The sequence below is a fragment of the Dactylosporangium sp. NPDC000521 genome (assembly GCF_042898305.1).
GTDB lineage: Bacteria > Actinomycetota > Actinomycetes > Mycobacteriales > Micromonosporaceae > Dactylosporangium.
The window spans coordinates 57,136-167,790 of sequence record NZ_JBIAYW010000012.1 but is presented as its reverse complement, the minus strand read 5'-3'; the positions used below and the strand labels follow the sequence as shown (position 1 = coordinate 167,790).

General features: G+C 73.0%; 107 protein-coding genes and 1 pseudogene (1 of these 108 only partly in view). 54 read left to right on the top strand and 54 right to left on the bottom strand.

The window, feature by feature from the left end; translation table 11 throughout:
- Positions 1 to 179: 179 nt before the first annotated feature.
- Positions 180 to 1,055, bottom strand: coding sequence for an NADP-dependent oxidoreductase (locus ACFY3L_RS34840; RefSeq protein WP_389333993.1), 876 nt, complete (start codon positions 1,053 to 1,055; stop codon positions 180 to 182).
- 104 nt (positions 1,056 to 1,159) lie between these two features.
- Here ACFY3L_RS34840 and ACFY3L_RS34835 point away from each other — a divergent pair, with 104 nt between their 5' ends.
- The 5 genes from ACFY3L_RS34835 to ACFY3L_RS34815 all read left to right on the top strand — a co-directional run bounded on the left by ACFY3L_RS34835 (position 1,160) and on the right by ACFY3L_RS34815 (position 4,390).
- The gene (locus ACFY3L_RS34835) at positions 1,160 to 1,552 is read left to right on the top strand and encodes a winged helix-turn-helix transcriptional regulator (RefSeq protein WP_389333990.1); all 393 of its coding nucleotides are present in this window, start codon (positions 1,160 to 1,162) and stop codon (positions 1,550 to 1,552) included.
- A gap of 55 nt (positions 1,553 to 1,607) precedes the next feature.
- Entirely contained in the window at positions 1,608 to 3,233 is a 1,626-nt protein-coding gene (locus ACFY3L_RS34830; RefSeq protein WP_389333987.1) for a diguanylate cyclase domain-containing protein, read from the top strand.
- A gap of 64 nt (positions 3,234 to 3,297) precedes the next feature.
- Positions 3,298 to 3,711, top strand: a complete 414-nt coding sequence (locus tag ACFY3L_RS34825; protein WP_389333984.1) for a hypothetical protein — start codon at positions 3,298 to 3,300, stop codon at positions 3,709 to 3,711.
- 139 nt (positions 3,712 to 3,850) lie between these two features.
- A complete protein-coding gene (locus ACFY3L_RS34820; RefSeq protein ID WP_389333981.1) occupies positions 3,851 to 4,177 on the top strand; it encodes a hypothetical protein in 327 nt (108 codons plus the stop codon).
- 54 nt (positions 4,178 to 4,231) lie between these two features.
- Entirely contained in the window at positions 4,232 to 4,390 is a 159-nt protein-coding gene (locus ACFY3L_RS34815) for a hypothetical protein (protein WP_389333978.1), read from the top strand.
- Positions 4,391 to 4,423: 33 nt separating this feature from the next.
- Here ACFY3L_RS34815 and ACFY3L_RS34810 read toward each other — a convergent pair whose 3' ends face one another.
- The 4 genes from ACFY3L_RS34810 to ACFY3L_RS34795 form a co-directional block, all read right to left on the bottom strand.
- The gene (locus ACFY3L_RS34810; RefSeq protein ID WP_389333975.1) at positions 4,424 to 4,690 is read right to left on the bottom strand and encodes an acylphosphatase; all 267 of its coding nucleotides are present in this window, start codon (positions 4,688 to 4,690) and stop codon (positions 4,424 to 4,426) included.
- A gap of 44 nt (positions 4,691 to 4,734) precedes the next feature.
- Entirely contained in the window at positions 4,735 to 6,396 is a 1,662-nt protein-coding gene (locus ACFY3L_RS34805) for a cation:proton antiporter (protein WP_389333972.1), read from the bottom strand.
- A gap of 17 nt (positions 6,397 to 6,413) precedes the next feature.
- A complete protein-coding gene (locus ACFY3L_RS34800) occupies positions 6,414 to 7,607 on the bottom strand; it encodes an LCP family protein (protein WP_389333969.1) in 1,194 nt (397 codons plus the stop codon).
- 159 nt (positions 7,608 to 7,766) lie between these two features.
- Positions 7,767 to 8,783 carry an Acg family FMN-binding oxidoreductase gene (locus ACFY3L_RS34795; RefSeq protein ID WP_389333966.1) on the bottom strand — a complete coding sequence of 339 codons (1,017 nt, stop codon included), beginning with the start codon at positions 8,781 to 8,783 and terminating at the stop codon, positions 7,767 to 7,769.
- A gap of 169 nt (positions 8,784 to 8,952) precedes the next feature.
- Here ACFY3L_RS34795 and ACFY3L_RS34790 point away from each other — a divergent pair, with 169 nt between their 5' ends.
- Positions 8,953 to 9,186: a hypothetical protein gene (locus ACFY3L_RS34790; protein WP_389333963.1), complete on the top strand. Its 234-nt coding sequence runs from the start codon at positions 8,953 to 8,955 to the stop codon at positions 9,184 to 9,186.
- A gap of 46 nt (positions 9,187 to 9,232) precedes the next feature.
- Here the strand turns inward: ACFY3L_RS34790 and ACFY3L_RS34785 are convergent, their stop codons facing one another.
- Positions 9,233 to 10,207 (bottom strand): hypothetical protein, encoded by a 975-nt coding sequence (locus ACFY3L_RS34785; protein ID WP_389333960.1) that lies wholly within the window; start codon positions 10,205 to 10,207, stop codon positions 9,233 to 9,235.
- A 164-nt stretch (positions 10,208 to 10,371) separates the two neighbouring features.
- Entirely contained in the window at positions 10,372 to 11,052 is a 681-nt protein-coding gene (locus ACFY3L_RS34780) for a hypothetical protein (RefSeq protein ID WP_389333957.1), read from the bottom strand.
- 26 nt (positions 11,053 to 11,078) lie between these two features.
- Between ACFY3L_RS34780 and ACFY3L_RS34775 the strand changes: the two genes are divergently transcribed.
- A complete protein-coding gene (locus ACFY3L_RS34775) occupies positions 11,079 to 11,993 on the top strand; it encodes an SDR family NAD(P)-dependent oxidoreductase (RefSeq protein ID WP_389333954.1) in 915 nt (304 codons plus the stop codon).
- Positions 11,994 to 12,038: 45 nt separating this feature from the next.
- Here ACFY3L_RS34775 and ACFY3L_RS34770 read toward each other — a convergent pair whose 3' ends face one another.
- From ACFY3L_RS34770 to ACFY3L_RS34760, 3 genes are all read right to left on the bottom strand, one after another.
- Positions 12,039 to 12,536 carry a SigE family RNA polymerase sigma factor gene (locus ACFY3L_RS34770; protein WP_389333951.1) on the bottom strand — a complete coding sequence of 166 codons (498 nt, stop codon included), beginning with the start codon at positions 12,534 to 12,536 and terminating at the stop codon, positions 12,039 to 12,041.
- A gap of 175 nt (positions 12,537 to 12,711) precedes the next feature.
- The gene (locus tag ACFY3L_RS34765) at positions 12,712 to 13,473 is read right to left on the bottom strand and encodes a hypothetical protein (protein ID WP_389333948.1); all 762 of its coding nucleotides are present in this window, start codon (positions 13,471 to 13,473) and stop codon (positions 12,712 to 12,714) included.
- A gap of 179 nt (positions 13,474 to 13,652) precedes the next feature.
- A complete protein-coding gene (locus ACFY3L_RS34760; protein WP_389333945.1) occupies positions 13,653 to 14,675 on the bottom strand; it encodes a PucR family transcriptional regulator in 1,023 nt (340 codons plus the stop codon).
- A 184-nt stretch (positions 14,676 to 14,859) separates the two neighbouring features.
- Between ACFY3L_RS34760 and ACFY3L_RS34755 the strand changes: the two genes are divergently transcribed.
- Positions 14,860 to 16,500: an FAD-binding dehydrogenase gene (locus tag ACFY3L_RS34755; protein WP_389333942.1), complete on the top strand. Its 1,641-nt coding sequence runs from the start codon at positions 14,860 to 14,862 to the stop codon at positions 16,498 to 16,500.
- A 451-nt stretch (positions 16,501 to 16,951) separates the two neighbouring features.
- Here ACFY3L_RS34755 and ACFY3L_RS34750 read toward each other — a convergent pair whose 3' ends face one another.
- Positions 16,952 to 18,292: a DNA polymerase ligase N-terminal domain-containing protein gene (locus tag ACFY3L_RS34750; protein ID WP_389333939.1), complete on the bottom strand. Its 1,341-nt coding sequence runs from the start codon at positions 18,290 to 18,292 to the stop codon at positions 16,952 to 16,954.
- Positions 18,293 to 18,518: 226 nt separating this feature from the next.
- Between ACFY3L_RS34750 and ACFY3L_RS34745 the strand changes: the two genes are divergently transcribed.
- Positions 18,519 to 19,625, top strand: a complete 1,107-nt coding sequence (locus ACFY3L_RS34745; protein ID WP_389333936.1) for a DUF4872 domain-containing protein — start codon at positions 18,519 to 18,521, stop codon at positions 19,623 to 19,625.
- 1,306 nt (positions 19,626 to 20,931) lie between these two features.
- On the opposite strand, the gene ACFY3L_RS34740 is transcribed toward ACFY3L_RS34745, so the two are convergent.
- The gene (locus ACFY3L_RS34740) at positions 20,932 to 23,145 is read right to left on the bottom strand and encodes a hypothetical protein (RefSeq protein ID WP_389333933.1); all 2,214 of its coding nucleotides are present in this window, start codon (positions 23,143 to 23,145) and stop codon (positions 20,932 to 20,934) included.
- Positions 23,142 to 23,471, bottom strand: a complete 330-nt coding sequence (locus ACFY3L_RS34735; RefSeq protein WP_389333930.1) for a PadR family transcriptional regulator — start codon at positions 23,469 to 23,471, stop codon at positions 23,142 to 23,144. Before ACFY3L_RS34735 ends, ACFY3L_RS34740 begins: the two co-directional genes overlap by 4 nt.
- Positions 23,472 to 23,567: 96 nt before the next feature.
- On the opposite strand from ACFY3L_RS34735, the gene ACFY3L_RS34730 reads away from it, so the two are divergent.
- Positions 23,568 to 24,314 (top strand): hypothetical protein, encoded by a 747-nt coding sequence (locus ACFY3L_RS34730; protein ID WP_389333927.1) that lies wholly within the window; start codon positions 23,568 to 23,570, stop codon positions 24,312 to 24,314.
- 1 nt (position 24,315) lies between these two features.
- Here ACFY3L_RS34730 and ACFY3L_RS34725 read toward each other — a convergent pair whose 3' ends face one another.
- The 3 genes from ACFY3L_RS34725 to ACFY3L_RS34715 all read right to left on the bottom strand — a co-directional run bounded on the left by ACFY3L_RS34725 (position 24,316) and on the right by ACFY3L_RS34715 (position 26,339).
- On the bottom strand, positions 24,316 to 25,224 hold the full coding sequence (locus tag ACFY3L_RS34725; protein ID WP_389333924.1) for a sugar phosphate isomerase/epimerase family protein: 909 nt from the start codon (positions 25,222 to 25,224) through the stop codon (positions 24,316 to 24,318).
- 78 nt (positions 25,225 to 25,302) lie between these two features.
- Positions 25,303 to 25,986 (bottom strand): STAS domain-containing protein, encoded by a 684-nt coding sequence (locus ACFY3L_RS34720; RefSeq protein WP_389333921.1) that lies wholly within the window; start codon positions 25,984 to 25,986, stop codon positions 25,303 to 25,305.
- Between the two features lie 14 nt (positions 25,987 to 26,000).
- The gene (locus tag ACFY3L_RS34715; RefSeq protein WP_389333918.1) at positions 26,001 to 26,339 is read right to left on the bottom strand and encodes an STAS domain-containing protein; all 339 of its coding nucleotides are present in this window, start codon (positions 26,337 to 26,339) and stop codon (positions 26,001 to 26,003) included.
- Positions 26,340 to 26,427: 88 nt separating this feature from the next.
- Here ACFY3L_RS34715 and ACFY3L_RS34710 point away from each other — a divergent pair, with 88 nt between their 5' ends.
- Genes ACFY3L_RS34710 through ACFY3L_RS34700 form a run of 3 tightly spaced genes read left to right on the top strand, consistent with a single transcriptional unit; the run spans position 26,428 to position 29,014 of the window.
- Positions 26,428 to 27,102, top strand: coding sequence for a response regulator transcription factor (locus ACFY3L_RS34710; RefSeq protein WP_389333915.1), 675 nt, complete (start codon positions 26,428 to 26,430; stop codon positions 27,100 to 27,102).
- Positions 27,099 to 28,457, top strand: coding sequence for an ATP-binding protein (locus ACFY3L_RS34705; RefSeq protein WP_389333912.1), 1,359 nt, complete (start codon positions 27,099 to 27,101; stop codon positions 28,455 to 28,457). Before ACFY3L_RS34710 ends, ACFY3L_RS34705 begins: the two co-directional genes overlap by 4 nt.
- Positions 28,454 to 29,014, top strand: a complete 561-nt coding sequence (locus tag ACFY3L_RS34700) for a GerMN domain-containing protein (RefSeq protein WP_389333909.1) — start codon at positions 28,454 to 28,456, stop codon at positions 29,012 to 29,014. The genes ACFY3L_RS34705 and ACFY3L_RS34700 overlap by 4 nt, the downstream gene beginning before the upstream one ends.
- Here the strand turns inward: ACFY3L_RS34700 and ACFY3L_RS34695 are convergent.
- A complete protein-coding gene (locus tag ACFY3L_RS34695) occupies positions 29,001 to 29,447 on the bottom strand; it encodes a response regulator (RefSeq protein WP_389333906.1) in 447 nt (148 codons plus the stop codon). The genes ACFY3L_RS34700 and ACFY3L_RS34695 overlap by 14 nt on opposite strands.
- A 151-nt stretch (positions 29,448 to 29,598) precedes the next feature.
- Between ACFY3L_RS34695 and ACFY3L_RS34690 the strand changes: the two genes are divergently transcribed.
- Together ACFY3L_RS34690 and ACFY3L_RS34685 are read left to right on the top strand one after the other, a co-directional pair.
- The gene (locus ACFY3L_RS34690; RefSeq protein WP_389333903.1) at positions 29,599 to 30,045 is read left to right on the top strand and encodes a MarR family winged helix-turn-helix transcriptional regulator; all 447 of its coding nucleotides are present in this window, start codon (positions 29,599 to 29,601) and stop codon (positions 30,043 to 30,045) included.
- Complete coding sequence (locus ACFY3L_RS34685) at positions 30,042 to 30,620, top strand: GNAT family N-acetyltransferase (protein ID WP_389333900.1); 579 nt, start codon at positions 30,042 to 30,044, stop codon at positions 30,618 to 30,620. Before ACFY3L_RS34690 ends, ACFY3L_RS34685 begins: the two co-directional genes overlap by 4 nt.
- 110 nt (positions 30,621 to 30,730) lie before the next feature.
- On the opposite strand, the gene ACFY3L_RS34680 is transcribed toward ACFY3L_RS34685, so the two are convergent.
- Entirely contained in the window at positions 30,731 to 31,585 is an 855-nt protein-coding gene (locus ACFY3L_RS34680; protein ID WP_389333897.1) for an aminoglycoside phosphotransferase family protein, read from the bottom strand.
- A 15-nt stretch (positions 31,586 to 31,600) separates the two neighbouring features.
- Complete coding sequence (locus ACFY3L_RS34675) at positions 31,601 to 32,140, bottom strand: AAA family ATPase (RefSeq protein ID WP_389334200.1); 540 nt, start codon at positions 32,138 to 32,140, stop codon at positions 31,601 to 31,603.
- A gap of 46 nt (positions 32,141 to 32,186) precedes the next feature.
- Between ACFY3L_RS34675 and ACFY3L_RS34670 the strand changes: the two genes are divergently transcribed.
- Positions 32,187 to 32,948 carry a D-Ala-D-Ala carboxypeptidase family metallohydrolase gene (locus tag ACFY3L_RS34670; RefSeq protein ID WP_389333894.1) on the top strand — a complete coding sequence of 254 codons (762 nt, stop codon included), beginning with the start codon at positions 32,187 to 32,189 and terminating at the stop codon, positions 32,946 to 32,948.
- A 143-nt stretch (positions 32,949 to 33,091) separates the two neighbouring features.
- Entirely contained in the window at positions 33,092 to 33,487 is a 396-nt protein-coding gene (locus ACFY3L_RS34665; protein ID WP_389333891.1) for a CBS domain-containing protein, read from the top strand.
- A gap of 1,867 nt (positions 33,488 to 35,354) precedes the next feature.
- On the opposite strand, the gene ACFY3L_RS34660 is transcribed toward ACFY3L_RS34665, so the two are convergent.
- On the bottom strand, positions 35,355 to 36,545 hold the full coding sequence (locus tag ACFY3L_RS34660; RefSeq protein ID WP_389333888.1) for a hypothetical protein: 1,191 nt from the start codon (positions 36,543 to 36,545) through the stop codon (positions 35,355 to 35,357).
- A gap of 105 nt (positions 36,546 to 36,650) precedes the next feature.
- Here ACFY3L_RS34660 and ACFY3L_RS34655 point away from each other — a divergent pair, with 105 nt between their 5' ends.
- From ACFY3L_RS34655 to ACFY3L_RS34615, 9 genes are all read left to right on the top strand, one after another.
- Positions 36,651 to 37,217 carry a chemotaxis protein CheW gene (locus ACFY3L_RS34655; RefSeq protein WP_389333885.1) on the top strand — a complete coding sequence of 189 codons (567 nt, stop codon included), beginning with the start codon at positions 36,651 to 36,653 and terminating at the stop codon, positions 37,215 to 37,217.
- Positions 37,207 to 38,553: a CheR family methyltransferase gene (locus tag ACFY3L_RS34650; RefSeq protein ID WP_389333882.1), complete on the top strand. Its 1,347-nt coding sequence runs from the start codon at positions 37,207 to 37,209 to the stop codon at positions 38,551 to 38,553. The genes ACFY3L_RS34655 and ACFY3L_RS34650 overlap by 11 nt, the downstream gene beginning before the upstream one ends.
- A complete protein-coding gene (locus ACFY3L_RS34645; protein ID WP_389333879.1) occupies positions 38,550 to 38,723 on the top strand; it encodes a hypothetical protein in 174 nt (57 codons plus the stop codon). Before ACFY3L_RS34650 ends, ACFY3L_RS34645 begins: the two co-directional genes overlap by 4 nt.
- Positions 38,720 to 39,277: a chemotaxis protein CheW gene (locus tag ACFY3L_RS34640; protein WP_389333877.1), complete on the top strand. Its 558-nt coding sequence runs from the start codon at positions 38,720 to 38,722 to the stop codon at positions 39,275 to 39,277. The genes ACFY3L_RS34645 and ACFY3L_RS34640 overlap by 4 nt, the downstream gene beginning before the upstream one ends.
- Positions 39,274 to 40,749, top strand: a complete 1,476-nt coding sequence (locus ACFY3L_RS34635) for a methyl-accepting chemotaxis protein (protein WP_389333874.1) — start codon at positions 39,274 to 39,276, stop codon at positions 40,747 to 40,749. The genes ACFY3L_RS34640 and ACFY3L_RS34635 overlap by 4 nt, the downstream gene beginning before the upstream one ends.
- A 32-nt stretch (positions 40,750 to 40,781) precedes the next feature.
- Positions 40,782 to 42,857, top strand: a complete 2,076-nt coding sequence (locus ACFY3L_RS34630) for a response regulator (protein WP_389333871.1) — start codon at positions 40,782 to 40,784, stop codon at positions 42,855 to 42,857.
- Positions 42,854 to 43,897, top strand: coding sequence for a chemotaxis-specific protein-glutamate methyltransferase CheB (cheB, locus tag ACFY3L_RS34625; protein WP_389333868.1), 1,044 nt, complete (start codon positions 42,854 to 42,856; stop codon positions 43,895 to 43,897). Before ACFY3L_RS34630 ends, cheB begins: the two co-directional genes overlap by 4 nt.
- Positions 43,879 to 45,810: a response regulator gene (locus tag ACFY3L_RS34620; RefSeq protein ID WP_389333865.1), complete on the top strand. Its 1,932-nt coding sequence runs from the start codon at positions 43,879 to 43,881 to the stop codon at positions 45,808 to 45,810. The genes cheB and ACFY3L_RS34620 overlap by 19 nt, the downstream gene beginning before the upstream one ends.
- A gap of 68 nt (positions 45,811 to 45,878) precedes the next feature.
- Positions 45,879 to 46,091 carry a hypothetical protein gene (locus ACFY3L_RS34615; RefSeq protein ID WP_389333862.1) on the top strand — a complete coding sequence of 71 codons (213 nt, stop codon included), beginning with the start codon at positions 45,879 to 45,881 and terminating at the stop codon, positions 46,089 to 46,091.
- A 3-nt stretch (positions 46,092 to 46,094) separates the two neighbouring features.
- Here ACFY3L_RS34615 and ACFY3L_RS34610 read toward each other — a convergent pair whose 3' ends face one another.
- Positions 46,095 to 46,586 (bottom strand): FBP domain-containing protein, encoded by a 492-nt coding sequence (locus tag ACFY3L_RS34610; RefSeq protein WP_389333859.1) that lies wholly within the window; start codon positions 46,584 to 46,586, stop codon positions 46,095 to 46,097.
- A gap of 55 nt (positions 46,587 to 46,641) precedes the next feature.
- On the opposite strand from ACFY3L_RS34610, the gene ACFY3L_RS34605 reads away from it, so the two are divergent.
- Together ACFY3L_RS34605 and ACFY3L_RS34600 are read left to right on the top strand one after the other, a co-directional pair.
- Entirely contained in the window at positions 46,642 to 47,214 is a 573-nt protein-coding gene (locus ACFY3L_RS34605) for a TetR/AcrR family transcriptional regulator (RefSeq protein ID WP_389333856.1), read from the top strand.
- 125 nt (positions 47,215 to 47,339) lie between these two features.
- On the top strand, positions 47,340 to 50,270 hold the full coding sequence (locus ACFY3L_RS34600) for a glycosyl hydrolase (protein ID WP_389333853.1): 2,931 nt from the start codon (positions 47,340 to 47,342) through the stop codon (positions 50,268 to 50,270).
- Positions 50,271 to 50,449: 179 nt separating this feature from the next.
- Here the strand turns inward: ACFY3L_RS34600 and ACFY3L_RS34595 are convergent, their stop codons facing one another.
- Together ACFY3L_RS34595 and ACFY3L_RS34590 are read right to left on the bottom strand one after the other, a co-directional pair.
- Complete coding sequence (locus ACFY3L_RS34595; RefSeq protein ID WP_389333850.1) at positions 50,450 to 50,830, bottom strand: hypothetical protein; 381 nt, start codon at positions 50,828 to 50,830, stop codon at positions 50,450 to 50,452.
- Positions 50,831 to 50,887: 57 nt separating this feature from the next.
- The gene (locus ACFY3L_RS34590; RefSeq protein WP_389333847.1) at positions 50,888 to 53,695 is read right to left on the bottom strand and encodes a hypothetical protein; all 2,808 of its coding nucleotides are present in this window, start codon (positions 53,693 to 53,695) and stop codon (positions 50,888 to 50,890) included.
- Between the two features lie 190 nt (positions 53,696 to 53,885).
- Between ACFY3L_RS34590 and ACFY3L_RS34585 the strand changes: the two genes are divergently transcribed.
- The 3 genes from ACFY3L_RS34585 to ACFY3L_RS34575 all read left to right on the top strand — a co-directional run bounded on the left by ACFY3L_RS34585 (position 53,886) and on the right by ACFY3L_RS34575 (position 56,865).
- Positions 53,886 to 55,760 (top strand): lytic polysaccharide monooxygenase, encoded by a 1,875-nt coding sequence (locus ACFY3L_RS34585; protein WP_389333844.1) that lies wholly within the window; start codon positions 53,886 to 53,888, stop codon positions 55,758 to 55,760.
- A 281-nt stretch (positions 55,761 to 56,041) separates the two neighbouring features.
- Entirely contained in the window at positions 56,042 to 56,458 is a 417-nt protein-coding gene (locus tag ACFY3L_RS34580; protein ID WP_389333841.1) for a hypothetical protein, read from the top strand.
- Positions 56,459 to 56,463: 5 nt separating this feature from the next.
- On the top strand, positions 56,464 to 56,865 hold the full coding sequence (locus ACFY3L_RS34575) for a hypothetical protein (protein ID WP_389333838.1): 402 nt from the start codon (positions 56,464 to 56,466) through the stop codon (positions 56,863 to 56,865).
- A gap of 639 nt (positions 56,866 to 57,504) precedes the next feature.
- On the opposite strand, the pseudogene ACFY3L_RS34570 reads toward ACFY3L_RS34575, so the two are convergent.
- Positions 57,505 to 58,885 (bottom strand): annotated as a pseudogene (locus ACFY3L_RS34570) (DEAD/DEAH box helicase); the annotation flags it as partial.
- 97 nt (positions 58,886 to 58,982) lie between these two features.
- Between ACFY3L_RS34570 and ACFY3L_RS34565 the strand changes: the two are divergent.
- Entirely contained in the window at positions 58,983 to 59,489 is a 507-nt protein-coding gene (locus ACFY3L_RS34565) for a DUF1360 domain-containing protein (protein ID WP_389333835.1), read from the top strand.
- Positions 59,490 to 59,496: 7 nt separating this feature from the next.
- On the opposite strand, the gene ACFY3L_RS34560 is transcribed toward ACFY3L_RS34565, so the two are convergent.
- Together ACFY3L_RS34560 and ACFY3L_RS34555 are read right to left on the bottom strand one after the other, a co-directional pair.
- Positions 59,497 to 59,682: an antitoxin gene (locus ACFY3L_RS34560; RefSeq protein WP_389333832.1), complete on the bottom strand. Its 186-nt coding sequence runs from the start codon at positions 59,680 to 59,682 to the stop codon at positions 59,497 to 59,499.
- Positions 59,683 to 60,159: 477 nt separating this feature from the next.
- Positions 60,160 to 60,768, bottom strand: a complete 609-nt coding sequence (locus tag ACFY3L_RS34555; RefSeq protein ID WP_389333829.1) for a TetR/AcrR family transcriptional regulator — start codon at positions 60,766 to 60,768, stop codon at positions 60,160 to 60,162.
- Between the two features lie 74 nt (positions 60,769 to 60,842).
- Between ACFY3L_RS34555 and ACFY3L_RS34550 the strand changes: the two genes are divergently transcribed.
- The gene (locus tag ACFY3L_RS34550; protein ID WP_389333826.1) at positions 60,843 to 61,964 is read left to right on the top strand and encodes an FAD-dependent monooxygenase; all 1,122 of its coding nucleotides are present in this window, start codon (positions 60,843 to 60,845) and stop codon (positions 61,962 to 61,964) included.
- A 71-nt stretch (positions 61,965 to 62,035) separates the two neighbouring features.
- Here ACFY3L_RS34550 and ACFY3L_RS34545 read toward each other — a convergent pair whose 3' ends face one another.
- The 4 genes from ACFY3L_RS34545 to ACFY3L_RS34530 form a co-directional block, all read right to left on the bottom strand.
- Positions 62,036 to 62,971, bottom strand: coding sequence for an aminoglycoside phosphotransferase family protein (locus ACFY3L_RS34545; RefSeq protein WP_389333823.1), 936 nt, complete (start codon positions 62,969 to 62,971; stop codon positions 62,036 to 62,038).
- Between the two features lie 265 nt (positions 62,972 to 63,236).
- Positions 63,237 to 64,445 (bottom strand): sensor histidine kinase, encoded by a 1,209-nt coding sequence (locus ACFY3L_RS34540; RefSeq protein WP_389333820.1) that lies wholly within the window; start codon positions 64,443 to 64,445, stop codon positions 63,237 to 63,239.
- Positions 64,446 to 64,466: 21 nt separating this feature from the next.
- Entirely contained in the window at positions 64,467 to 65,189 is a 723-nt protein-coding gene (locus tag ACFY3L_RS34535; RefSeq protein WP_389333817.1) for an ABC transporter permease, read from the bottom strand.
- Positions 65,186 to 66,079, bottom strand: coding sequence for an ABC transporter ATP-binding protein (locus tag ACFY3L_RS34530; RefSeq protein ID WP_389333814.1), 894 nt, complete (start codon positions 66,077 to 66,079; stop codon positions 65,186 to 65,188). The genes ACFY3L_RS34535 and ACFY3L_RS34530 overlap by 4 nt, the downstream gene beginning before the upstream one ends.
- A gap of 384 nt (positions 66,080 to 66,463) precedes the next feature.
- Between ACFY3L_RS34530 and ACFY3L_RS34525 the strand changes: the two genes are divergently transcribed.
- The 3 genes from ACFY3L_RS34525 (at position 66,464) to ACFY3L_RS34515 (ending at position 67,803) form a co-directional block, all read left to right on the top strand.
- Positions 66,464 to 66,787, top strand: a complete 324-nt coding sequence (locus ACFY3L_RS34525; protein ID WP_389333811.1) for a DUF2752 domain-containing protein — start codon at positions 66,464 to 66,466, stop codon at positions 66,785 to 66,787.
- 45 nt (positions 66,788 to 66,832) lie between these two features.
- Entirely contained in the window at positions 66,833 to 67,228 is a 396-nt protein-coding gene (locus ACFY3L_RS34520) for an RDD family protein (protein ID WP_389333808.1), read from the top strand.
- 65 nt (positions 67,229 to 67,293) lie between these two features.
- Positions 67,294 to 67,803 carry a metallophosphoesterase family protein gene (locus ACFY3L_RS34515; RefSeq protein ID WP_389333805.1) on the top strand — a complete coding sequence of 170 codons (510 nt, stop codon included), beginning with the start codon at positions 67,294 to 67,296 and terminating at the stop codon, positions 67,801 to 67,803.
- Here ACFY3L_RS34515 and ACFY3L_RS34510 read toward each other — a convergent pair.
- From ACFY3L_RS34510 to ACFY3L_RS34485, 6 genes are all read right to left on the bottom strand, one after another.
- The gene (locus ACFY3L_RS34510) at positions 67,784 to 68,668 is read right to left on the bottom strand and encodes a polysaccharide deacetylase family protein (RefSeq protein ID WP_389333802.1); all 885 of its coding nucleotides are present in this window, start codon (positions 68,666 to 68,668) and stop codon (positions 67,784 to 67,786) included. The genes ACFY3L_RS34515 and ACFY3L_RS34510 overlap by 20 nt on opposite strands.
- A 317-nt stretch (positions 68,669 to 68,985) precedes the next feature.
- Positions 68,986 to 69,555, bottom strand: coding sequence for a GrpB family protein (locus ACFY3L_RS34505; RefSeq protein ID WP_389333799.1), 570 nt, complete (start codon positions 69,553 to 69,555; stop codon positions 68,986 to 68,988).
- Positions 69,555 to 70,523 (bottom strand): DNA polymerase domain-containing protein, encoded by a 969-nt coding sequence (locus tag ACFY3L_RS34500; protein WP_389333796.1) that lies wholly within the window; start codon positions 70,521 to 70,523, stop codon positions 69,555 to 69,557. The genes ACFY3L_RS34505 and ACFY3L_RS34500 overlap by 1 nt, the downstream gene beginning before the upstream one ends.
- A 137-nt stretch (positions 70,524 to 70,660) precedes the next feature.
- Complete coding sequence (locus ACFY3L_RS34495) at positions 70,661 to 71,572, bottom strand: NAD(P)/FAD-dependent oxidoreductase (protein WP_389333793.1); 912 nt, start codon at positions 71,570 to 71,572, stop codon at positions 70,661 to 70,663.
- Positions 71,573 to 71,772: 200 nt separating this feature from the next.
- The gene (locus ACFY3L_RS34490; RefSeq protein ID WP_389333790.1) at positions 71,773 to 72,432 is read right to left on the bottom strand and encodes a response regulator; all 660 of its coding nucleotides are present in this window, start codon (positions 72,430 to 72,432) and stop codon (positions 71,773 to 71,775) included.
- Positions 72,429 to 73,697, bottom strand: a complete 1,269-nt coding sequence (locus ACFY3L_RS34485) for a sensor histidine kinase (protein ID WP_389333787.1) — start codon at positions 73,695 to 73,697, stop codon at positions 72,429 to 72,431. Before ACFY3L_RS34485 ends, ACFY3L_RS34490 begins: the two co-directional genes overlap by 4 nt.
- 144 nt (positions 73,698 to 73,841) lie before the next feature.
- Here ACFY3L_RS34485 and ACFY3L_RS34480 point away from each other — a divergent pair, with 144 nt between their 5' ends.
- The 6 genes from ACFY3L_RS34480 (at position 73,842) to erm (ending at position 79,720) form a co-directional block, all read left to right on the top strand.
- Positions 73,842 to 74,534 (top strand): hypothetical protein, encoded by a 693-nt coding sequence (locus ACFY3L_RS34480; protein WP_389333784.1) that lies wholly within the window; start codon positions 73,842 to 73,844, stop codon positions 74,532 to 74,534.
- Between the two features lie 72 nt (positions 74,535 to 74,606).
- The gene (locus ACFY3L_RS34475) at positions 74,607 to 76,121 is read left to right on the top strand and encodes an MDR family MFS transporter (RefSeq protein WP_389333781.1); all 1,515 of its coding nucleotides are present in this window, start codon (positions 74,607 to 74,609) and stop codon (positions 76,119 to 76,121) included.
- A gap of 53 nt (positions 76,122 to 76,174) precedes the next feature.
- Positions 76,175 to 77,053, top strand: coding sequence for an ABC transporter substrate-binding protein (locus ACFY3L_RS34470; RefSeq protein ID WP_389333778.1), 879 nt, complete (start codon positions 76,175 to 76,177; stop codon positions 77,051 to 77,053).
- A complete protein-coding gene (locus ACFY3L_RS34465; RefSeq protein WP_389333775.1) occupies positions 77,053 to 77,898 on the top strand; it encodes an amino acid ABC transporter permease in 846 nt (281 codons plus the stop codon). The genes ACFY3L_RS34470 and ACFY3L_RS34465 overlap by 1 nt, the downstream gene beginning before the upstream one ends.
- Positions 77,895 to 78,638, top strand: coding sequence for an amino acid ABC transporter ATP-binding protein (locus ACFY3L_RS34460; RefSeq protein ID WP_389333772.1), 744 nt, complete (start codon positions 77,895 to 77,897; stop codon positions 78,636 to 78,638). The genes ACFY3L_RS34465 and ACFY3L_RS34460 overlap by 4 nt, the downstream gene beginning before the upstream one ends.
- 305 nt (positions 78,639 to 78,943) lie before the next feature.
- Positions 78,944 to 79,720: an ErmE/ErmH/ErmO/ErmR family 23S rRNA (adenine(2058)-N(6))-methyltransferase gene (gene erm / locus ACFY3L_RS34455; protein ID WP_389333769.1), complete on the top strand. Its 777-nt coding sequence runs from the start codon at positions 78,944 to 78,946 to the stop codon at positions 79,718 to 79,720.
- Here the strand turns inward: erm and crcB are convergent.
- The 10 genes from crcB to ACFY3L_RS34405 all read right to left on the bottom strand — a co-directional run bounded on the left by crcB (position 79,700) and on the right by ACFY3L_RS34405 (position 89,121).
- On the bottom strand, positions 79,700 to 80,053 hold the full coding sequence (gene crcB, locus ACFY3L_RS34450) for a fluoride efflux transporter CrcB (RefSeq protein ID WP_389333766.1): 354 nt from the start codon (positions 80,051 to 80,053) through the stop codon (positions 79,700 to 79,702). The genes erm and crcB overlap by 21 nt on opposite strands.
- On the bottom strand, positions 80,050 to 80,469 hold the full coding sequence (locus ACFY3L_RS34445; RefSeq protein ID WP_389333763.1) for a fluoride efflux transporter FluC: 420 nt from the start codon (positions 80,467 to 80,469) through the stop codon (positions 80,050 to 80,052). The genes crcB and ACFY3L_RS34445 overlap by 4 nt, the downstream gene beginning before the upstream one ends.
- Before the next feature lie 82 nt (positions 80,470 to 80,551).
- Positions 80,552 to 82,258 carry a hypothetical protein gene (locus ACFY3L_RS34440; protein WP_389333760.1) on the bottom strand — a complete coding sequence of 569 codons (1,707 nt, stop codon included), beginning with the start codon at positions 82,256 to 82,258 and terminating at the stop codon, positions 80,552 to 80,554.
- Positions 82,259 to 82,294: 36 nt separating this feature from the next.
- The gene (locus tag ACFY3L_RS34435; protein ID WP_389333757.1) at positions 82,295 to 82,621 is read right to left on the bottom strand and encodes a putative quinol monooxygenase; all 327 of its coding nucleotides are present in this window, start codon (positions 82,619 to 82,621) and stop codon (positions 82,295 to 82,297) included.
- A gap of 19 nt (positions 82,622 to 82,640) precedes the next feature.
- On the bottom strand, positions 82,641 to 83,252 hold the full coding sequence (locus tag ACFY3L_RS34430; RefSeq protein ID WP_389333754.1) for a hypothetical protein: 612 nt from the start codon (positions 83,250 to 83,252) through the stop codon (positions 82,641 to 82,643).
- Between the two features lie 51 nt (positions 83,253 to 83,303).
- Positions 83,304 to 84,050: a class I SAM-dependent DNA methyltransferase gene (locus tag ACFY3L_RS34425; protein WP_389333751.1), complete on the bottom strand. Its 747-nt coding sequence runs from the start codon at positions 84,048 to 84,050 to the stop codon at positions 83,304 to 83,306.
- A 105-nt stretch (positions 84,051 to 84,155) separates the two neighbouring features.
- Positions 84,156 to 84,575: a YciI family protein gene (locus ACFY3L_RS34420; protein WP_389333748.1), complete on the bottom strand. Its 420-nt coding sequence runs from the start codon at positions 84,573 to 84,575 to the stop codon at positions 84,156 to 84,158.
- Positions 84,576 to 84,767: 192 nt separating this feature from the next.
- Positions 84,768 to 86,753, bottom strand: a complete 1,986-nt coding sequence (locus ACFY3L_RS34415) for an ABC transporter ATP-binding protein (RefSeq protein ID WP_389333745.1) — start codon at positions 86,751 to 86,753, stop codon at positions 84,768 to 84,770.
- Positions 86,750 to 88,486, bottom strand: coding sequence for an ABC transporter ATP-binding protein (locus ACFY3L_RS34410; protein ID WP_389333742.1), 1,737 nt, complete (start codon positions 88,484 to 88,486; stop codon positions 86,750 to 86,752). Before ACFY3L_RS34410 ends, ACFY3L_RS34415 begins: the two co-directional genes overlap by 4 nt.
- Before the next feature lie 2 nt (positions 88,487 to 88,488).
- Complete coding sequence (locus ACFY3L_RS34405) at positions 88,489 to 89,121, bottom strand: TetR/AcrR family transcriptional regulator (protein WP_389333739.1); 633 nt, start codon at positions 89,119 to 89,121, stop codon at positions 88,489 to 88,491.
- Positions 89,122 to 89,432: 311 nt separating this feature from the next.
- On the opposite strand from ACFY3L_RS34405, the gene ACFY3L_RS34400 reads away from it, so the two are divergent.
- The 6 genes from ACFY3L_RS34400 (at position 89,433) to ACFY3L_RS34375 (ending at position 95,422) form a co-directional block, all read left to right on the top strand.
- Positions 89,433 to 90,626, top strand: coding sequence for an ATP-binding protein (locus tag ACFY3L_RS34400; RefSeq protein ID WP_389333737.1), 1,194 nt, complete (start codon positions 89,433 to 89,435; stop codon positions 90,624 to 90,626).
- A gap of 127 nt (positions 90,627 to 90,753) precedes the next feature.
- Complete coding sequence (locus ACFY3L_RS34395; RefSeq protein WP_389333734.1) at positions 90,754 to 91,884, top strand: lytic polysaccharide monooxygenase; 1,131 nt, start codon at positions 90,754 to 90,756, stop codon at positions 91,882 to 91,884.
- Positions 91,881 to 92,615, top strand: a complete 735-nt coding sequence (locus tag ACFY3L_RS34390) for a hypothetical protein (RefSeq protein WP_389333731.1) — start codon at positions 91,881 to 91,883, stop codon at positions 92,613 to 92,615. Before ACFY3L_RS34395 ends, ACFY3L_RS34390 begins: the two co-directional genes overlap by 4 nt.
- 133 nt (positions 92,616 to 92,748) lie before the next feature.
- Positions 92,749 to 93,168 (top strand): YciI family protein, encoded by a 420-nt coding sequence (locus ACFY3L_RS34385; RefSeq protein WP_389333728.1) that lies wholly within the window; start codon positions 92,749 to 92,751, stop codon positions 93,166 to 93,168.
- Positions 93,141 to 94,463 carry an RNA polymerase sigma factor gene (locus ACFY3L_RS34380; protein WP_389333725.1) on the top strand — a complete coding sequence of 441 codons (1,323 nt, stop codon included), beginning with the start codon at positions 93,141 to 93,143 and terminating at the stop codon, positions 94,461 to 94,463. Before ACFY3L_RS34385 ends, ACFY3L_RS34380 begins: the two co-directional genes overlap by 28 nt.
- A 125-nt stretch (positions 94,464 to 94,588) precedes the next feature.
- Positions 94,589 to 95,422 (top strand): NAD-dependent epimerase/dehydratase family protein, encoded by an 834-nt coding sequence (locus ACFY3L_RS34375; RefSeq protein ID WP_389333722.1) that lies wholly within the window; start codon positions 94,589 to 94,591, stop codon positions 95,420 to 95,422.
- Here ACFY3L_RS34375 and ACFY3L_RS34370 read toward each other — a convergent pair.
- Genes ACFY3L_RS34370 through ACFY3L_RS34355 form a run of 4 tightly spaced genes read right to left on the bottom strand, consistent with a single transcriptional unit; the run spans position 95,419 to position 98,995 of the window.
- A complete protein-coding gene (locus ACFY3L_RS34370; RefSeq protein ID WP_389333719.1) occupies positions 95,419 to 95,772 on the bottom strand; it encodes a VOC family protein in 354 nt (117 codons plus the stop codon). The genes ACFY3L_RS34375 and ACFY3L_RS34370 overlap by 4 nt on opposite strands.
- Before the next feature lie 27 nt (positions 95,773 to 95,799).
- The gene (locus tag ACFY3L_RS34365; protein WP_389333716.1) at positions 95,800 to 96,333 is read right to left on the bottom strand and encodes a hypothetical protein; all 534 of its coding nucleotides are present in this window, start codon (positions 96,331 to 96,333) and stop codon (positions 95,800 to 95,802) included.
- 30 nt (positions 96,334 to 96,363) lie between these two features.
- Positions 96,364 to 98,004, bottom strand: a complete 1,641-nt coding sequence (gene pgi, locus ACFY3L_RS34360) for a glucose-6-phosphate isomerase (protein ID WP_389333713.1) — start codon at positions 98,002 to 98,004, stop codon at positions 96,364 to 96,366.
- A 28-nt stretch (positions 98,005 to 98,032) separates the two neighbouring features.
- Positions 98,033 to 98,995 carry a sulfite exporter TauE/SafE family protein gene (locus ACFY3L_RS34355; RefSeq protein WP_389333710.1) on the bottom strand — a complete coding sequence of 321 codons (963 nt, stop codon included), beginning with the start codon at positions 98,993 to 98,995 and terminating at the stop codon, positions 98,033 to 98,035.
- An 83-nt stretch (positions 98,996 to 99,078) separates the two neighbouring features.
- Between ACFY3L_RS34355 and ACFY3L_RS34350 the strand changes: the two genes are divergently transcribed.
- The 4 genes from ACFY3L_RS34350 (at position 99,079) to ACFY3L_RS34335 (ending at position 104,937) form a co-directional block, all read left to right on the top strand.
- A complete protein-coding gene (locus ACFY3L_RS34350) occupies positions 99,079 to 99,627 on the top strand; it encodes a hypothetical protein (RefSeq protein WP_389333707.1) in 549 nt (182 codons plus the stop codon).
- Positions 99,624 to 100,112, top strand: a complete 489-nt coding sequence (locus ACFY3L_RS34345; RefSeq protein ID WP_389333704.1) for a hypothetical protein — start codon at positions 99,624 to 99,626, stop codon at positions 100,110 to 100,112. Before ACFY3L_RS34350 ends, ACFY3L_RS34345 begins: the two co-directional genes overlap by 4 nt.
- Before the next feature lie 194 nt (positions 100,113 to 100,306).
- Positions 100,307 to 102,427 (top strand): type IIA DNA topoisomerase subunit B, encoded by a 2,121-nt coding sequence (locus tag ACFY3L_RS34340; protein WP_389333701.1) that lies wholly within the window; start codon positions 100,307 to 100,309, stop codon positions 102,425 to 102,427.
- A gap of 23 nt (positions 102,428 to 102,450) precedes the next feature.
- Complete coding sequence (locus ACFY3L_RS34335; RefSeq protein ID WP_389333698.1) at positions 102,451 to 104,937, top strand: DNA topoisomerase (ATP-hydrolyzing) subunit A; 2,487 nt, start codon at positions 102,451 to 102,453, stop codon at positions 104,935 to 104,937.
- Positions 104,938 to 106,227: 1,290 nt separating this feature from the next.
- On the opposite strand, the gene ACFY3L_RS34330 is transcribed toward ACFY3L_RS34335, so the two are convergent.
- The 4 genes from ACFY3L_RS34330 to ACFY3L_RS34315 all read right to left on the bottom strand — a co-directional run bounded on the left by ACFY3L_RS34330 (position 106,228) and on the right by ACFY3L_RS34315 (position 108,967).
- Entirely contained in the window at positions 106,228 to 106,740 is a 513-nt protein-coding gene (locus tag ACFY3L_RS34330) for a hypothetical protein (RefSeq protein ID WP_389333695.1), read from the bottom strand.
- A 76-nt stretch (positions 106,741 to 106,816) separates the two neighbouring features.
- Entirely contained in the window at positions 106,817 to 107,368 is a 552-nt protein-coding gene (locus ACFY3L_RS34325; protein WP_389333692.1) for a hypothetical protein, read from the bottom strand.
- Between the two features lie 35 nt (positions 107,369 to 107,403).
- On the bottom strand, positions 107,404 to 108,471 hold the full coding sequence (locus tag ACFY3L_RS34320; protein WP_389334197.1) for a magnesium and cobalt transport protein CorA: 1,068 nt from the start codon (positions 108,469 to 108,471) through the stop codon (positions 107,404 to 107,406).
- 88 nt (positions 108,472 to 108,559) lie between these two features.
- Complete coding sequence (locus tag ACFY3L_RS34315; protein WP_389333690.1) at positions 108,560 to 108,967, bottom strand: hypothetical protein; 408 nt, start codon at positions 108,965 to 108,967, stop codon at positions 108,560 to 108,562.
- Between the two features lie 68 nt (positions 108,968 to 109,035).
- On the opposite strand from ACFY3L_RS34315, the gene ACFY3L_RS34310 reads away from it, so the two are divergent.
- Positions 109,036 to 109,743, top strand: a complete 708-nt coding sequence (locus ACFY3L_RS34310) for an HAD family hydrolase (protein WP_389333687.1) — start codon at positions 109,036 to 109,038, stop codon at positions 109,741 to 109,743.
- A gap of 140 nt (positions 109,744 to 109,883) precedes the next feature.
- Positions 109,884 to 110,655, top strand: partial view of a M4 family metallopeptidase gene (locus ACFY3L_RS34305; protein ID WP_389333684.1) — the beginning only. 1,451 nt of this gene lie beyond the right edge of the window; only the first 772 of its 2,223 coding nucleotides appear in the window; the start codon lies at positions 109,884 to 109,886; its stop codon lies off the right edge, out of view.

Sequence of the window (110,655 nt, the reverse complement as noted above, 5' to 3'; positions counted from 1 at the left end):
CCGCAGCCGGCGACGGCCCGAGCCACGGACGGCGCTGCCGGAGCGGGAGCCGGCGATGGCCTGAGCCACGGCCGGGCACCGGCCTGAGCGGAAGGCGGTGAAGGCCCGAGTCACGGCCGGGCACCGGCCCGAGTGGAAACCGGCCAAGGCATGAGCGGAAGCCGGCCCGGACCGACCGGTCAGGTGGTCAGCACCAGCTTGCCGCGCAGGCCGCCGGCCTCCAGCCGCCGGTGCGCCTCCGCCGCCTCGTCGAGGGGCAGGGTGCCGGCGACCCGGGTGATCAGACCGGCGCCGAGCAGCTCGGCGAGCAGCGCCCGGTCCGCGGCCACGTGCACCGTGCCGACCCGCACGCCGCGCTCAGGAGCCGGGGCGGACGGGTCGGTGACGGCCACGTGCACGCCCCCGTCGCGGACCGCGGCGATCGCCCCCGGCACCGACGCCGCGTCCAGCACCGCGTCGAACGCCTTCGGCGGCGGGGTGTCCGTGCGCGACAGGACTGTCTTCGCGCCGAGCCCCGCGACGAACGCCTCGTCGCCGGTGGACGCGACCGCGGTCACCTCGATGCCCGCGGCCGCCGCCAGCTGCACCGCGAACCCTCCGACGCCGCCGCTCGCCCCCGTGACGAGCAGTGACCGGCCGGCGGTGAGCCCGGCGATGCGCAGCGCCTGCGCCGCCGTGACCGCGTTCAGCGGCAGCGTCGACGCCGCGACGAGATCCGTGGAAGCGGGCACCGGCGCGAACCAGGCCGGGTCCGCGAACAGCACCGAGGCCTGGGCGCCGACCGTGCCGCCCTGCTCGAACCACGGCACGAACCCGGCGACCCGCTGCCCGTCGTCGGTGACCCCGGCGAAGTCCCAGCCCAGGACGAAGGGTGCGGTCAGATCCGGCAGCAGCGCGGCCAGCCAACCGGCCCGGGTCGCCACGTCGACCGGGTTGACCGCGGCCGCCTCGACCCGCACCCGGACCCGCCCGGCGACGTCAGGGACCGGCAACGGCCGTTCCACGACCCGCACCGCGTCCGCCCCGCCGTACCCCTGCACCTCAACCACTCGCATGACATGCCCCCTAGATCCGAAGTGACTGGGACCAGCCTGACCGGGGGTGGGTACTATTCGAAACCAGGCACCTGAAAGTGCCCTAGTGACGCGAGGGGACCGTCATGACGAAGTCCGCGGAGCAGCAGCGCCTCGAGGCGAAGGTCCTCTACGACGCCTACATGGCCGCGTGCCCGACCCGTGAGGTGTTCGCGACGATCGCCGACAAGTGGGCCGGCCTGCTGGTCAACGCGCTCGCCGACGGCCCGCGCCGGCACAGCGAGCTGCGGCGCCGCATCGCCGGCGCCAGCCAGAAGATGCTGACCCAGACGCTGCGCACCCTGGAGCGCGACGGCCTCGTCAAGCGCACCGTCACCGCCGCCGTGCCGGTCCGCGTCGACTACGAGCTGACCCCGCTCGGCCAGTCCCTGGCCCCGGTCCTCGGCGCGCTGAAGGTCTGGGCCGAGACCAACATCGAGCACATCATGGCCGCCCGGGACGCTTACGAGCGCGTTTAGCATCGCCGGCGTCACAAGCCCTTCAGCGGGCGCCGGCCCGGCCGATGACGCGGGCATGCCGGGATCGACGATGGACGCCGCCACTCGTGACGCGGTGCTCGCCGCTGTACTCGCGGAGCACCCCGACGCGTTCGTCAGCGCCGTCACGGTGCAGGGACTGTTCGCGCCGCTGCCGGACGAGCTGCGGCGCAGCGGCCTGCGCCCGCTCGAGGGCCCGTCGTCCGCGCTGGGCCTCGTCGTCGGCGACGACCACGCCGCGGTCGTCGACGCGTGGCACCGGGCCCTGACCGAGGGCACCGCCGAGTGTCTGTTCCATCCGAAGGCCGCGCCCGGCGTCGTCGCCCGCATGCACCTGATCGACACGACGCACCGCTTCGGCCTGTACACCTGCTGCATCACGGGACTGGAAGGGCAGGCCGACGCGCTCGGCGCCGACCCGGTGCGGCCCCGGCTGGTCACCGTGCGCAAGGACCAGACGGCCGTCATCACCGACGCCGACCCGGGCATCGTGCGGCTGCTCGGCTGGACCGCGGAGGAGCTCGTCGGCCGCCGCGCCATCGACCTCGTCCACCCCGACGACCACCAGCGGGCCATCGCCAGCTGGATGGACCTGCTCACCGTCCCGGACGGCGACGCCCGCCGGGTCCGGCTGCGGCACCTGCACCGCGACGGCAGCGCCATCTGGTTCGAGATCACCAACCACAGCTTCCTCGGCACGCCCGGGCACCCGCACGTCCTCGGCGAGATGCTCGACATCACCGACGAGATGGCCGCCGAGGAGGCGCTGCGCGCCAGCGAGCAGCTGCTGCGCCGGCTCACCGAGGCGCTGCCGATGAGCATCCTGCAGATCGACGCCGACCGGGTCATCGTGTATCAGAACGCGCGGGTCGCCCGCACCATCGGCACCACGGAAGGCGACGTGCTCGACGGTGCGATCCTCGCCGGCGGTGTCGTCCCCGGTGACCTGCCCATGGTCTCCGCCGCCCTCGACGCGGTCCTGCGCGACGGCGCCGACGTCGACCTCGAGTACGGCTTCCGCCACCCGGACACCGGCCTGCGGCGCGTCGACGCGAAGGTCCGCGCGCTCGCCGCCGGCGACGGCCAGGTGACCGGTGCCATCATCTGCCTCACCGACGTCACCGACGCGGTCCGGATGCGCGAGGAGCTGCACCGGCAGGCGACGTACGACGCCCTCACCGGCTGCCGCAGCCGCGCCGCGACCCTCACCGCCCTGGAGGCGGCCCTGACCCTGCCGGCCGGCGGCCGTGGTGTCGCCGTCGTCTTCGTCGACCTCAACGAGTTCAAGCAGGTGAACGACCGGCACGGGCACGCCGCCGGCGACCGCCTCCTCACCCACGTCGGTGACCTGCTGCGCGGCGCGGTCCGCGACGGCGACGTGGTCGGCCGCTTCGGCGGTGACGAGTTCGTGGTCGTCTGCCGCGACGTCGCCGGCCGCCCGCAGGCCCGCCGGATCGCCGAGACCCTCGCCGCCGCCGTCGCGGCCGACAGCGCCGCCCTGCGGCTCGACGGGGTGCGGATCCTGCCGCGGGCCAGCATCGGCGTCAGCTGGGCCCGCCCCGGCACGGTCGACGCCGACACCCTCGTCGCCCGCGCCGACGCCGCCATGTACTGCGCGAAGAAGACCCGAGCCGGCCGCGTCGCCCTGCAGGAAGCCGCGTAGCGCGGGTCGGTCCTCCGCCGCCGGGTCCGCCAGGATCGGCGGTCGGCTCGGGGGAGGTCGCCGCATGGAACGACTCGCACCGTCGGGGACAGAGGTCACCGTCGTCACCGTGCTGACGGGGGCGGGGGTGCTGCTGGCGCTCGCCCTGCTGGTCACCCTGGCGGTGCTGCGCCGCCGGCGCGGCCCGGTCGCCCCGCCACCGGACCGTCCGGTGTCCGGCCTGGCGTTCCTCACGGTGGCCGCGACCGTGCCGCTGTTCTTCGGCGGCCGGCCCGTTCGTCGACGCCCACCCCGCGACTCCGCGAGCCTCTTCGAGCTGCACGGCCGGCAGACGCCGGTGTGCTGGATGGCGTACCTGATCGGCGGCGGCCTCCCCCTCGTCACCGCGCTGCTGAGGTCGCCGTCACCGCGCTGCCGCGGTCGCCGGCCACGCTGCGCCGGGTCGTGGGCCCGCCGGCGGCGCTGGTCGCGGCCCTGATGATGCTGCTGATGGCGGTGCTCCGCCTGAAGATCAGCCACCTGGACGGGCGTCTCGCCGGCGCCCACCTGTCCGAGATCACGCCGACCCCCAAGACCAGTGACGGTGCCGTCGGCGCGTACGCGATGGGCGGCAGATCATGGGCGTCTCCGGCGTGGTGCTGCTGGCGCCGGTCCTCGTGCTGCTGCTCGCCCGGCCGCACGACCTGGTGGTCCTCGTCGCGGTGACCGCCGGCGTCACGATGCTCAGCGCCCCGGACCTCGGCGCCGACTACCGGGGCCTCCGCGACGGCAGGGCCGAGCGCGTCAGCTACTCCGCGTTCGAGCTCGGCGGCCGCGCCCTCGCCTGGCCCGCCGTCGTCACCGCCTTCGGCAGGAACGGGATCGCGATCGTCCTCGCGATCCCGTTCCTGCCGAAGTGGCACCGCGGTGCGGCCACCTTCGCCGCCGCGGTCGCGCCCGTCTGAATCGGCCTCGCCGTCTTCGTCGCCGACGGCGTCCTCAACGGCGTCGGCCGGCGCGTGGACGCCGAGGGCTACACCGTCGCCGCCACCCGCGGCGGCAGCGCGGGCGCGTTCCTGTACATCGTCACGCCGGCGCTCGTCGTCCCGATCGTGGCGCTGCGCGCCTGGTCCGTCTCCCGCCGCACGGCAGGCCGGCGACGGGAGACGGACCAGTAGACGTGCCCCGCGCCGGGGCGGACCGGCGGCGGGTCAGCGGATGGCGAACACCGCCAAGCCTTCGGGGGTCTCCTCGTGGACCTCGACGAGGGTGACGGACGCCTCCGCGGGGCCGTGGCGGGTCCACGCCACCAGCCGCTCGACCGCCTCCAGGGGGCCCTCGAAGACCGCTTCGACGCGGCCGTCGTCGAGGTTGCGGACCCAGCCGCCGACGCCGGCGCCGACGGCGACCCGCCGGCACGTGTCGCGGTAGAAGACGCCCTGGACCCGTCCCGACACCAGCACCCGCCTGCGCTCCATGGTGCGACGCTACGTCATCCTGACGACCTGCGGCTGGCGCAGGGTCACGCGGGCGGCCGTTCGGGCAGCAGCCGCTCCTCGTGGTCGAGCTCCCGCTCCAGGACCCGGAGCCCCTCGTCGGGCAGGGTGCCGGCGTCCCGCCAGCGCAGCAGCTCCTCCCGCTGGGCGTCCATCGCGGCGCGCCGGATGCGCAGCGCCGCCTCGTACCGTGGCGACACCGGCATCTCGGGTGACTCGGCGCTCTGCAGGAGGTCGATGCGGCCCTGGTACCGGGCGAGGCGCTGGCCGAGCAGGCCGCGCATGACCTGGATCGCCTCCGCCTCGGCGGCGGCGTCCTCCGCCGCGGTGGGCGCCTCCGCCGGGGAGCGCCGGTCGGGCCGTTCGCCGAGGTCGAGGGAGAGGTCGTCGAGGCGTTCGAGGGCGGCGCGGACCGACGCGGCGCGGGCCTCGTTGCGCAGGCGGGCCTCGTCGACGGCGTCGGCGCGCAGGCCGAGGCGGCGCACGAGCGGGCCGAACGTGAGGCCCTGCACGACGAGCGTCACGAGGACGACGGCGAGGGTGCAGAAGAGCAGCAGGTCCCGGTCGGGGGTGATGCGGGGCAGGGTGAACACGGCGGCGAGGCTGATGACGCCCCGGGTGCCGGCCCAGCTCAGCGCCGTGACCTCCCGGCCGGTGAGCTTGCCGGCGTGCTGCCCGGTGCCGAGCCGGGAGTGCAGCGACCTGGGCAGCGACTGGGTGAGCAGGAGCCACACCGGCCGGATGAGCAGCACCGACCCGACCGACACGAGGACCGCCGTGACCATGGTGGAGGTCTCGTACTGGCGCAGGCCCCGGATCACCTCCGGCAGCTGCTGGCCGATGTACAGGAAGACGAAGCCTTCGAGCAGGAAGTCGACGAGCCGCCAGACGGCGCTGGTCTGCAGGCGGCTGGCGCCCGACGCGGCGCGGGGCGCGTGGTGGCCGACGACGAGCCCGGCGACGACGACGGCGAGGACCCCGGAGACGTGCAGGTGTTCGCCGAGCAGGTACGCGGCGAACGGCGTGGCGAGGGAGATCGCGTTGGCCGTGAGCGGGTCCCGGTTGAGGGGCCGCAGCATCCCGACGCCGATGGCGACGGCCGCGCCGACGGCGGCACCGCCCGTGGCCGCGACGACGAACCGGATGACGGCCGCGGGTGCGGAGAACTTGTCGCCGACGATCGCCGCGGACGCGAAGCTCAGGATCGTCAGGGCGGTGGCGTCGTTGAGCAGCCCCTCACCCTGGATGATCGTGACGAGCCGCTGCGGCAGGCCGACCCTGCGCCCGACGGCGAGGGCGGCGACCGGGTCGGGCGGGGCGACGGCGGCGCCGACCGCGATCCCGGCGGCGAGGGACGCGCCCACGACGAGGTGGTGGAAACCGAGGCCGATGACGAGCGCGGTGATGAGCACCAGGATGACCGACAGGCTGACGACGATCCGCACGTTGCGCCGGATCGCCATCAGCGACGCGTCGAGCGCCGTGCTGTACAGCAGCGGCGGCAGCACGAACGTCAGCAGGATCTCCGGCTCGACGCTGATGCCCGGGCCGGGCAGCAGCCCGTACGCGATGCCGAGGACCGGCAGGATCGCGGCGGCGGGCAGCCCGGTGCGCCCGGCGAACCAGCGCACCGCGACGACGACGGCTACCGCGGCGAGGGCGAACAGCAGCAGCGTCTCGGCACCCACCACCCCATTGTCGGCGCCTAACGGGTGGAAGGCCGCCCGGACGGCGACTTCGCCGGCGTCGCACCGGGCGCCACGGCCGGCTGCTCGGCGTTGTTGTTGATCATTTCGGGGTGGTCGGCGAGGAACGGGCCGACCTCGTCCCGGACGATCGCGGTGAGGAGCGCCTTCGCGTTGTCGTCGAGGATCTCGTACGACTGCCCGCCGATCGTCTCGGAGTGGAAGTCGCCGTTGTTGACCTTCAACGTCACCATCTGGTCGGGTTTGATGCCCTTGAGGGTGAAGATCCAGTCGGTGAGCACGATCTTGTTGTTGTAGAACGAGACCGCGTCGCCCATCCGGTTCAGCATCTCGGTGATCTTGATCGGGTTGAAGATGACGCCGGAGCTCGTGGCCTTCTTCAGCATCGCCTTGATGAACTGCTGCTGGTGGCGCTGCCGGCCGTAGTCGCCGTCGTTGTTGGCGAGCTTGTCGCGCTGCCGCACGTAGTCCAGGGCCTCCCAGGCCGCCATGTCGTAGCAGCCGACCTCGTAGATCTGGGGGCGCATGTTGGGCTTGAGCGTGGTGGGGAGGTCGTTGACGAAGTTGTACGGCACGCCCTCCTTGCCGGTCTTGGTGTTCCAGCCGGTGTGGATGGAGGTGACGCGCTCGTCGACGCACATGTGCACGCCGCCCATCGCGTCGACCAGGCCCTTGAACCCGTCGAAGTTGACGATCGCGGCGCCGTTGAACCTCAGGCTGCCGCCGGCCAGCTCCTTGACGGTCTCGGCGAGCAGCTCCAGGCCGCCGTCGCGGCCGCCGCCGTTGTCCGAGCCGGCCTGGAACGCGGCGTTGATCTTGCCGGTGCCGCCGGTGTACTTCGTCTTCGGAAACGCCGGGATCTTGACCCGGGTGTCCCGGGGGATCGAGGTCAGGTAGACGGCGTCGTGGCTGGCCGGGATGTGCGCGATGATGATCGAGTCGGCGCGGACGCCCATCTCGGCGTTGCCGGCGCGCTCGTCGACGCCGACGAGCAGCAGGTTGATCGGGCCGTCGATGGTGTTGCCCTGGGCGGCGGCCTGGCCGAGGCCGCCCTCATGGGTGATCTGGTCGCTGTAGTGGTCCAGCAGCAGCTTGCCGCCGATCAGCCCGCCGCCGCTGGCGACGAGCAGCAACGCGCCCAGCACGAGGAGCAGCTTCGCCCACAGCGGGTCCTTGCGCTTCTTCTTCGCCACCGCACGCCCCTCCGACCGTCGAACTCATGCTGAAGACGGAACCGGGGCGTGCAACGTTGCGTCCCGCTACTCGGATCGGCCGTCTTTGACGATAGCGCCGAGAGTTTCCACTGGTCGTCCCGTGTTCACCTGGCGTACCAGCGGCGAATGTGGCGATGCTCACCCGGCCAGGTCGACCACCGAGCCCGACGGGCGGCGCGGGGTCGCGGGGGCGGGCTGGATCCGGCCGGGCACGCCGATGCGCACCACCATCGCCGGGTGGCCGACGCCGCCGAGCATCCGGCGCAGCATCGCGCGGGCCGGCAGGACCTCGACGAGGTCGCTCATCGGCGAGGCGGCCAGGCCGTCACCGGCGGCGGTGAGCAGCACCGCCGACAGCGCCTCGCCCGCCGCGATCCAGTCGCGGGCCAGGTCGCCGCCGGTGACCAGCACCGCGTAGCGGGCGTGCCGGTCGGCGACGTCGCCGCCGTCGTACACGCTGGGACGGGCACCCGGTGTCCCGGTGAAGTCACGGACCGGCACCGGCCGCGGCCCGCCCGCCGCGGCGGTCGCCGGTGGCACCCCGTCCTCGGCGCCGTCGCGGACCCAGGTCGCGAGCTCCACGCGGTACGCCGGGTCGGCATGCTCCACGTCGGCCGCGTGGCCGGCGGCCACCACAACGTCGACCAGGTCCCGCGGGCGGACCACGTGCAGGTCGGCGCCGGCGGTCGCGGCCGCCCGGCGGAGCCCGTCGAGGGCGGCCTCGGGCACGTCCCGGTCGGCGAACGGCCGCCGGTCGGTGCGCCGGATGCCGATCGCCCGGCGCAGCCGCTGCGCCGCCGCGGTGCGCTCCACGGCGCCGGCGACCCGCACGGTGGCGAGCAGGTCCGGGTCGCCGGCGTCCGGCAGGCACGTCACCTCCGCGGCGAACCCGTCCGCGGCGAGCGCGACCCGGGCGTGGTGCAGGGCGGCGCCGCAGCTGAGCGTCAGCAGCCGGCCGTCGGGGTCGATCACCGGCAGCTGCCGCGACCGGTCGGCGCGCAGCTGCGCGGTGTCGCCGTCGATGCGCCAGTGCCACGGCTGGGTGTTGAGGATCGACGGGGCGCCGAGGGCGGCGAGGACGGCGTCGGTCAGCGCCCGGCCGCCCGGGCTGACCCGCGCGGCGGCGCCGCGGTCGGTGTACAGGATGGCGGCCATGACGGGGCTCCTTCAGATGCTCGGAGAGTGACGCCTCCAGCCTCGCCGCCGCGGCGGGTGGCGGGCAGGGCGCAGCTGCCCACACCCGCGGGACCTTCGACCCGTGCTCACCGGGACCGCGGCGTAATCCGGTGTACGACCGGCCGCCGCGGGGTGTCACGCTGCTCGCATGCACCTGGACCTGGCCGACGGCCGGATGGTCGCGCCGCGGATGCTGACCATCACCGAGTACATGATCGACAACTCCTGCTGGTGGGTGCGGCTGCCACGGCCGTTGTTCGTGCGGGCCGGCGAGCGGCTGTGGCTGGACGGCACGCAGGTCGTCGTGGAGCGGCTGGACGGCAGCGAGGACCGGCCGGAGATCCAGCCGGCCACCGTGCGGTGGGCCTACAAGCTGCTGTGAGAGGAGCCCGCCTGCCGTCGCAGGCGGGCTCCTCCGTGCGGGCCGCTCAGGCGGTGACGGGCTGCGGCGCGGGGGTGCGGCGGAGGCGGGGCAGCCAGCGGACGTCGCCCGCGGTGGCCGGGTCCGAGCCGTAGGCGAGCAGGGTCAGGAAGACGCCGTAGACGGGCAGGTGGCCCAGCAGCTCCGGGGCGCCGAAGATGAGCAGCGTCGCGTTGAACGGGACCGCCGCGACCAGCATCGCCAGCTGCGGCATCGCGCCCGAGAGGACCAGCAGGCCGAAGAGCAGCTCGGTGGCGCCGGCGACGAGGATGAACGTGTCGGCGGGGACATGCAGGCCGAGGTACGAGAAGACGTCCAGCTGCGGGTAGTGCTCCAGGGTGGCGCGGGCCATCGCCGGGTTGGCGAGCTTCTCCGAGAACGCGAGCGTGACCAGAGCGGTCGCGACACCGACCCGCAACGCGAGCAGCGCCCGGCGCAGGGCCTTCGGGTCGGCGGCGACGGCGCCGTGCCGGTCACCGGACGGCGGCAGGAACGCGAGGAACCCGGCGATGCCGAGCAGGTCCGCGGCCTCCAGGAGGCTGACCGGCCCGGTCGCGGCGAGCGCCACCGGCCCGACGACGACCAGCAGCAGGGCGGCGGGGCGCAGCCGGTACCCGGTGATGAACCAGACGCCGAGCGCGCCCTCCACGACGCCCAGCAGCGCCGGGGCGGGCAGCTCGTGCAGCTCCAGGTCGGCGGCGAGGAAGTAGCCGCGGGCGGCGAGGGTGAGCAGGCTGACCCCGAGGTGGATCGCCAGCAGGCGCGGCAGGTAGGGGGTGATCCGGCCGAGCGGGCGCAGGATGGTGAGCTCCGGGGTGCCGACCCGCCGCCCGACGGCCCGCCAGGCCACGGTCACCGCGACGACGAGCGCGAGCACCGCGAGCGTCGCCGGCCGGGTGGCGAACGACCAGTCCGGCGTGTACGCCGACGGGTCCTTCAGGAACCACTTCTCGTGGGCCAGCACAATGTCGTCGCGTTGCATCGGGTCGCCTCCAGCGTCCGCCGTCATCCTTGCCATCTCAGGATCGGCGGGCACGGCGCACGTCCTCAGGGCCGAAGGTCCTGAGTCGCCGGGACACGTGGCAGCACGGCAGCCTCACCGAGGCGTCACGGGCGGCGCTGCGGCGGCGCTGCGGCGGGACGGGCTCAGCGGTCGACGGCGATCCAGGTCGCGTGGGCGACGGCGAGGACGTCGCCGGCGGGGCCGTACAGCGTGGACAGCACCGACGCCTTGCGCCCCTCGGAGGCGACGTGCCGGCCGGTGATCACGCACTCCGTCCCCGGCGCCGGGACGGCGTCGACGTGGGCGGTCAGGCGGCCCAGGAGGTACGGGCGGCCCTCCGTCAGCACGGACCAGCCGCCGGGGCAGTCCAGCGCCGCCCAGACCAGGACCGGCGACACGTCCGGCGGGACGCGCCACGGGGTGGCGGTGCGGCCGTCGGGCAGCGGGCCGGGGAACAGCCGCAGGCCGTCGGTGCGCTCCGGCCCGCACACGAAACAGGTCGGGAACGGGTGCGCGGCGAACCCCGGGTAGCCCGCCGACGCCTCGACGGCCGCCGCGAACGGGACCGACGGGACCGCCTCGGGCCGGGCTCCGGTGCCGGCGCGTGCGGACGCGATCAGGGTGTCGCCGTCGTGCACCCGGAGCGTTTCGGCGTCTGTACTGACAGCGAGCGGCGTGTCCAGCGGCGGCGGCCTCCGCAACGTCACCTCGACCGCGCCCTCGGGCAGGTGCAGCGCGACGTCGGGGTGGGTGGCGACCAGCCCGGCCGTGTAGCCGCCGTTGCCGGAGCCGGGTGGGCCGTTGTACCGCGCCTCGATGATCATCGTGCTCCTTCACGTACGCTGCCGGCATGGACGGCTCCGCGCGCTCCGACGTGCCCCGCTCGGACGTACCCCGCCCGGACGCGGCCGGCTTCGGCGCGCCCGGTTCATCTCGTCCCGGCGCGTCCGGTTCTGAGGCGCACCGTTCCGAGGCGCCTCGTTCCGGCGCGCCTGGGTTCGAGGCGCCCCGGTTCGACGTGCCCGGGCGGGTGGCCCTGGTGACCGGGGCCGCGCGGGGGCTCGGCCGCGCGATCGCTCTCACCCTCGCACACGCGGGCGCCGACGTCGCGCTCGGGCTGCGCGACGTGGACGCCGACGCGGGTCTCACCGCCGAGATCGCCGCGCTCGGCCGGCGGGTGCTGCCGCTGCAGATGGACGTCACCGACGTCGGCCAGGTCCGCGCCGCCGTCGACGCGGCCGTCGCGCACTTCGGCCGCCTCGACATCCTCGTCAACAACGCCGGCATCGCCCCGGAGAACCTCGCCGAGGACGTCGTCGAGGAGGACTTCGACCGCACCCTCGCCGTCAACCTCAAGGGCACCTTCTTCGCCAGCCAGGCCGCCGGCCGCGTCATGATCGAGCAGGGCCACGGCCGCATCGTCAACGTCGGCTCCCAGGCCGGCGCCGTCGCCCTGCCCGGCGAGTCCGTCTACTGCATGACGAAGGCCGCGATCGCGCACCTGACCCGGTGCCTCGCCGTCGAGTGGGGCGGCCACGGCATCACGGTCAACGCGGTCGCCCCGACGTTCGTCCACACCCCCGGCACCGAGGAGTACCTAGCCGACCCCGCGCACCGCCGCGACGTCGTCGAGCGGATCGCCGCCCTGCACCGCATCGGCGAACCCGTCGAGGTGGCCGGCGCCGTGCTGTTCCTCGTCTCGCCCGCCGCGTCCCTCATCACCGGCGAGACCCTCCTCATCGACGGGGGCTGGACCGCCCGCTGATTCCCCGGCGCCCGCGCGCGGTCGCATAGGGGCAGTCGCGCAGGGTCAGTCGCGCAGGGCCAGCTCCGTGGTGCCCAGCAGGCGGCGGAGGCGGGTCAGGGCGCGGGCGCTCTGGGCCTTCACCGTGCCGGTGGGGATGCCGAGGAGGTCGGCGACCGTGTCGACGCTCTGGTCCTCCCAGTACCGCAGCACCAGGATCGCGCGGTCCCGGGCGGAGATGTGGGCCAGCGCCTCCAGCAGCGTCAGCCGGAGGTCGGGCTGGTCCGGGCGGGCCTCCGGCTCGGCGATGTGCGGCACGACCACCTCGCGGCTGCTGCTGCGACGCTGGTGGTCCAGGAAGACGCGGAGGAGGATCTTCCGCGCGTACGCGTCGGGGGCGTCCCGCCGCTGGATGCGCCGCCAGTGCACGAACAGCTTCGCCAGCGTCGTCTGCGTGAAGTCCTGCGCCAGATGCCAGTCGTGGCAGAGCAGGTACGCGGTCCGCCGCAACCTCGGCGCCGCGGCCCGCGCGTACTCGACGAAGTCCGCCTCAGCATCGGTCATGCCGCCGCCTCCGCTGCGCTCCGGCGTCGGCCTGACCCACACCTGCGATCCCGATTCGCGGGTCCTCCGCTGCGCTGCGGCCCGCTCATGCCGCCGCCTCCGCTGCGCTGCGGCGTCGGCCTGAGTCCAGCGCTGCGATGCCGATTCGCGGGTCCTCCGCTCTGCTCCGGCCCGCTCATGCGAGCTCCGGCAGCGTCGGGTGGCGGGCGGCGCCGGCGTCCACGAGGGAGCGGGGGATCATGACGCCCCAGCGGGGGTCGGCGGCGACCGCCTCGGCCTGCACGGCGGTGAGCACCTGCGGTGCGTCCGCGTTGGTGGTGCCGTCCCAGGCGAGGCACGCGGCGATGTTGACCTGCACGACGATCCGGTCCGGGCGGTGCAGCACGACGACGGTGCGCTGCACGCAGTTGTCTGGCAGGTACGCGACGGTCACCTCGGCGCCGTCCGGCCGGCGGACCGGGCCCGTGACGGCGCCCTGGCTCAGCTTCGCGCGCTCCTCCGCGTCGAGCGGGCCGCTCGTGTCCCGGCCCACGGCGACGCGCAGCATGCCCGGCCCCCGGCCGGTGTCGAGGTACACCTGGACCATCAGCCGGCCGTCGCCGGAGCCGGCGTATCCGCTGGTCACGCCCTCCGGCAGGAGTGACTCGAGCAGCACCAGCAGGCCCGCCGGGGTGGCCGGCACGAGGGGGTCCGCGAGCGCGGGGGCGCCGACCTGCGCGGGCCCGGGTCGCAGGACGGCCCGGCCACCCACCAGGCCGACCGCCACCAGCACGGCCAGCAGCGCGGCCGCGCCGTGCCGCAGCCGCCGGGTCACCCGCAGCCGCCGCCCCTGCCGGATCGACGCCGCGACCAGGTCGCCGATCGGCGGCTCCCGGTCCGCCGACAGCTCGTCGGCCAGCCGCGACCGCAGCTCCAGCTCCACCGGCTCCTCCCTCACCTGCCCGCCCACCCTTCCGACGGGGCGAGCCGCCCTCCGGGTTCAGTGGCGTGCGTCACAGCCGGTGTCGCACCGTCCGGTGCTCATCGACCGTGTGGACCTGCTCGCGCCCGGGCTGCCTTCTCAGGATCAGCTTCTCGGGACCAGCTTCTCGGGACCGGCTTCTCGGGACCGGCTTCTCAGGACAGGCCGAGCTGCAGGGCCAGCCGCTCGTCGGGGTCGTCGAGCCTGTCGCCGTACGCCGCGCGGAGCTTCCGCAGCCGGTACCGGACGGTCTGCGGATGGGTGTGCAACGCCTCGGCGGTCGCGATGACCTGCCCCTGGCACCGCAGCCACTGCAGGAGCGTCTCGGCGAGGACCTCCCGTGACGCCGGGGTCGCGTCCGCGAGCGGGGCGAGGGCGCGGGCGGCGAGCCGGTCGGAGACGCCCGGCTCCCACGCGCGCAGCAGCGTCACCAGGTGGTCGTCGCAGGCGACGACGCCGTCGGGGAGCGTGCCCGCCTGCTGCAGCTGCAGCGCCCGCCGGGACAACCGGTGCGAGGTCCGAGCCCGCCGCAGCTCCACCTCCGGGCCGACCGACGCCCGCCGTCCGGTGAGCCCGCGGACGGTCCTCCCGGGCAGCACGACGCTGGTCGCGCCGTCGATGACGGTGGCGATCGCGTTGCCGCCGACGGCGCGGGCGACATGCTCGGCGTCGGTGCCCTCGACGCTGACGACGGTCACCGTCGCCGGCAGCGGCCAGCGGGCCGCCTCCGCGGCGGCGTGCAGTGCGGCGTCGCCGGGTGGGTCCGGCTGCACCAGCAGCGTGATCAGGCGGCGCCGGACGAGCGCCCAGTCGAGCGCGGCGTCCTGCTGCTCGTCGAGGTACCCCTCGGCGGCGGCACCGGCGAGCACGTCGACGTAGCCGAACAGCGCGTGCGCCACGGCGGACAGGTCGGCGCGGTCGAGCGCCTCGCCGTCGTCGCCGGGATCGCTGACGGCGGACCAGATCGCCCGGCCGCCGACGGTCAGCACCGAGCGCAGCGCGTCGATGCGGTGGCCTTCCCGGTACTCCGTGCGGCCCAGCTCGTGGAACACCGCCCGGGTGCGGGTCAGGTCGCCGCCGGCGACGAACGTGTCGACGAACGCGTCCACGGCCGTCTCGACGCCCATGGTGAGCCCGCGGCCCTGCCCGCCGGACAGCGACCGGCCCTGAGCGAGCATCGCCGCGCTGACCGTCGCCAGGGTCCGCTCGTGCAGCCGCTCGCGCAGGCCGCGGAGCCGCTCGCGGACGCCGGCGCTGAGGTCGACCGTACACCTCCCGGAATTGTCACCGGAGTGACAAAACGATGCCGAGATTCTGCTCCCGGCGCCACGATTCTCGCACGCCGATGCCTAGTCTGAGGGCGTGGATGCAGATGTGATCGTGGTCGGTGCTGGGCTCGCGGGGCTGGTCGCCGCGGCCGAGGTCGCCGACGCCGGCAAGCGGGTGATCCTGCTGGAGCAGGAGCCGCCGCAGAGCCTCGGCGGGCAGGCGTGGTGGTCGTTCGGCGGGCTGTTCCTGGTCGACACGCCGGAGCAGCGCCGCATGGGGATCAAGGACTCCGCCGACCTCGCGTGGCAGGACTGGCTCGGCAGCGCCGCGTTCGACCGGGACGAGGACCTGTGGCCGCGCCGCTGGGCGGAGGCCTACGTACAGTTCGCCGCCGGCGAGAAGCGCTCGTGGCTGCGGGCGATGGGGCACCGGGTGTTCCCCGTCGTCGGCTGGGCCGAGCGCGGCGGCGGCCCCGCCGACGGCCACGGCAACTCCGTGCCCCGCTTCCACATCACCTGGGGCACCGGCCCCGGGGTCGTCGAGCCCTTCGCCCGCCGGGTCCAGGCCAGCCCCCTGGTCGAGATCCGTTTCCGGCACCGCGTCGACGCCCTGGTGAAGACCGGCGGCGCCGTCACCGGCGTCAGCGGCGCCGTCCTGGTCCCCAGCTCCGTGGGGCGCGGGCAGACGAGCTCCCGCGAGGTCGCCGGCGAGTTCTCGCTGTCCGCGCAGGCCGTCATCGTCACGTCCGGCGGCATCGGCGGCGACCACGACCTCGTGCGCAAGGCGTGGCCGGCCCGGCTCGGCGCGCCGCCGAAGCGCATGGTCGCCGGCGTCCCCGCGCACGTCGACGGCCGGATGCTCGGCATCACCGAGGCCGCCGGTGGGCAGATCATCAACCCCGACCGGATGTGGCACTACACCGAGGGCCTGCAGAACTGGGACCCCGTCTGGCCCAACCACGGCATCCGCATCCTGCCGGGCCCGTCGTCGCTGTGGCTCGACGCCACCGGCAACCGCCTGCCCGCGCCGTGCTTCCCCGGCTTCGACACCCTCGGCACGCTCAAGCACCTGATGGCCACGGGCTACGACTACAGCTGGTTCGTCCTCACCCAGAAGATCATCGAGAAGGAGTTCGCGCTGTCCGGGTCCGAACAGAACCCGGACCTCACCAACCGCAGCGTCCGGCAGGTGCTGCAGCGGGTCCGCCCCGGCGCCCCCGCCCCGGTGGAGGCCTTCAAGCAGAAGGGCGCCGACTTCGTGGTGGCATCTTCGGTGGAGGAGCTCGTCGCCGGCATGAACACCCTCGCCGGCTCCTCCCTGCTCTCCGCCCCCGCCGTGAAGGCCGTCATCGAGGCCCGTGACCGCCAGCTGACGAACCCGTTCGCCAAGGACGCGCAGATCACCGCGATCCGGGGCGCCAGGTCGTACCGCGGCGACAAGCTCATCCGCGTCGCCACCCCGCACCGCCTCCTCGATCCGAAGGCCGGCCCGCTCATCGCCGTCCGCCTCAACATCCTGACCCGCAAGACCCTCGGCGGCCTGCACACCGACCTCTCCGCCCGGGTCCTGCAGCCCGACGGCTCGCCGCTGCAGGGTGTGTACGCGGCAGGCGAGGCCGCCGGCTTCGGCGGCGGCGGCATGCACGGCTACAACTCGCTCGAGGGCACGTTCCTCGGCGGCTGCCTGTTCTCCGGCCGCGTGGCCGGCCGTGCCGCGGCCGCCGCGATCGCCTGACCCTCGGCGATCCGCCCATCCGGACGGCCACCCCACCTCAGCGGTGGCCGTCCGGTGGTGGCCGTTCGGTGGTGGCCGTCCGGTGGTGGCCCTTTAGCGGCTGCTGCCTGTTCGCTGGTCGTGCGGCCGGTCGGGCCGCGGCCGCTGCGATCGCCTGACCTCGGTGACCCGTTCATCCCGACGGCCACCTCACTTCGGCGGTGGTCGTTCGGTGGTGGTCGTTCGGCCGTGGTCGTTTGGCGGTGGTCGTTCAGTGGTGGTCGTTCGGCCGTGGTCGTTTCGTGGTGGTCGTTTGGTGGTGGCGGCCGGTGGTGTTGTGGCGCCGTCGAGCTGTCGGCGGTGCTCGCGCAGGGCGCCGGCGGGCGGTCTCGGCGGTCCCATGGGCCGGGGACCAGCGCATCGCCGGGCGCCGGAGCGTCGCTGTCCAGCCGCCCGGCGGCGCGCGGGAACGCTAGACCAGCGGTGGCAGCGCGCGTGGTGGTGCGAGAGCGGCCGCGAACAGGTCGCCGCGCTCGGCGACGCGGTCCGCGACCGTGCGGATCGTGAACGCCGCCGGGGTCAGTGCCGGGTCGTCGAGCTCGTCCCAGCCGATCGGCGCCGACACCGGCGCGCCCGGTGCGGCGAGAGGGCTGTACGGCGCGACCGCCACCGGCCCGCCCGCCACACCGTGGTGCACGAGGCCGGGCGCCACCGCCGCGATGGAGCGCGCCAGGGACTCGACCCAGGGGGTGGCTTCGCCGGCCGCGGGCACCCAGAGCTCGATGCCGGGCCCGACCTTCACGCCGGCGGAGATCTTCAGGTGTTCGAACGCCGTCCGGTACAGGCGGGCGAGCGCCACCTGATCCGCCCACACGTTGCCGGCGCCCAGGTCGATCACGGCCATGCCTGTCGTGTCGACGTGCCATTCGAGGGCGCCGATGCCGGCCGCCCACACCACCGCGGCCGGCTCGTCCGCGTGCAGGGCGGTCAGCCACGGCGGCGCGTGCCGCGGCGGCCTGCGCTGCCAGGTCGCGCGGCCGCCGGCACCGTCCGGGTAGCGGCGCAGGGCGAGCGTCCGGCCGGCGAGGTGGGGGAGCATCGTCGGCGCTGTCCGGGTGACGTACCGCAGCAGCTCCCGCCTCGTGACCGGCGCCTCCCCGGCCCGTGAGGGTGGGAACATGACCTTGTCCGGGTCGCCGGCGCGCAGCTCGCGCCCGAACACGCGCCAGTCGTCGCCGTCGCGCAGCCGGTCGAGCGCCCGCAGCTCCGGCTCGCTCGGCCGCAACGCCCGTCCGCCGGTGTGCGGGTCCCACAGCCGGTCGGGGTCGGCGAGCACCTCCTCGCTCGTCCGTCCACTGAGGACGGAGCGCGGATGGTCCTCCGGGTCCCAGCCGTCGACCGCGTGCTCGTCGCGCTTGTGCAGCAGCAACCAGTCGTCCTTGCCGCTCGACTGCCGCCTCGTCCGGATCAGGACGAACGCCCCGCGCAGCTTCTCGCCGTGCAGCCGCGCGTGCAGCTGGCCGGCGGCCACCGCGGCGGCCGGGTCCGGGTCCTTGTACGGCTCCCACGTCCCGGCGTCCCACACGATGACGTCGCCGCCGCCGTACCCGCCGGCGGGGATGACCCCTTCGAAGTCGATGTAGTCCATCGGGTGGTCCTCGACGTGGAACGCGGCCCGCCGCACCTTCGGGTCGAGCGTCGGCCCCTTCGGCACCGCCCAGCTGACGAGCGCCCCGTCGATCTCCAGCCGGAAGTCGTAGTGCAGCCGCGACGCGCGGTGCCGCTGCACCACGAACCGCCGCTCGCCCGCCATGGCTCCAGTCAAGCACGGGGTGGGGTACGATGCCGGGTGGCGCCTTCCGCGCGCCGTACCCTCTGACCGGTGGCCCACGCCCGCCGGCCGCGCGGGGGAGAAGGTGGTCTGCTGCCATCGCGGTCGCTGCACGTCTCGTCTTGTTGAGGCCCGGTCCCGCACGACGGTCGCCGACTTCGCCGCGTGGGCATGCGAAAGCGGCCGGACCGTCGGTGAGGTAGCCGTGATGACCGACCACAAGCATCTCAAGCGACTCGTCCGTGAGCGCAGCACGCGCACCGGGGAGTCCTACACCACCGCCCGCAGGCGCGTCGTCGCCGCGCGTACCGCTGCTCGACCGCCGCAACACCAGCCCAGTGACCTCGTCCGGCGGCTCCTGCTCGCCGCCGGCACCGGCCTCAGCGAGCCGATGGTCTGCGGCCTCGGCGGCGGCATCGGCTTCATGGCCGCCGTCTTCGACTACCGCGGCATGCCCCCGATCCTCACCGTCGTCGCCCAGCACCACCCCGCCCCCTGGGCCCCCACGGTGCTGGCCCGCCTCGGCGTCCCGTTCACCGAGTCGCGCAGCACCGCCCCGGCGGCCGCCCTCAAGGCGCTGCGGCTCTCCCTTGCCGGCGGTCGTCCGGTGTACTGCACCGTGACCGCGAGCCGGCTGCCATGGCGCACCGTCACGGTCCCCGTCGACGCGGACCCCCACGGCATCCTCGTCATGGACGAACACCCCGACGGCTTCGCGGTCCACGACGACGGCCCGCGCCGGCTTCCCGTGGACGCGTTCATGGAGGCCTGGTCCGCCCACCGCAAGGGCCGCCACCACCGCCTCGTCGTCACCGACGGCACCCCGACCGTGCCGCTGTCCACCGCGATCCGCGCCGCCCTCGCCGAAACCACCGCCCACCTCACCGGCCCAGTCCTCGGCAACGCCTTCGACGCCAACTTCGGCTTCGCCGGTATGACCCGCCTGGCGTCCCAGCTTCGCGACACCCGCACGAAGGCGGGCTTCGTTCGCCGCTTCGCCGAACCTTCTGCGTTCGCGTTCGTGCTCCGCCGGCTCCACGAGTGCCTTGAGGAGCAGCACACCGCCCCCGGCGCCACCCGCCCGCTCTACGCCGAGTTCCTGGACGAGGCCGCCGCCCTGACCGGCCACCCCCACCTCACCGAGGCCGCGTCGGCCTTCCGCTCCTCCGCCGCCGTCTGGTCAGCGATGGCCACCACCGCCCGCCAGTCCTCGACCGCCGACCCCACCACCGTCTTCACCACCCTGGCCGACCTCCTCGACCACGCCCGCACCATCGAGGAGGCCGCGATCCCCCTCCTCCAGCCCCCGGCCTGACCATTGGAGTCCGGGCCCCGGCTCGCCCTGCTGACCGACGGCCCCGTTGGCGCCGGCAACCTGTGAGCTCGGCCCGTAGGTGCCTCGACACCACCGCCGCGCTTCAACCGCACCGACGTGTGATCCAAGGACGGATCTGGCCACCCCCACGACCGGATCCGTCCTTGGATCACACGTCATCACGCCGATGGGCGTCAGACCGACGGATGCCGCAGCGGCAAGTGCGGCCTTCGGGCCCGGGCGTCAGCTCACGGGCAGTGCGGACCTTCGGCGGCGTGATCGAAGGATGGTTCTGGTCGTGATGGCGACCAATTTGGTCCTTAGATGATCAAGCTGCTGGATGTCGGACGGGCTGATGCGGCAGAGGGGATGGCCCGCCCGTCGGCTGGCGCAGGGGTCGGCCGTGCGGGCGCGGGCCGGTCGGTGTCGGCTTCCGCTCCGGCGCGAACCGCCGCCGCCTGGTTTGCTCGTTCGGCGCCGTGTTGGCGTGATCGAAGGATGGTTCTGGTCGTGATGGCGACCAGTTCAGTCCTTGGATCACACGTCGGCGTCCGCCGCACCGTTGCTCACCGCGGCCCTCAACGCACCGACGAGGGGCATGGCATCATCCCGCGCCAGATCCACGACTCAGGCCGATGCCGCACTGTTGCTCGTCGACCATCAGCATCGTCACGGCTGTGGGGCGGGGTGGGTGCTCGCCGGGCGGAGCTGATCGGAGCGCTGGCGGGTGGTGAAGGGCAGGGGAGCGGCCCGGCTGGCGAGGCGAGTCCGGGCTCCCGCAGCCGGCACCCGTGCAGGTGGCGGGGCCGGTCGGAGCGTTGGCCGATGGAGTGCCGGCGGGCGGAGTGGTGTGGGTGGCTGTCCAGGTCGAACCTGATCACATGCCCGATGGCGATCACGACAGCGGCGGCCACCCATGCGTCAGCCAGGACCGCGCAGCTAGCGGGGCCAGTCGGAGCGTTGGCCGGCGGGCGGAGTGGTGTGGGTGGCTGCCCGCGTCGAACCTGATCACATGCCCGACGGCGATCACGACAGCGGCGGCCACCCATGCGTCAGCCAGCACCGCGCAGGTGGCGGGGCCGGTCGGAGCGTTGGCCGATGGAGCGCCGGGCGGGCGGAGTGGTGTGGGTGGCTGCCCAGGTCGAACCTGATCACATGCCCGACGGCGATCACGACACCGGCGGCCACCCATGCATCGATCGCCGCCGGACGCTGTCCCGCAACCTTCGACGGCGCGGCGAGGTCGGACTTCAGCAGCTTCGTCCGCATGGCTGGGCGCTCGGCCTGGCGAGTGAAGTGCTGGCTGTCAGGTCTGGGCGGCTGGTCTGCCGGCGGCACCGGTACGCGCAGCGGCCGTGACCCGTGGTGCCGCAGCGGACGGGCCGGCCGGTGGGGGTGGCTGGAGAGGCGGTCGGTGGAGGACCGGCGGGTGGGAGGCCGGGGAGTGCGGCGGTGCCGCTGGTTGGCCGGATGGCGGGGTGGGGTGTGAGAAGGGTGAGGCGGGGTGGCCGGGAGGCGGCTCCGGAGTGCGGATCAGCTTCCTGGCGGTGAGGACGCCGATGGCGAGGGTGAGGAGGACGGCGCCGGGGAGGAGGGACATGCCGTCGGCGGCCCAGCTGCTGCCGGCGGCGGTGAAGAGGAGGTTGGCGGCGAACATCGACAGCAGCAGGGACGCGGCGACGAGCAGCACGCTCAGCACGGGGCTGGTGAGGACGAGGACGGTCCAGAGGGTTGGTCTGGCCCAGCCGCGGCCGGGGCGGCGGGTGCGCATGACGGCGATGACCGCGACCAGCATCGGTGCGGCCAGGAGCAGGCCGGTGGCCGTGATCTCGCTCGGCACGCCGGCGCCGGTGGTGAGGCCCAGGGCGCCGAGGAGCAGCACCGGGATGGCGGTCACGGCGGCGGACCAGGCCGGGTGCAGGGGGACGGGGCGGGCCGCGGCGGCGGACTTGGTGGCGACGAGGGCGAGGGCCGCGGCCACGAGCGCGGTCGTGACGGACAGGCCGGTGGGCAGGAACGGGTGGTTGACCGCCGGGGTGCCCTGGCCGAACATGATCGGCCCGCAGCAGGCGGCGATGACCGCCGTCCAGGCCAGGCGGCGGCGGGCGGCCAGGCCGTCCCTGCCGAGCGTGGGGCCGGCGACGGCCCAGGCGACGGTGGCGGTGATCGCGCCGGCGGTCAGGGCGGTGCGCAGGGTGGGGGACTCGCCCCGGGCGAGGACGCCGTCGGTGACCAGCAGGGCGACGGTCTGCGCGGCGGCGGCGAGCGGGGCGGCCCGGCGGTCGGCGGTGGCGAGCAGGAGGCCGAGGGCGGCGAGGGTGATGCCGCCCCAGCGCAGCTCGGCGACCCACATGTACAGCTCGCCGTCGCCACCCGGCATCGGGGCGGTCTCGCCGACCCTGGGCATGGCGGGGGTCAGGACGGTCAGCGTGTAGGCCCACGAGAACAGGCCCGCGAGCAGCGCCACCATGCCGGCCGTGACGGTGGACGGGCGCAGGCGCATCGGTGCGGCGGTGAGCACCGGGCCCGGTGCCGGCAGCCTCGGTGGGCGGGGGTGCGCCGCGCCCACACCGTAGCCGAGGGCGACGCCGGTGAGGATGAGCAGGTGCACCGGATACGCGCTGGTGGCGTTGAACAGGCTGATCGCGTCGGGGGACTGGTGCCACGAGTCGGCGGCGCCGTCCAGGGCGGCGCCGGAGACGAGGTCGGGCGCCCAGGCGAAGGCGGCCGCCAGGTCTCCGCCCGAGGCGACGATCACCGGCAGGACGGCGGCCGTCACCGCCAGCTCCACGACCAGCGGCGTCCCCGCGACGGCGAGCAGCGCGGCGACCGGCCACCAGCGGCGGCGCGCCGACGTGAGCCGGGCGACCGCCGCCGCCAGCGCCGCGGTGAGGGCCGCCCAGACCGGCGCGCCGAAGACGAGGCTGACGGCGAACGCCTGGCCGCCGAGGCCGAGCGTGCTCTGGGTGCCCACGACGAGCACCACGAACGCCAGCGCCAAGGGCAGCGGCGCCGCGGCGGCGGATCCGGCCCGGCCGGGGCCGGCCAGGCGCAGCGGCATGCGGCGGCCGAGCCACCACGCGACGATGGTGAGGACGAGCAGCGCCGGCACCGACGTCAGCGTGGTGATCGCGGTGCCGAGGGGCCAGCCGACCCGCACGCCGGCCAGGCCCAGGAGCCATTCGTCGACCGCGCGGAGGAGGCCGGCGGCGGGGCCGGTCGCGATCAGTCCGAAGAACACCAGCACGGCGAACGGCTGCAGGGCGCGGCCCGCCGCCGGCAGGGCGTCCCGCCAGCCGCGGGGCACCCCGTCCTCGTCGTCGACGGGCGCGGCGGCGGCGAGGCTGAAGGCGAACCGCAGCTGCTCGAACGCCCGCCGCCCGGCACCCGCGCCGGGCTCGGTGCGCAGCGCGTGCAACTCGGCGGACCACTCCTGCAGCTGCACCTCGCGGACCGGGGCCGGCCACCGCCGCGCGGCCAGCCGCAGCAGGGCCTCGGCGAGGCGGTCGAACGCGGTCATGCCAGCCCCTCGGTGGTCCGCGGCACGACGGCGGGCGCCAGCCGGGCATAGAGCTCCGCCACCGCGGTCCGGGCGGCGACGACGCCGTCGGGGGTCAGCCGGTAGTAGCGGCGGGCGGGGCGACCGGCGGCCACCGGGTCGATGTCCTCCCAGTGCGCGTCGACCCAGCCGGCCCGCTGCAGGCGCAGCAGGATCGGATACAACGTGCCGCTCGGATGGCCGGTCGCCCGCATGAGATCCAGGCCATATCGATCCACGGCGGGATCGGCGAGGAAGGCGGACACCACCTTCGCCACCGCCGCGGTCATCCGAACATCCGAAGCCATGCGCCGACTCTACATAGCCCTCAGCCGTTTTTCTACATAGCCCAGCAGGCACAATTCGTACATAAGCGAAAAATCAGAAAAGTAGGCTCAGGGCTTGTGAGACGCAGGACAGTCCTGGCAGCCGGCGGTGCGCTCGCCGGATCACTGCTGAGCGGCAAGGCCCAGGCAAGGCCGGCCGTCGTGCAGTGGCCGATGTTCGAGTGGGAGAAGCAGCGCGGGTTGTTCCCGCCCGGCATCGGCGTGATGGTGCCGCCGCCCCTCGCTGTCTACGGTGACGGCGAGGCCTACGCCGACGCCGCGTCGCACCAGTACCTGCCGGCCGAGGAGGCGAAGGCCCTGCAGACCCACGCGGTCCAGGTCCTCGGCGAGCGGGCCAACCTGCGCCGCCGGCCCGACGCGGACCGGCCGGGGGACACACCGTCGGACCGGTTGCGCGTCCGCACGGCCGACGGGCACTACCTGACCGCGCACCTCGACGGATGGGGCGACGGCGATCCGGGGCACGAGTTCCCTGCCGCGCTGCACGAGTTGTACGACCATGTGCAGGTCCTCCGGCGGAGGGTCCGCGCGGACGGCAAGCCGTGGGCCGCCGACGCGCTGCTGCTGGTCGCGGTGTACCTCGACGCCGAGCCCGGCGAGCGCGAGCCGTGGCCCACGAGCGTGCCGGCGCCCGGCGTCCGGCCCGACAGGCGCTACTGCGAGACGAAACTGACGGGGGCGAAGGCCAGGAAGGTCCGTCGCGACCTGCCGAGGTCCGATGAGCACGTGTGGCCGTCCTACCGGACCCCGGCGGGCTCGTTCGTCGCCGCGAACTGGCGATTCAACCTCCCCCACGAATGGTGAGTCAGAAGCGCAGGTCAGCCAGGAACTTGTACCCGTTCCGCGCGGTGGTCAGCGCGTCAGCCGGCGTGCGCGGCGGCGTCCCGGCATCGTCGCGCTCGACGATGTACTCCACCAGCCCGGCCTCGCGGGCGTGCTCGAAGATCCGGCCGAAGTCGATGAGGCCCGCGCCCGGGTCGGTGAACGCCGCCGCCGTGTCCATGTCCTTCACGTGGACCTGACGGATCCGGCCGCGGTGCCGCTGGACGAGGTCGACCGGGTCGGCGGCGCCCCGCCAGGCCCAGAAGAGGTCGACCTCCAGGTGGACGAGTTCGGGATCGGTCTCGGCGGTGAGGATGTCGTACCCGGTGCGCGAGCCCCCGTCCTGGCGGACGAACTCCAGCTGGTGGTTGTGGTATCCGAAGTCGAGGCCGGCCCGCCTGGCCAGGGCGCCCGCGCGGTTGAGGTCGCGGGCGAGCGCGTGGTACTTCGCGCCGTCGCGGATCGGCTGGCCGGTGGCGGGGTCGATGCCGAAGAACGGGTGGACGACGAAGCGGTTGCCGACGACGTTGGCGTCGTCGAGGGCCCGCTGCCACGCGGTCGCGTCCCACGGCTGCGGGATGGCGACGTGCCCCGAGGTGGCCTTCAGCCCGGCGGCGTCCAGGGCGGCGCGGAACTGGGCGGCGGTCCGGCCGACGAACCCGGCGTGCTCGACCCGGGTGTACCCGATGGCGCGCAGCTCGGCGAGGCTCGCGGCGAGGTCCAGGCCGAGCTGGTCGCGCAGGGTGTAGAGCTGGACGCTGATCCGGTCGAGCGGCACCCGCGACTGGCGGTGCGCGGGCGCGGCGCTCGCGGCCGGTGCCCCAAACAGCGAGGCGCCACCGAGAGCGGCCGCGCCGAGGAGACCGCGCCGGCTGACAGAGGAGCTGGGCATGCTGCACTTCCCTCCGAGATGTCAGGAACTTTCGTTCATCCTGACATTTCTATAGTTCGATGCAGCGTTTGTCACGGATCAGGCCGGCGCCGTCTCCCCCCGCAGGTCGCGCTGCCGGGGCAGCTCCGTGTCGTCGCCGCGCAGCCAGCCCAGCGCGGCGGCCCGGTCGGGCAGCACGACGAACAGGTGCAACAGGCACAGGGTGTGCATCATCCGGCGCATGAACGGGGCGACCCCCACCAGGCACGTGTGGCCGCCGGCCTGCGCGGCCCGGTGCCGGGCGGCGACGAGCAGCCCCAGCACCGACGAGTCGACGGTGGCGACCCGGCTCACGTCGAGGACCAGGTGCCCGGGCCGGTAGCCGGTCGGTGACAGCGCGGCGCGCAGCGCCGGCCCGACCTCGATGTCCAGGTCGCCGCTGAGCGACACCACCAGCGCCTCGTCGACCACCTCCGCGCTCACGCGGGCGTCGGTGGCGGTCACGGGGTCGGGTGCCGCCTCGACGACCACCTCGGAGGGTGGTGCGTCGCCGGCGAGCCAGCCGACCGGGTCGGGGTCCGCGGACGCGAGCGGCACCCGGGAGCAGCGCCCGCAGCTGTGCGGGCCGGTCGCGAGCCGCGCGCCGGTCCAGCCGTGCCGGCGGAACAGGCTCCAGACGAGGTCCCAGTTGTGCATTGTCGCGCCGAGCCCGGTGACACTCTGGCTACAGGCGTCGCAGATCAACGTGAAGTCGGTGCCGTCGGGTGTCGTCGCCGCGGTCACGGTCGCCGCTCCTTTCAAGAGGCCGCTCTGGTCTCCGTCATCATGTCCTGTCCGTCGTCCTCGGGAACCATTCGTAACACGTGATTTACGTGCGCGATTTGCAACGTTCTCCTGACGCGGGGTGACGGGGCGCGCAACGTGAGCCTGCCGCCCGAGGTCCAGACCTGCCGGTGGACGTCCAGCAGCATGCCGATCGCGGTCGCGTCGATGAACGGGCAGCCGGACAGGTCGACGACGAGCTGCTCCGGGTGCATGGTGAGCGCGTCCTCGAGCAGGGCCCGGACCCGCGGCTCCGAGGTGGCATCGAGCTCCTCGGTGACGAGGATCTCGACCAAGGGGGTGCCGGTGTGCATGTGACGAGCCTCCGCCGTGCATGTGGCGGGAGTTCCGCGGAAGTATGACAGTTCGATGACAACGCATCCGGCCTGGCATGATGCAGGAGTGTCGGGCGTACTGGTCATCGAGGACGACGATCGGATCCGGCTGTCGCTGATGCTGGCGCTGGAGGACGAGGGCTACACGGTGCGGGGCGTGTCCACCGCCGAGGACGGCCTCCTCGCGCAGCGGGCCGAGCCCGCGGACACCGTCCTGGTCGACCTGATGCTGCCCGGCGTCGACGGCTTCGAGTGCATCCGCCAGCTGCGCCGCGACGACGACGTGCCGATCGTGGTGGTCAGCGCCCGCGACGACACCCACGACATCGTGGCCGCGCTCGAGGCCGGCGCCGACGACTACCTGGTGAAGCCGGTCGCGGTGAAGGAGCTGTCGGCCCGGCTGCGCGCCCTGCGCCGGCGCGGCCGGGCGGTGCTGTCCGCCGTGTCGACGCTCGTCTTCGGCGACCTGGAGATCCTGCCCGAGGCGGGTGAGGTGCGGGTCGCGGGTGAGCCGGTCGCGCTGACGCGGACCGAGTTCCGGCTGCTGTGCGAGCTCGCCGAGCACCCCGGCCTGGTCCTGTCGCGCCAGCAGCTGCTGCAGCGGGTGTGGGAGTACGACGTCGGCGACGAGCGCCTGGTCGATGTGCACGTCGGCCGGCTGCGGCAGAAGATCGAGGACGACTCGCGAGCGCCCCGGCGCCTGGTGACGGTCCGCGGCATGGGCTACAAGCTGCAGCGATGAGGCGGGCCGGGCTTCGCACGCGGGTCATCGCGGGGTTCGCCGCGGGGGCCCTGGCGCTGTCCGCGTCGATGGCGTTCATCTCGTACGAGCTGACCCGCAGCGCCCTGCTCGCCGGGCGGGAACGGGCCACGGTCCGGGCCACCGCGTACGACGCGAGGATCATCACCGCGAGCCTCCGCGACCACGATCCCGACGTCGCCGACATCCTCAGGTCGCTGGACACCGGCGGCAACCGGCGCACCCTGCTGCGCCGCGACGGCGGCTGGTACACCCGCAACGCCGACCCGGGCGCGGCCGACGCCGTCCCGGTGGAGCTGCAACGGCTCGTCGAGCAGGGCGGCCAGGGCACCCAGTGGGTCCGCGTCGACGGGGTCCCGGCGCTGGTCATCGGGGTGTCGCTGTCGCCGACGACGGCGCTGTACGAGATCGACTACCTGCGCGAGCTCGACCAGACGCTGCGGACCCTCGCCTGGGTGCTCGGGCTCGTCGCGGCCGCGGTCGCGGCGGCCGGCGCGGGCCTGGGCTGGTACGCGACCCGGTACGTGCTGCGGCCGCTGCGCTCGGTCGCCGACGCCGCGCAGGGCATCACCGACGGCGACCTGAGCGCCCGCCTCGACCCGGCCGCCGAGCCGGACCTGGCGCGGCTGACGGCGTCGTTCAACGGCATGGTCGACCAGCTGGCCCGCCGGCACGAGCGGGACCGCCGGTTCGCCGCCGACGTCAGCCACGAGCTGCGCTCCCCGCTGCAGACCCTCGCGGCGTCGGCGAGCGTCCTGCACCGGCGGCGGGAGCACCTCGACGAGCGGACCGCGCTCGCCGCCGGCCTCGTCGTCGAGGAGATCGAGCGGTTCCAGTCGCTCGTGGACGACCTGCTCGAGCTGGCCCGCAGCGACCAGCCGGCGCAGCGCGCCCCGGTCGACCCGCACGCCCTGGCCCGGCGGGTGGCCGAGGCGCAGGGCCTGCCGGGCGACCTGGTGGAGCCGCCCGGCGACGACGACGCGCCGCAGTGGCTGGTCGACCGGCGCCGCCTGGAGCAGATCCTGGCCAACCTGCTGGACAACGCGGTCCGGCACGGCGGCGGGCCGATCGCCGTGCGGCTCACCTGCGCCGCCGGGACCGGCCGGGTCGAGGTCGACGACGAGGGCCCCGGCGTCCGCCCCGCCGACCGTGAGGTGATCTTCGACCGGTTCGTCCGCGGCCGGTCGGCGGGCGCCCGTGGCGACGGCGACGGCACCGGCCTGGGCCTCTCGCTGGTCGCGCAGCACGCGAGCGCGCACGGCGGGCGGGTCGAGGTGCTCGATCGTCCCGGCGGCGGCGCGCGCTTCCGGGTGGATCTGCCGGGGGTCGTACGGTGAGGCGCCGCGCCCTTGTCGCCGTCGCCGCCCTGGTCGCGCTCGCCACGCAGGCCTGCGGCGTCCCCGACGAGCACGCGCCACGGCCGATCGAGCCGTCGCTGGTGATCGGCAACCCCCCGCCGAAGGTGCCGGGCAGCTCGATGGGGGCCGTCGTCGAGCGGCTCTACCTGGTCCGCGACGGCAAGCTCGTGGCGGTGGAGCGGCGGGTCGGATCGGCCGGCGACGTGGGCGCGCTGCTCGCCGACCTGGCCGCCGGCCCGACGGAGGAGGAGCACGACGCCGGGCTGACCAGCGCCCTCACCGGCACGGACCTCATCGCGGGCGTGCGGCTGGTCGCCGGGACCGCGGAGGTGGCGTTCCGTCCGCAGGCGGGTGGCCGTACCGACGACATCCTCGCGATCGGGCAGATCGTGTGCACCCTGGACGCGCGCACCGACGTGGATGCGGTCCGCTTCCTGCAGGACGGTCAGGTGCTGAAGGTGCCCGACGCCGAGGGCGCCCTCACCGCGCGCCCGCTGACCGTCGCCGACTACCAGACGCTGATCACTGACCGGTGAGCCGGTCGACCACCAGGTAGTAGCGGTCGATGCCGCGGATGAGCTTCGCCAGCTGCGCGAAGTCGACGGGCTTGCGGAAGAAGTGCTCGCTGGGGACGCCGAAGTCGCGCAGCATCTGCTCCTCCGCGGGCGACCCGGTGAGCACCACGACGGTGAGGTCGACCAGGCGCCGGTTGCTGATGATCCGGTCGAGCACGACCCGGCCGTCGACGCCGGGGAGGTTGAGGTCGAGCAGGACGATGTCGGGCGTGTGCGCGTCCGCGTGCGGGCCGCGGTGCTCGAGGAAGTCGATCGCCTCGAGGCCGTTGCCGATCACGGTGACCTCGTTGCGGAGCCGGTGCTCGCGGAACTCGTCGAGCGTGAACGCGACGTCACCGGCGTCGTCCTCGATGAGGAGGATGCGGGCCAGCTCTGGCGTGCCGTCCCCGTTCATTTGCCTCCTTCTAGAATGTTGCAGTACTGCAATCTTCAAAGCACACGATAGTGCACCCAGAACGACGTATCCACCGTGCAACGATGTCCGGATGACCACCCCCGGGGGAAACGAGGCGTTGGTTCGTGCGTTGTTGGCGGTCAGTCGTTGCATGGTTGCACTGGCGGATCGGAATCTGGCGGCGTTGGACGCGGACGTGACGCTCGCCCAGTACCGCACGCTGGTGATGCTGGCGACCGGCGGCCCGCAGCGCAGCGCCGACCTGGCCAAGGACCTGGACGTGGCACCGTCGACGCTGACCCGCATGTGCGACCGGCTGGAGGGCAAGCACCTCGTGCGGCGCTTCCACCGCGTCGACGACCGCCGCTCGACGTGGCTCGCGCTGACGCCCGCCGGCCGCGACCTGGTCGGGGTGGTGATGCGGGAGCGGCTGCGGGAGCTGTCGGCGATCGTCGACGACGCCGGGGTCGACGCGTCGCAGGAGAGCGTGGACCTGCTGGACCGCATCGTCGAGGCGTCCGGTGAGCTGCCGGACGCGCTGTGGTGGGAGCGGTGGGAGACGTCCGCGGACCCCGTCGACAGCGTGATGCTGCCATGACCGGCGAACCCGTGCTGCCGCTGGTCACGCTGACCACGCCGCGCCTGGTGCTGCGGCCGTTCGGGCCCGGCGACGCGCAGGACGTCCACGCCGTCTGGCACGACGCCCGGTTCGTCGACGCAGCGCCGCTCGGCTACGCGTACGCCGGCGCGGACCTCGACACGGCGCTGTCCTGGTGCACGAGCGGCATCGAGGAGCGCCGCCGCACCGGCAAGGGCATCGGCTTCGCCGTGGTGCCCCGCGAGGGCGGGCGGCTGGTTGGGCACGTGTCGCTGTTCAGCGTCGACTGGACGGCCATGTCGGCGGAGATGCACTACTGGACGGCGCCGTGGGCGCGCGGCCGGGGCGTCGCCGCCGAGGCGGCCGCGGCGGTGGCCCGGTGGGCGCTGACGGAGCAGGGCTTCCACCGCATCGCGCTGCAGGCGGCACCGGCGAACGCCGCGTCCCGGCACGTCGCGGAGCGGGCCGGCTTCCGCGCCGAAGGCGTGCTGCGCAACGTCGCCGTCTCCCGCTCCGGCCGGCACGACCTCGTCATGTACAGCATGATCCCGTCGGACCTGTCACCCGCCGGCTAGCTGTAGCGCCTCGTCTCCCGCCAGCGCCTCGTCTCCCGCCGGCGACCCGTCTCTCGGCAGCGACCCGTCTGCCGGCGGCGACCCGTCTGCCGCCAGGGCCTCGTCTGCCGCTAGGGCTCGTCCGGCGCCAGGGCCTCGTTGAGCATGCGCCTGGCGATCGCGGCGAAGGCGGGGTTGCGGTCGCGGTAGTACGGCAGGGCGACGAGGCCCATGCACAGCACCCAGCCGCGCGCCCGCTCCCACATCGCGTCGTCGGCGCCGACCGCGTCGCGGAACGTGTCGCGGTGCTCGGCGGTCAGCAGCGTCCAGGCGGCCATGACGTCGCAGGCCGGATCGCCGACGCCGGCGCAGCCGAAGTCGATGACGGCGCTGACCCGCCCGCCGGCGGCCAGGACGTTGCCGGCGTGCAGGTCGCCGTGGCTCCACGTCGGCGGGCCGTCCCACGGGGCCGCGGCCAGGGTCCTCTCCCAGGCGGCGGTGGCGGCGGCCGGGTCGAGCTCGCCGTGCAGCTGGGCGATCGCCCCGCGTACCGACGCGTCATTGCGGACGAGGGTGCCGCCGCGATAACCCTCGGGGGCACCCGCCGGGTCGACGGCGCGCAGGGCGCTGACGAACGCGGCGAGGTCGAGCGCGTCGCGCCGGTCGGTGAACGCCTCGACCGTGCCGCCGGGCAGCCACCTGCCGACCGTCCACGGGAACGGGAAGCCGAGCGCGGGCCGGCCCGTCGCCAGGGGCTCGGGGATCGCGAGCGGCAGCCGGGGCGCGAGCAGCGGCAGCCAGTGCGCGTCGCGCTCGACCTGCGCGGCACCGCTCGCCCGCCGGGGCAGGCGGACGGCGAGGTCGTCGCCGAGGCGGTACATCGCGTTGTCGGTGCCGGGCCCGGGCACCGCCGCCACCGGCAGGTCCGTCCACTGTGGAAACTGATCGGCGACGAGCCGCCGCACCAGATCCGCCGTCGTCTCCATGGCAGCCGCTCCTCTCTATGGCAGCCGCTCCTCGATCATCGCGACCCGCTCCCGCACCGTGCCGGGCGGGATCTCGACCAGATCGTAGCCGTGCTCCCGGTACACCTCCTCGTGAATTCCGGCGAAGACCAGCGACTCCTGGTAGGTGATGCGCCGGGCCGCGGTCGGGGTGATGAACCCGATCGGCTGGATGAGGAACACCAGCCGCTGATACACCCGCTGCTCCTGGATCCGCCGCACCTCCGCGACGAGCGCCGGGCTGGGTCCGACGGCGGCGAACCTCGCGAGATACCTCGCGAGGGCGAGCGTGCACAGCGGCGAGCGGTCGAAGAGCTGCACCGGCGTGGCACCGGCCTGCTCCTGTCGGTGTCGCTGCAGGTGTACGACCAGGTCGAGGAACTCCGGGTGCTCATGCGGCCGCTCGTGCGGTGACGCGGCGATCACGTCGGTCGCGGCCTCGTCGACGACGTGGTGCCCCCGGGCGCGCAACGCCAGCGCCACGGTGGTCTTCCCGGCACCCGGCGCCCCGGTCAGAATGTACCGGCGGACATCCATTGACTTCACTTGATTCCTCCACTTATATGCGTCTATGCGAAGACTGATGCGCCTGCTCAGTGCGGCGCTGCTGATGGTGTTCTCGACGGCCGGAGCGCTGGTCGTCACGGCCGCGCCGGCACACGCGGACGCGTGCTACACATGGAGCGGCACCCTGGCCGAGGGATCGTCGGGAGAGGCGGTCCGGCAGCTGCAGATCCGCGTCGCCGGCTATCCCGGCTCGGGCGCGGTCCTCGGACTCGACGGCGTCTACGGGCCCGCGACGAAGTCAGCGGTCGCCCGGTTCCAAGCAGCATACGGCCTCACCGCCGACGGCATCGCCGGCCCCGCCACGTTCGCCAAGCTGTACGCCCTGCAGGACGACGACTGCACGCCCGTGAACTTCAGCTACGCCGAGCTGAACAACTGCAACAGCACCTGGGCCGGCGGCAACGTCTCCGCCGCGACCGCCAAGGCCAACGCCCTGGTCACGATGTGGAAGCTCCAGGCGCTCCGGCACGCCCTCGGCGACCAGCCGATCCGCGTCACCAGCGGCTTCCGCAGCGTCTCGTGCAACAACGCCGTCGGCGGCGCCTCGTCGAGCCGCCACCTCTACGGCGACGCGGCCGACCTCGGCGCCGGCCCGCACTCCCTGTGCACCCTCGCCCAGGCCGCCCGCAACCACGGCTTCGCCGGCATCCTCGGCCCCGGGTACCCCGACCACAACGACCACACCCACGTCGACGGCCGCCCGAGCCGCTTCTGGTCCGCCCCCAACTGCGGCGTCGCCGGCCTCACCGGCGGCCTCGACCCGCTGCGCGACAACTGACCGTTCCCGTAGGAACGACCACCCGCCGGCGTCACTCGTGCCGGCGGGTGGCCGTCCGTGCACCGCTACGACCGCATCACTGCTGGTTGCGCCCGACGCAAGTGGGTAGTCGTAAGGCCATGGGCCAGCAGGTGAAGGACATCATGACCAGCGCACCACGCACCATCGACGTCGACGACCCGATCACCGCCGCCGCGGAACTCATGCGCGACGCCGACATCGGCGCGGTCGTCGTCACCGACACCAGCGGCGTCCGCGGCGTCCTGACCGACCGCGACGTCGCGATCCGCGTGGTCGCCGCCGGCGCCGACCCGGCCACCACCGCCGTCGGCGACGTCGTCGCCCCCGACCTGGTCGCCGTCTCCCCGCAGGACGACGTGGACACCGCCACCGAGCTCATGCGCACCAACGCCCTCCGCCGCCTCCCAGTCCTCGACGGCGACAACCTCGTCGGCATCGTCTCCCTCGGAGACCTCGCCATCGACCGCGACCCGACCTCGCCCCTGGCCGACATCAGCTCCGAGCCCCCGAACAACTGACACCCCCACCCCCACGACGACGGGGATTCCCACCCCACCCCGAGGCGCCGCGGGCTCCACGCCCACCGCAGCACGGGACGCACCGCGCCACCGACAGCGCAGCCAGACGCGCGCCGTGCCGCCGGGTGCGCTGCGCTACCCGGCCGCGCATGGCGTGTTGCCGCGCTGCCGAGAGTGGCGGGTGCTGGGCGCGGTGGGTGTCGGGTCGCGGCAGCTCGTTCGGCAACCCCCGGAACAGGAACCAGGAGCGGTGGCCGGCCGGGAGCCGTGCCAGCGTGTGAACGACGGAGAGGCCCTGCGGCGCGGCGGTGTCCGACGTGGTGGCCTGGCGCCAGGCGCGGTGAACGACGTGGAGGTCTCCGGCGGCGCTGAACGGGCCGGCCGTTGGGACGTAGATGCCCGCGGCGGCGTGGTGCGAGCGACGCAATGACCCGGGTCCGCCGATCCATGAGGGATGTCGCGAGACAGACCAGCGTGGTGGGCAACTTCTTCCCGCCGGCCGACAGCGTCGTTCCCCGTTCCCTTCGCGGCCCGCGGCCCCCGCCCGTCGACCCTGTCGCCATGATCGACGGTCCGATCAGGTCGTTGTGGCAGCCGGATCCGTCCTTGGATCTGTGAAGGGTTGTGTCAAGCGGTGGTGGGGGTGGCTGCCGCGGCGCGCTGCTCGGTCTGGGCGGGTGACGCAAAGTGGTCTCGTTGGGTGGGTTGTCGGCGCTGAGTCCGCGGGCCAGGGGCGTTGCGCGACCGGTGGTGCTGGTCATCGTCGCGCCGGTGGTGATCCAAGGACAGGCATGGCCGTTTGGGCGACCAGGGTTGTCCTTGGATCATGGCGGTGGCCGACGTCACCGTGGGGATGGCTGCCGCGGCGCGCTGCTCGGGTCTGGGCGGTGACGCGAAGTGGCGTTGGCGGGTGGGTTGTCGGCGCTGAGTCCGCTGCCCGGGGGCGTCGCGCGACCGGTGGTGCTGGTCGCCGCCGCGCCGGTGGTGATCCAAGGACGGGCATGGCCGTTCGGGCGACCAGGATTGTCCTTGGATCTGTGCCGGTCGTCTCCGACCGCTGCGGTCCTGCCGTGGTGATCGAAGTCGTGTGGTGGTCGTCCGGACGGCCAAAGCAGTCCTTCGATCAAGATTTTGGGGTCTTGGTGTCCGGGTACGGTCCGCAGATCCATGCGGGATTCGCAGTAGCAGGCCAGCGCGGAGGGTGGTTTCTTTCCGCCCGGCCGGGGCCGGGGCCGTGTGCCGTGGTCGCGGTGATGTTCCCCGGCCGCCGTCCTCACATGGTCCAGCGCCGTAGAGGGCATCATTCGGTGCTTCCACATCGCCGTCAGCGTTCACAACCAGTGCGCATCACGCCGGCCGCGACATCGCACCCGCCGTCGTTGGTTTCATAAACCCAGGGCGGCGCACCCCGATCACTACGTCGCGGCGACGGTTCGCGGTCTTGGTGGTTGCTGTCCGCGTGCGGGTTCGCCGATCCATGTGGGATTTCGCAGTAGCAGGCCAGCGCGGAGGGTGGTGTCTTTCCGCCCCGCCGGGGGCCAGGCGCCCGGTGGCGTGGTCACTGTCCGTGCTGTGGTCGCGGTGATGTTTCCGGCCGCAGTCCCCGCATGGTCCTGCGCCGTCGAGGGCGTCATTCGGGGCTTCCACGCCGTCGTTGGTTTCCAGGACCAGTGCACATCACGCCGACCGTAAGCATCGCCCTGCGGCGCGACGTTGTGGGGCCAGTGGTGCCGCTGCAGGCGACGGGGCCGAAGCGTTGGGATGGAGCTGGTGGGGTCGTCGTCGCCGCTCGTGGTGCGGCAGGTCGGGATGCTGGCTGTGGACGTGGCCTACGTGGGGCCCACGGTGGCCAGAGAGCCGGACGGCGTCAGGTGGTGGGTGGGGTGCGGAGGGGGACGACGAGGTAGTTGAGGGTGGTGGTGGGCAGGGAGGCGGTGAACGCGGTTGCGCGCATGTCGGGTTGGAACTGGAGCTGCACGGGGTGGTGGGGGAATGCGCGCAGGGCGTCCAGAAGTAGGCGGGCCTGGAACGAGCGGACGATGTGGGTGCCGTCGGTGGTGGCCTTGAGGGTCTGCTCGGACTCGCCGGTGAGGGGGTCGTCGGCGCGGATCAGGAGGGCGCCTTCGATGGGTTGGAGGGTGACGCGGCCGTGGGGGCCGCCGTAGGCGGTGGCGCGGTCGACTGCCTGGGCGAGGGTGTCGGCGTCGGTCTCGACGGTGCAGATCGCGGAGATGTCGAGGAGGCGGGACATCTGGGCGTCGGGGTAGCCGGTGCCGAGGGTCGGGGTGGTGATGCTGCCGCCCTCCCAGGACAGGGCGAACAGGTCGTCGTCCGCATGGACGTGGATGGTCTGCTCGCGGGACAGGTGCTGGGCGGCGCGGGCCAGGACGGCTGCGGGCACGAGGGCTTCCGCCGGGACGGGGGTGGTCGCTGTCTCGTGGGTGGTCGTGTCGGTTGCCGGCGTGCTGGGGGCGGTGGGCGATGGCGGGCGGTGGCGGGCCGGCGCGGAGGTGGGGTGCCAGGGGATCGAGGCGGCGGCCAGGCGGAAGCGGTCGGTGGCCAGCAGGGACAGGGTGGTGGCGTGGGCGCGGAGGCGGACGCCGGTGAACAGAGGGAGGGCGTGCTCGCGGGAGGCGGCGCCGGCCACCGGGACGGCGGCGGTACGGAGGTCGTCGCCGGTGACGGTGCCGTGAGCGGGCGGCAGGTGCACTGGCGGGGGCGCGGCGTCGGGGAGGCTGGGCAGCGCGAACCTGGCGCCCGGGATGCGGATGGACAGGCGGCCGCCCTGGACGGTGAGGCGGGCGTCGGCGGCGTCGAGGGACGTGAGGGTCTCGGCGACGGCCCGGCGTGGGACGACGACCTCGCCGGGGGTGTGGACGGTCGCGGGCGTGTGCAGGTGGACGATGACCTCGCCGTCGGTGGCGACGAGGTGCAGGCCGGCGTCGTCGGCGCGCAGCAGGGCGCCCGCGTGGGACGGCTGGAGGGAGCGGCCGGTCAGCATGCGGAGCAGGAACGACGCGGCTGCGGCGAGCCGGGCGACAGGTGCGGTCACGTCCATGCCGGCAACCTACGCCAGGGGTATGACAAAAACCGGCGCCGACGAGAGCCCGCAGCCTCACCCGATAGCGGTAAAAAACCGACCAATGCCACATATCATGATCGCGTGGCGAACACCGCTGTCACGGAAGCGCCGCCGGGGCTGTCGCTGGTCTTCGGCGTCGGTGAGTTGTTGTGTGCGCTGCCCCTGCGTGAGGTGGTGGAGACGATCCGGCCGCTGCCGGTGCAGCCGCTGGCGGGCACGGCCGACGTGCTGCTCGGGGTCAGCGTGATCCGCGGGCTCGCGGTGCCCGTCGTCGACACGGCCAGGCTCCTCGGCGCGGTGGCGGAGGAGCCCCGCAGGTTCGTGACGACGCGGACCGGGCGCGGGCCGCTCGCGTACGCCACCGGGCCGGTCCGTGGGGTGTTGCCGGTCGAGCCGGACGCCGACCGGCCGCCGCCGCCGATGCTCGCCGCCTCGGCGACCAGGATCGTCGCTGCGGTCGGCGTCCTGGATGCCCGGCCGCTGCTGTTCCTGACCAGCGAATGGCCGCTGACAGGCACGGACCACGGCGAGCAGCCGCTGACAAAGCCGACAAGCGCGGACCACGGGACAAAGCTGATAAGCGCGGACCACGGGACAAAGCTGACAAGCACGAAGCACGACGAGCGGCCGGTGGACGATGGAACGTGACGAGGACGTCGTACGGCTGCGCGAGCTGCTGTCTGCCCGGCTCGGCCTGGTGTTCGACGACAAACGGGACCCCCAGCTCGCCGAGACCCTGCGAGCGCGCGCCGGCCAGCACGGCCTGTCCGGACGGGGGTACCTCGACCGCCTCGGCGCCGCGTGGAACAACGAGCTCGCCGCGCTCGCCGAGGCGGTGACCGTCAACGAGACGTACTTCTTCCGCAACATCGAGCAGTTCAACGTGCTGGCGGAGGTGGTGCTGCCCGCGCGCGTCCGGGCCAGGGCCGCCGAGCGGTGCCTGCGGCTGCTGTCGGTGGGCTGCTCGACGGGCGAGGAGGCGTACACGCTCGCCATGGTCGCCGCCGAGCGTGTCGAGCCGTCGTGGGACGTGTCGATCGTCGGGCTCGACGTCAACCGGGCCGCCCTGCGCGCCGCCGCCGCCGGGCGGTACTCGCGGTGGTCGCTGCGGGAGACCCCGGACGCCGTGCAGCGACGATGGTTCCGGGCCGCCGCCGACGGGGTCGAGATCGACGAGCGGCTCCGCGGGCGCGTGCGGTTCCTGGAGTACAACGCCGTCAACGACGACCCGGTGCTGTTCGCGCCCGACACGTACGACGTCGTCTTCTGCCGCAACCTGCTGATGTACCTGACGCCGAGGACGGTCGCGGCGGCGGTCGCCCGGATCACGCGGGCCCTGGCACCGGGCGGCTACCTCTTCCTCGGGCACACCGACACGCTCGGCAGCAAGCCGCCCGCCCTCGCGGTGCAGCACACCCACAACACGTTCTACTACCAGAAGGTTGTACAGCAGGCGCAGAACGCACACCGGGTGCGGCCCGTGCATCAGGAGGACGGCAAGGCGAAGGCGCTGCATCTGGTGCAGCAGGAGCGGTTCGGTGAGGCCCTCGCGGTGCTCGACGCGATCGACACCGCCGCCGCCGACCGGCCCGACGTGCTGCTCCTGCGCGGCGCCGTCCTCGCCCATCTGGGGCACACCGGGCGGGCCGCCGCCGTGTGTCACCGCCTGCTGGACCGTGACGCCCTCAACCCCGACGCGCACCACCTGCTCGCCGAGTGCCGGGAGGGCGACGGCGACACGGGCGGGGCGCTGGAGCACCACCGGATGGCCGCCCACCTCGACGCCGAGTTCGCGATGCCGCGGCTGCGGCTGGGGCTGCTCGCCCGGCGCGGCGGCGACCGGGAGACCGCCGAGCGCGAGCTGGCCCGGGCGGCGGCCCTGCTGCGGCACGAGAAGGAGGAGCGCGTCCTGCTCTTCGGCGGCGGGTTCGGCCGCGGCGCCCTGATCGCCCTCTGCCACGCCGAACTGGCCGCACCAAGATGACAGCCACGAACCGAAACCGCCCGCCGCGAAACACGAAGGCGGCCGCCGCTGCCAACCAGCCGAAGGCGGCCGCGATCCAGGCGAAGGCGGCCGCGATCCAGCCGAAGGCGGCCGCGATCCAGGCGAAGACGGCCATGGACCAGAGCCGCCCGCCGTGGGACACGCGATGAAGACGAAGACCCGCGACCTGACGCAGCGCCTCGCCGAACTCCGCGAGTCGTTCGACCGCTCCTTCGCCGAACCGCACCGCGAGCAGGTCACCGGCTTCGACGACCTCCTGGCGATCCGGGTCGGCGGCCACCGGTACGCGCTGCGCCTCACCCAGGCCGCCGGCCTCTTCCCGGACCGACCGGTGACGCGACTGCCCGGCCCGCAGCCGTCGCTGCTCGGCGTCGCCAGCTTCCGCGGCTCGATCGTGCCGGTCTACGACCTCGGCGCGGTGTTCGGCCACGCGGCCACCGCCGACCGGCGCTGGCTGGTCCTGGTCGCGGGCGAGCCACCGGTGGCGCTCGCGTTCGAGGACCTCGACGGCCACCTGCGCGTCCCGCGCGACCTGATCGTGGAGGAGGCGACGGGCCACGGCCCGCGCGGCTGCCTGCGCGGGATCGTGCCGATGGACGGCGGTGCCCGGCCGATCGTCGATGTCCCGGCGGTACGGGCGGCGATCCAGACACTGACGGGAACCGCACGGGACGCGGTGACAGCGGGGGACGGGGAACGATGAACCGGAGATGGACGTTCGGCCGCAGGCTCGCCGCGGGCTTCGCGGTCGTCGTGCTGCTCACGATGCTCACCGGTGCGGTCACGGTCGCCGCGCTGAACACGGTCGTCGGCGGCAAGGACCACGTCATCGACATCGGCGTGCAGGGCCTCGTCGAGGCCCAGCAGCTGCGGGCGTCGGTGGAGGGCAAGAGCAGCGCGTCCCGCGGGTACCTGCTGACCGGCGACGAACGGTTCCGCACCCAGATTGCGGACGCGCGCGCCGACTTCGCCCAGGCGGTCCAGCGGCTGCGCGGGGTGGCGAACTCGCAGCGCGAGCGCGATCTGCTCGACGCCGCCGTCCAGGCCGAGCAGAACCACCAGACGGCCCTGGAGGCGGTGATCGCGCTGCGGCGGGACGCCACCTCGGAGCAGCGGGTCGGCAAGGAGTTCGAAGACACGGTGGCGCCGCAGCGCGAGGCGCTCAATGAGCACATCGACGCCCTCGCCGCGCTGCTGCGCCAGGACCTGGAGGCGCAGCGGGACGCCTCGTCGAGCAAGGCCCGGGTGGCGACCTTCGTCGTGATCGGCATCGCGCTGATCTCGCTGGTGTTCGGCGTACTGGTGGCCGTGCTGCTGGTCCGGGCGCTGGGCAAGCAGGTCGCCAGCACGGTCGGGCACATCCAGAGCTCCTCGGCCCAGCTGGAGGCCGCCGCCAGCCAGCAGGCGAACGGCGCCCGCGAGCAGGCGACCGCGATGAGCGAGATCAACACGACGATCGAGGAGCTGCTGATCACCTCGCGGCAGATCGCCGAGGGCTCGCAGCGGGTCGCGAAGATCGCCGAGGAGACCGCGGGCGCCGCCAACTCCGGCGACGCGACCATCGAGCAGGCCCGCGAGTCGATCACCGCGATCCGCCGCCAGGTCGACCTGATCGTGCAGCACATGCTGGAGCTCGGGCAGCGCTCGCAGCAGATCGGCGGCGTCGTCGACCTGGTGTCGGAGCTCGCCGAGCAGACCAACATCCTGGCCATCAACGCGACCATCGAGGCGTCCGGGGCGGGGGAGTGGGGCCGCCGGTTCGCGGTCGTCGCCGACGAGATCCGCAAGCTCGCCGACCGCACCGCCGGATCCGCCAAGGAGATCCGCGCGCTCATCGAGGACGTCCGCGGCGCGGTGAACACGACGGTCATGGCGACCGAGACCGGCGCGAAGGCCGTCGACGCCGGCACCCGGCAGTTCGGCGCGGTCACCGCGTCGTTCCAGCAGATCGCCGACCTGGTCGCGACGACGACCGAGTCGGCCCGGGAGATCGAGCTGTCCACCAAGCAGCAGACGACCGCGGTCGAGCAGGTCAACGTGGCGGTCACCGACACCGCCCGGGTCACCCAGGAGAGCGAGTCCAGCGCCGTGCAGACCAGGCAGACCGCGACCCATCTCGCCGGGCTCTCGGCCGAGCTGCTCCGGCTGGTCGCCGCCGGCGCCGACCGGCATTGAGCGCCACGTCGCCCGCGGTGCCGGGAGCCGGAATGGCGCGAGAGGCCAAGGACCCGCTGCGGTACTTCCGGATCGAGGCGCAGGAGCTCGTCGGGCAGCTCGTCCAGGGGGTCCTGGAGCTCACGCGCGACAGCGCGGACCGGGAGCCCGTCGCCAGGCTGCTGCGGCACGCGCACACGCTCAAGGGTGCGGCGCGCGTCGTGCGGCAGAAGGAGATCGCCGACGCCGCGCACGCCCTGGAGGAACTGCTCGTCCCGCACCGCGACGGCGCCGCGCCGGTGCCGCAGGAGACGGTCGCCGCGCTGCTCACGCTCACGGACCAGATGACCGTGCTGGCCGGTGTCCTGCAAGAACCGGACAAGAGCGAAGAAAAGCCGGAAAAGCAAGAGCCTCAAGCCGCTCCTGTACGCAGTGACAGCGCGGACATCGACGAGCTGCTCGACGCGGTCGGGGAGGCCCACGCCCGGTTCGCCCCGCTGCGCCGCCAGGTCGCGACCGTCGAGCGGGCGCGCCGGGCCGCCGAGGCGATCACCGAGCAGCTGCGGATCCGCGCCGCGCAGCACGACGGCGCCGACGGCCGCACCGGCGCCATGGCGACCCGCCTGGCCGCCGACCTGACCGCGCTCGGCCGGCAGCTCACGGAGACCGTCGAGCAGGTGGAGCGCGAGCTCGACGACATTCGCGGCCGCGCCGAACGGCTCCGCCTGGTGCCGGTCGCGGCGGTGCTGACCACGCTGCACCGGGCCGCGTACGACGCCGCCGCCGCGGAGGGCAAGAAGGTCGTCTTCGACAGTCGCGGCGACGACCTGCGGCTCGACCCGCACGTGCTGAGCCTGGCGTCCGGCGCGCTGCTGCACGTGGTCCGCAACGCCGTGTCGCACGGGGTGGAGACCGAGGCGGAGCGGCGCACCGCCGGCAAGCCGCCCGCCGGGCACGTCACCGTGGAGGTGCACCGCCGCGGCACGAACGCCGCGTTCCGCTGCAGCGACGACGGCCGCGGTTTCGATCTCGCCGCCGTGCGCCGCCAGGCGGAGGCGCAGGGGTTCGTGACCGGAAGCTCCGGCACCGCCGAGGACGACGTGCGGGAGCTGGTGCGGCTGCTCATGCACGGCGGGATCAGCACCGCCGGCGAGGTCACCGGCATCTCCGGGCGCGGCATCGGCCTCGACGCGGTCCGTGACGTCGCCGAGCAGCTCGGCGGCGAGGTCGACGTCAGCACCGAGCCCGGCCGCGGCACCACCGTGGAGCTGGTCGTGCCGCTGTCCCTGGTGTCGCTGTCGGGGCTCGTCGTCGAGGCGGCCGGGACCCTCGCGTCGTTGCCGCTGGACGCGGTGCGCACCTGCGTCCTGCTGAGCGCCGTCGAGGTCGCCGCCGCCGCGGCGGCCGGCGCGATGGCCCACGAAGGGCAGGTCATCGCGTTCCTGCCCCTCGCGCGCGTGCTGACCCCGGCCGGGCAGCCACCGGCGCAGCCGCAGGGCACCGGCGGCGCGGTCGCGGTCATCATCGCCGCCGGCGACCGGCTCCTCGCGGTGGGCGTCGACCGGCTGCTCGGCACGTCGGCGCTGGTCGTGCGGCCACTGCCGGAGCTCGCGCCGGCCGCCGTGGTCGTCAGCGGCCTGTCCATCGACGCCGAGGGCAACCCGCGGATCGTGCTCGACCCGCACGGCCTCGCCGCCACCGCCGACGGCGAGAAGCCCACCGACCCGCTCGCCCGGGAGTCCGGCACCGCCGGGCGCGCCGACCCGGTCCTCGTCGTCGACGACTCCCTCACCACCCGGATGCTGGAGCGCAGCATCCTCGAGTCGGCGGGCTACGAGGTCGAGCTCGCCGCCTCCGCCGAGGAGGCCCTCGAGCGCGTCAAGCTGCGGCGGTACGCGCTGTTCCTCGTCGACATCGACATGCCCGGCATGGACGGGTTCACGTTCGTCGCCCTGACCCGGGAGGATCCGGCGCTGCGCGGGACGCCCGCGATCCTGGTCAGCTCGCGCGCGTCCGCGGAGGACCGGCGCCGCGGCGCCGAGGCCGGTGCCAGCGCGTACATGGTGAAGTCGGAGTTCAACCAGGAGGAGCTGCTCGGCCACATCCGCGACCTGGTGGGGGAGCCGTGATCAAGGTCCTGGTGGTCGAGGACTCCGCGACGGTGCGGCAGTGCCTGCGCGAGGCGCTCACCGAGCGGCACGGTTTCGACATCGTCGGGGAGGCCGTCGACGGTGCGCAGGCCGTCGAGCTGTGCCGGCGGCTGCGGCCCGACGTCATCACGATGGACGTGGTCCTGCCCGTGATGAGCGGCCTCGCGGCCACGGAGCAGATCATGGCGAGCCAGCCGACGCCGATCCTCGTGGTGTGCTCGGCCTCCCGGCAGGAGCTGTTCACCACGTACGACGCGCTCGCCGCCGGAGCGGTCGACGTGCTGGAGAAGCCGCGCGGCGACGCCTCCGACGACACGTGGGGGGCGCGGCTGCGCACCGCGGTCAAGGTCGTGTCGCGCATCCGGGTCGTGACACGGCACCGCCCGCCGGGTGCGGCCGCACCGGTGCAGCCGGCCGCTCGTACACCCTGGATCCCCAGGAGACTCGTCGCGGTCGGCGCCTCGACCGGCGGCCCCGGTGCCATCGTCACGTTGCTGCGCGGCGTCCCACGGGGGTTCGCGGTGCCGCTGCTGTACGTGCAGCACCTCGCCAGCAACGAGACGTTCGCGCAGGCCTTCACCGGGTGGCTCGCCGAACAGACCGGCCACGTCGTGCGCTACGCCCGCGGCGGGGAGAGCCTCGAGTCCGTCGCCGGGCAGGTCGTGATGGCGCCGCCGGACCGGCACCTGACCGTCCGCGGCGGCCACCTGCACCTGAACTCCGGGCCGCCCCGGCACTCGTGCCGCCCGTCCGTCGACGTGCTCTTCGAGTCCGTCGCCGCCGAGGTCGGCGCCGGCGCCACCGGGGTGCTGCTCACCGGCATGGGCCGTGACGGCGCGGAAGGCCTGCTCGCGATGCGCCGCTCCGGCGCGCACACCTACGCCCAGGACCAGGGCAGCTGCGTCGTGTACGGCATGCCGAGGGAGGCCGCCGCGCTGCACGCGGCGGTGGAGATCCTGCCGCCGGACCTGATCGCGGCCGGGCTGACGGAGAAGGTCGGATGGCGAGCACCGTCCTGATCGTCGACGACAGCCTGACCGTCCGGATGGACCTCCACGAGGCCTTCGAGGAGGGCGGCTTCCGCACCGTGCTGTGCGCCAACGGTGCCGACGCGCTCGCCGCGTTCGAGGCCGAGCAGTTCGACGTCGCGCTCTTCGACGTGCTGCTGCCGGACGCCGACGGGGTCGAGCTGCTGCGCGAGCTGCGCGCCAACCCCCGCCACGCCGGGGTGGTGGCGTTGCTGCTGTCCAGCGAGGCGGAGGTCCGCGATCGGCTCCGCGGCCTGCGCCACGGCGCCGACGACTACGTCGGCAAGCCCTACGACGCGCACGCGGTCGTGGCCCGCAGCCGGGAGCTGCTGCGGCGCGGCGCCGAGCCCCCGGCCCAGCGGTCGGTGCTGGTCATCGACGACAGCGTCACGTTCCGCGAGGAGCTGCGGCACCTGCTCGCCGACGCCGGCTACGAGGTGCTCGCCGCCGCGAGCGGCGAGGAGGGGCTGCGGGTCGCGGCGGCCCGCCCGCCGAGCGCGATCATCGTCGACGGGGTGCTGCCCGGCATCGACGGCGCGACCGTCATCCGCCGGGTCCGGCTCGACGCGACGCTGCGCAACGTGCCGTGCCTGCTGCTGACCGCCGCCGACGACTACGCGACCGAGCTGCAGATCCTCGACGCCGGCGCGGACGCGTTCGTGCGCAAGCAGGAGAGCCTGGCGGTGGTCCTCGCCAAGCTCGCCGCCGTGCTGCGCAAGAGCACCGTCACCCCGCTGCCGCCGGCGGGCCCGTTCCACGGCCAGGTCAAGGTGCTGCTCGTCGACCCCGACCGCGGGTTCCTGGACCGCGCCGCCGACCTGCTGCGGGAGGAGGGCTACGAGCCGGTCGCCGCGCCCGACGCCGACGACGCCCTCGCCATGCTCGCCGTGCAGCCGGCCGGGTGCGTCGTCCTGGCGGTCGACGGGCCGGGCGACACGACCGCGGGCCTGGAGCTGTGCACCCGGATCCGCTCCGTGCCGGGGCTGCGTGACATGCCGGTCATCGGCCTGGGCGCCGGCGACGCGCTGCTGGACTGCCTCGCCGCCGGCGCCGACGACTACGTGCGCCGCGCCGACGGCGCGAACACGCTGCGCGCCCACATCCGCGCCCACATCCGGCGGCAGCAGCTGCACGAGCAGAACCGGCGGATCCGCGACGAGCTGGTGCGCCGGGAGCTGGAGGCGGCGCACGAGCGGGCCGCCCGGCAGGTCGCGGAGGCCCGCGCCGAGCTCGTGGAGGAGCTCGAGTGGCGCAACCGGGAGCTGGAGGCCTTCAGCGGCTCCGTGTCGCACGACCTGCGCTCGCCGCTGCAGACGATCCTCAGCTTCAGCGAGCTGCTGCTGGAGGAGCCGACCGGCAACGAGCCCGCCGAGGTCGCCCTGCGCATCCACAAGGCGGCCCAGCGGATGAACGCGCTCATCGACGCGCTGCTGCAGCTCGCCTCCGCCAACCGCGGCCAAATTCAGCGGGCCGAGGTCGACCTGACCGCGCTCGCCACCGACGTCGTGGACGAGCTGCGCCAGCGCGACCCGGACCGGGAGGTGGAGGTGACCGTCGCGCCCGGCATGCGGGCCTCCTGCGACGGCGAGCTGGTCCGCGCGGTCCTGTTCAACCTGGTCGGCAACGCGTGGAAGTTCACCGGCCGCACCGCGTCGCCGCGGATCGAGATCGGCTGCTCGCCGGTGGCGTTCTACATCCGCGACAACGGCGCCGGCTTCCCCGCCGAACGCGCCGACCAGCTCTTCCGCCCCTTCGGCCGGCTGCACGACAGCAGCGACTTCCCCGGCACCGGCATCGGGCTGACCACCGTCCAGCGCATCGTGGACCGTCACGGCGGCCGGGTCTGGGCGCAGAGCGAGCCGGGCCGCGGCGCCACGTTCTCCTTCACGCTCCCCAACCCCTGAATGCGGGCCTGAACGCGGGCCTGAACGCGGGCGCGGAACCCTTCGGCCCGCTGCCGAGTACGGAGTGCATGCAGCGGCCCGAGAACGACGACGTGGGCCCGGCCGCTGAGGTGGCCCTCACCGCGCCCGTACCGAGGGCCACGGGGTCCGCCCGCTGGAGCGCCCACCCGCAGCTGCGCATCGCCTGGATCCGGGGCGTCCCCGCGGGCGACGGCTGGAAGGTCACCGGCACCGCCGCCGACGCGCGGGGCACGGTCGTCGCCACTCACGACGGCCGGTGACGCCTACAGGATGCGGGCCAGGAAGGCGTCCAGCTTGCCGCGGGTCCGCTCGACCTTCTCGTCCACCGACAGGGTCTCCCTCGGCCCGCCGGCGTCGGGGGTGCGCAGCCCGCGCACGTAGAGCGAGCAGGCCAGGTCGCTGCAGATGTACGAGCCGACCGAGTCGCCCTTGCGGCCCGCCTCGCCGGCGCGGCGGCCGGTCATCAGCGACACCCCGTTGCCCGGGTGGGTGGTCAGGCACAGCGAGCACATGTTGCGGTGCAGGAAGCCGCGCTGCTGCGCCGCGATCCGCAGCGTGACGCCGACGAGGGCGTCGCCGTCGCCCGGCGCGACCAGGTAGGCGCGGTCCAGCGCGCCGGGGTCGCGCCAGCCGAGGAAGTCGAGGTCGGGCCAGGGCCGGTCGGCCAGGTCGCGGGGGAGCGCGATGCGTTTCGCCTCGCCCTTGGAGCAGTTGACGAACGACGCGCGGATGTCGGTCTCGGTCAGTGGTCTCACGCAGCCGACGGTACCGACGCCTAATGACCCTAGGCAACTGACTATTGTGGCTAGGATGAGACGCGCAGGGCTGACCGCCGACCTCGTGACCCGGGCCGCCGCGGACCTCGCCGACGAGGCCGGGCTCGACGGCGTGACCGTGTCGGCGGTCGCCCGGCACTTCGGGGTCAAGGACGCCAGCCTCTACTCGCACGTGCGGGGGCTGCGGGACCTGCGCTCGCGGGTGGCGCTCCTCGCCGCGGCGGAGTTCGCCGACCTGCTCGCCCCGGCGGTCGCCGGCAGGTCCGGCGAGGACGCGCTGGTCGCGTTCGCCGACGCCTACCGCGGCTACGCCCGCGCCCACCCGGGCCGCTACGCGGCGATGCAGGATCCGGTCGACCCGGCGGCGGACGTCTCGGCCGCGCGAAGGGGGATCGAGCTGACCTACGGGATGCTGCGCGGCTACGGCCTGGAGGAGCCCGACGCCACCGACGCGGTGCGCCTGCTGCGCAGCACCCTGCACGGCTTCGTCGACCTGGAGGCGCGCGGCGGCTTCAACGACCCGCGCGACGTCGACGCCTCCTGGCGCCGCACCATCGCCGCCCTGCACGTCCTGCTGACCCACTGGCGGGAAGCGCTCTCAGAATGAATTTGCAGCTCAGAGCGCTGTTTGAGAGCGCTCTCAGAAGTTGACCATTGACATTGGTCAGATCGATTGCCCAAAATCACCAGGGACCCCAGGAAGCCGCCCACTTCTGATCGGAGTCCCACCCGATGCGCCTTACCCGAGGCCGACCCTTGTTCACCGGCGCCGCCGCACTCGCGCTCGTCGCCTCCGCCGTCACCTTCGTCGCCCTGCAGAGCGCCGCGGCCGACACGCTCGGCTCCGGCAGCTACGCCACCACCCGCCCCGCCGGTCAGGCCCCGCCCGCCGGCTGCGGATCGATCGGCACCAACCCGCGCCAGTGGGTCACCGCCAACGCCCCAGCCGGCGCCGTCCCCACCAACGACTGGTGGTCGTCGCTGCTGTTCAAGAAGTTCAACTGCAGCTACTCCGAGCCGCTCAACGCGCACCCGATGGCGTTCAAGCCCGCCAACAACGGGCTCGGCGTCAGCTACACCACCGACGCCGCGATCTCCGGCACCGCCACCGGCGTGGGGGAGTACCACTACCCGTACACGACCGACTTCACCCTCGGCGTGGCCGGCCTCAACTCCCCGGACACCAAGGTCGACGGCTGGACCGACTGGACGGTGACGCCCTACTGGTCCGACGGCGCCCGCACGCTGCGCGCCACGATCGGCCACGGCCTGCCGTTCGTCTACGCCCGCACCAGCGGCGGCAGCGCCCAGCTGACCTTCGGCGGCCCGCCCGCCGTGTGGAGCAACAGCGGCGCCCGGATCGGCTTCACCGTGCGCGGCCACGACTTCGTCGCCTACGCGCCCACCGGGGCCACCTGGACCGTCAGCGGCAGCACCATCACCTCGACGCTCGCCGGCAAGGACTACTACTCGGTGGCGCTGCTGCCGACGACCACGTCCACCCCGGCGGCCGACCGGACCGCCCTGGCCAACACCTACGGCACGTACGCGCACAACCACGTGACCGGCACGAAGGTCAGCTGGGCGTACAACGCCGGCGCGAGCACGGTCAACGCGACCTACGCGTTCACCACCACCGCCCGTGAGGGCAGCGGCAGCGGCACCGTCGTGTCGCTCTACCCGCACCAGTGGAAGAACCTCACCGGCGCCACCCCGATCGCGCAGACGTACGTGTCGGCGCGTGGCCCGATGAAGACGCTCACGGGCGTCTCGTCGTTCACCACCGGCACGAGGTACCAGGGTGTCCTGCCGGAGATCCCCGCCGTCGCCGACAGCAGCGGCGCGGACCTCACCACCCTCGGCACCTACCTCGACCAGGCCGCGACCGGCGACCCCCTCGCGGGCTTCGGCGACGACACCTACTGGACCGGCAAGGGCGTCGGCCGGGCCGCGCGCCTCGCCGAGATCGCCGACCAGCTCGGCCGCACCGCCCAGCGCGACGCGCTGCTGGCCGCGATCCGCACCCGGCTCACCAACTGGTTCACCGCCAGCCCCGGCGAGACGACCCGGCTGTTCGTCTACGACGCCAACTGGGGCACGCTGATCGGCTACCCCGCCTCGTACGGCTCCGACAGCGAGCTCAACGACCACCACTTCCACTACGGCTACTACATCGCCGCCGCCGCGACCCTGGCGAAGTTCGACCCGGCGTGGGCGGCGAGCAGCGCCTACGGCAGCATGGTGAACCTCCTCATCCGGGACGCCAACAACCCCGACCGCAACGACACGATGTTCCCGTTCCTGCGGGACTTCGACATCTACGCGGGCCACGACTGGGCCTCCGGGCACGGTGCGTTCGGCGCCGGCAACAACCAGGAGTCGTCCTCGGAGGGCATGAACTTCGCCAACGCCCTCATCCAGTGGGGCCAGGCGACCGGCAACACCGCCGTCCGCGACGCCGGCCTGTTCATCTACACCACCCAGGCGCAGGCGATCCAGGAGTACTGGTTCGACTCGTCCAACCAGAACTTCCCGTCGACGTTCGCGCACAACACCGTCGGCATGGTCTGGGGCGACGGCGGCGCGTACGCCACCTGGTTCTCCGCCGAGCCGGAGATGATCCAGGGCATCAACATGCTGCCCATCACCGGCGGCTCGCTGTACATGGGCTACAAGCCGGCCTACAACTCGGTCAACTGGAACGAGATGGTCACCAACAACGGCGGCCCGCCGACCGTCTGGCAGGACGTGCTGTGGTCCTTCCAGGCGCTCGGCAACGGCGACACCGCCCTGGCGAACTTCCGGGCCAACACCGGCTACACGCCGGAGGAGGGCGAGAGCAAGGCGCACACGTTCCACTGGCTGCGCAACCTCGCCGCGCTCGGCCAGGTCGACACGTCCGTCACCGCCAACACGCCCCTGTACGCGGTGTTCACCAAGAACGGCGCGAAGACCTACGTGGCGTCGAACCTGACCGGCTCGCCGCTCACCGTGACGTTCTCCGACGGCCGGACGCTGACCGTGCCCGCCGGCAGGACCGCCACGACCGGCGCCTACACGTGGGTCGGCGGCGGCGGGATCAGCAACCCGCCCACGTCGCAGCCACCGACGTCGCAGCCGCCCACGTCGCAGCCCCCGTCGTCCCAGCCGCCGACGTCGCAGCCGCCGGTCGGGTCGAACCTGTTCTACCTGCGCAGCGGGCCGGCGCTGAACACGACGGCCGGCACCGCGGCGGGCACGCAGACGGTCAGCGCCGCCAACGGCAACTACGACGGCACGCCGCACAACCCCGTCATCTACACCAAGTGCGGCATCACCGGCAGCACGAACGGCACGGCGACCGCGTTCACGCTGTACGTCGACGCCGCGAACACCGTCGGGCAGGGCATCCAGGTCCGGGTGTCGTACGACCTCACCAACAACGGCAGCTACGAGCGGGTGGAGACGTACCGGTACTTCGCCACCGACCCGGTGCCGGGGACGGAGACGTACACGCAGGCGGTGGGCCTGGCGTCCTCCTCCGGCAGCCTCGGTGCGATGAGCAACGGCTGTGTCCGCCTGGAGGTCTGGAACGCGATCGGCAACGCCGCGACCACGGTCCGGATCGACGCGTCCGCCGCCAACGGCAACCAGTCGACGCTGCGGATCCCGTACACCGTGTGAGTCCGTCCTGAGGTGAGTTCGTCCTGCATGGCGGGCCGGCAACGAGTCAGTGCCGGCCCGCCATGTTTCAGGCTGACCGGCACCGCTGCTGGGTTTCGCGCATCTGTCGTCGTCGCTGTCGTGTCGTCCTTGCTGCCGTTGCTGCCGTTGCCGTTGTCGTTGGCGTGGTTGGCGTCGGTTCAGGAGGCGGCGAGCTCGGCCGGGCCGTCCTGGACCACGGTCGCCTGGGCGAACGCGGAGTCGAGCTGGGCGCGCAGGGCGTCGAGCTGGTGGAACTCGCTGGAGCTGAACGACTCGGAGCCCTCGGCGGCGAACACGTGGTCCGTCTCGGCGGAGGAGTGGTCGTAGGAGGTGAAGTCCGACTCCTCGTACTTCGCGCCGCTCGGGTCGGTGTACGACACCTGGTGGCCCTGGTCGAAGGAGGTCGACTCGGCGGCCGCGTGGTCCTGCTCGTACACGCCGAACTGCGCGTCGTAGTTCTGCTCGCTCGCGTCGACCTGGTGCAGCTGGTCCAGCGACTCGTGCTGCTCGCCGGTCTCGATCTCGCCGTACTCGCTCATGTCATGTCCCTTTGTATGTCGGTGGTTCGCGGTGTGTTCCTTGCGATGCACCAAACATTACGGAGCCGCTGACCTCGCCGAATCCCGGGAACGTGCCACTGCCGCCGGGTCACCGGTCTGCCCGAGGGTGACCATCGACAGGGCCGTGCTCAGCTTCGCGTGCAGCGTGGGATCGAGGGTCAGCAGCACGTACAGCAGCGCCCAGCCGAGACCGACGACCTTCGCCCAGTCGTGGAACGTCTCGGAGAAGTCGAGCCACGGCTGGGCCAGGTACACCGCCGCGAGCGGCAGCCCGGCGAACACGGCCGTGCGCGCGATCTCGGCCGCGACCGCACGCCGGCCGCGCCGCACCGGCGCCGGCGCCGCGACCGCCGCGACGCGCCGCAGCCGCCCCAGTTCGCCGGTGGCGAGCGCGCCGGCGTTGTGCCGCAGCGCGTCCTCCACCCGCCGCCACGAGTCGGCCGACGCCGGCGCGGCGACCAGGAACTTCAGCTGCCGCACCGCCCGGGCGGCAGCACGGCCGCCGTCGGTGAGCTGCCGGTGCGTGTCGGGGTCGACGAGCCCGAACGACACGGGGAGGTCGCGCTCCAGCGCCTGCGCGATCCGCTCCAGCCGCCACAGCCAGAACTGGCGCCAGAACAGGTCGTTGCGCCGCCCGTGCTGCCGCAGCTCGCCGAGCATCGCGAGGGTCTCGCTGAGCGCCGCGGCGCGAGGTTCGCTGCGCAGGTGCCGGCGCATCGCCCGGGCGGCGGGGATCCGGCACACGGCCGCGGCGGCGAGCCGGGCCGTCGCCGTCCCGGCGAGCGCGGCGAGCGTGCCGCCGGCCAGGGCCGTCCAGCCGCCGAGCCGGTAGAGCGCGGCGCCCGCGACGGCGAGCGCGACGATCAGCGGCGCCGCCCTGGTGACGGCGAGCCGGCCGGAGTCGGCGCGGGTGTAGCGGAACAGCCACCGTCGCAGGGCCAGGTAGTCGAGGCCGGCGGCGGTGGCACCGGCGAACAGCGCCCACCCGGCCGGCAGGCCGGTGGCCGTCGCGGCGATGCGGGCGAGGACGACGGCCGCGGCGGCGGTCGCCAGGTAGCCGGCCGTGAGGCGGGCCACGACGTTCGCGCGCTCCCACAGCATCGTGAGGACCTCGTGGTCGAGCCGGTTGCCGTCGACGACGGCCCGCATCGCCGGGGTGGCCGCCGCGACCACGCCGTCGAGTGTGGACAGCAGCGGCAGCGTCCCCGACCGCCAGGACTCCAGCGCACCCAGGTCGGCGCTGCGGGTCCGCCGTCTGAGCACCCACAGTGGACCTCCGGTGCGCCACCACAGCCTCCGGTGTCTCCCGCGAAGCCACGACGGGACCGTGGCGGCCGGACCGAGCGCGTCGAGCGCCGGCGTCCACAGCCGTTGGCGTTCGTTCAGCCAGGACTCCCGCTCGCGGACGAGCTCCGTGGCCCGGGTGGCGGCGGGCAGCGCGTCGACGAGGTCGCGCGCCTCCCTGGTCCGGTCCAACCAGGTCAGTGTCGTCAACCGGGCGGCGACCAGTTCCACGTCGGCAGGGTCGGCCGCCACGGCCCGGTCGAGCCAGCCAAGTGCCTCTTCGTCGCGGTCGTCGGCCGACAGCTTGCCGGCGAGCTCCTTGATGATCTGGGGGTCCGGGGTGGCGACCGCGGCGGTGGCGAGGATGTCGATGGCGGCCGCCGTGCCGCCCCGCTCCTCGGCCTGCCGGGCCTGTGCCAGGACCGCGGCGGCACGGGCGGCCGCGTCCATGAGGTCGGCGGCGTCGACCGTGGCCAGCGGTCCGATCAGCTCCCCGACCGGCAGCGGCGTCCACCCCCGCATCGCCTCGTTGTCGCGGAGGCGCGACCGCCAGCGCAAGGCCGGCAGCGGGCCACCGGTGCGCCACCACAGCGGCCGGTGCCAGTCCGCCACGATCCCGGGCCGGTCGTGGGCATCCACGGCCGACGCGGCGAGCCCCGCGTCGGCGCACGCGGTGGCCACCACCCGGCGCAGCTCGCCGGCACGGGCCGTCCCGGCCGGGAGACCCGCGACGAAGCGCATCGCTTCCGCCGGTCGCTGCATCCGGGTCAGCAGGTGCCCCTGCTGCGCGAGGATCCCGATCGGGCTCGGGTCGACCGCGAGTCGGCGGTACAGCGCGAGCGCGGCCCCGTGCCGGTCGAGCGAGTCGGCGATCTGCGCCGCGAGCCGCAGCAGCAGGGGATGCGTGGTGTCGCGGCGCAGCGCACCGGCGAGGACCGCCGCGCCGTCCGCCAGATTGCCGCCGGCGGCCAGCCGCGTGGCCGCGCGGCTGGCGGCGAGCGCGGCGCGGTCCTGGGCGGTGCCGTTGACGATCCGGGTGAGCAGCGCCGCCAGGTCGACCGGTGCCGGCGAAGGCGGTCCGGCCGCTTCGACGAGGTCGGCGAGGATCCGCTCCTCGACGCGCCGTCGCCGCGCGCGCAGGAACGGCAGCGGGCCGCCGGTGCGCCACCACAGCCCGCGCCGGCCGGTCGCCTCGGCCTCCACCGCCAGCACCGGCAGGCCCATGTCGTCGTAGGTCCCGGCGCGCAGGGTGCGCTGCGGGCTGGCGCCGAGCACGGCGAGGGCCTCGACGAACCGTCCATGGTCGCGCAGGGCGATGTTGCGGTCGGTGATCACGGCCTCGTCGTCGGGGGCGACGCGGTGGGCCTCGGCGAGCAGGGCGAGCGCGCAGCCGTCCCAGCCGATCGCGAACTGCGCCCCGGCGAGCGCGCGCAGCAGATCGGGGTCTGAGGGGCCCGTGATCAGGGCCTCCGCCAGCAGGTGGGCGGCATCGGCGTGATCGCCGGCGGCAGAGCAGAGCTCCGCCGCTTCGAGGACCGCTGCCGGTCCATTGCTCGACATGGCGGTAAGCATCGAGGGTCGCACGTGTTGAACGAAAGCGGTTCACCTGAAGTATCGAAATATCCGACCATCCGGTGAATGTTTCACGGCCTTCCAGCGTCGATGCGTCCTCCGGTCGCCGGTTCGTTGCCAGGTGCCGCTCACACACCGTGCAATCCAGAGCAGTGAATGCCTTCTGGAGAGAGGTTCCATGAATCGACGACGAAGACTGGCGCTCTGGCTCGCCGCGGCGGTCGCCGGAACGGGCACGGTGGTCATCGCGGCGGACCCGGCGGCCGCGCACGGCGCGATGATGGTGCCCGGCAGCCGGACCTATCTGTGCTGGAAGGACGGCCTGAACGCCACCGGCGCGATCCAGCCGAAGAACCCGGCGTGTGCGGCCGCGGTCGCGCAGAGCGGGCCGAACTCGCTCTACAACTGGTTCGCGATGCTGCGCTCCGACGGCGCCGGACGCACGAGCGGGTTCATCCCCGACGGGAAGCTCTGCAGCGGTGCCGCGACCGTCTACGACTTCTCCGGCTTCGACCTGAACCGGTCCGACTGGCCGCTGACCCACCTCACGTCAGGCTCCACAATCGAGTTCGACTACAGTAACTGGGCTGCGCACCCGGGCACGTTCTCGTTGTACGTCACCAAGGACGGCTTCGACCCGACGCGGCAGTTCAACTGGTCCGACCTGGAGTCCACGCCGTTCCTGCAGGCGACCAACCCGCCGCAGGTCGGCTCGCCCGGCACCAACGACGGGCACTACTACTGGACGGGCCGCCTGCCGTCCAACAAGTCGGGGCGGCACATCATCTACTCGGTGTGGTCCCGCTCGGACAGCACCGAGACGTTCTACGGCTGCTCCGACGTCATGTTCGACGGCGGCCACGGCGAGGTGACCGGCGTCGGCACCACCGACCCCGGCCCGTCGACCTCGGCGTCGGTGTCCCCGTCGGCCACCCGGTCGGCGTCCGCGTCGCCCTCGTCCGGCGGGTCGTCGCCCGCGGGCAACGCCGGGTGCACCGCCACGTACACGCTGACCAACAGCTGGCAGGGCGGCTTCCAGGCCGACGTCAAGGTGGCCAACACCGGCACCGCACCGGTCAACGGCTGGCGCGTCGGGTGGAGCTGGACCGGCGGGCAGCAGGTGAGCCAGGGCTGGAACGCGACGGTGACCCAGTCGGGCACCGCCGTCACAGCGACCAACGTGAGCTGGAACGGCACCGTCCCGGCCGGCGGCAGCACCAGCTTCGGCATGCTGGTGAACGGCGCCGCGGGCAGCGCGCCGCAGCTCACCTGCAGCGCCAACGGGCAGAACCCGCCGCCGCCCACGTCACCGTCCGCCTCGGCGTCGGTCTCGCCGTCGGCGTCCACGTCGTCGGGTCCGCCGCCCGCCGGCTGCACCGGCGCCGCCTTCTGCGACGGCTTCGAGAGCCAGACCGGCGGCGCGGTGTCGGGCGCCTGGAGCGTCTCCAACGCCAACTGCTCCGGTACCGGCACCGCCACCGTCGACACCACCGTCGCGCGCAGCGGCGGCAAGTCGGTCCGGATCGACGGGAAGGCGGGCTACTGCAACCACGTCTACGTGCGGCCCACCCAGGATCTCAGCGGGCTGGGTTCGGTCTGGTACGGGCGGCTGTACGTGCGTCACACGACGGCGCTGCCGGCCGCGCACGTGGCGTTCGCCGCGCTGAAGGACAACGCCGACGGGGGCAAGGACCTGCGCCTCGGTGGGCAGAACAGCGCCCTGCAGTGGAACCGTGAGTCCGACGACGCGACCCTGCCGGCGCAGAGCCCGTCGGGCGTCGCGCAGAGCCGCCCGCTGCCGACCGGGCAGTGGAACTGCGTGGAGTTCATGGTGGACGGTCGCGGGCTGCTCACGACGTGGCTCAACGGCACCGCCGTGCCGGGTCTGCAGGTCGACGGGGTGCCGACCGCCGACATCGACCAGCAGTGGCTGTCGAAGGCGTGGGCGCCGCGGGTCAGCGACCTGCGGCTGGGCTGGGAGAGCTACGGCGTCGGCGACGACACCCTGTGGTTCGACGACGTGGCCCTCGGTGCGTCGAGGATCGGTTGCTGAGTGCGTGACGCGGCCATGACGTACACGGGACGCAGCGCCGACGGAGCATCCGGGCGGCCGTAGAACCAGCCTGACCGTGATGCACACCGAGGCCGGCGAGCGCGAGCGCGTCGGCCTCGGTCTCCACCCCTCGGCGACGACCGTGGCGCCGCACGTCACGCTTCGATCTGTGGTGCAGGGCACGGCGCGGTTTGGTGACAGTACGTCGATCGCTTTCCTGACGCCGGACATCGAACCGGATCCCTACCGTCATGCGGGACACCGACGCGGAAGAGGGAATCATGGGACTTTTCAAGCAGTTCAAGGACATGCGCAACGTTGCCGCCGCCGCCCCGGGCATGGTCGCCCAGGCCCAGCAGACCAGCGCCGCCGCGCAGGCCTACGCGGCCCAGCAGCAGGCTGCCTACGGCATGCAGGGCTACAGCGCCGCCAATGCCTACGGTGCCCCGGTCGCGACCGGTATCGCCGCCGACGACCCGCGGCTCGCGCCGATCGCCGGCGTCGACCTGGTGATGTACGCCCGCATCTCGAAGGCCGCCTCGCAGGAGGGCCTCAACGTCGACGGCCTGCTGCTGAAGGCGCAGTCCTTCGGCGTGCCCGCCGAGGCGTGGAACGAGGCCGCCACCGGCTGGCCGGCCCGCATGCGTGGCGACACCCAGCTCGCCGTGCACTACGGCAACCTGTTCGGTCAGGTCTGACACCCGTGGGCCTCTTCGGTGACCTCCGCCGGCTGAACCAGCAGGCACGGGCGATCGGCGCGACCCACGACCCGGCCGCCCAGATGCGCGCCGGCATGGCGCAGATGCAGCAGGCCCAGCTCAGCATGCAGGCGCAGACCGCGAACCTGGAGCTGGAGCGGACCGGTACACCCGGCGCGGCGACGATCCTCGGGCTGGTCGACACCGGCACACGGATCAACATGGTGCCGCTGGTGCGCCTGAACCTGCTGGTCGAGCACGGCGGCAGACCGCCCTACCCGGTGACCGTCGAGACGATGCTGCCCCTGCACGCGTCGGCGCAGGCAGGGATCGGACAGCGGGTGTCCGTGAAGGTCGACCCGTCGCGCGCGGAGCGGGTGCTGGTCCGCTGGGGCCTGCCCGTCTGATCTCGCTGGTTCAATGATCTCGCTGTTTCGCTGATGTACCGCTGCGCCCCCGGCACACTCGCCGGGGGCTGTTCAGCGTCTGGGGCTGTTCAGCGTCTGGGCTGCTCAGCGTTTCGACGGCTGCTGCTCAGCGGCCGGGGCTGGTCAGCGTCTGGGAGCTGCTCAGCGGCCGCCTCTGCGGCCGACCCTGGTCTGTGCGGAGAACGCGGCGGCGCCGGCCGGGCGGCCCGCCGTGGCCGTGCCACCGGTCGGGCGACCGGCGGCGGCTGCGCCGCCGGTCTTCGCCGCGCTCCCGCTGGTGGCCCCGGCGCCGGCCGCCGTGGACGGCTGGCGCTGACCTTCCCGCTGGTTTGCCGGCCGGCGACCACGACGGCGGCCGCTGCCGGCCTCGCCGCTGTCCTCCCCGGTCCGGCGTGCTGCGGCTTCTCCCGACCGGCGTCCTGCGGCTTCTCCCGACCGGCGCGTGCCGGTGTCGCTGCCCGGGCGGGCCGTGGGTTCTCCGGTCCGGCCTGCCGTGGTCGTCTGTTCGGTGGTGCGCCGGCCGGACCGCGCCCGCCGGCCGGCGTGCTCCCCGGTCTCCGCCGTGTCCGCCGGTGCGGCGCCGCGGCGGGTGGTCGTGCCGGCGACGCTTGAGCTTGTGGCTTGTGCTGCGCCGGCGCCTGCTCCACGGCGGCGTCCCGGGCGGCCGCGACCGGCGGTGCGCGGGGTGTCGGTGCCGTCCTCGGCCCGGGCGCGGCCCTGCTGCCGGGGGACGGTGACCGGCTCGGCGGGCGGCTCCTGGAACGTGCGCTCGCCCGGGGCCAGCTCGGTCAGCAGCGAGTCGCCGGGGCGCAGCCTGGTGATCGTCGGCTTGATCCCGGCCTCGCGGGCCAGCTGCCGCACATCACCGGTCTGCTTGTCGGTCATCAGCGTGACCACGGTGCCGCTGGCGCCCGCCCGGGCCGTGCGGCCCGACCGGTGCAGGTAGGCCTTGTGCTCCGCCGGCGGGTCGGCGTGGATGACCAGCGCGACGTCGTCGACGTGGATGCCACGCGCGGCGATGTCGGTCGCGACCAGCGTGCGGGCGCTGCCGTCGGAGAACGCGGTCAGGTTCCGGTCGCGGGCGTTCTGCGCCAGGTTGCCGTGCAGCTCCACGGCCGGCACGCCCGCGGCGACCAGCTTGCGCGCGAGGGTCTTCGCGCCGCGCTTCGTGCGCGTGAACACCACGGTCCGCCCCGGCGCGGCGGTCAGCTCGACCAGCACCGGGAACCGGTCCTCGTCCCGCAGGTGCAGCACGTGATGGGTCATGTCCACCGGCGGCGCCGCCACCGGGTCGACACTGTGCGTCACCGGGTCGTTCAGGTACCGGCGGACGAGCACGTCGACGCCGGCGTCGAGCGTCGCCGAGAACAGCAGGCGCTGCGTGCCGGCGGGCGTCGCGTCGAGCAGCCGGCGGACCACCGGCAGGAAGCCCAGGTCGGCCATGTGATCGGCCTCGTCCAGGACGGTGACCTCGATGTCGTCGAGGCGCGCGTGACCGGACCGCACGTGGTCGTCGAGCCGCCCGGGGCAGGCGACGAGCACGTCGACCCCGGCGCGCAACGCGGCGATCTGCGGATTGGCCCCCACGCCGCCGAACACGACCTGCGTGCGCAGCGACAGCGCCCGCGCGAGCGGGGCCATCGCGGCCTCGACCTGCGTCGCGAGCTCTCTCGTCGGCACGAGCACCAGCGCCCGGGGGCGCCCGGGGCGCCGCTGTGCCCGGCTCGCGGCGAGCCGGATCAGCACCGGCAGCACGAACGCATACGTCTTCCCGGAGCCGGTGCGACCCCGCCCGAGCACGTCACGGCCGGCGATCGCGTCCGGCAGCGTGGCCGTCTGGATCGGGAACGGCTCGGTCACGCCGCTGGCGGCGAGCGCGGCGACGAGCGGTGCGGGGACGCCGAGATCGGCGAAGGTCGCCGACGAGGATGCATGGATGAGGCGGCGGACCGCCATGAAGTCTCCGAACGTCTGAGGGGTCGTCCTGCCCGGCGCTGATGGTGGTGGTCGCGGCGCGGGGGCCGACAGTGCGGACCCATCGTACCCGAGACGATCACCTGGTTTGCGGCTCGGACGGTCCGGGTAGCTGCCTCCCCATGGCAGACATCGATGCTCGGACCGCGACCACCTACGCGCGGAATGCGTCCGATGAGCGTCCGCTGCGGGGCTACGCCACGGTCATGGCCGTCTTCAGCGCCGCCCTCGCCACGGCCGCCGGTGTTGCCAAGCTCACGGGAAAACGCCTCCCCGAGCGCCCCGCCCTGGCCGACGTGGCCCTGCTGGCCGCGTCCACCCACAAGCTGTCCCGGCTCATCACCAAGGACGCCGTCACCAGCCCGCTGCGCGCCCCGGTCACCCAGTTCGAGAGCGCCGCGGGCTCCGCGGAGGTCAACGAGACCCCCCGCGGCCACGGCGTCCGGCACGCCCTCGGCGAGCTTCTGACCTGCCCGTTCTGCACCGCGGTCTGGGTCGCGTCAGGCCTCGGCGCCGGCCTCGTGTTCGCCCCCCGAGCGACCCGCTTCGGCATGGGCGTAGCATCCGCGATCGCCGGCGCCGACTTCCTGCACCTGGCCTACTCCGCCGCGAAGAAGGCCGCCGGCTAGGCGCCGCTCACTGCTTGGTCGTGTCCCCGGCCCCCGTGTGCTGCTGCGCGGCGTCGACGGCCTTCTCGATCTGCTCCGTGTGCTTACCACCGGTCTTGTCGTCGATGATGTCGCCCACCTTCTCCAGCGCCGCGTCAACCTTGTCGTCGTGCTGGTCGGCGAGGTCCTTCACCCTGTCGAAGAAGCTGTTCACCGCTCGTCCCCCTTGTCCGTTTCCGCACTGTTCCCGTGCTCGTGCCACTGTGCCACGATCATGCCCGACCGCCCGCTCCAGGTCACCCGCCTGGTGCGGCTCCCACTTCCTGGCTGTTCCTGCCTGCCTGGTCCGGTTCCCGCTCCGGCTGTTCCTGCCTGCCTGGTCCGGTTCCCGCTCCGGCTGTTCCTGCCCGCCTGGTCCGGTTCCCGCTCCGGCTGTTCCTGCCTGCCTGGCGCGGTTCCTCCTTCCGGCTGTCTCTGCCCGCCCGGTGTGGTTCCCCCTTGCCGGCCGTCCTCCCGGCTGTCTCTGCCCGCCTGGTCCGGGTCCCGCTTGCCGCCGTCCTTCCGGCTGTCTCCGCCCGCCCGGTCCGGGTCCCGCTTGCCGGCCGTCCCGTTGCCTCGACGCGCTGGCTTGGCGACCACGGCGGCGTGCGAGGCCACGGTCCTGTCCGCAGCTCACTCCCGTCGCCGGCGCCTAGCGAGGCCTCGTCGTCATCCAAGGCCGCAGCGCCACACTGGTCGCCTCCTCCACCGCCGACCGCATCTCCTTCGGGTCGTGATGCGCCGGCAGGTCTTCCATCACCACCTGCACCGCCCCGGTCACAGCCCCGACGAAGGCCCCGACCAGCGCCCCCGCCTTGACCCGGTCCAGCTGCTCGGGGAACGCCTCGGCCAGGTGCGCCGCGATCTGCTGCTGGGCGTCCAACTGGATCTGCAGCGCCCGCCCCCGCACCGCCGGCACCTCTCGGATCAGTCGCAGCCGTAACGCCGCCAGCCGGTCGGTCAGGTCGTCGCTGTCGACGCCGGTCAGGTACAGGGCGCGGATCAGCACCTCGACCGGCGTGTCCTCTGGGTCACGGGCGGCTATCGCGTCGACCGTCGCCTGGACCCGGCGGTCGCTCTCGGGGAACAGCAGCTCCTCCTTGCTCGCGAAGTAGCTGAAGAACGTGCGCGTGCCGATGTCCGCCGCCGCGGCGATGTCGGCCACGGTCGTGCGCTCGTAACCGTCCCGCTCGAACAGCTCGGTCGCGGCGTCGACGAGGGACTGCCGGACTCGGGCTCGTTTGCGGTCACGAAGGCTCATGCCCACATCGTACCGCATCAACTGCCGACTCGCACTCATTGCAATTCTGCACTGGATGCAGCTATCGTGGTGGCATGATTCCTCCCACCGTCCTCATCTCCGGCGCCGGTGTGGCCGGCCCGACACTCGCCCACTTCCTGGCCCGCAAGGGGTTCCGGCCCACGATCGTCGAGCGCGCGAGCGGCCTGCGCTCCAGCGGCAACCCGGTCGACGTCCGAGGCCCGGCACTGCCCGTGGCGGAGGAGCTGGGCATCATGCCCCGGCTGCGGGCCGCCGCCACCCATGCCACCTCGATGCTCGTCATCGACGCCAAGGGCCGTCCGGCCGGCCGCATCCCCCTGCCGAGCTCCAGGAGCGCAGCGGGCAACAGTGAGGTCGAGCTTCCCCGTGGTGACCTCGCCGCGATCCTGCAGGAGGCCGCCCGCGACGACGCCGAGCTGCTGTGGGACGACACCATCACGTCGGTGTCCCAGGACGCGAGCGGCGTCGACGTCACGTTCGAGGGGGCCGCTCCGCGCCGCTTCGATCTCCTCGTCGGCGCCGACGGCCTGCATTCCACGGTGCGCCGGCTCGTCTTCGGTCCCGAGCGCGAGTTCGTGCGGCACATGGGCGTCTGGGTGGCGACGATGCCGCTGGACGGTCCGGCTGATCATCCGCACGACGTCCTGATGCACAACACACCCGGCAGGCTCGTGTCGATCCATCCGTCCACGGGCCGGGCGTTGGTCGCGTTCATCTTCCGCGGGCCGATGGTCGACGGCTTCGATCACCGCGACACCGCCCAGCACAAGCGCATCGTCACGGACGCCTATGCGGGCGCCGGCTGGCGGGTCCCCGAGCTCCTCGCCAGGCTGCGCGCGACATCCGACCTGTATTTCGACTCCGTCAGCCAGGTCCGCCTGCCGTCCTGGTCACGCGGGCGGGTGACGCTGCTCGGCGATGCGGCGTCCTGTGTCTCCCTGTTCGGCGACGGCTCGAGCCTCGCCATGGCCGGCGCGCACACCCTCGCGACCGCACTCGCGGCAAGCCCAGGCGACCATGCGTCGGCGTTCATGGCATACGAAGCAGCCCACCGCACCCGCACCGACGCCAAGCAGCGCGCCGCCGGTCTCGCCGCGACGATGCTGATCCCGAAGACGCGACTCGGCATCGCCACCCGCAACGTCGCCGCCCGCGTCCTGCTCTCGCGCGCCTGATCAACCGATGGGCGGCCGCCGGTGAACCGCCGGCTTCGGCTCGAACGATCTCACTACTGCTCTTGGAGGTGTCAGGTGCGCATCGCGGCGATCGTGTCGGCGGCTGCGAGCATCTGGGCGGCCAGAGGCTGGAGGCCGACCTGGACCAGGACGAGGCCGGTCGAGACGCGTTCGACGACCCCCCACTCCCAGATCGCGGTCTCGTCGAGCCCGGTGCGGGCCGCGAGCCAGCGCGAGCGGTCACGAGGGTCGGCCGCCATTAGCTCCACCGGGTCTTCGCGCATGATGACACCGAGGTCGTACTCCGCCTCGACGAGCAACCCGTCGGGGTCGACGAGGCGGAAGCCGTCGGGGGCGCGCAGCGTGTTCCACTCGTGGACGTCGCCGTGGACGAGGACGGCCCGTTCATCGTCGTGGGCGGCGACGCGGCGCTCGGCGCAGGCGAGCGCGTGCGCGACGGTGCGCTCGGCGCAGGGACGGTCCAGCCGCTCCCACGCCTGGGTGATGAAGGTCGCGAGCCACGCGCCTTTCGCCGCGCCCGTCGGCAGCCCGGCGTCCGGCGCCGGCCGCCACACCCGGCTCGCGACGTCACAAAGGATCTCGTGGCGCGTGGTGACCGGCAGCCCCAGCTCGAAGAGGCTCGGGCCCAGCTTCTCCAGCAGCAGCGCGTCCCGGCCCACGTCGTGCCGCAGCAGCCGCGCGCACCCGTCGCCGCCCGCGAGCCGCAGCACCGTCACCTCGTTGGCGGTCGCGTCGCCTGCGCGCGGCACGATCAGCTTCAGCACCGCGGGTGTGCCGTCGGCCATGGTGGCGTCGGCGACGAAGGCCTCGGTGGCGTCGGCGTACACCCGCCCGACGCGGATGGCCCAGTCCTCCTCGACCTCGGCGACGAGCTCGGGCAACTGCCGCAGCCAGTCGTGTGCCCCGGCTGCTTCCGCCTTCGCCCGTACCGTCGCCGGCAACGCCTCGTCGACCCACTTCGGCGGCCTGTCGTCCGGGCTCGTCACGATTCAGTCCTTTCCGTGCCGTCCGCACCTGGCACCGCCGGCGTCGGCGGTCGCAGCCCGGCGTGGGCCGGTGCCGGTGCCGGTGCAGCGGGCGCGGCTCCGGCCGGCCAATCCGCGCCCGTCGCCTGAGCTGCTCCGTCGACGTGCCTCGGCCGCTGCGATCCGTTCGGGACGGGAGGTACCTCCATCGGTCGGAGCCTGCCCGCCGGCCGGGCCGCGGGCAACCGCAATACGGCGCTGCGCTGACGAGGCCGGGGTGGCTCGGTCAGATGGTGGCGCGCAGGACGAAACCGCCGCCGTCGCGGTTGCCGATGGTCAGGGTGCCGCCGGCGGAGTCGACGCGTTCGCGGAGGCCGGCGAGGCCATGGCCCGGCGAGCTGTGGCCCGGCGAGCTGTGGCCCGGCGAGCCGAGGTCCGCGGAGCCGTGGCCGGCGGGGTCCCGGGGGACAGCGGCTCCAGTGGGGGAGGCGTCCGTTGCGGCGACCGGGCGGGCGGTGGGGCCGCGGCCGTCGTCGCTGATCTCGACGGCGTTGTGCTCCAGGCGGATCCAGCAGTGTTTCGCGTCGCTGTGACGGATCACGTTGGTGACGCCTTCGCGGACGACCCACGCGAAGAGCTGCTGCCGGGCAGGGTCGGCGGCCTCGGCGGTGAGAGGCACCTCGGCCTCGATGCCGGCGGCGTCCAGGGCGCTGCGCGCCGAGGCGAGCTCCGTGGCCAGGGACATCTCGCGGTACCCGGAGACGGCGGCGCGCACGTCGACGAGGGCCTCGCGGACGAGACGCTGGATCTCGGTGAGCTCGGCCTCCGCGCGGTCGGGGGCGATGTGGACCAGCCGGGCGGCAAGCTCGCTCTTCACGGAGACGACGGTGAGGGAGTGGCCGAGGAGGTCGTGCAGGTCACGGGCGAAGCGGTTGCGTTCGGCGGCGACGGCCAGCTGGGTGATCTCCTCGCGGGCCTCGGCGAGCTGCGCGTTGCGCTGCACGACGCGGGTGACGCCCCAGACGGCGAGGGCGGCGACCAGGACGGCGAAGGTGAGGTCGATGCCGCCGTCCCAGCCGGGCACGAGCTTCGGCAGGGCGGCGGCGCACGCGGCGGTGGTGAGGACGACGGACCAGGCGAGGCGCGGGCTGAGCGAAAACACGGCCATCACGCCGACGTAGACCAGCGCGGTGAGGCCCGACTCGCCGACGATGAGCGTGAGCGCCGCGGTGAGGGCGACCATGACCCCGAGCCGCCAGGCAGCGTTGGGAATGCGCATGGGGGCACCGGTGCGTCGCATCGCGGCGCGGGCCGCGACGAACGACATCAGGTAGAGCACGCAGAAGGCGAGCGCGGCGGTGAGGCCGGCGACGCGTTCCCAGACCTCCGGGCGGCGCCAGGCGTCGCCGATGGGACCGGCCATGTAGAACAGCCAGACCGCGGCCCACAGCCAGAAGAATCTGGGTGCGGACCGGCGGCTGGTGGGGTCACTCATGACGGACACGGTACCGACGGCTCAGGCGCGGGCGGTGTCGACGCGGAACCGGCGCAGCGCGACGAGCGCCAGCACGAGCGTCCAGCCGCCGAGGACGAGGATGGCCTGACCGTCGATGTGGCCGTGGTCGAGCGGGCTGCGGGCGACCTGGCCGGTCCAGTACGACGGGGTCAGCTTCGCGATCTGCTGCATGAAGCTCGGCATGAGCGAGACCGGCACCCAGAGCCCGCCGAACGCGGCGAGGGTCAGGTTGAGCAGCGCCGTGACCTGCTGGACGCCGTCGGGCTTCGCGAGGTAGCCGATGACGACGCCGAGCGCGGCGAAGGGCAGCGCGGACAGCCAGGCGCCGGCGAAGCACAGCACCCACTCGGTCGCGGTGAGCCGGATGTGCAGGCCCAGGGCGCCGATGAGGAAGGTGACGAGGGCCGGCGGGATGGCGACGAGCAGCGCGACGATGACCTTGTTGACGACGTACCCGCCGGGGGACAGGGGCGTGAGACGCAGGGTGCGGTTCCAGCCGAGGCCGCGCTCGACGGCGATGGTGCTGCCGCTGGTGAGGGCGGCCGTCATGGCGCCGAAGAGAGCCATGCTGACCATGACGTACTTCTTGGCGTCGGGGTCGCCGCCGACGGAGACGCCGCCGATGATGAGCAGGAGCAGGGCCGGCATGAGCATCGAGAAGATGACGACGCGCTTGTTCCGGACGAGACGGACGATCTCCATGCGGAGGTAGGTCGTGTTCACTTGCTGCTCCCGGCGGCGGTGAGGGCGATGAAGGCGTCTTCGAGGTTGCGCGCGGTGACTTCGACGTCGCGCGCGTCGGTGGAGCCGAGCAGGGCCCGCAGGGCGGTGTCGGAGTCGTCGCAGTGCAGCATGACGACGTCACCGCGGGTCTCGACGCGGTCGACACCCGGCAGGGCGGCGAGGCCGACGAGGTCGGCGCCGGGCAGGGTGGCGCGGATCGTCCGGCCGGTCACGGCCGCCTTGATCTGGGCGGCGGTGCCGTCGGCGATGACCTGGCCGGAGCGCAGCAGCACGATGCGGTCGGCGTAGGCGTCGGCCTCGTCGAGGTAGTGGGTCGCGAAGAGCACCGTGCGCCCCTGCGCAGTCTCCTGCCGCATCGTCGTCCAGAACCCGCGCCGGGTCTCGACGTCCATACCGGTCGTCGGCTCGTCGAGGACCAGCAGGTCGGGGTCGGCGACGAGGGCCATCGCGAAGCGGATGCGCTGCTGCTGCCCGCCGGAGAGGCCGCCGACACGCTGGTTGGCGAACTCGGCGACCCCTGCGCGTTCGAGCACCTCCGGCACCGGACGCGACCGCTGCTGCAGGGCGGCGGTGAGGCGCACCGTCTCACCCGCGGTGAGGTCCGGCAGCAGGCCGCCGCTCTGCAGCAGCGCGCCGACGGTGCCCTTCGCGATCGCCTTCGCCGGCGACTGCCCGTCGAGCAGGACCGTGCCCTCGTCGGGGCGCAGGAGGCCGAGCAGCATGTCGATCGTCGTGGACTTGCCAGCGCCGTTCGGGCCGAGGAGCGCGACGACCTCGCCGCGGCGGATCGTGAGGTCCAGCCCGTCCACGGCGGTGAGCGCACCGAACCGTTTCGTGAGGCCGGTCAACTGGACTGCTGCGTTCGTCATGCCAGAAGCATCGCCTGGTATCCATCCTGACGGATCTGTCCGGCGTCACCCGCGACCCCATGACGGATGTCATGCCGGGACGCGTGCCGGATCACCCGAACGCCCTGGCGCGCGTCCGTTGGGCAAATATTTCGTATCGTTATCGTTGCGTCCCCGTCCCTTACATCCGCATATGTACCGAAATGCTGCAACTCCTGTAGCCACCTTCGGCGTAGATGTCGGTCGTTCGGATGACCTAACGGGGTGGAGATTGCCTGATCTCGTGCCATACGATCGCTGTCCCATACCGTCGATCGAGCAGGTCACGTGCGCAAGCAGTTCTCCGTTCCCGAGCGACTCGGTGGCTTCGGCGCCCTCGCGGCGGTCGCCGCGGTGTGCTGGCCGGTGTTCACCGCGTCCACCGGTCTCGGTGCGCCGTGCCTGCTGTTCAAGTTCACCGGTATCCCGTGCCCGGGCTGCGGCTTGACCACCGCTGCCGTTGCGCTCGTGCACGGACATGTCGGCGCGGCCGCCGCGGCCAACCCCGGCATCTTCGGTCTCGCGGCGGTGACGGTCGTGACCCTTCCGCTGATCGCGCTGCGGCAGTTCGGCGTGATCGGTGCTCCGGTGCCGTGGTCCGACCGTGCCCGATCACGTATGGGACGGCTGATGCTCGTGGTCGCTGCCGTGAGCTGGGCCTTCCAGTTGCACCGGTTCGGATTCGCCTGAGCCGGGACGTTTCGCAATACCCCCAGTTGTTCGTCAAGGAGTTCCATGAACCTCGCATCCTGGCCCGTGCGCGTCGGGGCCTACATCATCGACTTGCTGCCGTACGTGGTGCTGGTTGGCATCGGCGCCGCAGTCGGGAACAACGGCGACGGAACGCTCAGCCCGATCTACTACGTGTTCCTGCTGCTGGGCCTGGTCTACCTCGGCTACAACCGCTGGTTCCTCGGCGGCAAGGGCCAGAGCCTGGGCAAGAAGGCCCTGGGCCTGTACCTGATCAAGGAGCAGACGGGCCAGCCGATCGGTGCCGGCATGGCGTTCCTCCGTGACCTCGCGCACATCGTCGACGGCATCTGCTGCATCGGCTACCTGTTCCCGCTGTGGGACCAGAAGAAGCAGACGCTGAGCGACAAGATCGTCGGTACGGTCGTCACCAAGGCGTAAGCCCGCCATGAGAAGCACCCCGGGTTTCCGGGGTGCTTTTTCATGCGCCCGGTAGCGTCGGCGTGATGAGGCTCGTGCTGGTCGCCGACACCCACGTACCGAAGCGGGCGCGTGACCTGCCGGCGCAGCTTTGGGTGGCGGTCGAGGCCGCCGACGTCGTCATTCACGCCGGTGACTGGGTCGACGAGCCGTTCCTCGACCGGTTCGAGGCCCGGTGCGCGCGGCTGATCGGCGTGCACGGCAACAACGACGGTCCCGCGCTGCGCGCCAGGCTGCCCGAGGTCGCCGACGTCGAGCTCGACGGGCTCCGGGTCGCCGTCGTGCACGAGACCGGGCCGGCGACCGGCCGCGAGCGGCGCTGCGACGCCCGGTTCCCCGGCCGGGACCTGCTCGTCTTCGGCCACTCGCACATCCCGTGGGACACCGTCACGCCCGCCGGCCTGCGCCTGCTCAATCCTGGCTCACCGACGGACCGCAGGCGCCAGCCGTACGCCACCTACATGACCGCGACCGTGGCCGGCGGGGCGCTCGCCGACCTGGTGCTGCACCGGGTGCTCAGAGCGCCTCAAGCGTGAAGTACCGCTTCAGTAACGGCAGCAGCGTCTGGTACGCGATGATCGTGTCGGGCTGCTTGTTGTCGTGCGACAGCACGATCGAGCCCTGCCGGACGTGCTGCTTCACCTCGGCGATGACCCGCCTGATGTGGGCGGCGTCGTCGGCGTCCTTCGTGTGGTTCCAGTCCGCGGGGTCGACGTCCCAGTAGATCGACGCCATCCCCAGGTCCTTCGCCTTCGCGATCAGGCCGGGGGTGAAGTTGCCGCCGGGTGCCCGGAAGTACCTGATCGGCACGCCCGGCGCGGCGGCGCGGATGGCCTCGTTGGTGCGCTTGAGGTCCCAGTCGATGTAGCCGGGATCCTTCTTCGCGAGATTGGTCAGGTGCTGCCACGAGTGGTTGCACAGGGTGTGCCCCTCGTCGGCGATCCGCCGCACCAGGGCCGGGTTGTCCCGGGCGCGGAAGCCGACCAGGCAGAACGTGGCCTTGACGCCGTTGTCGCGCAGCAGGTCGAGGATCTTCGGGGTGTTCACCGGGTCGGGCCCGTCGTCGAACGTCAACGCGACCGCGGTCGTCCCGGTGCGGCTCTGCGAGCCGGCGGCGCCGTGACCGGTGCCCGGCGGGCGGATCACGAACGTGCCCTCGGGCCCCTGCACCGTCGACGCGCTCGCCTTCGGCGACGGCTTCCCGGCCGGCGACTTCGACGCGGACGGGCCCGCCGACGGCGACGCCTCGGCCGTCGGGGAGGGGTCCGCGGACGCGGTCGGGGAGGGGGCGCCGGTGGCGGGCCGGGCGGCCTGGTGGTCCTGCTTCTTGTCCGGCCCGCACGCCGTGAGGGCAAGCATCGAGGCGACCAGCAGCGTGACCACGGACCTGAGTCGGGGCACGTCGAACGCTCCTTACAACTAGCGGCAAAACGCGATGCCCGGCCAACGTAGCCGAATCCGGGCATGATTCACATCCCCTGTAACGCGGTGAAGGCAGGTGAATACGTCGGGTGATGTGGCTCGATGCGGTCGTTACGGTGCCCCTGCAAGCTTCTACCGCGTCCACGCCGTGCCGGAGACCATCTCGACCGGCTCTGCCGCGAGCTTCGCGGCCGGTCGGCCGATCGGCGACGGACTGGCGAAGGTTCGCGACGCGCGGGTGGCCTCGCGATGTGCCAGCAGGTGCGCGGCCTGCGCCTACGCTCGCGGGCCTGACCTCATGACCGTTGGCCGGCGTGCGGTGACCAGCCGGTGGCCGCGGCCCAATCCTCCGCGACGACGATGACGAGGTCGACGACCGGGTCCTTGACGTCGCTGTAGACGCCGATGTCGTCGGGGACGCCGGAGAGGGCGTCGGCGAGGGCGGACTTGAAGGCGCCGTAGGCCGGGACGGCGGCGGGGTGGGCGCGGAACCAGTCGCGGAAGAGCAGGGCCAGGCGTTCGTTCGGGGAGCCGGTGCGCCGGACGTGCAGGTTGATGTCTGGGCCGGACCACATCCGCTTGGCCCATCGGGCCGGGTCGTCGGTGAGGCCGGCCGGCACGTGGTCGCGCTCGTACGGCAGGCGGGACAGGCCCACGGCCCGCAGCGGCGCGTCCAGTGGCGCGTCGAGGTCCGCCACGCTGACCTGCAGGTCGAAGATCGGTTTGGCGGGCATGCCCGGGATCGAGGTGCTGCCGATGTGCTCGACGGCGGCGGCGTGAGGGGCCAGGTCCTGCCGGAGGCGGGCGGCGAGCTCGAGGCCGCGGGCCGCCCAGTCCTCCCGCGGCGCGTCGACGACGATCGGCATCAGTGCTCCGCCGTGGCGTCACGCTTGGCCTTGGCGCGGCGTTTTCCTTCGTGCATCGCCTGTACGCGGGGCACGGGGATCGTGTGGCCCTCCGCGATCAGCGCGGCGTCGAGGCGCTGCGGGGGCGGCATCCGCTCGGCCCACGGGTCGGCGCCGGCGAGCAGGGCGGGCACGGTGTGGACGGTGAAGTCGGCCGGGGACACGTCGTCGAGGTCGTCCCAGGCCACCGGGAAGGAGACCGGCGTCCCCGGGCGCAGCCGTGGACTGTACGCGGCGGCGACCGTCGCGCCGCCGACCCTCGTCGGGTCGAGGAAGACCTTGCCCTCGCGGTCCTCGCGGATGAAGGCGGTCGTGGCCAGGGACGGGTCGAGGCGGGCGGCCCGGGCGGCGACCGCCCGGGTGGCGGCGGCGATGTCCTCCATCGGCGCGTGCGCGTCGATCGGCACGAACACATGCAGGCCCTTGGCGCCGCTCGTCTTCACCACGCTGTCCATGCCGAGGTCGGTGAGCACGGCGCGGATCAGCCTGGCCGCGCCGACCGCGAGCCCGAACGCGTCCGGCGCAGGCGGGTCCAGGTCGAGGATCATGTGGGTGGTGTGTGCGAAGTCGGGTGCCTTCGACAGCAGCGGGTGGAACTCGATGGAGCGCTGGTTGGCGAACCACAGCAGGGTCCGCCGGTCCTCGCACAGCCCGTAGGTGACGTTGCGCTTGGACGACTCGGCCCACACGGTCACCCGGGGCACCCAGTCGGGCGTGTACTTCGGCAGGTTCTTCTGCATGAAGGGCGGCTGGCCCCGCAGCACCCGCACCACCGACAGCGGCCGCCCGGTCAGCACCGGGATGATCTGCGAACGGACGGCGTCGAGGTAGTCGACCAGGTCGCGCTTGGTCGCCCCCGCCTCGTCGAACAGGGTCTGGTCGAGGTTCGTCAGCGCGACGCCGTCGCGCTCCTCGTTCGCAGCGGTCACCGCCACACCGTAACCCCCGTCCGGTCCCGACCCTGGGAACCTAGCGTCCTAGGAAACGTCAGGCGACGTGGCCCCGACCGCAGAACCGCGGCCGGGGTACGCCCGTCACCAGGAGCAGAACACGACGGCGCAGGCGGTCATGCCGCCTCCTCCAGCACCAGATCCATGTTGATCAGGCCGGCGGTGCTGACACCGGCGGCGGCCGAGGCGATGACCGTGGCCATCGGCTCGGTGACGTTGCCCGCGAGGTAGACGCCGGGGACGCTGGTCGTCCCGGCGGGACCGGAGGGGAGGTGCGTGCCCAGGGGCACGCCGTGTGCCTCGAAGGCGGCCGGTGCCAGCCCCAGCGGCTCGAGGAACGAGGCGCGCGCCGCGACCCGTCCCATCGCGACCAGGGCCTCGACCGGCACGACGGTGCCGTCCGCCAGGTGGGCGCCGTCCGCGCCGTACGAGACGACCTCGCCCTCGACGATCCGGATCCCGCGCCGGTCCAGCCGTGCCACGTCGTCAGGGGCCAGGGCGGGCGCGGTGTGCCGCAGCAGCGTGACCTGCGGGGTCCACTGCCGCCACAGCAGCGCCTGGTGGGCGGCCATGCCGCTGGTGGCGAGGACGGCGACCGGCCGGTCCCTGACCTCCCAGCCGTGGCAGTACGGGCAGTGCAGCACCCTGCTGCCCCAGTGCTCGGCGAGGCCGGGGATGTCGGGCAGCTCGTCGACGAGGCCGGTCGTGGCGAGGATCCGCCGCGCCGACACGGTCCGGCCGTCCGCCGTCTCGACGGTGAACCGCGGCGACGCCCCGGTGACGGTGGTGACGACGCCGTCGCGGATTTCGCCACCGTACTGGCTGACCTCGGCCCGGCCGATCGACAGCAGCTCCGCCGGCGGCGTGCTCTCCCGGCCGAGGTAGTTGTGCACGTGGCCGGCGGGCGCGTTACGGGGCTCGCCCGCGTCGATGACCAGCACCCGGCGGCGGGCCCGGGACAGGGTGAGCGCGGCGCTGAGGCCGGCCGCGCCGCCGCCGATGATCACTACGTCGTAGTCGTTGTCCATGCCACGAGCGTCCGTCGCCCTGGCGCCATCCGCAATGCCTGTTGCCGAAACAGCAAGAATGCGTCCTCAGGTAGGACATGGGACCTACCTGACGGGGGCGATCAGGTCGGTCGCGGAGGGGGATGCCGTCGTCGCGCCGCGGGTGACACGGCGGTTGATCGGCGCGTTCGCGTACGGCGGGGGTGGTCCGCCGCGGCGGGTCATGAGGCGGCGCCGGGGCGGATCAGGCCGCTCTCGTAGGCGAACGCCACGGCCTGGACCCGGTCGCGGAGGTCGAGCTTGGTGAGCATGCGGGAGACGTACGTCTTCACCGTCGCCTCGCCGAGGAACAGCGACGCGGCGATCTCCGCGTTGGACCGGCCGCGGGCGACGAGCCGCAGCACGTCGACCTCCCGTTCGGTGAGCGTGGCGAGCTGCGCGGCGGCCCGCGGGTCGGCGACGGGGGAGGCGGCGTACGAGGCGATGACCCGCAGCGTCACGGCCGGGTCGAGCAGCGCCTGGCCGGCGGCGACGGTCCGGACGGCGTGGACGAGCTGCTCGGGCGGCGCGACCTTGAGCAGGAAGCCGCTCACCCCGAGCCGCAGTGCCCGCCGGACGGCCTCGTCCTCGTCGAACGTGGTCAGGATGATCACCTTGGTGGGGCCGGCGGCGAGGATGTGGCCGGCGGCCTCGATGCCGTCACCGTGGGGCATGCGGACGTCGAGGAGGACGACGTCGGGGGTGGTGCGGCGGACCTCGTCGAGCGCGCGGACCCCGTCGGCGGCCTCGCCGACGACCTCGATGTCGGGCTGGTGGTCCAGGAGCATGCGCAGCCCGGCGCGGATCATCGCTTCGTCGTCGACGACCACGACGCGGATCATGGCGTGGCGCCGAGCGGTGACGGCGCACCGAGGAGCGACGATGTGCCGAGTGGGAACGTCGCCCGCACGGTGAAGCCGCCGGGTCGCGCGCCGGCGGTGAGGGTGCCGGAGAACACGGCGACCCGCTCCCGCATCCCGATCAGCCCGTGCCCGCCACCGTCACCGTCACCGGCGGACGGCGACGGCGACGGCGAGGTCACGGCGTTGTCGACTGTGAGCGTCAGCCGGTCCGCGGTGCAGTGCAGGTGCACGCTGGTCGCGGCGGTGCCGGCGTGGCGCAGGACGTTGGTGAGCGCCTCCTGCAGCACCCGGTAGGCGGAGATGTCCTGGGCGCGGGGCACGTCGGTGAGGTCGCCGTCGACGGTCAGCTCGACGGGCAGCCCGGCGGCGCGGACCTCGGCGACCAGGTCGCCGGCCCGGGCGATCGACGGTTGTGCCGCGGTGGGCGAGGGTGTGTCGCGCAGGATGCCGACGAGGGTGTGCAGCTCGCGGACGGACTCGCGGCCGAGCCGTTCGACGCCCTGCAGCATCTCCGCCTGTGGTGTGCCGGCCGGCAGGGTGGCGCGGACGGCGCCGAGCTGCAGGACCATGACGCTGATCGAGTGGGCGACGGCGTCGTGCATGTCGCGGGCGATCCGCTGCCGCTCCTCGGCGACGATCGCGTGCTCGCGGGCGTCGCGTTCGGCGTCGAGGGCGGTGGTGAGCCGGGCGAGCAGCTCGGCGCGGTCCCGCAGCCGGCGGGCGAGCAGGCCGACGCCCCATGCGCCCCAGCACAGCAGGCCGAAGAACAGGTTCTCCCAGGCCATCGCGGCGAGCCCGCTGACCGTGGACCCGGCGGCGCGGCCGGCGATCCACGTGCCGAGGCTCGCCATGAGCTGCGCGGCGAGCGGGGCGGGCCAGGACCCGGACGGCCAGAACGCGAGCGGCCGGGATCCGGACGGCCAGAGGCCGGCCTGCCGGTAGCCGGCCCAGCCGGGCGCGAGGAAGAACCCGAGGACGGCGGCGCCGGTGGGTCCGTTGAGCCCGCCGGCGACCGCGACCGGGAAGGCGGCGGCGACGACGGCGGAGCCGGCGATCGGGAAGCGGCCGGCGAGGGCGGTGCCGGCGACGACGGCGGCGAGCGTCGCGGCGGGCACGGCCGGCGCGGCGGAGAACGCGTTGTCGAGGAGGATCTCGGCGACGCCGATGACCGCGAGGGTGGCAGCGGCGGCCCCGGGCACGAGAGCGGGCAGGAGGGTGGCCCGGGACGCGAGCGTGCGGTGCATGGGGAGATCCTATTGCCGCAGTTCAGGGCCTCGGGTCGGCCGTGCGGCGGACATCGTGACGGTGCCGTGTCCGTCGCGCGGCGGACGCGGGTCGAGACGCCGGACAGCAGACCGGGGGGAGGGCCGGACCATAGCGTCTGCGGCATGAACGAACACGCAACCAGCCAATACGCAACCATGGCCCACCGGGTCCTTCCATACGCCGCCGGCACGTCGCTGATCGCGGGTGCCGCCCTCTTCTTCGCCGGCCTTGCCACGTCCCCGCCGAGCTCCGGCGACGACAAGGCCGCCTACCTGCAGTCCCTGGCCGCCGACCCGTTCCAGACGCAGTTGTCGGCGCTGCTGCTGCACTACGGCAACCTGTTGATGGGTGTCGGTCTGCTGGCGCTGCCGCTGCTCGTGCGGGGCCGCCGGGGCGGTGTCGTCACGCTCGTCGGGGCGCTGCTCGGGGCGCTGTTCCTGACGGAGATGTCCGGGGCGCTGCTGTCGGACTGGTTCCACATGGAGATCGGCCGGAACCTGCCGGTCGAGCAGGCGGTGGCGCTGTCGGACAAGGTCCTGGCGCACCCCGCGCAGCAGCTCGCGTTCAGCCCCGGCCCGCTGGTGTCCGTGGCGCTGCTGCTCACGTTCGTGGGGCTGGCCCGGGCCGGTGTCATCGGCTGGTGGTCGCTGGGCGGGATCGTCCTGGGCTATGCCGGGCTGCTGTTCATGCCGTACGACACGCCGATCCTCCCGGCCCTGGGGACGCTGCCGATGCTGGCCGTGATGGCGTTCGCCGGCTGGCGGGTCGTCGAGCGGGCCAGGCTGGTGGCGCCGGAGCTGGTCGGCGTCGCGTAGCGGACCGGACGACCGGCGGGCCACGCGACGGTGCACAGCACCGGAGCCGCCCGCCGGTCGTAAGGTGTCTGAATGGTCGACGTCACTTTCACGCCCCGGAAGGCGGTGGGTCTGCGCTCCGAGCGCGGACCCGTCCTCGCCTCGGTGATGCTGACCACGGGGCTCGTCGCGCTCGACAGCACGATCATCGCGACCGCCGTGCCGTCCGTCGTCCGGGAGCTCGGCGGGTTCTCGCAGTTCCCGTGGCTGTTCTCGGTGTATCTGCTGACCGCGGCGGTGACGACGCCGTTGTACGGCAAGCTGGCCGACGTCGTCGGCCGCCGCCCGGTGATGTTCGCCGGGATCGCCGCGTTCCTGGTCGGTTCGGTGCTGTGCGGGTTCGCGTGGAGCATGCTGACGCTGATCGTGTTCCGGGCGGTGCAGGGCGTCGGTGCCGGCGCGATCCAGCCGATGAGCATGACGATCATCGGCGACCTGTACACGGTGGAGGAGCGCGCCAGGGTGCAGGGTTACGTCGCCGGGGTGTGGGGCGCGTCGTCGGTGGTCGGCCCGGCTCTCGGCGGTGTGTTCGCGGACTACCTGTCGTGGCGGTGGATCTTCTTCGTCAACATCCCGGTCGGGCTCGCCGCCGTGTGGATGCTCGTGCGTCACCTCAAGGAGCGCGTCGAGCGGCGCGCGCACCGCATCGACTACCTCGGCGCGTCGCTGCTGGTCACCGGCTGCACGCTGCTGATCCTCGGCACCCTTGAGGGCGGGATCGGCTGGGCGTGGACGTCGGCGCCGAGCGTGGCGATCTTCACCGGTGGCGCCGTGCTCATGGTCGCGTTCTGGTTCGTGGAGCGTCGCGCCGCCGAGCCGGTCCTGCCGCTGTGGGTGTTCCGGCACCGCATCCTCGTCGGCGGCAACCTCGCCGCGCTGGTCGTCGGCGCGTTGCTCATCGGGCTCACCTCGTTCGTGCCGAGTTTCGCGCAGGGTGTACTGGGTGCGAGTGCGGTCGTCGCCGGTTTCGTCGTCGCGGCGATGACGCTGGGCTGGCCGCTCGCCGCGACCCTCGCCGGCCGTGTCTACCTGCGCATCGGGTTTCGTGACACGTCCCTGGCGGGTGGCGCGGCCATCATCGCCGGAAGCGTCATGTGCGCGGTGCTCGGCCGGCACGCCGGCATCGGCTGGCTCACGGTCGCCTGTTTCGTCATCGGCGTCGGGCTCGGGCTGATGTCGAGCCCGATTCTCGTCGCCCTGCAGTCGGTGGTCGGCTGGGACCGGCGTGGCGTCGTGACCGGCACCAACATGTTCTTCCGGTCGATCGGCAGCGCCGTCGGTGGGGCCGTGTTCGGCGCGATCGCCAACACGACCCTCGACCGGCGGTTCGCGGTGGCGCCGCCCGGGGTGCGGGAGCGGCTGAGCGGCGGCGCCGACGCGACCGACGTGGTACTCAAGGCGAAGGGGACCCAGCCGGCCGTCCTGGAGTACGTGCGGGGGAGCCTGTTCGCGGCGACCCATCACGTGTTCATCGCCCTGGCCTGCGTTGCGGTCCTCGGTGCCGGTGCGCTGCTGCTCATGCCGCGCAGGACCGAACCGCTGCCGTGATCCGACACACGGTAGATCCTTTTCCTACCGGTCAGGTGGGTACGATCGCCGCCATGCGCTCCAGGAACCTCCTCCTCGCCGCCGGTCTCACCGCGGCCCTCGCCGCCGCTGCCGGCTGCGCGCCGGCCGACGACACTGCGACTCCGGCCGCCTCGGGCGGCTCCAGCTCCGGCGGAGCGAGCTGCGCCCCGGCGAACCTCAAGACGGTCGCCGCGGGCAAGCTCACGATCGCCACCGACGAACCCGTCTACGAGCCGTGGTTCAAGGACAACAAGCCCGAGTCCGGTCAGGGCTTCGAGTCCGCCGTCGCGTACGCCGTCGCCACCAAGCTCGGCTACAGCAAGGACCAGGTCGCGTGGACCCGGGTCACGTTCAACAACGCGATCGCCCCGGGCAAGAAGACGTTCGACTTCGACGTCAACGAGTTCTCCATCACCGACGAGCGGAAGCAGGCCGTCGACTTCTCCGCCCCGTACTACGACGTGACGCAGACCGTCATCGCGCTGAAGTCCTCGAAGATCGCCGGTGCGAAGAGCGTCGCGGACCTCAAGGGCGCCAAGCTCGGCGCGCAGGTCGGCACCACCAGTTACCGTTCGATCACCGAGGTGGTCAAGCCGTCGGCGCAGCCGCAGGTGTACAACAACAACGACGACGCGAAGAAGGCCCTGCAGAACGGGCAGATCGACGGGCTCGTCGTGGACCTGCCGACGGCGTTCTACATCACCGGCGCGGAGATCCAGGACGCGCAGATCGTCGGGCAGCTGCCGCAGCCGTCGGGCACCCCGGAGCAGTTCGGTCTCGTGCTCGACAAGGGCTCGTCGCTGACCGGCTGCGTCAGCCAGGCCGTCGACGCGCTGCGCGGCGACGGCACCCTCAAGACGCTGGCCGACACGTGGCTGTCGTCGGTGCAGGGCGCGCCGAAGCTCTCCTGATGACGTTCAAGCCCAGCCCGTTGCAGCTGGAACGCGACGCGTACCGCCGCCGGCAGACGACCCTGTCGGTGGCGGTCGCGGCCGCGTCCACGCTCGTCGTCGGGGTCCTGCTGTACGTGGCCGTCACCGGCGCGCCCGGCTGGGCCCGGTTCCGCGCCAGCTTCTTCGACTGGGACGTCGCCGTCGAGTCGCTGCCCGAGGTGCTGCGCGGCCTGTGGCTCAACGTGCGGCTCCTCCTGGTGTGCGCGGGCGCGGCCGTCTCGCTCGGGCTCGGCATCGCCACCCTGCGCACCGTCCGGCCCGCGGTCTTCTTCCCGCTGCGGGCCCTCGCGGCCGGCTACACGTACACCTTCCGCGGGCTGCCGCTGATCGTGACGCTGTACCTGTTCGCGTTCGGGGTGCCCGGGCTGCGGCTCAGCGGCACCCCGTCCGTGCTCGTGCTCGGCGGGATCGCGATCGTGCTCACCTACGGCGGTTACATCGCCGAGGTGTTCCGGGCCGGCATCGAGTCGGTCCACCCGTCGCAGCGCGCCGCGGCCCGCTCCCTCGGCCTCACCTACCGCCAGACGATGCGGCACGTGGTGCTGCCGCAGGCGGTCCGGCGGGTGGCGCCGCCGCTGCTCAACGACCTGGTCGCGATGCAGAAGGACGTCGGGCTGATCTCCCTCGCGGGGCCGATCGACGCGATCCGGGCCGCGCAGATCGAGACGGCCGGGTCCTACAACTACACGCCGTACGTCGTCGCCGGGGTCCTGTTCGTGCTGCTGGCGATCCCTGTCGTCGCGGTCACCGACTGGGTCACGCTGCGCGCCGCCCGCCGCCAGTCAGGAGACAACCGGCTGTGACCCTGCTGTCCATCACCGGCGTGCACAAGCTCTTCAACCGCAACCCGGTGCTGCGTGGTGTGTCCCTCGACGTCGCCGAGCACGAGGTCGTCGCGCTCATCGGCGCCTCCGGCTCCGGCAAGTCGACGCTGCTGCGCTGCGTCAACCTCCTGGAACAGGTCGACGACGGCACCATCCACCTCGACGGCGAGGACATCACCGACCCCCGCGCCGACCCGGACAAGGTCCGCCGCCGCATCGGCATCGTCTTCCAGGCGTTCAACCTGTTCCCGCACCTGAGCGTCCTGGACAACGTGACGCTCGCGCCGCGGCACGTCCACAAGCTGCCGCGGCCGGAAGCCGAGGCCAAGGCCCTCGCCCTGCTGGAGCGGGTCGGGCTCGCCGGCAAGGCCCGCGCCTACCCCGACCGGCTGTCCGGCGGGCAGCAGCAGCGGGTCGCGATCGTCCGCGCGCTCGTCAACGACCCCCGGCTGCTGCTGCTCGACGAGGTCACCTCCGCCCTCGACCCCGAACTGGTGGGGGAGGTCCTCGCGCTCATCCGTGACCTGAAGACCGACGGCGTCACGATGGTCCTCGCCACCCACGAGATGAGCTTCGCCCGCCAGGTCGCCGACCGGGTCTGCTTCCTCGACGGTGGTGTCGTCGTCGAGGACGGCCCGCCGGAGCAGGTGTTCGGGGCGCCGCGCGAACCCCGCACCCGGCAGTTCCTGCAACGCATCACCGAAGCGGGCCGCCTGTAGAACCGCTGCCGGTGCGCCGCCGGTACCGGCGAAAAACCGCGTGCACCGGGTGGGTGGCTCCGATATGTTGCGGCGATGACCATGACGCATGCTCTCCTCGCGTCGGCGGCGATGCCGGCGGTGCTGGCCATGCGCCTGCGCGCCCGGCGTCGCGCCCTGGTCCGCCAGGTGTGACGCACGTGTAGAGCGTCGCCACCCGAGCCGCGCCAGGGCCCTCCGAGTCCATCTTCGGAAACGGACGGGCCGCGATGCCGCCTGTCCGTGTTTCGCCGCCCGACGTCGTGGCGGCAGACGGGACCACGGTCATGGCGCCATCCACCCGCAACGCCCATGTCAGAAGCCGTCGCGTGTACGGCCAGAACCTCCTCACCGCACCCGCCGCCGTCCGGCGGCTCGTCGACGCCGCCGGGCTCGACCCGTCCACGCTCGTCGTCGAGGTCGGGGCCGGCCGCGGGCACGTCACCGCCGCGCTCGCCGAGCGGTGCCGCAGGGTGATCGCCTACGAGGTCGACCCGGGGCTGGCGGCGGCGCTGCCGGCCCGCGACGGCGTCACCGTCCGGGTCGCGGACTTCCTCGCCGCGCGGCCGCCGGCGGCACCCTTCGCGGTCGTCGGCAACATCCCGTACGCGCTGACCTCCGCCGTCGTCGACTGGTGCCTGCACGCTCCCGGCCTGACCGGCGCGACGCTGCTCACCCAGCTGGAGTACGCCCGCAAGCGCACCGGCGACTACGGCCGCTGGAGCCGCCTGACGATCGCGACCTGGCCCTGGTGGGACTGGCGGCTCGCGGGGCGGGTGCCGAGGGAGGCGTTCCGGCCCGTGCCGCGGGTCGACGGCGGCATCCTGCGGCTGACCCGCCGCCCTTCGCCGCTGGCCCCGGCCCGCGGCTACGCGGCGTTCGTGGAGCTCGGGTTCAGCGGGGTCGGCGGCTCGCTCCACGCGTCGCTGTGCCGCCGGCACGACCCGCGCCGGGTCTCGGGTGCGTTCCGGGCGCTGCGGCTCGCCCCGGACACGCCGGTCGGGCTGGTCTGGCCCGAGCAGTGGCTGACCCTGTTCCGCCTGCTACAGCAGCGTTCGCGTTAGCGTGTAGCCGGCCGTGGCGGCGGCGAGTCCCAGCACCAGGCTCGCCGCCACATACGCGAACGCCCGCCGCGGCCGGCCCTCCTCGACGAGGCGCAGCGTCTCCAGGCTGAACGTGCTGTAGGTCGTCAACGCGCCGCAGAACCCCGTCGCCAGCAGGGTCTTCACGGCGGTGGGCACCGTGTCGCCGGCGCCGGTCAGCGTCCCGAGCAGCGCGCTGCCGAAGACGTTGACGATGAGCGTCCCGAGGGGTGAGCGGTCCTTGAGCGCCCGTTCGGTGAGGTACCGGGCGGGTGCCCCGACCGCCCCGCCGATCAGCACCAGCAGCAGCGTCACGCGGGACGCCTGGTCGGACGGGCGGTCAGGCGGGCGGTCAGGCGGCGGGCGGACCACACGCCGAGGGACACGGCCGCCATGGCGGTGACCAGTGTCCCCACGACATATGCGGCCGCGATCCAGGCGGCGCCCCGGGAGGCGAGGACGACGGCGTCGACGGTGTAGGTGGAGAACGTCGTGAAGCCGCCGAGGACCCCGACCCCGAGCAGCGGTCGCAGCAGCGGGTGCCGGCCCTCGACGACGACCACGAGGACCCCGATGAGCAGGCAGCCGGTCGCGTTCACGGTGAAGGTCGCCCACGGCACGCCCGTCCCGGCGTCGTGGGGCAGCAGCAGGGCCACCCCGAACCGGGCGGCGCTGCCCGCGGACCCGCCCACGGCGACGGCACCGAGGACGTGTGAGGGGCGTGCGGACATCGGGTCAGGGTACCTGCCGGCCGCGCGAAGGCGGCCCGCCCCGGCGGGACCGTGGCCGCCCTCATCTGGGGTGGCGGCGGGGTCAGCCCGCTTCGGGAATCCGGGTGATGATGGTGAAGCCGCCGGCGGGGACGAGGGCGCGGATGCGGCCGGCCGTCGTCGTGTAGTGCTCCAGCTCCTCGCCGCCGGGGTCGTTGACGGTCACGGTCGCGGCGCCCTCAACGGCCCGGCCGGCTCTGCCTGCCAGGTCGACGTCGCAGACGCGGGTGCTCGTCGCGACGCTGCGCAGCAGGGTCACCCGCGCTCCATGCAGCGGGTCGCGCAGCGTCAGGCAGCGGATCTCCCCGTCGTCGCGGCAGCTGCCGGCCGTCGTCGTCGTGTCCGGGTCCGCCTCGGCGATCCGCGCGACCGCCGCCGCGTGCGGGTCCGCGTCCAGGGCCAGCATCGCCAGGAGCCCGTGGATCGTCGACTCCGCGCCCGCGTCGCGGTGCACCACCCCGCGGCGGCCCAGCTGCCGCGGCGTTCCGTCGACGATGTCGACACCGTCGTAGGTGCGGCCGGTCGCCGGGTCGTACATGGGCGCGCCGGCCGGGTTGTTGCCGAAGAACCACGAGCCGGCGATCCCCGCCAGGGTCGACAGCGCCGGGCGGCCCGTCACCCGCGCCGTGGTCAGCAGCGACTCGACGCGCGACTGCGCGCCGTACGACAGCTGCACCCCGTCGATCGTCAGCGCCTCCCGCGCGCCCGGCACCGCGACCCGCAGGTTGTCCGGCCCGCCCTCGACCAGCAGGTGCGGGGTGAACGACGCGGCGTCGGCCAGGGCGGCGTCGCGTGCGGCCAGGTCACCGGCGACCTCGTACACGCGGGCCAGGCCGGCCGGTGCGAGCCCGGCCCACGCGTGCCAGGCGCTGCGGGACAGCGCCGACGGGAGCACCGCCCCGAACGGCCACGTCCACGGGGTGCCCGTCCGCATCGCCGTGACGCCCTCGGCGAGCTGCTCGACGAGCTTGCGGGCGTCGTCGTCGCCGGTGCAGCGCGTGTACGCGCAGAGCCCCAGCAGCGCCTCGCCGGTGAGGTCGGCGCCGTCGCCGATCAGCCACGCCGGGGTGGCGGACTCCTCGACGACGCGCCACTGCCCGTACCGTGGCAGCACCTGCCGCCGGATGGCGCTCATCGCCAGCCGGAGCCGGCGGCGCAGGAACGCCGCGAACTCCGGGTCGCTTCCCTCCTCGCTGCTGGACGCACTGCTGGACGTGCTGCCGGACGCGGCGCTGAATGCCGCGAAGCCCTCGCCGAGCGCCCACACGGTGCGGGCCAGCCACGCCGACTCGCCCCCGTCGGACGGGTCGGGGCTCTCCGCGGGGATGCCGCTGCGGTTGAGGGTGCCGTCCGGCTGCTGCCACAGCACGACGTTGCCGTGGGCAGGGTCGCCGGGGTCGTCGTCGGTCTCGTCGTCGTGGACGGTCTGCAGGTAGCACAGGCCGCGCAGCAGCTGCCGGGCGGCGTCGCGGCTGGTGTCGGCGCCGGTCGCCTGCCAGTGCCGCACGTAGACGACGGCGGCGCGGGCGATGTCGTCGGCGTTGAACGCGCCCTGCGTGTAGTGGCCGTTGTCGGGGTCGACGGGCCCGCCGCCGACCGGGAGGTAGCTGCCGTCCGGGAGCCGCTCGGCGTAGGTCCACACGACCTCGACCGCGGGCTCCTCGGCCAGCCGGAACGTGGTGTGCCCCGGCTGCGGCGGCGGGGTGAGGCGGACCCGCAACGAGTCCAGATGCGCGAGATTCGTCAGCACGCGTGCCCAGTACCCGACAAGTCCGTATTTATGCCACTATCGGTTGACTGTGAGCTCGCCCAGCTCGGACCAGTCGTCCTGGTCGACGGTCGCGTTGACGATCCGCGGGGTCGCGGCGAGGTACTGCGGCAGGGTCCGCTGCGCCTCCTTGAAGTGGGCCGACTGGACGTGCGCGCCGCCGGCGTCACCGTCGCGGAACGCCTCGACCAGCACGTATTCGTTCGGGTCGGCGAGGCTGCGGGACCAGTCGAACCACAGGCAGCCCGGCTCGGCCCGCGTCGCCCGGGTGAAGTCCCCGGCGATCTCCGGCCACCGCTCCGCGTGCTCCGGCAGCACCTGGAACTTCGCCGTAATGAAGATCATGACATCTCCTCCTGTGTGATCAGCGGAATGCGACCCGTGCCTGGCGGCTCGGCTCCAGGACCATCACCTTGTAGGGGCAGGCCCGCCCGGTGATCGCCTCGTACGCCTTGACCGCCCGGTCGGCGGCGTCCAGGGCCTGGGCGAGGGGCGTCTGCCCCTTGCCCTTGTTGCGAAACAGCGCGCCGTAGAACGCCGAGGCGAACACGGTGCCCTCGTGCCAGCCCACCCGGGTGGACGTGCCGATGTAGACGATCTCACCGTGCAGGCAGTCGCGCAGTGCCTTCTGCCAGGCGCCGATCCCCGTCTTGCAGCCGTCGGCGAGCACCGCGCTCGCGTTGAGCCCGTGCCCGCGCTCGGCCGCGTAGTCACCGAACTCCTGCAGCGCCAGCATGGTCTTGCCGTCGGTGCTGCTGAACGTCGGCGTCTCCGCGTGGTCGCCGTGCGCCATCACGTGCAGCACGTCGCACGCGGCTGTGAACGCGGCGAAGATCGTGTCCGGGTCGCGGGACCGCACGAAGTCGATGTCGACGATCGGGACGGGTAAGCCGGCGTTGATGCTCTGCAGCGTCGACTGCACGAACGCCATCGACGCGTCGAACGACTGGTCGAGCCCGATGTCGAGCAGACTCACCCGCCGGTTCCGCATAACCCGCAGCCCCCCTCGCTCCGGTCACATTGTGCTTCAGTCCGGCAGGACGGGCTTCTCCCACACCGAGACGTGCTGGGCGCTCTCACTCGTGAAGGGCTCCTGCTGCCAGTTCGCCCAGCGCGCGAGCGGCCGCAGGCCCGCCATCTGCGCCATCAGGTCCAGCTCCGCCGGCCACACGTACCGGAACGGGATCGACCGGAACCCGCCGCGGCCACCGGAGATCTCGACGTAGTTCGAGCTCATCGACTGGGTCGCGACGTCATAGTGGTCGTACGCCCAGCGGGTCTCGCTCACCAGGAACGGCACCACGTCCTGCCCCGGCGGCAGCCGCCGCAGGTCGGGCATCATCACCTCGACGACGAACCGCCCACCCGGCTGCAGGTGCGCGGCGACGTTGCGGAAGCACGCGACCTGCGCCGCCTGCGTCGTCAGGTTCATGATCGTGTTGAAGACGAGATACGCGACGGCGAACGAAGCGTCCACCCGCGCCGTCGCGAAGTCCCCGATCGTCACGCCGATCGCGTCGCCGCCGGGCTTCTCCCGCAGCCGGGCCACCATCGCCCGCGACATGTCGATCCCGTGCACGGGCACCCCGCGGGCCGCGAGCGGCAGCGCGATCCGTCCCGTGCCGATGCCCAGCTCCAGCGCCGGCCCGCCGTCGGCGAGCTCGACGAGGGTGTCGACGGCCGGCTCCACGACCGCGGGGTCCGCCATCTCCCTCGACGACTCGTCGTACCGGGCCGCGACCCGCTCCCCGAAATAGCCGTCCTCATCGATCATCGCCGGACCCTATCGCGGTCGTCCGTTTTCGGTACCTCAGGGGCACGGTTTCCGGTTCCGGCCGGGGGTCCGCCGCCGCGGCCCCCGGTGCCGGTGCCGCGGTGGTCAGAGCTGGCCGGTCCGCTCCCGCCAGGCCCGCTCCTTGACGATCCACTCGTTGTCCTGCGGGAACTCGTCGATGCTCGGCACCCGCCGGACCTCGACCTTGCTGCCAGGGAACTGGGGGAGCCGCTTGGCCCACTCGACCGCCTCGTCCTTCGAGGCGACCTCGAGGAGGTAGAAGCCGCCGAACAGCTCCTTCGTCTCCCCGTACGGCCCGTCGGTGACGACCGGCGTCTCGCCGTCGAAGTGCACGACCACGCCCTGCGACGGGTCGTCGAGGCCCTCCGCCGCCAGGAGCACCCCGGCCCGGATCAGCTCCTCGTTGAACCTGCCGACCGTCTCCAGCATCTCCTCGAACGGCGTCTCCATCATCTTCGCCGTCGACTCGTCGCTGCCGCGCATGATCAGCATGTACTTCGCCATCGTGGTTCTCCTCACAGTGAAGGTCGCGTCTCGACCCTCTCACCCCAAGGTCGAACGACCCCCGCGGGGATCGACAAGCCACTCCGACTTTTTTCCGCACGCCGTCCCGGCCCGGGTTTCCGCGCCGTCCCGATCCGGGTTTCCGCACACCGTCCGGTCCGGGTCGATCGACCCGGACCGGGACGGGACGCGTCAGTCGACCTCGACCGCGGCGGCGGCGAACTGGGCCGAGTACAGCCTGGCGTAGGCGCCGCCGGAGGCGAGCAGGGACGCGTGGGTGCCCTGCTCGACGATCGTGCCGTGCTCCATCACGAGGATGAGGTCGGCGTCGCGGATGGTGGACAGGCGGTGGGCGATGACGAAGCTGGTCCGGCCGGCGCGCAGGGTGGTCATCGCGCGCTGGATCAGGACCTCGGTGCGGGTGTCGACGGAGCTGGTCGCCTCGTCGAGGATGAGGATCGTCGGCTCGGCGAGGAACGCCCGGGCGATCGTGATGAGCTGCTTCTCGCCCGCCGAGACGCCGGCGCCCTCCTCGTCGATGACGGTGTCGTAGCCGTCGGGGAGGGTCCGCACGAACCGGTCCGCGTGGGCGGTCTCGGCGGCCGCGACGATCTTGTCCTGGGTGGGGTGGTCGGCGCCGTACGCGAGGTTCTCCGCGATGGTGCCCTGGAAGAGCCACGTGTCCTGCAGGACCATGCCGATCTGCTCGCGGAGGTCGTCGCGGGTCATGGTGGCGATGTCGACGTCGTCGAGGAGGATGCGCCCGGCGGTCAGGTCGTAGAAGCGCATGACCAGGTTGACGAGCGTGGTCTTGCCGGCGCCGGTGGGGCCGACGATCGCGACCGTCTGGCCGGGCTCCACGGTGAGGGAGAGGTCCTCGATCAACGGCTCGTCCGGCTTGTACCGGAAGGAGACCCCCTCGAACGTCACCTTCCCCCGCACCTGGGCGGGGCGCGACGGCTTCACCGGGTCGGGCGACTGCTCCTCGGCGTCGAGCAGCTGGAACACCCGCTCGGCGGAGGCGACACCCGACTGCACCAGGTTCGCCATGCTCGCGACCTGGGTCAGCGGCTGGCTGAACTGGCGGGAGTACTGGATGAACGCCTGCACGTCACCGAGCGACAGCGACCCCGACGCGACCCGCAGGCCGCCGACGACGGCGACGAGCACGTAGTTGAGGTTGCCGATGAACATCATCGCGGGCTGGATGAGCCCGGAGATGAACTGCGCCCGGAACGCCGCGGCGAACAGGGCCTCGTTGTGCTCCTCGAACGCCTTCGCGGCCTCGGCCTGCCGGCCGAAGATCTTCACCACGGAGTGCCCGGTGAACATCTCCTCGATGTGCCCGTTGAGCTTGCCGGTGCTGGCCCACTGCTTCACGAACTGCGGCTGCGACCGCTTGCCGATGCGCATGGTGACCAGCACCGACACCGGCACCGTGACCAGGGCGATGATCGCGAGCAGCGGCGAGATCCAGAACATCATGCCGAGGACGCCGACGATCGTCAGCAGCGACGTGAGCAGCATGCTCAGCGACTGCTGCAGGGTCATCGCGATGTTGTCGGTGTCGTTGGTGGCGCGGCTGAGGACCTCGCCGCGCGGCTGCTGGTCGAAGTAGCTCAGCGGCAGCCGGGACAGCTTCGCCGACACCTGCTCGCGGAGCCGGTAGACGGTGCGCTGCACGACGACGGTGGTCAGCCGGGCCTGGAGCAGGCCGAGGATCCAGGCGCCGAGGTAGACCACGGCGACCCACAGCAGGACCCGCTCGAGCCGGCCGAAGTCGATGCCCCGGCCGGGCACGACGTGGTCCATGGCGGCGAGCAGGTCGGCGAAGCGGTCCTGCCCGCGCTCCCGCGCACCCGCGACGGCGTCGGCCTTGCTGATGCCCGCGGGCAGCTGACGGCCGACGATGCCCTCGAAGATGACGTCGGTGGCGTGGCCGAGCAGCCGCGGCCCGACGACGGAGAGCACGACGCTGCCGATGCCGAAGACCAGCACGGCCGCGACGAGCAGCCGGTCGGGTGCGAGCATCCGCAGCAGCCGCTTCGAGGAGCCCTTGAAGTCGTCCAGCTTCGCCGGCGGCCCGCCGGCGCCCATCATCATCCGCCCGGGCCCGAACGCGGGCGGCGAAGGCCGCGACCCGCCACCCGGCCCACCAGGGCGCCCCGGTCCGGTCATGCTGCGGCCTCCTGTTCGGTGAGCTGGGAGAGGACGATCTCGCGGTAGGTGGCGTTGCCGTCCATCAGCTCGGTGTGGGTGCCCGTGCCGACCACGCGGCCCTCGTCGAGCACGACGATGGTGTGCGCGTCGCGGATCGTGCTGACCCGCTGCGCGACGATGACGACCGTCGCGTCGGCGATCTCGGCGCGCAGCGCGTCGCGCAGCGCGGCGTCGGTCGCGTAGTCCAGGGCGGAGAACGAGTCGTCGAAGAGGTAGACCTCGGGCCGGGCGACGAGCGTCCGGGCGATCGCGAGCCGCTGCCGCTGCCCGCCCGAGACGTTGGTGCCGCCCTGCGCGATCGGCGCGTCGAGCGCCTCGGGCATCGCCCGGACGAAGTCGGCGGCCTGTGCGACCTCCAGGGCCCGCCACAGGTCGGCGTCGGTCGCGTCGGGCCGGCCGTAGCGGAGGTTGGTCGCGACGGTGCCGGAGAAGAGGTACGGCTTCTGCGGCACCATGCTCACCGTCGCCGACAGCAGCGCCGGGTCGATGTCGCGCACGTCGACGCCGTCCACGAGGACGGTGCCGCCGGTCGCGTCCATCAGGCGGGGGACCAGGTTGAGCAGGGTGGTCTTGCCGGCGCCGGTGCTGCCGATGATGGCCGTCGTCTGCCCGGGCCGGGCGGAGAGGTCGATGCCGCTGAGGACCGGCGACTCCGCGCCGGGATAGCGGAACTCGACACCGCGCAGCTCCAGCTCGCCGTGGCGGGGGAGCGCGGTGACCGGCTTCGCCGGCACCACGACGCTGGACTCGGTGGTGAGGACCTCCTGGATGCGCTCCGCGCACACCTCGGCCCTGGGGATCATGACGAACATGAAGGTGGCCATCATGACCGCCATGAGGATCTGCATCAGGTAGCTGAGGAACGCGGTCAGCGCCCCGACCTGCATGCCGCCGGCGTCGATGCGGTGCGCGCCGAACCAGAGCACGAGGATGCTGGAGGCGTTGACGACCAGCATCACGGTGGGGAACATCAGCGACATCAGCCGGCCCACGGCGAGGGACACGTCGCGCAGGTCACCGTTGGTCTTGGCGAACCGGACCCGCTCGTGCTCGTCGCGGACGAAGGCGCGGATCACCCGGATGCCGGTGATCTGCTCGCGGATGACCCGGTTGACCAGGTCGATGCGCTCCTGCATGAGGCGGAACAGCGGCCGCATCCGCACCACGATGACGGCGATGATCCCGATCAGGATCGGGACCACGACCAGCAGCAGCGCCGACAGCGGCACGTCCTGCACGAGGGCGAGGATGATGCCGCCGACGCACATGATCGGCGCCGTGACCATGAGCGTGAAGGTCATCAGCACCAGCATCTGGACCTGCTGGATGTCGTTGGTCGTGCGGGTGATCAGCGACGGGGCGCCGAACTGCCCCACCTCCCGCGCCGACAGCTGCTGCACCTTGTCGAAGATGCCGGCGCGCACGTCCCGGCCGAGGGCCATCGCGGTGCGGGCGCCGTAGTAGACCGCGGCGGCGGAGCAGACGATCTGCACGAGCGTGACGGCGAGCATCCAGCCGCCGATGCGCATGATGTAGCCGGTGTCGCCGGTGACGACGCCACCGTCGATGATGTCTGCGTTGAGGGTCGGCAGGTACAGCGTCGCCGTGGTCTGCACCAGTTGCAGCAGCACGATGAGCCAGATCGTCCTGCGATACGGGCGCAGATAGGTCTTGAGCAGTCGGATCAACATCGTCAGGCGTCTCCCCCGGAGGTGTCGGTCGGGCGGATGAGCAGGCCGTCGAGCAGGACGGCGACCACGCCGTCGGCGTCGAGCTCGCCGGGCTCGGCCAGCTCCGGCCGGACCGACGCGATCACGAGCAGCACGAGCATGCCGGCGGTGGTGGCGGGGCTGCGGCGCAGCAGCGCCCGGTCGGGCTCGATGAGGGCCTCGACCGCCTCGGTCAGCACCCGGCGGCCTTCCATCAGCTGCTCGACCTGGCGCCGCCCGGTCTCCATCGGCAGCGTGCGGGCGACCATCATGAGCTGGACATTGGCCTCGAACCGGCGCAACAGGATCGCCGCCGCGTCGCGCATGCGCTCCCGCAGAGGTGCCCGCGGGTCGATCGCGTTGAGGTCGCGCAGCACCGCCTCCTGGTCGAAGGCGGTGCCGAGCGCGGCGAGGATCAGCGACGCCTTGTCGGGGAAGACACCGAAGATGGTGCCCTCGGCGACGCCCGCGGCCTCGGCGATCTGTTTCGTGGTGACCGCCGCCCCGTGGGTGCGCAGCAACGGGATGGTCGCGGCGACGATCGCCGCCCGCCGCTCGTCCGGCGACAGCGCGGGAACGCGCCGGCGCCGGGCCCGCACGGGCTGCTGCTGGTTCACGCCGGTCACCCTACTGAGCGAGCACTCACTCGGACAAGCGAATAAGCGCTGAGCGGAACATGCCGCGCACGCGGGATGCAGCCAGCGGCACGCGCAGCTGTGCGAGCGCAGCGAGCATTGGGGGTCCGGGGTGAGAATCCCCCGGCGGGCCCCGCCGCGGCAGCGGTGGGGAGGTGAGCTTCGGCGGAGCCGAATGCGGGTAACAGCTGACAGCTAACAGCTAACGGCTACCGCACGGCAACCGGGTGTGATCGCGGCGGACACCTCAGTGTCCGGACCCTTGTGGAGCACAGTCGAGTCTGGGGGACGAGATGACGACACCTGCTCACGACGAGGAAGCCCGCCTCGCCGCGCTGCACAGTTACGGCGTCCTCGACGGCCCCCGCCCCGTGGCCCTCGAGGACCTGACCCGCCTCGCGTCGTCGATCTTCAACACGCCGATGTCGGCGGTCTCGCTCATCGACCGGGACCGGCAGTGGTTCGCCGGCAGCACCGGCCTCGCCGACACCGAGACGTCCCGCGACGTCTCGTTCTGCGCGCACACCCTGCCCGAGCGGCGGCAGCTCGTCGTGCCCGACGCGCACGTCGACCCGCATTTCCGCACGTACCCCAACGTCACCGGCGACCCGCACATCCGCTTCTACGCGGGCTCCCCGCTCGTCGACGAGGACGGTCACGCCCTCGGCGCCCTCTGCGTCATCGACGACCGCCCCGGCGACCTCGGCCCCCGCCAGCGCGAGGCCCTGGACACCCTCGCCGCGCAGGCCGTCGGGCACCTGTCCCTGCTGCGCAGCCGGCTCCTGCTCACCGAGCTCGGCGACGAGCTGGCCCGCGCGACCCAGCGTGAGGAGGACCTGATCGCGACCGTGTCGCACGAGCTGCGCACCCCGGTCGCGGCGATCCAGGGCTACCTGGAGCTCCTCGCGGAGGAGGAGCAGCTCGCCGCGTACGCCCGCCTCGTCGAGCCGATCCAGCGCAACGGCGAGCGGCTCGTCCGTATGGTCGACCACCTGCTGACCGGCACCCGCCCCGCGCACGCCCCGACCGAGCTGCACCGCACCCAGGTCGACCTGGCCATGGTCGTCGAGGCCGCCTGGCGCGCCTGCCGCGCCCTCGCCGAGCAGCGCGGGGTGGCCCTGTCGGCGGTCCCGCCGCCGGCCCGGGTGATCGTCCGCGCCGACGTGACCCAGCTGACCCACGCCGTGCAGCAGCTGGTGCGCAACGCGGTGCTCTTCACCCCGTCGGGCGGCGACGTCTCGGTCTCCGTCTTCGACGGTCCGGCACCGGCCGTCGAGATCGCCGACACCGGCGTCGGCGTCCCGGCCGACGAGCTGCCCTACGTCTTCCAGCGCTTCTACCGCGGCCGCCACGCCCGCCAGCAGGCCGTCCCCGGCGTCGGGCTGGGCCTGCACATCGCCCGGCAGGCCGCCAACGCGCACGGCGGCACCGTCACGCTCAGCTCGGCCGGCGCCGGCACCACGGCCCGCCTGACGCTGTCCGCATAGAGCGCACGGTGGAACTTTCACGGCCGGGCCGAAGTCCCGCCGTACCCGCGACGTCGATGCTTGCCAATGGCGGGAGGCCGTGGGAACACTGCGCTCACCTCATGTGAGGAGGAGCACATTGCGCCCAGTGTGGAGCGTCTTGGCGGCCCTTGCCGTCGGCGCTGTCGCGGTCCTCGTGGTGCCCGCCCCGGCGAGCGCCCACGGTGTCGCGATGGTGCCCGGCAGCCGCACCTACCTGTGCTATGTGGACGGTCTGCGGGCCAACGGCCAGATCGCCCCGTCCAACCCCGCCTGCGCCGACGCCGTCGCGCAGGGCGGTCAGCAGCCGCTGTACGACTGGTTCGGCGTGCTGCGCTCCGACGCCGGCGGCCGCACCACCGGCTACATCCCCGACGGCCAGATCTGCGGCGCGGGCACGACGAAGTACGCCGCGTACAACGCCGCCCGGACCGACTGGCCCACCACCCACCTGACCGCCGGCGCCACGATCCAGATGCGCTACAGCAACTGGGCCGCGCACCCCGGCACGTTCCACCTGTACGTGACGCGCAACGGCTGGAGCCCCACGACGCCCCTGGCGTGGGGTGACCTGGAGCCGTTCTGGAGCGCGACCGACCCGCCGCAGTCCGGCCCGCCCGGCGCGCTGAACTACTACTCGTTCAACGCGACGCTGCCGTCGGGCAAGACCGGCAAGCACATGCTGTTCATCCAGTGGGTCCGCTCGGACAGCCAGGAGAACTTCTTCAGCTGCTCCGACATCGTCTTCGACGGCGGGCACGGCGAGGTGACCGGCATCGGCGGCACGCCGTCGTCGCCCTCACCCTCCGTCTCGGTCTCACCGTCGAGGAGCACGTCGCCGTCGGCCTCCACCTCCCCCTCGAGGAGCACGTCACCGTCGGCCTCCAGCTCCGCCTCGAGGTCGGCCTCGCCGTCCACCGGGACGGGGACGGGCGCCTGCACCGCCACCTGGAGCCTCGTCCCCAGCTCGTGGGCCGGGCACTTCCAGGCCGAGGTCACCGTCCGCAACAGCGGATCCGGCAGCCTCAACGGATGGACGGTGCGCTGGTCGTACAGCGGCGGGCAAGGCTTCGAGGGATCGCCGTGGAACGGCACACTCGTCGCGCAGCCCCCCAACCCGGCCGTCAGCAACGTCGACTGGAACAGGGTCCTCGCCGCCGGCGCGACCACGTCGTTCGGCTTCAACGCCACCGGCACCGCCCCGGCGACCGCCCCGACCCTGAGCTGCACCAGCCCATGATCAAGTCCCCCTTGTTGCGGCTGCTGACCGGCGTGGTGGCGGTGGCGTTGGTACTGGCAGGCCTCGTCATCGCCACCACCCGGACCTCGAAGCCGGACGCGCCGGCCGAGAAGGAGGCGGTGCACACCGTCACCGGCGCGCACGACGGCCGGCAGGCGGCGACGCTGGAGGTGGTCACCGGCGCCGAGTCGGTGATCATCCACAGCGAGCCGATGGACGGCTACCTGTACCGCGCCTCGACCCTGCCCGGCAGCCGCGTCGAACCCGCCGCGGCCGTCGACGGCGAGGTCGTCCGGCTCAGCCTGAACGGCACGGAGATCGCCGGCCAGGCGACGGTCCACGTGTACCTGAACTCGACCGTCCGCTGGACGCTCAAGCTCGCCGGCGGCGGCCTGCGGCAGGTCGTCGACTTCGCCTCCGGCCGCCTCGCCGGCGTCGACGTGGTCGCCGGCGTCCAGGAGCTCGACGTCACCGTCCCGAAGCCGGAGGGTGAGCTGCCGATCCGGGTCGGCGGCGTCGGCAAGCTCCTCGTCCACGCTCCCGCCGGGCCGCCGGCCCAGCTGACGCTCGGCCAGACCAGCACCGTCGGCAAGGCGACCCTGGACACCTCGGCCAAGCAGAACCTGGCCGGCGGCGCCGTCATCGCCCTGCCCGGCTGGCAGCAGGCCGCCGACCGCTACGCCCTGCACGTCGACGGTGGCGCCGCCGAGGTCCTCCTCGACCGCCGCTGAGCAGAGGGCGCGACCCGCCCCACCGACACCCCCGGAGAGAATTTCTCCGGGGGTGTCGTCGATCCGGGGCAGGCCCGTTCGACCTCGGGGTGAGAAGGTCGGAACGCGACCCGGAGCAGTGAGGAGCACGGCGATGGCGAGGTACATGCTGGTCCTGCGGGCCACGGACGAGGCGATGGCGAAGGCCGCGGAGGTGCCGTTCGAGGAGATCCTGGACGCCATGGGCCGGTACAACGACGAGCTGATCCGGGCCGGCGTCCTCGTCGCGGCGGAAGGGCTCGACGACCCCGGCCAGGGCGTGGTCGTGCACTTCGACGGCGAGACGCCCGTGGTCACCGACGGGCCGTACGGGGAGACCAAGGAGCTGTTCGGCGGCTTCTACATCCTCGACGTCGCGTCGAAGGAGGAGGCCGTCGAGTGGGCGCGGCGGCTGCCGGGCGGGCCGGGCACCAAGGTCGAGGTGCGGCGGGTGTCGGACATCGACGACTTCCCGCAGGACAACGAGTGGATCGTCAAGGAGCGGGCGTGGCGCGAGCGGACCGGGCAGCTGTGACGACCGCTGACGGCGACGGCCAGCAGCCCACCGAGGCCGCGCGGCGGGCGCTCGAGGCGGTGTGGCGCATCGAGTCGGCGAGGATCGTGGCGGCGCTCAGCCGGTACACCGGCGACTTCGGCCTCGCGGAGGACGTCGCGCAGGAAGCGGTGGCGGAGGCGCTGGTCAGCTGGTCCCGCGACGGCACGCCGGACAACCCCGTGGGGTGGCTGCTGGCGACCGCGCGGCGGCGCGCCATCGACAGCTTCCGCCGCAGGTCGGCGCGGGACGAGCGGTACGCCGCCATCGCCGGCCAGCTCGGCGAGGGTGAGGCGGCGGCCGGGGCGCTGGTGCCGCAGCAGCAGGACGACCTGCCGTGGGACCCGGACCGGATCGACGACGACATCCTCGCGCTGATGTTCGTGGCGTGCCATCCGGTGCTCGCGCCGGAGGCGAGGGTCGCCCTGACGCTGCGCACCGTCGGCGGGCTGTCCAGCGAGGAGATCGCCCGGGCGTTCCTGGTGCCGGTGCCGACCGTACAGGCGAGGATCACCCGGGCGAAGAAGACGATCGCGGCGGCGAAGGTGCCGTTCGAGCTGCCCCCCGCGCAGGACCGCAGGCAGCGGCTCGGCGGGGTGCTCAGCGTCCTCTACGTGATCTTCACCGAGGGCTCGACGGCGACCGCCGGCGACAACCTGCTGCGCCCCGACCTCGCGTACGAGGCGATCCGCCTGACCCGGATGCTGTCCGCGGTGCTGCCCGGCGAGCCCGAGGTGCACGGGCTGCTCGCGCTGTGCGAGCTGACCGCGGCCCGCTTCCCGGCGCGCACCGGCCCGGACGGCGAGGCGGTGCTCCTGGAGGACCAGGACCGGCGGCTGTGGGACCGGTCCGCGATCCGGCGGGGGCTCGCCGCGTTCGCGGCCGCGTCGAAGAAGGGGCTCGGCCCGTACGGGCTGCAGGCCGGCATCGCCGCGTGCCACGCGGCCGCGCCGTCGGTGGAGGAGACCGACTGGGAGCGCATCGTGCTGCTGTACGAAGCGCTCGGCCGGATCGCGCCGTCGCCGGTCGTCGAGCTCAACCGGGCCGTCGCCGTCGCGATGGCGAGCGGGCCGCTGCGGGGGCTCGCGATCGTCGACGAGCTCGCCGCGGCCGACCGGCTGCCCGGCTCGCACCTGCTGCCGGGGGTCCGCGGCGAACTGCTCCGCCGGCTCGGGCGCACCAGGGAGGCGCGGGCGGAGCTGGAGCGCGCCGCCCACCTGTGCACCAACGCCCGCGAGCGGGCGGTCCTGCTGCGCAAGGTGGCCGACCTGCCCTGACGCCGGCCGGCGATCGCCAATGTCACGGCTCGGCCGGGAATACGCCTGCCACCAGGGAATTCCCGGCGGGGACGCCATTCCCGTCACGCTGCGCCACCGGCCGTGACGCCTCTACGCTCGGCTCCATGAAGATCGCATTGACCGGTGGGACCGGGTACATCGGATCCGTGGTACTGCAGCAGCTCGTCGCGGCGGGGCACGCCGTCACGGCCCTGGTGCGCAGCGACGAGGCGGCCGCGAAGGTGCGCAAGGCCGGCGCGGAGGCCGCCGTCGGGGACCTGTACGACACCGCGTGGACGGCGAGGCTGTTCGCGGCCGCCGACGGCGTGGTGCACACCGCGGCGCCCGGCGACGGCAGCAGCGAGCAGTTCGACCGGGCGGTCGTCGCGGCGGCGGTCGAGGCCCTCGCCGGGACCGGGAAGCCGTATGTGCACACCAGCGGCGTCTGGCTGTACGGCAGCAACGACGCCATCACCGAGGACGCGCCGTTCGCGCCGCCGGCGCTGACCGCGTGGCGGCCGGGGGTGGAGCGGTCGGTGCTCGACGCGGACCTGGTGGCCACGATCGTCACGCCCGGCATCGTGTACGGCCACGGCGGCGGCATCCCCGCCGGCGTGCTCGCGCCCGGCGACGGCGAGGTCCGGCTCGTCGGCGACGGCTCGCAGCACTGGACGACCGTGCACGTCGAGGACGTGGCCGCGCTGTACGTGACCGTCGTGGAGCGCGGCGAGCGCCTCGGTCACGTGCTCGCGGTGTCCGGCGTCAACCCGACCGTCCGGGAGATCGCCGAGGCGACCGGCGCCGCGGTGGTGCCGGAGACCGCCGAGGAGTCCCGGGCCAGGCTCGGCGCCCTCTTCGCCGACGCGCTGCTGCTGGACCAGCAGGCCACCGGCGCGAAGGCCCGTTCGCTCGGCTGGTCCCCGACCCGGCCGACGCTGCTGGACGAGCTCAAGGGCTAGGCGACGCAGAACTCGTTGCCTTCCGGGTCGAGCATGACGATGTGGCCGAGCCGGTCGCCGTAGCGCTCCTCGCGCACCAGCGTGGCGCCCGCGGCGACCAGCTCGGCGGCCTTGTCGCGGATCGCTGCCGGACCGGACACCCGGATGTCGATGTGCACCCGGTTCTTCGCGGTCTTGCCCTCCGGCACGCGGAGGAAGCCGATCGCCGGTCCGGCGCCCAGGGGGTCGACGATCGAGGCGCCGTCCGGCTCGTCGTAGCCGGGCTCCGGCACGTAGCCGAGCGCCGCCGCCCAGAACGCGGCGAGTGCGTGCGGGTCCGTCGCGTCGCAGCCCAGGGTCCAGTGGGTCATGCCGCCACGGTACCGACGGATCCGGCGCTACCGGCGGTTGCGGGGCGGGACGCCGAAGAGGGGCATCCGCCACAGCGGCAGGTCGGTGAACGGCTCACCCGACAGGGTCAGCATGCGGCGCAGGCTGAGCCGGATCAGGTGGTGCGCGACGAAGAGCAGCCACGCCGCCAGGGGCAGCTCGACCAGCAGCGCGGTGCCGAGGCTGATCCAGCGGTCGGGGCCCGCCGCCGTCATGAGGTCGAACCACGCGTCGCACACCAGCAGGGTCGCGCTGACGATCGCGGTCAGCAGGAGGACCTGGCGGCGCCGCGCCGCCGCCCACGCGGTGACCGCGAGGGCGACGGCGAGCACCAGGTCGAAGCCGACCCACGTGGCGCGCCAGTGGCCCGCGAGGTACCGCGGCGGCAGCGTCCACGCGAGCACCGTCACCCACGGGATCATGAGCAGGGCGGCGGTGACGACCACGACGACGAACCGGCGCCGGGTCCGCTCGCCCGCACGCGGCGCGGGAACGAGGCCGGCCAGGCGCCGGGCCAGGTCGGCCCGCTCGGACGGGGACATCCGAGCGAGCTCGTCGTCGGTGATCGGCACTCAGCGGCCGCGCTGCGCCCGGTAGCGGGTGACCAGGGCGGCGGTCGAGGAGTCCAGCGCGGACGTGTCGCCGGCCTCGCCGGTGAGCGCCGGCTCGATCCGCTTGGCGAGGACCTTGCCGAGCTCCACGCCCCACTGGTCGAACGAGTCGATGTCCCAGATCGCGCCCTGGACGAAGACCTTGTGCTCGTAGAGGGCGATGAGCTGCCCGAGCACCGACGGGGTGAGCTTGTCGGCGAGGATCGTCGTGGTGGGGCGGTCGCCGCGGAAGGTGCGGTGCGGCACCTCCTCGGCGGCGACACCCTCGGCCGCGACCTCCTCCGACGTCTTGCCGAACGCCAGGGCCTGCCCCTGCGCGAACAGGTTGGCCATCAGCAGGTCGTGCTGGTCGGCGAAGACGCCGAGGCCGGGCGCCGGCTGCGCGAAGCCGATGAGGTCGGCCGGGATGAGCATCGTGCCCTGGTGGATCAGCTGGTAGTAGGCGTGCTGGCCGTTGGTGCCGGGGGTGCCCCAGACGACCGGGCCGGTCTGCCAGTCGACCGGGTGGCCCTCGTGGTCGACGGACTTGCCGTTGGACTCCATGTCCAATTGCTGCAGGTACGCGGTGAACCGGGACAGGTAGTGGCTGTAGGGGAGCACCGCGTGCGTCTGGGCGTCGTGGAAGTTGCGGTACCAGATGCCGAGCAGCCCCAGCAGCAGCGGCGCGTTCTCCTCCGGCGGCGCGGTCCGGAAGTGCTCGTCCATCGCGTGGAACCCGTCGAGCATCTCCCGGAAGCCGTCCGGCCCGAGCGCGATCATGAGCGAGAGGCCGATCGCGCTGTCGTACGAGTAGCGCCCGCCGACCCAGTCCCAGAACTCGAACATGTTGGTCGTGTCGATGCCGAACTTCGCGACCTCGCCGGCGTTGGTCGACACCGCGACGAAGTGCTTCGCGACCGCGGCGTCGTCGCCGAACGCGTCGAGGATCCACTGGCGGGCGGCGGTCGCGTTGGTGATCGTCTCGATCGTCGTGAACGTCTTCGACGACACGATGAACAGCGTCCTCGCCGGGTCCGCGGCGCGGACCGCCTCGTAGAGGTCGGCGCCGTCGACGTTGGAGACGAAGTGCATCTCCAGCCCCCGGTCGGTGTAGCCGCGCAGCACCTCGTAGGCCATCGCGGGGCCGAGGTCGGAGCCGCCGATGCCGATGTTGACGATCGTCGTGATCCGCTCGCCGGTGAAGCCGGTCCACTCGCCGGAGCGGATCCGCTCGGCGAACGCCGCCATCCGGTCCAGCACGGCGTGCACCTTCGGCACGACGTTCTCGCCGTCGACCTCGACGACCGCGTCGCGCGGCGCGCGGAGCGCGGTGTGCAGCACCGCCCGGTGCTCGGTGAAGTTGATTTTGTCACCGCGGAACATGGCGTCCCGCAGCTGTGCGACGCCGCGCGCGGCGGCGAGGTCGCGCAGCAGGCCGAGGGTCTCGTCGGTGACCAGGTGCTTGCCGTAGTCGAGGTAGAGGTCGCCGACCTGCAGGGAGTACTTCGTCCCGCGCTCGGGGTCGTCGGCGAACAGGTCCCGCAGGTGCACCTCACCAAGCTCGGCGCGGTGTTTCGCCAGCGCGGCCCATTCGGGCAGTTGGTTGAGTCGGCCCTGAGACATCCAGCACTCCTTCAGCGAGGTCACACTCTCACAGGGATTGTGCCCCTTTCGGGTGCGTCTCGTCCTCCGCGCGCCGATCTTGCGGTTGGTCCCGCCCGCTGACCAGCGCGGCTGCCGGTTCGCCGGCGTCCGCCCGTACATCTGCCGAAACCGCGTGACGACTGCGCAGGCCCAACAGGACGGCCACGGCGGTCGCGACCGCGACCACGACGCCGACCGTGGCGGTCGGCACCTCGAACAGCTTGAGCGCGCTCGCGATGAGCACGATGACCAGCGCGGCGCGGACCACGCCGGCGGGCGCCCGCGACGACAGCCGGGCGCCGATGAGCACGCCGGGGACCGAGCCGATCAGGACCGCGGCCGCGAGGTCGAGCTTCAGGTCGCCGAAGATCGCGTGGCCGAGGGCGGCCGCGGCGACGAGGGGGATGGCCTGGACGAGGTCGGTGCCGACCAGGTCGTTCGGGCGCAGCATGGGGTACAGCGCGAGCAGGATGACGATGATCAGCGAGCCGGAGCCGACGGAGGTCATCCCGACCACGAGCCCGCCGACGGCGCCGAGCAGCGCCGTGGGGACCGGCTTCACCTTCAGCGGAACATCGGACTTTTCGCCTTTTCCGCTTTTGTACGACTTGAGGAGAAGTCCGACGACAGCCAGGAGGAGTGCGACGCCGAGCGCGACGCGGACGATGTCCTGGACCTGCTCGCCGTCGCCCAGGGCACGCATGAGCAGCACCCCGGCGAACGCCGACGGCACGCTGCCCAGGCAGAGCCAGCGCACGAGCGACCAGTTGACGGTGCCGCGGCGGGCGTGCACCCAGCCGCCGAACGGCTTCATCACCGCGCTCGCGGCCAGGTCGCTGGAGACCGCGGCCAGGGGAGGGATGCCGAAGAACAGCACCAGGATGGGTGTCATCAGCGCGCCGCCGCCCATGCCGGTCAGTCCGACGACGATGCCGACGCCGAGTCCGGCCAGGGCCATCACAGGATCCACCGGCGAATTGTGCACTATCTCGGTCGTCTTTGTCGGTACGGACGGGGCTGCGGCGGCGGATGTCACGCCGTTAACGTGTGGCGATGCGGGTTGGCACTCAGGTCCGGCTGGTGTTCTGGTCGGTGGCGGCGGCCGCGGCGCTGCTCGCCGTCGACGCCGCCGTCACGGCGGTCGTGACGCGTGACCTCGCCGCGCTCGACACCGTGCTCATGTCGCCCCGGTCGCTGCGGCAGGTCGAGGCCGACTACCACAACAACCTGGTGGTCGCCTCGTTCGGCGCGGTCGTGCTGGCCGCGCTGCTGCTCGTCGTGCGGCGCCGCAGCCCCAAGATCAGGGCCATCCTCTGGGTCCTCGGCCCGCTGCTGGCCCTCGCCCTGCTGTGCGGCCTGGTCGGCGGCCCCGAGTGGGCGGTCGCCCCGACGGGGGAGGAGCCGGAGCTGCTGCGCCAGGAGTACGCCCGCGCCGTGCCGGAGTGGTACCTGTGGGTGCACGGGGTGGCCGGGCTCGTCGCGGCCGGCCTGCTGTTCTTCGTCGCCGGCTTCCTGGTCCGCGCCGACCTGCGCGAGTATTACCTGGAAGGTCAGGGCACAGGGGACAGCTACCGCTCATGGATCGACCGGACCTCGGCGTGAAGCGGATCCCTGGCGACCTGCCGTTCGTCGTGCGGCGCAGCACCGGGCGGTGGACCGTGCTCATCGGCGGCATCTACGCGGCGGCCTGGATCCTGCTGATGATCCAGGTGGCTGCCGGCCTGCTGACGGGTGACTCACCGGACCGCACCAACGGCGACGCCGTCGCGGTCGCGGCCATCGGGCTGTGCGGACTGGTGGTCTTCGGCGCGCTCGCCGTCGCCTCCGTGCGGATCGCCGTCTCCGGAGGTCCGGTGCTCGCACTCGACTCCGTCGGCCTGTGGGTCCGCAACTCGCGCGGGCTCTGGGGCACCGCGGTCTGGGTCCCGTGGGCGGGGGTCGACCGGCTGGCGCGGCGGGGCCGGCTGACCGTCCTCACCACCGACGGGGTCCGCTATACCGTGCCGCTACGGTTCAACGACCGGACCCCGGCGGAGATCGTCGGCGCGGTGGGCCGGTTCAGCGGGCGGCCGGTCCTGGAAGCGTGACGCCGGGCCATGTTCGTGGGCCGCGTCCCGGTACGCCTGGACTGCGTCCCCGCAGTGGCCGTGCTTCACTGGACGGTACGCGGCGCGGGCCCTGCCTGCCGCGTTGTCCTGCTGCGGTCCCGCCGTCTTCCCGCGGTGTCGTTGTCGCTGGTTCCGGCGCGTCGGGCGCCACATCCGGCGAGGGTGCCACGGAAATGTCAGACCCTGCGGCTACGCTCGCGGGCAGCAGCGCACCAGGATCATTGGAGAGCATCGAGTTGACCGCACAACCCGAGACCTTGTACGGGGCTGACGACCTCACGCTCCTCGAAGGGCTGGACGCTGTCCGCAAGCGGCCCGGCATGTACATCGGCTCGACCGACAGCCGCGGCGTCGCTCACCTGTTCAACGAGATCGTCGACAACTCCACCGACGAAGGCATCGCCGGCCACGCGACCCGCGTCGAGGTGACCCTGCACGCCGACGGTTCGGTCCAGGTCGACGACGACGGCCGAGGCATCCCCGTCGGCGTGCACGCGAAGTCGGGCATGTCCGGCGTCGAGCTCGTGCTGACCCGGCTGCACGCCGGCGGCAAGTTCGGTGGCTCCGGCTACAAGACCTCCGGTGGCCTGCACGGCGTCGGTGCCTCCGCGGTCAACGCGCTGTCGCACCGCTTCGACGTCACCGTGCGCCACAGCGGCAAGGTCCACCACATGGCCTTTCAGCACGGTGTCCCCGGCGACTTCGACGGCCCCGGCCCGAACGCGCCGTTCACCCGCCGCTCCGGGCTCAACGTCACGGGGCGGATGAAGCGGGGCCAGTCCACCGGCACCTCGATCCGCTACTGGCACGACTCGCGTTACTTCGAGACCGGCGCCTCGCTCGATGTCGAGTCGGTCCGCGCCAAGCTGCGCAACACGGCCTTCCTCGTCCCTGGCGTGACCTATGTGCTCAAGGACGCGACCGGCGGGCAGATCTCGACCGAGACGTATCACTACCCCAACGGGCTCGCCGACATGGTGGAGTTCCTGGCGCCCTCCGGCGACCGCGCCGTGTGCGGGCTGCTGCACATCACCGGCGAGGGCACCTACAAGGAGAATGCCGCCGACGAGAACGGCGTCATGAAGGCCAACGTCGAGCGCCGCGCCGAGGTCGAGATCGCGCTGCGCTGGGGCACCGGCTATGAGCGGGTCGTCGAGTCGTTCACCAACACGATCCGCAACGTGCACGGCGGCACGCACCGGCGCGGCTTCGAGCGCGGCGCGCTGCGGGCGCTGTCCGACGCGATCCGCAACACCCGCGGCCTGCTGCGCCCGAAGGAGGACCTGCCGACCCTCGACGACGTGCTCGAAGGCATGACGGCGGTCATCCACGTGCGGATCCCCGAGCCGCAGTTCACGTCGCAGACCAAGGACGAGCTGTCCACCGCGCCGGTGACCAGGGTCGTGCAGGGGATCGTCGAGCAGCACATCAAGGCGTGGGTCGAGGCGCGCAAGACCAAGGTCGAGGCCCGCACGGTCCTGCAGAAGATCGTCGACGCGGCGCGGGTGCGCCTGACCCAGAAGCAGCAGAAGGACGCCGCCCGGCGCAAGACGGCACTCGAGGGCGCGTCGATGCCGGCGAAGCTCGTCGACTGCCGCTCCACCGGCGTGCAGCGCAGCGAGCTGTTCATCGTCGAGGGTGACAGCGCCCTCGGCACCGCGCGCATGGCCCGCTCCTCGGAGTATCAGGCGCTGCTGCCGATCCGCGGCAAGATCCTCAATGTGCAGAAGGCCAACATCCAGCAGGTCCTGGACAATGCCGAGTGCTCCGCGATCGTGCAGGTCCTCGGCGCCGGCTCCGGCCGCACGTTCGACCTGGAGTCGATGCGGTACGGGCGAATTCTGATCATGGCCGACGCCGACGTCGACGGTTCGCACATCCGCACCCTGCTCATCACGCTGTTCGCCAAGTACATGCGGCCCGCCATCGCCGACGGCCGGCTCTACGCCGCCGTCCCGCCCCTGCACAAGATCGTCACGAAGGGGCGCAACCCGGAGACGATCTACACGTACACCCAGCAGGAGATGGTCAGCACGGTCAACCGCCTCGAGAAGGCCGGCAAGCAGGTCGTCACGCCGATCCCGCGGTTCAAGGGTCTCGGCGAGATGGACGCCGACGAGCTGTGGGACACCACGATGAACCCGGCGACCAGGGCCGTGCGGCGCATCACCCTCGACGACATCGAGAAGGCCGAGGAGGTCCTCGAGCTGCTCATGGGCGAGCGGGTCGAGCCCCGGCGCAACTGGCTGATCGACGCCGCGCCGCGGGTCGACCAAGAGAACATCGACGCCTGAGTCAGGAAGGGTAGTCCGGCGACATGGCACGCAAGGCCACACCAGCGAAGGCCGATCTGTCCGCATTCGACCAGGCGGGCGCGCGGGTCCTCAACAACCCGCTCATCACCGAGGTCGAGGACTCCTACCTGGAGTATGCGTACTCGGTGATCCACTCCCGCGCGCTGCCCGACGCGCGCGACGGCCTCAAGCCGGTGCACCGCCGCATCCTGTTCTCGATGAGCGAGCAGGGGCACCGCCCCGACCGTGGCCACGTCAAGTCGTCCCGCGTCGTCGGTGACGTCATGGGTAAGTACCACCCGCACGGCGACAGCGCGATCTACGACGCGATGGTCCGCATGGCGCAGGACTTCTCGCTCAACGTGCGGCTCATCGACGGCCACGGCAACTTCGGATCGCCCGACGACGGGCCGGCCGCCTCCCGGTACACCGAGGCAAGGATGTCGCGGGAGGCGATGCTGCTCGTCGGCGAGCTCGACGAGGGCACCGTCGACTTCCGGCCCAACTACGACGGCTCCCTCGAAGAGCCGTCGGTGCTGCCGGCCGCGTTCCCCAACCTGCTGGTCAACGGCTCCTCGGGCATCGCCGTCGGCATGGCCACCAACATGATCCCGCACAACCTCGGCGAGGTCGTCGCCGCGGCCCGCTGGCTCATCAACCACCCGGCGGCCACCCTCGACAAGCTCATGGAGTTCGTCCCCGGCCCGGACCTGCCGACCGGCGGGCTCCTGCTCGGCCTCGACGAGGTCCGCCGCGCCTACGAGACCGGCCGTGGCGTCGTGCGCATGCGCGGCCGGGTCGAGATCGGCCTGCTCGAAGGCAGCCGCGGCCGGCAGGCGATCACCGTCACCGAGCTGCCCTACGGCATCGGCGCCGAGAAGGTCATCGAGAAGATCACCGACGAGGTCAACAAGACCAAGCGCCTGCAGGGCATCGCCGACGTCAAGGACCTCACCGACCGGGAGAACGGCACCCGCCTCGTCATCGAGTGCAAGGTCGGCGTCAACCCGCAGGCGCTCCTCGCCGACCTGTACCGGCTGACCCCGCTGGAGCAGTCCTTCGGCGTCAACAACCTCGTCCTCGTCGACGGCCAGCCGCAGACCCTCGGCCTCAAGCCGCTGCTGGAGGTCTTCCTCGCGCACCGCTACGAGGTCGTGACCCGGCGCACCGAGTTCCGCCGCAAGAAGCGCCAGGACCGGCTGCACCTCGTCGACGGCCTCCTCGTGGCGCTGCTGGACATCGACCGGGTCGTCGCCCTCATCCGTGCCAGCGAGAACGCGGCCGCCGCCAAGGCGTCACTCATGAGCGAGTTCGGCCTCAGCGACATCCAGGCCACCTACATCCTCGACACGCCGCTGCGCCGCCTGACCCGCTACGACCGCATCGAGCTGGAGGCCGAGCAGGCCCGGCTCAACGAGGAGATCGCCGCGCTCAGCCGGATCCTCGACGACGAGAAGGTCCTGAAGAAGGTCGTCTCCGACGAGCTCGCCGCCGTCGTCAAGGAGTTCGCCCAGCCGCGCCGCACCACGCTCATCGACGGCGACCTCAAGGAGGTCCTTGCCGCGTCCATCCCCGCCGGCCCCCTCGAGGTGTCCGACGACCCGTGCCAGGTCCTGCTGTCCACGACCGGCCTGGTCGCCCGCACCGCCGCCGAGTCGGAGGAGGCCCCCGAGGGCAGCCGCAAGGCCGGCCGCGACAAGCACGACACCGTCCGCGCCGTCGTGCACACCACCGCCCGCGGGCAGGTCCTGCTCGTCACCAGCCTCGGCCGGGCGTTCAAGGTCGACGTCCTGCCCCTGCCCGTCCTGCCCGAGCAGCCCGGCACCGTCTCCCTGCGCGGCGGCATGTCCACCGCCGAGCTCGTCTCCCTCCAGCCCGGCGAGACGGTCGTCGCCCTCGCCCCGCTCGGCGGCCCCGGCGCCGAGGGCTCACCCGGCCTCGCCCTCGGCACCCGCAACGGCATGGTGAAGATCTGTGCCCCCGAGTGGCCCGTCCGCGCCGACGAGTTCGAGGTCATCGGCCTCCGCGACGGCGACGAGGTCGTCGGCGCCACCTGGCTCACCGACGGCGCCGAGACCCTCGCCTTCGTCACCTCCGAGGCGTCCCTGCTCCGCTTCCCGGCCAAGCTCGTCCGCCCCCAGGGCCTGAAGGGCGGCGGCATGGCCGGCATCGCCCTCCCCGAAGGCGCCCAGGTCCTCTACTTCGGCGCCATCAACACCCAGGACCCCCAGCACGGCGAGCCCATGGTCGTCACCGCCACCATCGGCAACGCCAAGGTGACCCCCCTGCGCCTCTACCCGGCGAAGGGCCGCGCCACCGGCGGCGTGCGCGCCCAGCGCTTCCTGAAGGGCGAGAGCCGCCTGGTGCTCGCCTGGGTCGGCCCCCGCCCGGCCGCCTCCTCCACCAAGGGTGAGCCCCGCGACCTCCCCGCCCCCGACCAGCGCCGCGACGGCTCAGGCGCCCAGCTCCGAGCTCCCGAAATCGTCGGCCACCTGGTCGAACGCGGCTGACCCCCACTCCCACCCACCACTTCCGAGCCCGCAACCCGCTTCCAGCCCGCCGGCGCTGCTTCACCCCAGCGCCGGCGCGCTCACCCGCTGCGGCGGCAACGGCCCCATTCCTCGACGGCCGTCGAGTTCGCCCTCGACGGCCCAGGCTGCCGAGAGCTGCCCTAGTTTGTCGGGAGCCGCTGGGGTTGTCGGGCTCGGCGTCGTCTCGTCGGTTGCGACTGGCCTCCCGCCTCAGCCACGATCCCCGTCCGCCGTTTTCATCTCGCCGTGGCGAGCCGCAGCGGTGCGTTTCCGGCTCGCTGTTTCGTCTCGCCGCGGCCAGCTCGTAGCGGTGCGTTTCCGGCTCGCTGTTTCGTCTTGCTGCGGCCAGCCCGCGACGGTGCGTTTCCGGCCCGCTGTTTCGTCTCGCCGCGGCCAGCTCGTAGCGGTGCGTTTTCCGGCCCGCCGCTTCGCTTCGCCGCGACCAGCCCGCGCGACGGTGCGTTTCCGGCCCACCGTTTCGTCTCGCCGTCGTGAGCTCACAGCGGTGCACTTCTGGCCCGTCCGCGCTGCTCACTCGCCGCCAACGGCACTGCAGCCAGCGTCGACGGGCTCACGAGCACAGCGGCGCTGCCTACTTCAGCGCCGGCGTGCTCGCTCCGCGGCGCCAACAGCACCCAGACCGCGGCGGTCGTTGAGTTCGCCCCTCAACGGCCCAGGTTGTCGGGGCCCGGAGCGGTCTCGCCGGGCTGTTCGTCGGTCGCAGCCGCGATGAACGTCCGCCGCCCCGACCACCACCGCAAACCCGCAGCGATCTGCTCCCGGCCCACCGGCTGATGGTCGTGGCGGCGTGATCCAAGGAGTGGGGTGGTCGTCGGCGCGACCGGTTCCGTCCTCTGATCACCCGCGTTGCTGTGCTGTTGGGGTGGTGGTGTCTGTCAGGGCTGGTAGGTGAGGTTCAGGGTGTCGGAGTGGTCTGGCCAGGTGAGGGTGGGTCGCTAGCAGCCGGGGTGGGGGAGGTCGGTGGTCGTGGCGGCGTGATCCAAGGAGTGGGGTGGTCGTCGGCGCGACCGGATGCGTCCTTTGATCACCCGCGTTGCTGTGCTGTTGGGGTGGTGGTGTCTGTCAGGGCTGGTAGGTGAGGTTCAGGGTGTCGGAGTGGCCTGGCCAGGTGAGGGTGGGTCGCTAGCAGCCGAGCTGGGGAGGTCGGTGGTCGTGGCGGCGTGATCCAAGGAGTGGGGTGGTCGTCGGCGCGACCGGATGCGTCCCTTGATCATCCGTGTCGCTGTGCTGTTGGGGTGGTGGTGTCTGTCAGGGCTGGTAGGTGAGGTCCAGGGTGTCGGAGTGGCCTGGCCAGGTGAGGGTGAGTCGCCAGCAGCCGGGCTGGGGGAGGTCGATGATCGACGGGCCGGGGCCGCTGGGGACGGTGCGCCGGACGGGGGTGTGGGTGCCGTCGCGGGTGGCGTCGATCTGCAGGTCTCCGGGTGGGGCGGGGTCCTTGGCGATCCAGAGGATCTTGTTGGACGAGCCGTCGGGTCTGGTGACGGCGAGCGGGTGGCCGAACATCGCGGCGACGATGGTGCCGTGGTCGCCCAGGACGTGCGGCATGCTCGAGTCTCCGGTGAAGCCGGCGCGGGCCCATTCGGGCAGCGGGCCGGTGTCGACGGGCGAGCCGCATCCCGTGCGGGCGGCGGCGGTCGGCGCGGCCTGGGCAGATGCGCTCCAAGTCGGTGCGCTCAGCGCGGGGGCGGTCTGGGTCGGCGCCGGTTGCGGGCGGCGGCCGGCGGTACATCCACCGGACACCACGACAACGAGCAGCAGCACGGCGCACCACGATGAAGATCTCACGCGTCCGCGAGTCACGGCGGCGGCGGGAGGTTCCAGGGGCTGAGCCGCGAGCCTAGTCGTCGTAGGACTCGGCGAGTTCGGCGAAGGCCTCCTCGACCGGGGCCAGGCGGGTGAGCAGGTCGGTCAGCGGGCGGCTGCCGACGAAGCGGGCGCTGCCGCGGCCGACGGCCAGCAGGGAGATCAGCGCCGGGTCGTTGCCGGACGGCAGGGTGCCGGCGGCGTCCTCCCAGAACAGGACGTGGTCCTCGGTGTCGTCGGTCTTGAAGGCGGCCGCCCCGGCCAGCATCAGCAGCAGCCGCTGGGCCGGCGGCTCCCAGAAGCCGGAGTGGCCGACCGTCCACAGGTACGCCTCCAGGGCGCCGTCGTGGTGGCGCAGCACGGTCAGCGCCTGCGGGTCGGCGGCGCGCGCGGCGAGCACGGAGCGAGGGGTCTCGACGACAGCGTCGGTGCTCCACTGCGGCGTGCGGTCGGACCACCACCAGCCGGCGAACATCTCCGCGGGGTTCTCGATGCGTGAGGCCGGTGGCACCGGCGCGTCCAGCCAGGTGTCGAAGCCCTCCCGGGACATGGCGATCCGGGCGGCGGTGATGAAGGTGAACGACACGGCGACGATCGTAGGTCAGCCGCCGGCGAGGTCGTTCACAGCCAGCCGGAACGTCGGAACATGCGGTGGAGGACCACCGATCCGACGGCCATGACCAGCAGGATGAGGTAGAAGCCGTAGTCCCACCGCAGCCCGGGGATGTGTTCGAAGTTCATCCCGTAGATCCCCGCGATCGCGGTCTGCAGCGCGGCGATCGCGGCCCAGGAGGCGATCTTGCGCATGTCGTTGTTCTGGTCCAGGCCGACCTGGGCGAGGCGGGCCTGCAGGATCGAGTCGAGCAGCTCGTTGTCGGACGCGACCCGGTCGACGACCTGGGTGAGCCGGCCGAGCAGGTCCGCGAAGTACTGCCGCAGCGGTGGCGGCAGCTCCACCACGGCCGGGTCGTTCATCCGGCGCAGCGGCGGCTGCAGCGGCACGACCGCCCGCTTGAACTCGACCAGCTCGCGCTTCAGCTGGTAGATCTGCTGCACGTCGCAGCCGCCGACGCGCAGGAACGCGGTCTGCTCCAGCTGCTCCACGTCCTGCTCCACGTCGGTGGAGACCTCGTGGTAGACCTCGATCATGCGGTCGCACACCGCGTAGGCGACCGCCCACGGACCGTGGCCGAGCATGGCCGGGCGCTGCTCCAGCTGCTGGCGGACGTCGGCGAGCGCGCCCGCGCCGCCGTGCCGGACCGAGACGACGAAGTGCGGGCCGATGAGCAGGGTCACCGCGCCGGTGTCGACGACCTCGGAGGTGGCGGTCAGCTCGGCGTGCTCGACGTAGCGGGCGGTGCGGATCACCAGCATCGTCACGTCGCCGCGGCGCTCGACCGTGGGCCGGCGCTCCCGTGCGAGGGCCTTCCCGGCCGTGTGGTCGTCGATGCCGATCTCCTCGGCGACGGCCGCGAACTGTGCCCACGTCGGCTCGAACAGCCCCAGCCAGACGAACGCGTTGCGCCGCCGGCGGGCCGCCGCGTACGCCTCGCGGAACGTGTGCCCGCCCGGCTGCCGTACGCCGCGGACGTAGAGCGCGCAGTCGACGATCGAGTCCCGCCCGTCGTCGGCGAGCAGGTGCGGCAGCGGCTCGTCGGGCTGCAGGTGCCGCATCATCCGGCCGATCATCCGGCCGACCCGGCGGCCGACCCTGACCTGCTGCACTCGCGACCCCTTTCACGCGCCACGCGGTAGCGCCACGCTACCGCGTAGATCGTCAGGGGGTGTCGGCCGTGCGGGGCAGCGGGGGCGTCTCGCTCTCGTCCAGCCTGACGTAGAGCAGCGCGCCGAGCACGAGCAGCGTGCCGGCGAAGACCTCCCAGCCGAGCGCGATCCCGGCGATCGTGACGACCACGCACTGCACCACCAGCGCGACCATCGTCAGGCGGCCGGCGGCGCGGCGCCGCAACGCGGCAGCGACCAGCACCGCGCCGAGCGCGACCAGCAACGCGCCCAGGATGACGGCGGCGACCCGGATCCCGACCTGGGCATGGCCTGGATCGGCGCCGTTGAGCGACATCGAGTATGCCCCGATCACCCCGCCGACCACGAACAGCGCAGCGCCGACGACCACGCCCTCGACGATGATCCCGACCGCCGCGGCCAGCAGCGCCACCATTCGCATCCGGTCAAGTTACTCCCGGGTAGCCGAGCCTTCAAGACCTGTCGATGGGTCTCGTTAAGGTTGCCCGGATGTACTCGCACATCCTGTTCGACTTCTTCGGCACCCTCGTCGACTACGACGCCGGTCGCACCAGCCAGGGGTACCGGCGCACCCACGCCGAACTGGGCAGGCTCGGCGCCACGGTCTCCTACGCCGAGTTCCTGCAGGGCTGGGACGGCGCGTTCGCGGCGTTCGACCGGGGCAGCGACGCCGACGACCATGAGTACTCGATGACGCAGGTCGGCACCGCCTACCTCGCCGAGGTGCTCGGCCGGGTGCCCGCCGCCGGCGAGGTCGACGCGTTCGTCCGGGCCTACCTGGCCGAGTGGAGCGCCGGCGTCAGGTGTCCCGATGGGGTCGTGCCGCTCGTGCGGTCGTTGTCGCGGGTGTACCGGCTGGCCGTCGTCACCAACACGCACCAGCCGGACCTGGTGCCGGGCCACCTCGCGGCGATGGGCATCGCAGACCTGATGGACGCGGTGATCACGTCGGTGGAGGTCGGCCGCCGCAAGCCGCACCCGGCGATCTACGCCGCGGCCATGGAGGCGCTGGGCATCGAGCCGTCCGCGGCCGTCTTCGTCGGCGACACCTACCTCGCGGACTTCGCCGGTCCCGAGAAGTTCGGCATGACCGCGTTCCTCATCGACCCGGCGGGCCGCGCCGACGTGCCCGCGGAGCGCCGCCTCGCGTCGGTGCTCGACCTGCCGGCGCGGATGGCACCGAACGAAACGCCCTGAAGCCGGTCGCGGCCGGACCCACCCTGACGGGTGACGGGCTCGGCGGTATGAGGGAAGTGATATGGATGGGCCGTCCCTAGCCATTGCTATATGTACATACGTGACTACCGTCACGGCACATCCGCTGCCAGGGAGGCCGAGTGAAACGATCGATCGCCGCAGCCGGCGCGCTGCTCCTGACCGGGGGCATGCTGGCCGCCATCGCGTCACCAGCTGACGCGTCGCCCAGCACCCCAGCCCCCGCGGCCCTGCAGGCCCACCGGGCGGACATCCGGGCCGCCGACAGTGAGGCCTACGCGGTCGCCAGGAGCCGGAAGGACGCCAGCGGCGCGTCTCATACCCGCTACACCCGCACCTACCACGGCCTGCGGGTCTACGGCGGCGACTTCGTCGTGCACACCGCGCCGGACGGCTCGTTCGCCAGCGCGTCCGTCGGGCTGCACGCCCCGCTCACCCTCGGCACCAGCGCCGCGGTGTCCAAGACGGCCGGTGCCGCCAAGGCGAAGTCGGCGTTCCGCGGCACGATCACCGCGGTCGGCAGCCCCGAGCTGTTCGTCGACGCGAGCGACGGCACCGGCGTGCTCGCCTACGAGACCGTGGTCAGCGGCTGGCTCGCCGACGGGCAGACCCCGTCGAAGCTGCACGTCATCACCGACGCGACCACCAACGCGGTGCGCGGCGCCTTCGACGAGATCGAGACCGTCCAGGGCACCGGCAACAGCATCTACTCGGGCGCGGTCCCGATCGACACCACGCTGTCGGGCACGACGTACCAGATGATCGACCCGTCGCACGGCAACGGCCGCACCTGCGACATGAACAACGGCACCAGCACCTGCACCACGTTCACCGACGCGGACAACGTGTGGGGCACCGGCGCCAACTCCAACCGGCAGTCCGCCGGTGTCGACG

Excerpts from the sequence above, each read along its gene's own strand:
- ACFY3L_RS34555 (WP_389333829.1), bottom strand. The coding sequence starts at position 60,768 with ATGAGCCTTCGTGACCGCAAACGAGCCCGAGTCCGGCAGTCCCTCGTC.
- ACFY3L_RS34470 (WP_389333778.1), top strand. The coding sequence starts at position 76,175 with ATGCGCTCCAGGAACCTCCTCCTCGCCGCCGGTCTCACCGCGGCCCTC.
- ACFY3L_RS34420 (WP_389333748.1), bottom strand. The coding sequence starts at position 84,575 with ATGGCGAAGTACATGCTGATCATGCGCGGCAGCGACGAGTCGACGGCG.
- ACFY3L_RS34375 (WP_389333722.1), top strand. The coding sequence starts at position 94,589 with ATGAAGATCGCATTGACCGGTGGGACCGGGTACATCGGATCCGTGGTA.
- erm (WP_389333769.1), top strand. The coding sequence starts at position 78,944 with ATGGCGCCATCCACCCGCAACGCCCATGTCAGAAGCCGTCGCGTGTAC.
- ACFY3L_RS34690 (WP_389333903.1), top strand. The coding sequence starts at position 29,599 with ATGGTTGCACTGGCGGATCGGAATCTGGCGGCGTTGGACGCGGACGTG.
- ACFY3L_RS34675 (WP_389334200.1), bottom strand. The coding sequence starts at position 32,140 with ATGGATGTCCGCCGGTACATTCTGACCGGGGCGCCGGGTGCCGGGAAG.
- ACFY3L_RS34750 (WP_389333939.1), bottom strand. The coding sequence starts at position 18,292 with ATGGCGGGCGAGCGGCGGTTCGTGGTGCAGCGGCACCGCGCGTCGCGG.
- ACFY3L_RS34770 (WP_389333951.1), bottom strand. The coding sequence starts at position 12,536 with ATGACCGATGCTGAGGCGGACTTCGTCGAGTACGCGCGGGCCGCGGCG.
- ACFY3L_RS34620 (WP_389333865.1), top strand. The coding sequence starts at position 43,879 with ATGGCGAGCACCGTCCTGATCGTCGACGACAGCCTGACCGTCCGGATG.
- ACFY3L_RS34485 (WP_389333787.1), bottom strand. The coding sequence starts at position 73,697 with ATGCACCGCACGCTCGCGTCCCGGGCCACCCTCCTGCCCGCTCTCGTG.
- ACFY3L_RS34785 (WP_389333960.1), bottom strand. The coding sequence starts at position 10,207 with ATGCAACGCGACGACATTGTGCTGGCCCACGAGAAGTGGTTCCTGAAG.
- ACFY3L_RS34585 (WP_389333844.1), top strand. The coding sequence starts at position 53,886 with ATGAATCGACGACGAAGACTGGCGCTCTGGCTCGCCGCGGCGGTCGCC.
- pgi (WP_389333713.1), bottom strand. The coding sequence starts at position 98,004 with ATGTCTCAGGGCCGACTCAACCAACTGCCCGAATGGGCCGCGCTGGCG.
- ACFY3L_RS34780 (WP_389333957.1), bottom strand. The coding sequence starts at position 11,052 with ATGATCATCGAGGCGCGGTACAACGGCCCACCCGGCTCCGGCAACGGC.
- ACFY3L_RS34760 (WP_389333945.1), bottom strand. The coding sequence starts at position 14,675 with ATGCTCGCTCAGGGCCGGTCGCTGTCCGGCGGGCAGGGCCGCGGGCTC.
- ACFY3L_RS34370 (WP_389333719.1), bottom strand. The coding sequence starts at position 95,772 with ATGACCCACTGGACCCTGGGCTGCGACGCGACGGACCCGCACGCACTC.
- ACFY3L_RS34790 (WP_389333963.1), top strand. The coding sequence starts at position 8,953 with ATGCACCTGGACCTGGCCGACGGCCGGATGGTCGCGCCGCGGATGCTG.
- ACFY3L_RS34580 (WP_389333841.1), top strand. The coding sequence starts at position 56,042 with ATGGGACTTTTCAAGCAGTTCAAGGACATGCGCAACGTTGCCGCCGCC.
- ACFY3L_RS34365 (WP_389333716.1), bottom strand. The coding sequence starts at position 96,333 with ATGTCCCCGTCCGAGCGGGCCGACCTGGCCCGGCGCCTGGCCGGCCTC.
- ACFY3L_RS34740 (WP_389333933.1), bottom strand. The coding sequence starts at position 23,145 with ATGACCGCGTTCGACCGCCTCGCCGAGGCCCTGCTGCGGCTGGCCGCG.
- ACFY3L_RS34685 (WP_389333900.1), top strand. The coding sequence starts at position 30,042 with ATGACCGGCGAACCCGTGCTGCCGCTGGTCACGCTGACCACGCCGCGC.
- ACFY3L_RS34565 (WP_389333835.1), top strand. The coding sequence starts at position 58,983 with ATGGCAGACATCGATGCTCGGACCGCGACCACCTACGCGCGGAATGCG.
- ACFY3L_RS34315 (WP_389333690.1), bottom strand. The coding sequence starts at position 108,967 with ATGCGAATGGTGGCGCTGCTGGCCGCGGCGGTCGGGATCATCGTCGAG.
- ACFY3L_RS34505 (WP_389333799.1), bottom strand. The coding sequence starts at position 69,555 with ATGCCGATCGTCGTCGACGCGCCGCGGGAGGACTGGGCGGCCCGCGGC.
- ACFY3L_RS34735 (WP_389333930.1), bottom strand. The coding sequence starts at position 23,471 with ATGGCTTCGGATGTTCGGATGACCGCGGCGGTGGCGAAGGTGGTGTCC.
- ACFY3L_RS34825 (WP_389333984.1), top strand. The coding sequence starts at position 3,298 with ATGGAACGACTCGCACCGTCGGGGACAGAGGTCACCGTCGTCACCGTG.
- ACFY3L_RS34590 (WP_389333847.1), bottom strand. The coding sequence starts at position 53,695 with ATGTCGAGCAATGGACCGGCAGCGGTCCTCGAAGCGGCGGAGCTCTGC.
- ACFY3L_RS34830 (WP_389333987.1), top strand. The coding sequence starts at position 1,608 with ATGCCGGGATCGACGATGGACGCCGCCACTCGTGACGCGGTGCTCGCC.
- ACFY3L_RS34425 (WP_389333751.1), bottom strand. The coding sequence starts at position 84,050 with ATGATCGATGAGGACGGCTATTTCGGGGAGCGGGTCGCGGCCCGGTAC.
- ACFY3L_RS34520 (WP_389333808.1), top strand. The coding sequence starts at position 66,833 with ATGAACCTCGCATCCTGGCCCGTGCGCGTCGGGGCCTACATCATCGAC.
- ACFY3L_RS34630 (WP_389333871.1), top strand. The coding sequence starts at position 40,782 with ATGGCGCGAGAGGCCAAGGACCCGCTGCGGTACTTCCGGATCGAGGCG.
- ACFY3L_RS34695 (WP_389333906.1), bottom strand. The coding sequence starts at position 29,447 with ATGAACGGGGACGGCACGCCAGAGCTGGCCCGCATCCTCCTCATCGAG.
- ACFY3L_RS34495 (WP_389333793.1), bottom strand. The coding sequence starts at position 71,572 with ATGGACAACGACTACGACGTAGTGATCATCGGCGGCGGCGCGGCCGGC.
- ACFY3L_RS34840 (WP_389333993.1), bottom strand. The coding sequence starts at position 1,055 with ATGCGAGTGGTTGAGGTGCAGGGGTACGGCGGGGCGGACGCGGTGCGG.
- ACFY3L_RS34670 (WP_389333894.1), top strand. The coding sequence starts at position 32,187 with ATGCGCCTGCTCAGTGCGGCGCTGCTGATGGTGTTCTCGACGGCCGGA.
- ACFY3L_RS34540 (WP_389333820.1), bottom strand. The coding sequence starts at position 64,445 with ATGAGTGACCCCACCAGCCGCCGGTCCGCACCCAGATTCTTCTGGCTG.
- ACFY3L_RS34435 (WP_389333757.1), bottom strand. The coding sequence starts at position 82,621 with ATGATCTTCATTACGGCGAAGTTCCAGGTGCTGCCGGAGCACGCGGAG.
- ACFY3L_RS34795 (WP_389333966.1), bottom strand. The coding sequence starts at position 8,783 with ATGGCCGCCATCCTGTACACCGACCGCGGCGCCGCCGCGCGGGTCAGC.
- ACFY3L_RS34475 (WP_389333781.1), top strand. The coding sequence starts at position 74,607 with ATGGTCGACGTCACTTTCACGCCCCGGAAGGCGGTGGGTCTGCGCTCC.
- ACFY3L_RS34335 (WP_389333698.1), top strand. The coding sequence starts at position 102,451 with ATGGCACGCAAGGCCACACCAGCGAAGGCCGATCTGTCCGCATTCGAC.
- ACFY3L_RS34615 (WP_389333862.1), top strand. The coding sequence starts at position 45,879 with ATGCAGCGGCCCGAGAACGACGACGTGGGCCCGGCCGCTGAGGTGGCC.
- ACFY3L_RS34810 (WP_389333975.1), bottom strand. The coding sequence starts at position 4,690 with ATGGAGCGCAGGCGGGTGCTGGTGTCGGGACGGGTCCAGGGCGTCTTC.
- ACFY3L_RS34320 (WP_389334197.1), bottom strand. The coding sequence starts at position 108,471 with ATGATCGGCCGGATGATGCGGCACCTGCAGCCCGACGAGCCGCTGCCG.
- ACFY3L_RS34415 (WP_389333745.1), bottom strand. The coding sequence starts at position 86,753 with ATGACCGGACCGGGGCGCCCTGGTGGGCCGGGTGGCGGGTCGCGGCCT.
- ACFY3L_RS34665 (WP_389333891.1), top strand. The coding sequence starts at position 33,092 with ATGACCAGCGCACCACGCACCATCGACGTCGACGACCCGATCACCGCC.
- ACFY3L_RS34645 (WP_389333879.1), top strand. The coding sequence starts at position 38,550 with ATGACAGCCACGAACCGAAACCGCCCGCCGCGAAACACGAAGGCGGCC.
- ACFY3L_RS34745 (WP_389333936.1), top strand. The coding sequence starts at position 18,519 with ATGACCGACCACAAGCATCTCAAGCGACTCGTCCGTGAGCGCAGCACG.
- ACFY3L_RS34715 (WP_389333918.1), bottom strand. The coding sequence starts at position 26,339 with ATGCACACCGGCACCCCCTTGGTCGAGATCCTCGTCACCGAGGAGCTC.
- ACFY3L_RS34725 (WP_389333924.1), bottom strand. The coding sequence starts at position 25,224 with ATGCCCAGCTCCTCTGTCAGCCGGCGCGGTCTCCTCGGCGCGGCCGCT.
- ACFY3L_RS34775 (WP_389333954.1), top strand. The coding sequence starts at position 11,079 with ATGGACGGCTCCGCGCGCTCCGACGTGCCCCGCTCGGACGTACCCCGC.
- ACFY3L_RS34650 (WP_389333882.1), top strand. The coding sequence starts at position 37,207 with ATGGAACGTGACGAGGACGTCGTACGGCTGCGCGAGCTGCTGTCTGCC.
- ACFY3L_RS34340 (WP_389333701.1), top strand. The coding sequence starts at position 100,307 with ATGTCAGACCCTGCGGCTACGCTCGCGGGCAGCAGCGCACCAGGATCA.
- ACFY3L_RS34465 (WP_389333775.1), top strand. The coding sequence starts at position 77,053 with ATGACGTTCAAGCCCAGCCCGTTGCAGCTGGAACGCGACGCGTACCGC.
- ACFY3L_RS34385 (WP_389333728.1), top strand. The coding sequence starts at position 92,749 with ATGGCGAGGTACATGCTGGTCCTGCGGGCCACGGACGAGGCGATGGCG.
- ACFY3L_RS34680 (WP_389333897.1), bottom strand. The coding sequence starts at position 31,585 with ATGGAGACGACGGCGGATCTGGTGCGGCGGCTCGTCGCCGATCAGTTT.
- ACFY3L_RS34550 (WP_389333826.1), top strand. The coding sequence starts at position 60,843 with ATGATTCCTCCCACCGTCCTCATCTCCGGCGCCGGTGTGGCCGGCCCG.
- ACFY3L_RS34530 (WP_389333814.1), bottom strand. The coding sequence starts at position 66,079 with ATGACGAACGCAGCAGTCCAGTTGACCGGCCTCACGAAACGGTTCGGT.
- ACFY3L_RS34400 (WP_389333737.1), top strand. The coding sequence starts at position 89,433 with ATGACGACACCTGCTCACGACGAGGAAGCCCGCCTCGCCGCGCTGCAC.
- ACFY3L_RS34640 (WP_389333877.1), top strand. The coding sequence starts at position 38,720 with ATGAAGACGAAGACCCGCGACCTGACGCAGCGCCTCGCCGAACTCCGC.
- ACFY3L_RS34600 (WP_389333853.1), top strand. The coding sequence starts at position 47,340 with ATGCGCCTTACCCGAGGCCGACCCTTGTTCACCGGCGCCGCCGCACTC.
- ACFY3L_RS34390 (WP_389333731.1), top strand. The coding sequence starts at position 91,881 with ATGATCAAGTCCCCCTTGTTGCGGCTGCTGACCGGCGTGGTGGCGGTG.
- ACFY3L_RS34480 (WP_389333784.1), top strand. The coding sequence starts at position 73,842 with ATGAACGAACACGCAACCAGCCAATACGCAACCATGGCCCACCGGGTC.
- ACFY3L_RS34445 (WP_389333763.1), bottom strand. The coding sequence starts at position 80,469 with ATGTCCGCACGCCCCTCACACGTCCTCGGTGCCGTCGCCGTGGGCGGG.
- ACFY3L_RS34410 (WP_389333742.1), bottom strand. The coding sequence starts at position 88,486 with ATGTTGATCCGACTGCTCAAGACCTATCTGCGCCCGTATCGCAGGACG.
- ACFY3L_RS34595 (WP_389333850.1), bottom strand. The coding sequence starts at position 50,830 with ATGAGCGAGTACGGCGAGATCGAGACCGGCGAGCAGCACGAGTCGCTG.
- ACFY3L_RS34490 (WP_389333790.1), bottom strand. The coding sequence starts at position 72,432 with ATGATCCGCGTCGTGGTCGTCGACGACGAAGCGATGATCCGCGCCGGG.
- ACFY3L_RS34350 (WP_389333707.1), top strand. The coding sequence starts at position 99,079 with ATGCGGGTTGGCACTCAGGTCCGGCTGGTGTTCTGGTCGGTGGCGGCG.
- ACFY3L_RS34515 (WP_389333805.1), top strand. The coding sequence starts at position 67,294 with ATGAGGCTCGTGCTGGTCGCCGACACCCACGTACCGAAGCGGGCGCGT.
- ACFY3L_RS34310 (WP_389333687.1), top strand. The coding sequence starts at position 109,036 with ATGTACTCGCACATCCTGTTCGACTTCTTCGGCACCCTCGTCGACTAC.
- ACFY3L_RS34635 (WP_389333874.1), top strand. The coding sequence starts at position 39,274 with ATGAACCGGAGATGGACGTTCGGCCGCAGGCTCGCCGCGGGCTTCGCG.
- ACFY3L_RS34705 (WP_389333912.1), top strand. The coding sequence starts at position 27,099 with ATGAGGCGGGCCGGGCTTCGCACGCGGGTCATCGCGGGGTTCGCCGCG.
- ACFY3L_RS34605 (WP_389333856.1), top strand. The coding sequence starts at position 46,642 with ATGAGACGCGCAGGGCTGACCGCCGACCTCGTGACCCGGGCCGCCGCG.
- ACFY3L_RS34820 (WP_389333981.1), top strand. The coding sequence starts at position 3,851 with ATGGGCGTCTCCGGCGTGGTGCTGCTGGCGCCGGTCCTCGTGCTGCTG.
- ACFY3L_RS34660 (WP_389333888.1), bottom strand. The coding sequence starts at position 36,545 with ATGGACGTGACCGCACCTGTCGCCCGGCTCGCCGCAGCCGCGTCGTTC.
- ACFY3L_RS34835 (WP_389333990.1), top strand. The coding sequence starts at position 1,160 with ATGACGAAGTCCGCGGAGCAGCAGCGCCTCGAGGCGAAGGTCCTCTAC.